Annotated in this window: 107 protein-coding genes and 3 pseudogenes (2 of these 110 cut by a window edge); 41 read left to right on the top strand and 69 right to left on the bottom strand. The window is 60.7% G+C overall.

Features of this window, described 5'->3' with window-relative positions:
- The 12 genes from Q0030_RS11280 to Q0030_RS11225 form a co-directional block, all read right to left on the bottom strand.
- Positions 1–497: the 5' portion of a LysR family transcriptional regulator gene (locus Q0030_RS11280; protein ID WP_298366488.1), read on the bottom strand. Its footprint begins 421 nt before the window's first position; only the first 497 of its 918 coding nucleotides appear in the window; the start codon lies at positions 495–497; the stop codon falls past the left edge of the window.
- A 122-nt stretch (positions 498–619) separates the two neighbouring features.
- Complete coding sequence (locus Q0030_RS11275; protein ID WP_298366486.1) at positions 620–1,111, bottom strand: RidA family protein; 492 nt, start codon at positions 1,109–1,111, stop codon at positions 620–622.
- Positions 1,108–1,929, bottom strand: coding sequence for a transporter substrate-binding domain-containing protein (locus tag Q0030_RS11270; RefSeq protein ID WP_298366484.1), 822 nt, complete (start codon positions 1,927–1,929; stop codon positions 1,108–1,110). The genes Q0030_RS11275 and Q0030_RS11270 overlap by 4 nt, the downstream gene beginning before the upstream one ends.
- A 116-nt stretch (positions 1,930–2,045) precedes the next feature.
- Entirely contained in the window at positions 2,046–3,509 is a 1,464-nt protein-coding gene (locus tag Q0030_RS11265; RefSeq protein WP_298366482.1) for an aldehyde dehydrogenase family protein, read from the bottom strand.
- Between the two features lie 33 nt (positions 3,510–3,542).
- Positions 3,543–4,262 carry an ABC transporter ATP-binding protein gene (locus tag Q0030_RS11260; RefSeq protein WP_298366480.1) on the bottom strand — a complete coding sequence of 240 codons (720 nt, stop codon included), beginning with the start codon at positions 4,260–4,262 and terminating at the stop codon, positions 3,543–3,545.
- Positions 4,259–5,014: an ABC transporter ATP-binding protein gene (locus Q0030_RS11255; RefSeq protein WP_298366478.1), complete on the bottom strand. Its 756-nt coding sequence runs from the start codon at positions 5,012–5,014 to the stop codon at positions 4,259–4,261. Before Q0030_RS11255 ends, Q0030_RS11260 begins: the two co-directional genes overlap by 4 nt.
- Positions 5,011–5,949 (bottom strand): branched-chain amino acid ABC transporter permease, encoded by a 939-nt coding sequence (locus Q0030_RS11250; protein WP_298366476.1) that lies wholly within the window; start codon positions 5,947–5,949, stop codon positions 5,011–5,013. Before Q0030_RS11250 ends, Q0030_RS11255 begins: the two co-directional genes overlap by 4 nt.
- Positions 5,946–6,842: a branched-chain amino acid ABC transporter permease gene (locus tag Q0030_RS11245; protein WP_298366474.1), complete on the bottom strand. Its 897-nt coding sequence runs from the start codon at positions 6,840–6,842 to the stop codon at positions 5,946–5,948. Before Q0030_RS11245 ends, Q0030_RS11250 begins: the two co-directional genes overlap by 4 nt.
- Positions 6,829–8,145, bottom strand: a complete 1,317-nt coding sequence (locus tag Q0030_RS11240) for an amino acid ABC transporter substrate-binding protein (RefSeq protein WP_298366472.1) — start codon at positions 8,143–8,145, stop codon at positions 6,829–6,831. Before Q0030_RS11240 ends, Q0030_RS11245 begins: the two co-directional genes overlap by 14 nt.
- Complete coding sequence (locus Q0030_RS11235; RefSeq protein ID WP_298366470.1) at positions 8,145–9,047, bottom strand: LysR family transcriptional regulator; 903 nt, start codon at positions 9,045–9,047, stop codon at positions 8,145–8,147. The genes Q0030_RS11240 and Q0030_RS11235 overlap by 1 nt, the downstream gene beginning before the upstream one ends.
- 3 nt (positions 9,048–9,050) lie before the next feature.
- Positions 9,051–9,890: a fumarylacetoacetate hydrolase family protein gene (locus Q0030_RS11230; RefSeq protein ID WP_298366469.1), complete on the bottom strand. Its 840-nt coding sequence runs from the start codon at positions 9,888–9,890 to the stop codon at positions 9,051–9,053.
- 15 nt (positions 9,891–9,905) lie between these two features.
- Positions 9,906–10,289 carry a Rid family detoxifying hydrolase gene (locus Q0030_RS11225; RefSeq protein ID WP_298366467.1) on the bottom strand — a complete coding sequence of 128 codons (384 nt, stop codon included), beginning with the start codon at positions 10,287–10,289 and terminating at the stop codon, positions 9,906–9,908.
- A gap of 47 nt (positions 10,290–10,336) precedes the next feature.
- Here Q0030_RS11225 and Q0030_RS11220 point away from each other — a divergent pair, with 47 nt between their 5' ends.
- Both Q0030_RS11220 and Q0030_RS11215 read left to right on the top strand, forming a co-directional pair.
- The gene (locus Q0030_RS11220) at positions 10,337–11,236 is read left to right on the top strand and encodes an AraC family transcriptional regulator (RefSeq protein ID WP_298366465.1); all 900 of its coding nucleotides are present in this window, start codon (positions 10,337–10,339) and stop codon (positions 11,234–11,236) included.
- A 120-nt stretch (positions 11,237–11,356) separates the two neighbouring features.
- The gene (locus tag Q0030_RS11215) at positions 11,357–12,517 is read left to right on the top strand and encodes a pyridoxal phosphate-dependent aminotransferase (protein ID WP_298366463.1); all 1,161 of its coding nucleotides are present in this window, start codon (positions 11,357–11,359) and stop codon (positions 12,515–12,517) included.
- 84 nt (positions 12,518–12,601) lie between these two features.
- Here Q0030_RS11215 and Q0030_RS11210 read toward each other — a convergent pair whose 3' ends face one another.
- From Q0030_RS11210 to Q0030_RS11175, 8 genes are all read right to left on the bottom strand, one after another.
- Positions 12,602–12,991: a RidA family protein gene (locus Q0030_RS11210; RefSeq protein ID WP_298366461.1), complete on the bottom strand. Its 390-nt coding sequence runs from the start codon at positions 12,989–12,991 to the stop codon at positions 12,602–12,604.
- 27 nt (positions 12,992–13,018) lie between these two features.
- Positions 13,019–13,690: an amino acid ABC transporter permease gene (locus Q0030_RS11205; protein ID WP_298366459.1), complete on the bottom strand. Its 672-nt coding sequence runs from the start codon at positions 13,688–13,690 to the stop codon at positions 13,019–13,021.
- A gap of 26 nt (positions 13,691–13,716) precedes the next feature.
- Entirely contained in the window at positions 13,717–14,520 is an 804-nt protein-coding gene (locus Q0030_RS11200; protein WP_298366457.1) for an ABC transporter substrate-binding protein, read from the bottom strand.
- A gap of 20 nt (positions 14,521–14,540) precedes the next feature.
- The gene (locus Q0030_RS11195) at positions 14,541–15,281 is read right to left on the bottom strand and encodes an amino acid ABC transporter ATP-binding protein (RefSeq protein WP_363323447.1); all 741 of its coding nucleotides are present in this window, start codon (positions 15,279–15,281) and stop codon (positions 14,541–14,543) included.
- Positions 15,282–15,443: 162 nt separating this feature from the next.
- On the bottom strand, positions 15,444–16,178 hold the full coding sequence (locus tag Q0030_RS11190) for an aspartate/glutamate racemase family protein (protein ID WP_298366455.1): 735 nt from the start codon (positions 16,176–16,178) through the stop codon (positions 15,444–15,446).
- A gap of 5 nt (positions 16,179–16,183) precedes the next feature.
- Positions 16,184–17,500, bottom strand: coding sequence for an MFS transporter (locus tag Q0030_RS11185; RefSeq protein ID WP_298366453.1), 1,317 nt, complete (start codon positions 17,498–17,500; stop codon positions 16,184–16,186).
- A gap of 50 nt (positions 17,501–17,550) precedes the next feature.
- Positions 17,551–18,300, bottom strand: coding sequence for an Asp/Glu racemase (locus Q0030_RS11180; protein WP_298366451.1), 750 nt, complete (start codon positions 18,298–18,300; stop codon positions 17,551–17,553).
- Entirely contained in the window at positions 18,297–18,962 is a 666-nt protein-coding gene (locus Q0030_RS11175) for an isochorismatase family protein (RefSeq protein ID WP_298366449.1), read from the bottom strand. Before Q0030_RS11175 ends, Q0030_RS11180 begins: the two co-directional genes overlap by 4 nt.
- A 116-nt stretch (positions 18,963–19,078) precedes the next feature.
- On the opposite strand from Q0030_RS11175, the gene Q0030_RS11170 reads away from it, so the two are divergent.
- The 3 genes from Q0030_RS11170 (at position 19,079) to Q0030_RS11160 (ending at position 21,466) form a co-directional block, all read left to right on the top strand.
- A complete protein-coding gene (locus Q0030_RS11170) occupies positions 19,079–20,005 on the top strand; it encodes a LysR family transcriptional regulator (RefSeq protein WP_298366447.1) in 927 nt (308 codons plus the stop codon).
- Positions 20,006–20,117: 112 nt separating this feature from the next.
- Positions 20,118–20,330 carry a hypothetical protein gene (locus Q0030_RS11165; RefSeq protein ID WP_298366445.1) on the top strand — a complete coding sequence of 71 codons (213 nt, stop codon included), beginning with the start codon at positions 20,118–20,120 and terminating at the stop codon, positions 20,328–20,330.
- 923 nt (positions 20,331–21,253) lie between these two features.
- Positions 21,254–21,466 carry a hypothetical protein gene (locus Q0030_RS11160; protein WP_298366444.1) on the top strand — a complete coding sequence of 71 codons (213 nt, stop codon included), beginning with the start codon at positions 21,254–21,256 and terminating at the stop codon, positions 21,464–21,466.
- 426 nt (positions 21,467–21,892) lie between these two features.
- On the opposite strand, the gene Q0030_RS11155 is transcribed toward Q0030_RS11160, so the two are convergent.
- Positions 21,893–22,291, bottom strand: a complete 399-nt coding sequence (locus Q0030_RS11155) for a response regulator (protein WP_298366442.1) — start codon at positions 22,289–22,291, stop codon at positions 21,893–21,895.
- A gap of 6 nt (positions 22,292–22,297) precedes the next feature.
- Complete coding sequence (locus Q0030_RS11150; protein ID WP_298366440.1) at positions 22,298–22,684, bottom strand: response regulator; 387 nt, start codon at positions 22,682–22,684, stop codon at positions 22,298–22,300.
- Positions 22,685–23,669: 985 nt separating this feature from the next.
- Here Q0030_RS11150 and Q0030_RS11145 point away from each other — a divergent pair.
- On the top strand, positions 23,670–24,008 hold the full coding sequence (locus tag Q0030_RS11145; protein WP_363323446.1) for a flagellar biosynthesis regulator FlaF: 339 nt from the start codon (positions 23,670–23,672) through the stop codon (positions 24,006–24,008).
- 688 nt (positions 24,009–24,696) lie between these two features.
- Here Q0030_RS11145 and greA read toward each other — a convergent pair.
- From greA to Q0030_RS11125, 4 genes are all read right to left on the bottom strand, one after another.
- Positions 24,697–25,203, bottom strand: a complete 507-nt coding sequence (gene greA / locus Q0030_RS11140) for a transcription elongation factor GreA (protein WP_298366438.1) — start codon at positions 25,201–25,203, stop codon at positions 24,697–24,699.
- Between the two features lie 246 nt (positions 25,204–25,449).
- On the bottom strand, positions 25,450–25,968 hold the full coding sequence (locus tag Q0030_RS11135) for a hypothetical protein (protein WP_298366436.1): 519 nt from the start codon (positions 25,966–25,968) through the stop codon (positions 25,450–25,452).
- 88 nt (positions 25,969–26,056) lie between these two features.
- Complete coding sequence (locus Q0030_RS11130) at positions 26,057–26,554, bottom strand: Hsp20/alpha crystallin family protein (RefSeq protein WP_298366434.1); 498 nt, start codon at positions 26,552–26,554, stop codon at positions 26,057–26,059.
- 77 nt (positions 26,555–26,631) lie between these two features.
- Positions 26,632–27,081 (bottom strand): Hsp20 family protein, encoded by a 450-nt coding sequence (locus Q0030_RS11125; protein ID WP_298366432.1) that lies wholly within the window; start codon positions 27,079–27,081, stop codon positions 26,632–26,634.
- A 23-nt stretch (positions 27,082–27,104) separates the two neighbouring features.
- Here Q0030_RS11125 and Q0030_RS11120 point away from each other — a divergent pair, with 23 nt between their 5' ends.
- Positions 27,105–27,326, top strand: coding sequence for a hypothetical protein (locus tag Q0030_RS11120; RefSeq protein ID WP_298366430.1), 222 nt, complete (start codon positions 27,105–27,107; stop codon positions 27,324–27,326).
- A 151-nt stretch (positions 27,327–27,477) separates the two neighbouring features.
- On the opposite strand, the gene Q0030_RS11115 is transcribed toward Q0030_RS11120, so the two are convergent.
- The 6 genes from Q0030_RS11115 to groES form a co-directional block, all read right to left on the bottom strand.
- Positions 27,478–28,488 (bottom strand): PAS domain S-box protein, encoded by a 1,011-nt coding sequence (locus tag Q0030_RS11115; RefSeq protein WP_298366428.1) that lies wholly within the window; start codon positions 28,486–28,488, stop codon positions 27,478–27,480.
- A gap of 445 nt (positions 28,489–28,933) precedes the next feature.
- A complete protein-coding gene (locus tag Q0030_RS11110; protein ID WP_298366426.1) occupies positions 28,934–29,332 on the bottom strand; it encodes an Hsp20/alpha crystallin family protein in 399 nt (132 codons plus the stop codon).
- Between the two features lie 10 nt (positions 29,333–29,342).
- Positions 29,343–29,768, bottom strand: a complete 426-nt coding sequence (locus Q0030_RS11105; RefSeq protein ID WP_212406746.1) for an Hsp20/alpha crystallin family protein — start codon at positions 29,766–29,768, stop codon at positions 29,343–29,345.
- A 106-nt stretch (positions 29,769–29,874) separates the two neighbouring features.
- Positions 29,875–30,207 (bottom strand): hypothetical protein, encoded by a 333-nt coding sequence (locus Q0030_RS11100; protein ID WP_298366422.1) that lies wholly within the window; start codon positions 30,205–30,207, stop codon positions 29,875–29,877.
- 209 nt (positions 30,208–30,416) lie between these two features.
- Positions 30,417–32,042 (bottom strand): chaperonin GroEL, encoded by a 1,626-nt coding sequence (groL, locus tag Q0030_RS11095; RefSeq protein WP_298366420.1) that lies wholly within the window; start codon positions 32,040–32,042, stop codon positions 30,417–30,419.
- A 44-nt stretch (positions 32,043–32,086) separates the two neighbouring features.
- Positions 32,087–32,401 (bottom strand): co-chaperone GroES, encoded by a 315-nt coding sequence (gene groES / locus Q0030_RS11090; protein ID WP_172648799.1) that lies wholly within the window; start codon positions 32,399–32,401, stop codon positions 32,087–32,089.
- Between the two features lie 462 nt (positions 32,402–32,863).
- Between groES and Q0030_RS11085 the strand changes: the two genes are divergently transcribed.
- Positions 32,864–33,064 carry a hypothetical protein gene (locus Q0030_RS11085; protein WP_298366416.1) on the top strand — a complete coding sequence of 67 codons (201 nt, stop codon included), beginning with the start codon at positions 32,864–32,866 and terminating at the stop codon, positions 33,062–33,064.
- Positions 33,065–33,946: 882 nt separating this feature from the next.
- On the opposite strand, the gene Q0030_RS11080 is transcribed toward Q0030_RS11085, so the two are convergent.
- Positions 33,947–34,168 carry a hypothetical protein gene (locus tag Q0030_RS11080; protein WP_298366414.1) on the bottom strand — a complete coding sequence of 74 codons (222 nt, stop codon included), beginning with the start codon at positions 34,166–34,168 and terminating at the stop codon, positions 33,947–33,949.
- 686 nt (positions 34,169–34,854) lie between these two features.
- Positions 34,855–35,064 (bottom strand): hypothetical protein, encoded by a 210-nt coding sequence (locus Q0030_RS11075; RefSeq protein ID WP_298366413.1) that lies wholly within the window; start codon positions 35,062–35,064, stop codon positions 34,855–34,857.
- A gap of 302 nt (positions 35,065–35,366) precedes the next feature.
- On the opposite strand from Q0030_RS11075, the gene Q0030_RS11070 reads away from it, so the two are divergent.
- The 5 genes from Q0030_RS11070 to groL (Q0030_RS11050) all read left to right on the top strand — a co-directional run bounded on the left by Q0030_RS11070 (position 35,367) and on the right by groL (Q0030_RS11050) (position 39,342).
- A complete protein-coding gene (locus Q0030_RS11070; RefSeq protein ID WP_298366624.1) occupies positions 35,367–35,819 on the top strand; it encodes an Hsp20 family protein in 453 nt (150 codons plus the stop codon).
- 83 nt (positions 35,820–35,902) lie between these two features.
- Positions 35,903–36,226, top strand: coding sequence for a hypothetical protein (locus tag Q0030_RS11065; RefSeq protein WP_298366412.1), 324 nt, complete (start codon positions 35,903–35,905; stop codon positions 36,224–36,226).
- A gap of 13 nt (positions 36,227–36,239) precedes the next feature.
- Positions 36,240–36,638 (top strand): hypothetical protein, encoded by a 399-nt coding sequence (locus tag Q0030_RS11060; protein ID WP_298366411.1) that lies wholly within the window; start codon positions 36,240–36,242, stop codon positions 36,636–36,638.
- A 35-nt stretch (positions 36,639–36,673) separates the two neighbouring features.
- Entirely contained in the window at positions 36,674–37,630 is a 957-nt protein-coding gene (gene rpoH / locus Q0030_RS11055; RefSeq protein WP_298366410.1) for an RNA polymerase sigma factor RpoH, read from the top strand.
- A 74-nt stretch (positions 37,631–37,704) separates the two neighbouring features.
- Complete coding sequence (gene groL, locus Q0030_RS11050; protein ID WP_298366409.1) at positions 37,705–39,342, top strand: chaperonin GroEL; 1,638 nt, start codon at positions 37,705–37,707, stop codon at positions 39,340–39,342.
- 879 nt (positions 39,343–40,221) lie between these two features.
- Here the strand turns inward: groL (Q0030_RS11050) and Q0030_RS11045 are convergent.
- Both Q0030_RS11045 and Q0030_RS11040 read right to left on the bottom strand, forming a co-directional pair.
- Positions 40,222–40,365, bottom strand: a pseudogene (locus tag Q0030_RS11045) (integrase); the annotation flags it as partial.
- 1,162 nt (positions 40,366–41,527) lie between these two features.
- Positions 41,528–43,084: a winged helix-turn-helix domain-containing tetratricopeptide repeat protein gene (locus Q0030_RS11040; protein WP_298366408.1), complete on the bottom strand. Its 1,557-nt coding sequence runs from the start codon at positions 43,082–43,084 to the stop codon at positions 41,528–41,530.
- Between the two features lie 106 nt (positions 43,085–43,190).
- Here Q0030_RS11040 and Q0030_RS11035 point away from each other — a divergent pair, with 106 nt between their 5' ends.
- Positions 43,191–43,652, top strand: a complete 462-nt coding sequence (locus tag Q0030_RS11035; RefSeq protein ID WP_298366407.1) for a cupin domain-containing protein — start codon at positions 43,191–43,193, stop codon at positions 43,650–43,652.
- 68 nt (positions 43,653–43,720) lie between these two features.
- On the opposite strand, the gene Q0030_RS11030 is transcribed toward Q0030_RS11035, so the two are convergent.
- Positions 43,721–44,896 (bottom strand): MFS transporter, encoded by a 1,176-nt coding sequence (locus Q0030_RS11030; protein WP_298366406.1) that lies wholly within the window; start codon positions 44,894–44,896, stop codon positions 43,721–43,723.
- A gap of 23 nt (positions 44,897–44,919) precedes the next feature.
- On the bottom strand, positions 44,920–46,299 hold the full coding sequence (locus tag Q0030_RS11025) for an FAD-binding oxidoreductase (protein WP_298366405.1): 1,380 nt from the start codon (positions 46,297–46,299) through the stop codon (positions 44,920–44,922).
- Between the two features lie 134 nt (positions 46,300–46,433).
- On the opposite strand from Q0030_RS11025, the gene Q0030_RS11020 reads away from it, so the two are divergent.
- Positions 46,434–47,330 (top strand): LysR substrate-binding domain-containing protein, encoded by an 897-nt coding sequence (locus Q0030_RS11020; protein ID WP_298366404.1) that lies wholly within the window; start codon positions 46,434–46,436, stop codon positions 47,328–47,330.
- Positions 47,331–47,800: 470 nt separating this feature from the next.
- Here the strand turns inward: Q0030_RS11020 and Q0030_RS11015 are convergent, their stop codons facing one another.
- Positions 47,801–48,259 (bottom strand): TetR family transcriptional regulator, encoded by a 459-nt coding sequence (locus tag Q0030_RS11015; protein WP_298366402.1) that lies wholly within the window; start codon positions 48,257–48,259, stop codon positions 47,801–47,803.
- On the opposite strand from Q0030_RS11015, the gene Q0030_RS11010 reads away from it, so the two are divergent.
- Positions 48,221–49,255, top strand: coding sequence for an MBL fold metallo-hydrolase (locus Q0030_RS11010; protein WP_298366400.1), 1,035 nt, complete (start codon positions 48,221–48,223; stop codon positions 49,253–49,255). The two genes, Q0030_RS11015 and Q0030_RS11010, sit on opposite strands and share 39 nt — an antisense overlap.
- Positions 49,256–49,751: 496 nt before the next feature.
- On the opposite strand, the gene Q0030_RS11005 is transcribed toward Q0030_RS11010, so the two are convergent.
- From Q0030_RS11005 to Q0030_RS10995, 3 genes are read right to left on the bottom strand one after another with little or no spacing between them, the layout of a single operon-like run.
- Entirely contained in the window at positions 49,752–50,048 is a 297-nt protein-coding gene (locus Q0030_RS11005) for a hypothetical protein (RefSeq protein ID WP_298366398.1), read from the bottom strand.
- Positions 50,049–50,089: 41 nt separating this feature from the next.
- Positions 50,090–51,217 (bottom strand): methyltransferase, encoded by a 1,128-nt coding sequence (locus Q0030_RS11000; RefSeq protein WP_298366396.1) that lies wholly within the window; start codon positions 51,215–51,217, stop codon positions 50,090–50,092.
- Positions 51,218–51,258: 41 nt separating this feature from the next.
- Entirely contained in the window at positions 51,259–52,239 is a 981-nt protein-coding gene (locus tag Q0030_RS10995; protein ID WP_298366394.1) for a tripartite tricarboxylate transporter substrate-binding protein, read from the bottom strand.
- A 145-nt stretch (positions 52,240–52,384) separates the two neighbouring features.
- Between Q0030_RS10995 and Q0030_RS10990 the strand changes: the two genes are divergently transcribed.
- Positions 52,385–53,938 (top strand): winged helix-turn-helix domain-containing protein, encoded by a 1,554-nt coding sequence (locus Q0030_RS10990; protein ID WP_298366392.1) that lies wholly within the window; start codon positions 52,385–52,387, stop codon positions 53,936–53,938.
- A 367-nt stretch (positions 53,939–54,305) separates the two neighbouring features.
- Here the strand turns inward: Q0030_RS10990 and Q0030_RS10985 are convergent, their stop codons facing one another.
- Positions 54,306–55,271, bottom strand: coding sequence for a LysR family transcriptional regulator (locus tag Q0030_RS10985; RefSeq protein WP_298366390.1), 966 nt, complete (start codon positions 55,269–55,271; stop codon positions 54,306–54,308).
- A 161-nt stretch (positions 55,272–55,432) separates the two neighbouring features.
- Between Q0030_RS10985 and Q0030_RS10980 the strand changes: the two genes are divergently transcribed.
- From Q0030_RS10980 to Q0030_RS10970, 3 genes are all read left to right on the top strand, one after another.
- Complete coding sequence (locus tag Q0030_RS10980; protein ID WP_298366388.1) at positions 55,433–56,398, top strand: tripartite tricarboxylate transporter substrate binding protein; 966 nt, start codon at positions 55,433–55,435, stop codon at positions 56,396–56,398.
- 13 nt (positions 56,399–56,411) lie between these two features.
- Positions 56,412–57,083 carry a class I SAM-dependent methyltransferase gene (locus tag Q0030_RS10975; RefSeq protein WP_298366386.1) on the top strand — a complete coding sequence of 224 codons (672 nt, stop codon included), beginning with the start codon at positions 56,412–56,414 and terminating at the stop codon, positions 57,081–57,083.
- Between the two features lie 153 nt (positions 57,084–57,236).
- Positions 57,237–57,533, top strand: coding sequence for a hypothetical protein (locus Q0030_RS10970; RefSeq protein ID WP_298366384.1), 297 nt, complete (start codon positions 57,237–57,239; stop codon positions 57,531–57,533).
- A gap of 392 nt (positions 57,534–57,925) precedes the next feature.
- Here Q0030_RS10970 and Q0030_RS10965 read toward each other — a convergent pair whose 3' ends face one another.
- Positions 57,926–59,701, bottom strand: coding sequence for an adenylate/guanylate cyclase domain-containing protein (locus Q0030_RS10965; RefSeq protein WP_298366382.1), 1,776 nt, complete (start codon positions 59,699–59,701; stop codon positions 57,926–57,928).
- Positions 59,702–59,821: 120 nt separating this feature from the next.
- Here Q0030_RS10965 and Q0030_RS10960 point away from each other — a divergent pair, with 120 nt between their 5' ends.
- From Q0030_RS10960 to Q0030_RS10950, 3 genes are all read left to right on the top strand, one after another.
- Positions 59,822–60,403 (top strand): TetR/AcrR family transcriptional regulator, encoded by a 582-nt coding sequence (locus Q0030_RS10960; protein WP_298366380.1) that lies wholly within the window; start codon positions 59,822–59,824, stop codon positions 60,401–60,403.
- Positions 60,404–60,416: 13 nt separating this feature from the next.
- The gene (locus tag Q0030_RS10955; protein ID WP_298366378.1) at positions 60,417–60,827 is read left to right on the top strand and encodes an MAPEG family protein; all 411 of its coding nucleotides are present in this window, start codon (positions 60,417–60,419) and stop codon (positions 60,825–60,827) included.
- A gap of 118 nt (positions 60,828–60,945) precedes the next feature.
- Positions 60,946–62,175: a nucleotide disphospho-sugar-binding domain-containing protein gene (locus Q0030_RS10950; RefSeq protein ID WP_298366376.1), complete on the top strand. Its 1,230-nt coding sequence runs from the start codon at positions 60,946–60,948 to the stop codon at positions 62,173–62,175.
- Positions 62,176–62,716: 541 nt separating this feature from the next.
- Here the strand turns inward: Q0030_RS10950 and Q0030_RS10945 are convergent.
- Positions 62,717–62,989 (bottom strand): class I SAM-dependent methyltransferase, encoded by a 273-nt coding sequence (locus Q0030_RS10945; protein ID WP_298366374.1) that lies wholly within the window; start codon positions 62,987–62,989, stop codon positions 62,717–62,719.
- Positions 62,990–63,243: 254 nt separating this feature from the next.
- Here Q0030_RS10945 and Q0030_RS10940 point away from each other — a divergent pair.
- Positions 63,244–63,403 (top strand): annotated as a pseudogene (locus Q0030_RS10940) (CopG family transcriptional regulator); the annotation flags it as partial.
- 377 nt (positions 63,404–63,780) lie between these two features.
- Complete coding sequence (locus Q0030_RS10935; protein ID WP_298366372.1) at positions 63,781–64,905, top strand: helix-turn-helix transcriptional regulator; 1,125 nt, start codon at positions 63,781–63,783, stop codon at positions 64,903–64,905.
- Between the two features lie 57 nt (positions 64,906–64,962).
- Here the strand turns inward: Q0030_RS10935 and Q0030_RS10930 are convergent, their stop codons facing one another.
- Positions 64,963–65,295 (bottom strand): hypothetical protein, encoded by a 333-nt coding sequence (locus Q0030_RS10930; RefSeq protein WP_298366370.1) that lies wholly within the window; start codon positions 65,293–65,295, stop codon positions 64,963–64,965.
- A gap of 1 nt (position 65,296) precedes the next feature.
- Positions 65,297–66,664 carry a hypothetical protein gene (locus Q0030_RS10925; RefSeq protein ID WP_298366368.1) on the bottom strand — a complete coding sequence of 456 codons (1,368 nt, stop codon included), beginning with the start codon at positions 66,662–66,664 and terminating at the stop codon, positions 65,297–65,299.
- Between the two features lie 178 nt (positions 66,665–66,842).
- Between Q0030_RS10925 and Q0030_RS10920 the strand changes: the two genes are divergently transcribed.
- Positions 66,843–68,858 (top strand): hypothetical protein, encoded by a 2,016-nt coding sequence (locus Q0030_RS10920; protein WP_298366366.1) that lies wholly within the window; start codon positions 66,843–66,845, stop codon positions 68,856–68,858.
- A gap of 181 nt (positions 68,859–69,039) precedes the next feature.
- A complete protein-coding gene (locus tag Q0030_RS10915) occupies positions 69,040–70,524 on the top strand; it encodes a hypothetical protein (protein ID WP_298366364.1) in 1,485 nt (494 codons plus the stop codon).
- A 1,107-nt stretch (positions 70,525–71,631) separates the two neighbouring features.
- On the opposite strand, the gene Q0030_RS10910 is transcribed toward Q0030_RS10915, so the two are convergent.
- The 7 genes from Q0030_RS10910 to Q0030_RS10880 all read right to left on the bottom strand — a co-directional run bounded on the left by Q0030_RS10910 (position 71,632) and on the right by Q0030_RS10880 (position 87,940).
- Positions 71,632–74,754, bottom strand: coding sequence for an efflux RND transporter permease subunit (locus Q0030_RS10910; protein WP_298366362.1), 3,123 nt, complete (start codon positions 74,752–74,754; stop codon positions 71,632–71,634).
- A gap of 13 nt (positions 74,755–74,767) precedes the next feature.
- On the bottom strand, positions 74,768–77,869 hold the full coding sequence (locus Q0030_RS10905; RefSeq protein WP_298366360.1) for an efflux RND transporter permease subunit: 3,102 nt from the start codon (positions 77,867–77,869) through the stop codon (positions 74,768–74,770).
- Positions 77,866–79,182 carry an efflux RND transporter periplasmic adaptor subunit gene (locus Q0030_RS10900; protein WP_298366358.1) on the bottom strand — a complete coding sequence of 439 codons (1,317 nt, stop codon included), beginning with the start codon at positions 79,180–79,182 and terminating at the stop codon, positions 77,866–77,868. Before Q0030_RS10900 ends, Q0030_RS10905 begins: the two co-directional genes overlap by 4 nt.
- Before the next feature lie 19 nt (positions 79,183–79,201).
- Positions 79,202–80,287, bottom strand: a complete 1,086-nt coding sequence (locus Q0030_RS10895) for an efflux RND transporter periplasmic adaptor subunit (RefSeq protein WP_298366356.1) — start codon at positions 80,285–80,287, stop codon at positions 79,202–79,204.
- Positions 80,284–83,517, bottom strand: coding sequence for an efflux RND transporter permease subunit (locus Q0030_RS10890; RefSeq protein WP_298366354.1), 3,234 nt, complete (start codon positions 83,515–83,517; stop codon positions 80,284–80,286). The genes Q0030_RS10895 and Q0030_RS10890 overlap by 4 nt, the downstream gene beginning before the upstream one ends.
- Before the next feature lie 28 nt (positions 83,518–83,545).
- Positions 83,546–86,686: an efflux RND transporter permease subunit gene (locus tag Q0030_RS10885; protein ID WP_298366352.1), complete on the bottom strand. Its 3,141-nt coding sequence runs from the start codon at positions 86,684–86,686 to the stop codon at positions 83,546–83,548.
- Between the two features lie 867 nt (positions 86,687–87,553).
- The gene (locus Q0030_RS10880) at positions 87,554–87,940 is read right to left on the bottom strand and encodes a hypothetical protein (RefSeq protein ID WP_298366350.1); all 387 of its coding nucleotides are present in this window, start codon (positions 87,938–87,940) and stop codon (positions 87,554–87,556) included.
- Between the two features lie 931 nt (positions 87,941–88,871).
- On the opposite strand from Q0030_RS10880, the gene Q0030_RS10875 reads away from it, so the two are divergent.
- Positions 88,872–89,375, top strand: a complete 504-nt coding sequence (locus Q0030_RS10875; protein WP_363323442.1) for a septal ring lytic transglycosylase RlpA family protein — start codon at positions 88,872–88,874, stop codon at positions 89,373–89,375.
- 841 nt (positions 89,376–90,216) lie between these two features.
- Here Q0030_RS10875 and Q0030_RS10870 read toward each other — a convergent pair.
- Both Q0030_RS10870 and Q0030_RS10865 read right to left on the bottom strand, forming a co-directional pair.
- Positions 90,217–90,399 carry a hypothetical protein gene (locus tag Q0030_RS10870; protein ID WP_298366346.1) on the bottom strand — a complete coding sequence of 61 codons (183 nt, stop codon included), beginning with the start codon at positions 90,397–90,399 and terminating at the stop codon, positions 90,217–90,219.
- A 103-nt stretch (positions 90,400–90,502) separates the two neighbouring features.
- Entirely contained in the window at positions 90,503–90,727 is a 225-nt protein-coding gene (locus Q0030_RS10865; RefSeq protein ID WP_298366640.1) for a hypothetical protein, read from the bottom strand.
- Positions 90,728–91,444: 717 nt separating this feature from the next.
- Here Q0030_RS10865 and Q0030_RS10855 point away from each other — a divergent pair.
- From Q0030_RS10855 to Q0030_RS10845, 3 genes are read left to right on the top strand one after another with little or no spacing between them, the layout of a single operon-like run.
- Positions 91,445–91,915 (top strand): hypothetical protein, encoded by a 471-nt coding sequence (locus Q0030_RS10855; RefSeq protein ID WP_298366344.1) that lies wholly within the window; start codon positions 91,445–91,447, stop codon positions 91,913–91,915.
- A 7-nt stretch (positions 91,916–91,922) separates the two neighbouring features.
- Positions 91,923–92,114: a hypothetical protein gene (locus Q0030_RS10850; RefSeq protein WP_298366342.1), complete on the top strand. Its 192-nt coding sequence runs from the start codon at positions 91,923–91,925 to the stop codon at positions 92,112–92,114.
- On the top strand, positions 92,111–92,605 hold the full coding sequence (locus Q0030_RS10845) for a hypothetical protein (RefSeq protein ID WP_298366340.1): 495 nt from the start codon (positions 92,111–92,113) through the stop codon (positions 92,603–92,605). The genes Q0030_RS10850 and Q0030_RS10845 overlap by 4 nt, the downstream gene beginning before the upstream one ends.
- Before the next feature lie 507 nt (positions 92,606–93,112).
- Here Q0030_RS10845 and scpB read toward each other — a convergent pair.
- Positions 93,113–93,883, bottom strand: coding sequence for a methylmalonyl-CoA decarboxylase (gene scpB, locus Q0030_RS10840; RefSeq protein WP_298366338.1), 771 nt, complete (start codon positions 93,881–93,883; stop codon positions 93,113–93,115).
- A 12-nt stretch (positions 93,884–93,895) separates the two neighbouring features.
- A complete protein-coding gene (locus Q0030_RS10835; protein ID WP_298366336.1) occupies positions 93,896–95,218 on the bottom strand; it encodes an acetyl-CoA hydrolase/transferase C-terminal domain-containing protein in 1,323 nt (440 codons plus the stop codon).
- Between the two features lie 82 nt (positions 95,219–95,300).
- On the opposite strand from Q0030_RS10835, the gene Q0030_RS10830 reads away from it, so the two are divergent.
- A complete protein-coding gene (locus Q0030_RS10830; protein ID WP_298366334.1) occupies positions 95,301–95,594 on the top strand; it encodes a hypothetical protein in 294 nt (97 codons plus the stop codon).
- A gap of 13 nt (positions 95,595–95,607) precedes the next feature.
- On the opposite strand, the gene Q0030_RS10825 is transcribed toward Q0030_RS10830, so the two are convergent.
- Positions 95,608–96,417: a LysR family transcriptional regulator gene (locus tag Q0030_RS10825; RefSeq protein ID WP_298366332.1), complete on the bottom strand. Its 810-nt coding sequence runs from the start codon at positions 96,415–96,417 to the stop codon at positions 95,608–95,610.
- On the opposite strand from Q0030_RS10825, the gene Q0030_RS10820 reads away from it, so the two are divergent.
- Entirely contained in the window at positions 96,382–97,233 is an 852-nt protein-coding gene (locus Q0030_RS10820) for a helix-turn-helix domain-containing protein (RefSeq protein WP_298366330.1), read from the top strand. The two genes, Q0030_RS10825 and Q0030_RS10820, sit on opposite strands and share 36 nt — an antisense overlap.
- A 28-nt stretch (positions 97,234–97,261) precedes the next feature.
- Here the strand turns inward: Q0030_RS10820 and Q0030_RS10815 are convergent, their stop codons facing one another.
- Positions 97,262–97,507, bottom strand: a complete 246-nt coding sequence (locus Q0030_RS10815) for a DUF3551 domain-containing protein (RefSeq protein WP_298366328.1) — start codon at positions 97,505–97,507, stop codon at positions 97,262–97,264.
- Positions 97,508–97,936: 429 nt separating this feature from the next.
- Between Q0030_RS10815 and Q0030_RS10810 the strand changes: the two genes are divergently transcribed.
- Together Q0030_RS10810 and Q0030_RS10805 are read left to right on the top strand one after the other, a co-directional pair.
- Positions 97,937–98,674, top strand: coding sequence for an aquaporin (locus Q0030_RS10810; RefSeq protein ID WP_298366326.1), 738 nt, complete (start codon positions 97,937–97,939; stop codon positions 98,672–98,674).
- 185 nt (positions 98,675–98,859) lie between these two features.
- Positions 98,860–99,765, top strand: a complete 906-nt coding sequence (locus tag Q0030_RS10805; protein WP_298366324.1) for an AraC family transcriptional regulator — start codon at positions 98,860–98,862, stop codon at positions 99,763–99,765.
- A gap of 45 nt (positions 99,766–99,810) precedes the next feature.
- Here the strand turns inward: Q0030_RS10805 and hemH are convergent, their stop codons facing one another.
- From hemH to sufB, 4 genes are read right to left on the bottom strand one after another with little or no spacing between them, the layout of a single operon-like run.
- Positions 99,811–100,854, bottom strand: a complete 1,044-nt coding sequence (gene hemH, locus Q0030_RS10800; RefSeq protein WP_298366619.1) for a ferrochelatase — start codon at positions 100,852–100,854, stop codon at positions 99,811–99,813.
- A 34-nt stretch (positions 100,855–100,888) separates the two neighbouring features.
- Complete coding sequence (gene sufD, locus Q0030_RS10795) at positions 100,889–102,172, bottom strand: Fe-S cluster assembly protein SufD (protein ID WP_298366323.1); 1,284 nt, start codon at positions 102,170–102,172, stop codon at positions 100,889–100,891.
- A gap of 10 nt (positions 102,173–102,182) precedes the next feature.
- Entirely contained in the window at positions 102,183–102,938 is a 756-nt protein-coding gene (gene sufC / locus Q0030_RS10790) for a Fe-S cluster assembly ATPase SufC (RefSeq protein ID WP_298366321.1), read from the bottom strand.
- Positions 102,939–102,992: 54 nt separating this feature from the next.
- Positions 102,993–104,459 carry a Fe-S cluster assembly protein SufB gene (sufB, locus tag Q0030_RS10785; protein ID WP_298366320.1) on the bottom strand — a complete coding sequence of 489 codons (1,467 nt, stop codon included), beginning with the start codon at positions 104,457–104,459 and terminating at the stop codon, positions 102,993–102,995.
- A 1,291-nt stretch (positions 104,460–105,750) separates the two neighbouring features.
- On the opposite strand from sufB, the pseudogene Q0030_RS10780 reads away from it, so the two are divergent.
- The 5 genes and pseudogenes from Q0030_RS10780 (at position 105,751) to Q0030_RS10760 (ending at position 109,632) form a co-directional block, all read left to right on the top strand.
- Positions 105,751–106,670, top strand: a pseudogene (locus tag Q0030_RS10780) (YeiH family protein).
- A gap of 8 nt (positions 106,671–106,678) precedes the next feature.
- The gene (locus Q0030_RS10775) at positions 106,679–107,569 is read left to right on the top strand and encodes a LysR family transcriptional regulator (RefSeq protein ID WP_298366318.1); all 891 of its coding nucleotides are present in this window, start codon (positions 106,679–106,681) and stop codon (positions 107,567–107,569) included.
- A 196-nt stretch (positions 107,570–107,765) separates the two neighbouring features.
- Positions 107,766–107,999 carry a hypothetical protein gene (locus tag Q0030_RS10770; RefSeq protein ID WP_298366317.1) on the top strand — a complete coding sequence of 78 codons (234 nt, stop codon included), beginning with the start codon at positions 107,766–107,768 and terminating at the stop codon, positions 107,997–107,999.
- 45 nt (positions 108,000–108,044) lie between these two features.
- Complete coding sequence (locus Q0030_RS10765; protein ID WP_298366315.1) at positions 108,045–109,286, top strand: molybdopterin-dependent oxidoreductase; 1,242 nt, start codon at positions 108,045–108,047, stop codon at positions 109,284–109,286.
- A gap of 13 nt (positions 109,287–109,299) precedes the next feature.
- Positions 109,300–109,632, top strand: a complete 333-nt coding sequence (locus tag Q0030_RS10760; protein WP_298366313.1) for a cytochrome c — start codon at positions 109,300–109,302, stop codon at positions 109,630–109,632.
- Positions 109,633–110,031: 399 nt separating this feature from the next.
- Here Q0030_RS10760 and Q0030_RS10755 read toward each other — a convergent pair whose 3' ends face one another.
- The 3 genes from Q0030_RS10755 to Q0030_RS10750 form a co-directional block, all read right to left on the bottom strand.
- Positions 110,032–110,709: an LrgB family protein gene (locus Q0030_RS10755; protein WP_363323445.1), complete on the bottom strand. Its 678-nt coding sequence runs from the start codon at positions 110,707–110,709 to the stop codon at positions 110,032–110,034.
- A gap of 44 nt (positions 110,710–110,753) precedes the next feature.
- On the bottom strand, positions 110,754–111,083 hold the full coding sequence (locus Q0030_RS40575) for a CidA/LrgA family protein (RefSeq protein ID WP_363323444.1): 330 nt from the start codon (positions 111,081–111,083) through the stop codon (positions 110,754–110,756).
- 94 nt (positions 111,084–111,177) lie between these two features.
- Entirely contained in the window at positions 111,178–111,474 is a 297-nt protein-coding gene (locus Q0030_RS10750) for a hypothetical protein (RefSeq protein WP_298366309.1), read from the bottom strand.
- Positions 111,475–111,726: 252 nt separating this feature from the next.
- Here Q0030_RS10750 and Q0030_RS10745 point away from each other — a divergent pair, with 252 nt between their 5' ends.
- Positions 111,727–111,969 (top strand): hypothetical protein, encoded by a 243-nt coding sequence (locus tag Q0030_RS10745; RefSeq protein ID WP_298366307.1) that lies wholly within the window; start codon positions 111,727–111,729, stop codon positions 111,967–111,969.
- Positions 111,970–112,026: 57 nt separating this feature from the next.
- On the opposite strand, the gene Q0030_RS10740 is transcribed toward Q0030_RS10745, so the two are convergent.
- Both Q0030_RS10740 and Q0030_RS10735 read right to left on the bottom strand, forming a co-directional pair.
- A complete protein-coding gene (locus Q0030_RS10740; protein ID WP_298366305.1) occupies positions 112,027–112,926 on the bottom strand; it encodes a hypothetical protein in 900 nt (299 codons plus the stop codon).
- A 264-nt stretch (positions 112,927–113,190) separates the two neighbouring features.
- Positions 113,191–114,245, bottom strand: partial view of an efflux RND transporter periplasmic adaptor subunit gene (locus Q0030_RS10735; protein WP_298366303.1) — the 3' portion only. It continues 211 nt past the right edge of the window; 1,055 of the gene's 1,266 nt are visible here — the last part of the coding sequence; its start codon lies beyond the right edge, outside the window; its stop codon occupies positions 113,191–113,193.

Raw genomic sequence — 114,245 nt, 5'->3', positions numbered from 1 at the left:
GCATATTCCACGGAATCAAGAGGCACGACCTCAAACAGCGGCCCCCGAAATGCGTCTGGCACGACGACAGCATCAAGTTCATCGGCCTTGAGTTTCTCGATGAGCTCTACACTCGCGTCGACGACGGGCTCTAACGCCAGTGTGGGATAACTTCCGCGAAGGCGATGGATCAAATTCGGAAGCCAGGTCATCGCGGTGAGCTCGGTCACACCGAACCGAAGATTTCGCGGCGATTGCCCTAGCGACGACCTGAAATCCATCATTCGATCCCGCAGCGCGAGCATATCGCGGGTCAGTTCAATGAGCTTTTCGCCTTGCGGCGTAATCTGCACCCGCCGTTTCGATCGGTCGAACAAGGCGACATTCAAGATCGCCTCAAGCTCTTGCACACGCTTGGAAATCGCTGATTGCGTCGCATTCAGCCGTTGCGCCGCTTCATCGAGCCCGCCAAGTTCTGCAACCCAGTAGAACCCCTCGAGCTGCTTCAACGTAACCATCGTCGGCCCTCTCAAAATTGAGACCCCGATGATAGATCGATTTTACTCTCGAATGCGAATAGTTTCAGTCGCTCAGGGAATGATGCCGCCCGACCGAGAACCCATCGGCCGGGCGCACCGGCTCATTCGAACTCCAGGATCGTTTCAATCTCCACGCAGTTGCCACGCGGCAAGGAGTGCATGCCGACGGCCGACCGCGCGTGCAGCGCCACCTCCTTGCCGAACACCTCGTCAAGAAGGTCCGATGCGCCGTTGATCACCTCAGGCTGCTGAACGAAATCGGCGACGCAGTTCACCATCCCCAGCAACTTGATGATGCGCTTGACGCGCTTGAGATCGCCGATATTGGCCTTGATCGTTCCAAGGCTATTGATCATCGCGACCCGCGCGGCGCGATACCCCTCCTCGACGGTCACCTCGCGACCGAGCTTACCCATATACTGCGGCACACCGGCCGAATCCGGAAGATGCCCGGCAAGATACAGGACGTTTCCAGAAGAACGCGCACGAGCGTAATTGCCGGCAGGCGGAACAGACGCCGGCAGTTCGATCTTGAGCTTGGCAAGGACAAGCCCTGGATCGAACGTCTTAGTATTAGTCGATAGCGCGTTCATTTGCACAATGCCTCACTTTTCGCCGTCAGTGCCGGCGTAATTTCTTCTTTTCCAAGTCCGTACTTCGCGACGATCGCGCGATGCTCTTCGGACCCAAGGAACTTCGCCAACTCCTCGTTGAATCGGGTCACAAAGGCTCCGTTGGCCTGATTGAACGAGAATGCGCCGAAGCCAGCTTTCGGACGCCCGTTGTCCACCGGCAGCTCGAATGGCTGAGCAAGCGCCAGATCGGCGTCTTTCAACGATGCAAGTAGTGCACGGTGACCGAGCGCAGAGTTCGGATAAGCGTCGACGCGCCCGGCCTTGATCGCGGCAACGATCTCTTCTTGAGCACCGAACTCCACGATCCGCTCAGCAGGCACGCCAGCCGCCTTCGCGGTTCCGACTTGCACGGTACCCTTGACCACACCGAGCCTGGCATCCGACGCCGCCGCCGATGCATAGCTGGAGATGTGCTTTGGATTACCCGCACGCACGATCATGCCGTCGACGAGCGCCCAGATCGGATTCGAGTACGCGACCGTCTTGCAGCGTTCAGGCGTGACGAACAGCGCAGTATTCATCGTCCAGCGCCCGGTGGCCACGCCGGGAAGAAGCTCGGCAAATTCCACTTTCTTCAGCTCGACGTCTGTGACGCCCATCTTCGCCAACACGGCCTTGGCGACATCAACGTCCGAGCCCGCCGCTTGACCGTTGATCGTCGCGGCGAACGGAGGCTCCTCGATATAAGCCAGGACGACCTTATCCTGTGCCTTCGACGGCTCCGCGAAAAGCAGCGCCATCGTAGCAACAGCAAAGACTGAGTATGTCGTTTTCATCGCATGTCCCTCCCTTGAGGACCTGATGTCCTCGAGGCAAATATGACGGCGAGCGCAACGTTTAGAACAGATGACTCTCGCGCTCGCAGCGTTCTGCATTTCAGAACACGCCGCGGTCATGCGTAGTTAATGACGAGGTGCTTGATGTCGGTCATTTCGTCCATCGCAAAGACGGTTCCTTCGCGACCGATTCCCGACTCCTTCCAGCCGCCGAACGGCATGTTGTCGAGCCGATAGATCGGCACGTCGTTGATCATCAGGCCACCGACGTCCCACTCTTCGATCGCCGAGAAGGCACGCTTTAGATCGCGTGTGAACATGCCCCCTTGCAGGCCATAACGCGTTGCGTTGGCACGACGGACCGCATCCTCGAAGTCATTGAACGGATTAACGGTGAGAACGGGCCCGAAGACCTCTTCGTCCTCAATCTTCATTCCGCTCTTGGTTCCAGCCATGACCGTCGGCTCCACCACTGCTCGTTCGCGCTTTCCGCCGACCAGGATCTTGGCACCAGCCACACTTGCTTCGTCGATCCAGCTCGAGATGCGCTTGGCCGATCCTTCGTCGATGACCGGTCCAACGTCCACGCCTTCCTGCATGGGATCGCCAACCTTGCAGGCGCTCACTCTGCTCGTCAACTTCTGAACGAATTCGTCGTGGATCTTTTGTTCGACGAGGATGCGCTGGACGCCGATACAATACTGGCCGCCGTAGACGACGCCGCCACGGACGCATCTTGCTGCTGCGAGGTCCAGGTCCGCGTCCGCGCAGACGATAACGGCAGCGTTTCCGCCGAGCTCGAGCGCGACCTTCTTCTTGCCTGCGATCGACTTGATGTGCCAGCCGACCTTGGCTGATCCGGTGAAGGTAACCATTGCGAAACGGTCATCCTTGACCATCTGCTCCGCCAGCGGGACGCTGCAATGAACGACCGACAGCGCGCCCTTCGGAAGGCCGGCCTCGGTCAGCACCTCCGCAAGCAGGAGCGACGTCAAAGGGGTCTGCGGCGCCGGCTTCAGTACGACCGAGTTTCCGACCGCTAGCGCCGGCGCCACCTTGTGCAGGACGAGGTTGAGCGGGAAATTGAACGGCGCGATCGCAAGGATCGGTCCGATCGGGAAGCGCCGCGCGATGCCGATGCGACGGCGAATTGAGGCGAGTTGCTCGAAATCGGCATTGGCCAGATCGAGCGGAGCGCCATCGGCCGTGGTGGTCTGGTACTCATAAACACCGGCATCCATGTCGAGCGGGATTTCGTGGCCGCCATACCGACGCGCTTCGGCGGCCGCATTGGTCAAGTTGAAGATCGACCGAGCGACCTCTCCTCGCGCGTCATACAGAGGCTTGCCGGCTTCGGCGGCGATGGTGCTGACGAATTCGTTGCGCCTCGCCTTCATGATCTCGGCCGCTCGAGCGAGTATATCGGCGCGCGCGAAGCGAGGCAGCCTTCGCATGATCTGAAAAGAGCCTTCAGCCGCTGTGATCGCCGCCTCGACCGCAGCAGCGTCGGACAGCGGCATTTGGCCTACGGGAGAGCCGTCAAACGGGGAGCGAACAATGTCGAATTGCGTGGCATTCATGGCAGATTGATCCCGGTTTTGGGTGAGAGAAACCTAATCGACGCCGAGATAAGCGGCGCGAATTGCACGATCCTCGGCAATTTCACTGCTGGACCCGGCCTTGGAGACCCGACCGCGATCCATCACGACCACATGTTGGGCAAGATCGAGCGCCACCGCGACGTCCTGCTCCACGACGACGATGCCGACACCGTCGCCGCTGATCGTCTTCAATGCTTCGACGAGGAAGTCGACGGCAACCGGCGACAGGCCGAGCGACAGCTCGTCGATCATCAGGACGCGGGGCCGCGACATCAGTCCGCGGCCGATCGCGCACATCTGCTGCTCGCCTCCAGACATTGATACGGCGTCCTGACGGCGGCGCTCTGCGAGCTTCGGAAACATTGCGTAGATCCGATCGATATCCTGCCGAAGCTCCGCTGGCGCGGCAGCGCGTGCAAACGCGCCCATCAGCAAATTGTCTTCGACGGTCATGCCGGCGAACAAGCGTCGGCCTTCCGGCACATGCGCGATGCCGGCGTTAACGAAATCGAGTGCCTTGGCGCCAGAAAGTTCGGCCTCGCCGATCCGGATGCTGCCCTGGCGAGGTTTCAGCAGTCCCGAGAGGCTGCGCAACAATGTTGTTTTCCCGGCACCATTCGAACCGATGACCGCCGTGATCAACCCGACTTCGGCCGACAAGGAGACGTCGGCGAGGACGGAGACATCGCCGTAGCCCGCCGACAGATTCGAGACGACGAGACCAGCGCTCATGATTTGTCTCCGAGCATCGCAGCCGCGCCACGCGTGCCGAGATAGGCCTCGATGACCGACGGATTGCGAGCGATCTCATCCGTCGGACCACTCGCAAGCAGCTGACCGCGATGCAGCACGATCAATTGCGGACAGAGGCCCTTCACGACCTTCATCAGGTGCTCGATGATCACGATCGCGACGCCTTCGGCGGCTATCTTCCGGATCATGCCGAGAACACCTTCAATCTCTCCCGTGTTGAGGCCGGCATTGACCTCGTCGAGAAACAGCAGCCTTGGCTTAGCGACCCAAGCGCGCGCAAGTTCCAGGCGCTTTCGTTCCGCCAGCGTCATGCGGATCGGCAAATGATCGCGGCAATGACTGATGCCAAGGTTGCTCAAAGCGGCGTCGGCCTGTTCCCGGGCGCTGGACAACGATCGCGAGTGCCCTGCGAACATGGCGGCCGCGGCGACATTGTCGAGCCCGGTGAGCGCGTTGAAAGGCTGGACGATCTGAAACGTTCGCATCAGCCCCCTCGATGCGAGTTCGTGAGGTTTCCGACCGGTGATCTTCTGACCGCGAAACGAGATTTCCCCCTGCGATGGCTTGAGATGACCCGTTACCAGATTGACGAGCGTAGTCTTGCCGGCGCCATTCGAGCCGATCAGGCCGACGATCTCACCTTCGTTCAGCTGAAACGACACGTCATCGATGGCCTTCAGCCCACCAAATCGACGACTAATATTTCTCGCGTCGAGCAATGCGGTCGTCATGAGCGCGCCTTCCTGGAAACAAACGAGGGCAACACGCCGGCCGGCAATATCAGGAGCAGCAAGACGATCAGGACCCCCAGTCCGCCCGCACTGAAGCTCAGAACATTGCGCCAGACGATTTCCTCAAGCGCGACAAAGATAGCGGCGCCGACGACCGGCCCGAGGATCGTACCCACCCCCCCAAGCAATACCGCGACGATCGGCTTCACTGACCACATCACGTCGTACACGTCCGTCGGGTCGATGTAGCCAATCCAGCCTGCATAGACCGCACCCGCAACCGCTGCGGGAATTGACGAAAGAATGAAGGCATACGTCTTGAGCTTCTGGGCATCGACGCCGATGCCCGCTGCCGCGGTCTCGTTCATGCGGATGCAGTCGAGCCCAAATCCGAGACGGCTCCACTTGATGGCGGCACCCAGGAGAACGGTGAGCACGGCCAGAGCCAGAGAAATTCGCAACGCGAAGCTCGCCAGCACTTCCGGGTCTCCTCCGGCGCCGGCAATGGTCAGACCCATGCCCCCGCCGGTCAAATCGGACCAACCGGTCGTCAATTCCTTGAGGATCGTGCCGAGCATGAGGCTCGCGACCGCGAAGTAGTGGCCGCGTAACCTGAGAACACCGTAGCCGACCGGCGCAGCGAGCACGCCGCCAGCGAGCCCCGCGGCAGCCAGTGCCAGTCGCCAGTCCACCCCCTTGGCTTGAAGGATCGCGGCGACATAAGCGCCGAGGCCAAAAAATGCGCCCGTTGCAAACGACGGATAGCCGGTAAAGCCGCCGACGATGTTCCACGATGCAGCCAGCACCAGCAGAAGGCTAAACATCGTAACGAGGCGCATGAGATAGGGCTCGCCAGCAAGGATCAGCGGAAGCCCCGCGCAGGCGAGTGCACCGATGGCGGTGATTGCAATCGCAAGTCGAGCACGAGACATCATTCGTAGCCTGCCCGGCCCAGGAGGCCCTGTGGTCGCGTGAACAGCATCAGAAGGAGAGCGACGGCCGCGACCGTCGTGCCGTACTCGGCACCGACCAAAAGAGCACCCAGGCTCTCGACGACGCCAAGCAACAGCCCCCCGGCGACAGCACCCAACACGCTCCCAAGCCCACCAAGGACGCAGGCGACGAACGCGACGTGGAGATAATAGGCGCTGTTCAGCGGCGAGGTCGGGAAGATCGCCGCGAGCAGGCAACCAGCGACGCCCGCCATGGCCAATCCAAGTCCGAATGTCGTCGCATAGATGATCTCGACACGTACGCCCATCAACTCGGCTGTCTGCCGATCCATCCTCACCGCGACAATGGCGCGACCGAGACGGGATTTGTGGAGATAGAAATGTAAGGCGAAAGCCGCGCCGATAGCCGCAACCGCAGCAAGAAGGCGATCGACCGGGAGGGTCAGCGCGCCGAGGGTGAGCGGCATCGTCGGAAAGGCTCCCTCGATCTTCCGATAGTCCGCCGTAAACAGGCTGATCATCGAATTGTTCAGAATCAAATCCATGCCGAAGGTGAACACCAGGGTGATCAGCACGGGGGCCGCGACCACACGCTGAATCAGAAAGCGCTGGAGCAACCAACCGGCCGCGAACAGCAGAGGACCAGCAAGAGCGACGGCCGCCAAAGGATTGAGGCCGGCATATCTCCAGGCAAAAAACGCAACATAGGAGCCGAGGACGACCGCGGACCCTTGCGCAATGTTGATGATGTTCAGCACACCCCAGACCAACGAGAACCCTGCGGCCATCGCCGCATAGAGGCCACCAAGCAGAAGACCGTTGAGAATGACCTGAGCAATTTGCACGATCGCACCGGTCCGATCAGATAATGCCAAGGCGAAAATCGCCTTGCGCGATTGAGGAAGGCGCCAAAACGATCGGCCGGCCGTTCTGGATCTGGAACACGGGCGGCACCAGCTTTTCGATCTGTCCGGTCGAGCCGAACGAGATGGGGCCGTAGAACGTCATGGCATCCAGGCTCGCCAACGCATCGCGTAGCGCAGGTCCTTCGAGCGACCCGGATTTGCGCGCGGCGAGCTGCAGGATCGCGCCGGCCGCGGCGGCCGACGCCTCGATGTAGTCCGGCAACGCCGAATAAGTGGCGAGGAATTTCTGGACGAAGCTCTCAGTCTTCCCGAAGATGTCGACGCCCTCGTAGCGTACGGCGGGGTGCCACCAGGCCGCGCTCGATATGTTCTCCGCAGCACGGTGCAGGGCTTGCGTGAATTCTTCGTAGGCAGGCCCGGCGATCATGGTGAGTACCTGCGGCTTCAGGCCGAGATCGCGCATCTGGGTGCGGACTTGCACGAGATCATTGACGTATCCGCCGACGAAAACCCATTCCGGATTGGCGCTGCGCATCTGGGTGAGCGCGGAGGCGAAGTCGAGGCTGCCGATGGCGAATTTCTCGTCGAACACGAGCTCGAGGCCACGCTTGGTGGCCGACTTCTTCATTTCGGCACTCAAAGCCAACGGCAGAAGATCATTGCGCGAGAAGATTGCCACGCGCTTGATAGCCGGCGCCGCCGTCAGGACCATGTCTGCGAGGGGCTCGGTCAATGTCTCGTTCGGCGTGAACGTTCCGAACAGATACTTGAAACCCTGATCATAGACCTCGCGCGAGGACGCTGTCGGGGCGATCATCGGCACTCGATAACGCTCGGCGATGGCACTGGATGCTTTCGCAGCGCCCGAGCCGAACGGACTGAACAGCGCGTGGACACGTTGTTGCGTCACGAGCTGCTCGCAGGCCTGCACCGCACGCGGTGTGGAAGATTGGTAGTCGCTATAGGCAATCCGCACGGGGATACGGCGGCCGCCAATTTCAAATCCGCCGGTGCTTTCAACCTCCTTGACCCAGAGGTCGTAGCCGCGCTTCTGCTTCTGGCCTTCCGGAGCTAATGGTCCCGTCAACGGCAGGGGGGCGCCGATCCGCAATTCGTCACTGCCCTGGGCCCGAACGATTGCGGGCGCTACGACGGCGGCCGCCATTCCGATCAATACCGTCCTGCGCTGCATCAGATCCTCCCCAGAACCTATCTTGCTCTGGGAGGAGTCATGACAAACGACAAGGCGATTACGATAGAGCCGACACGCGTAGGCAGCGTACTCGGATTTAGAACACCCGTCAGCCGGCACTAGACCTTGTGATCGGCAATGCTCTGACGAACGAACCGCAGGAGGGTCTCGGCCGCCTTGGACAGTGGTTTGGTTCGTAGTGTAATGACGTCGATAGTGGCCTTGACCAACAGCGCGTCGTCGATTTTACGCGTCATGAGAGAACCTGCCGCCAGTTCTCGAAACAACGCCTCGGGGGGCAGAACGGTGAGAGCGTTAGTCGATGCCGCGATCGTCTTGGCGACATCAAGTGAGTTCGTCTCCAGGAACGGTCTCGTCACCGCACCGACCTTGCCGGCAGCACGTTCGATCAGGGAGCGAATACCAAAACTGCGATCAGGCAGGATGTGCGGACATTCCAAGACATCCTTCAAGCGCAGGCCCCCTGATCGCTGCGCCAGCTCGTGGCTGGGTTGCATGACTGCCTGAAGCGGCTGTGGCCAGCGCATCCTCAAGAGGAGTTCGTTCCGCAACGGAGGATCGAGGGCGATCCCGATGTCCGCCTCCTCCTTGAGGATTGCTTCAGCAACCTGGTGAGTCCCAAGGATTCGGACCTCGAGATCCACTCCAGGAAACTTGGCGCGGAATGCCGAAATGCACACCGGCAGAACACGCCCCTGGGTTGCCTCGACCGTTGCGAGGGTCACGCGGCCACGGCGCAGCCCGCTGAGATCATCGATGGCGGATTTAAGCCGATCAAGATCGCGCTTGGCGCATTGGACATAGCGGGCGACGAGCTTGCCCTGCTCCGTCGCCTCGATCCCCGTCCGGCTTCGCAACAGAAGCGGCGCGCCAAACCGATGCTCGAGCAGCTGGATCTGGCGGCTGATCGCGCTCGGCGCGATCTGGAGGCGGTCAGCCGCCAGGCGTATGGATCCGCAATCGACCACTTCCGTGAAGTATCGGAGTGCTGGATCCAGCATGCGCTATTGCACGACTTTAGTGCGTTGTTCGCCCAACCCCTCGATCCCGCAGCAAAGCAGATCCCCCGGGCGAAGATAGTCCGGGTCGGATTTGTTGTAAGCCACACCGCGCGGCGTACCGGTGAGGATCACATCCCCCGGCAGGAGGCGCATGAACTCGCTGAGATGGGCGACAATGCGCGGCACCGAGAAGATCATGCGCGACAACAACGAGTCCTGCCGAACCACGTCGTTCTTCTGAAGCCAGATTCGTCGAGGTCCCAAGTCAGCGACTTCGTCGGAGGTGACCAACCAGGGTCCAAGGGGCGCAAAGGTGTCGGCGCTCTTGGCCTTGCTCCACTGCCCGCCTCGCTGGAACTGCCAATTTCGCTCGGTCACGTCATTGGCAACACCGAACCCTGCGACGGCGGCCATCGCATCCTTCTCGCTGACGCCAGCCGTCGATCGACCAATCACACAAGCAAGTTCGACCTCCCAATCGACAGCCTCCGCCGTCTTGGGAATGACGATTGGATCGGTCGGTCCGCAAATCGCCGTCGGGGACTTGAAGAAGACGAGCGGTTCGCTAGGCAACTCGAAGCCAGTCTCCTCGGCATGATCCGCATAGTTGAGCCCGACGCAAACAACCTTGCCTGGCGTCGGCACCGGCGCGCCGAGCCGTACACCCGCCGGAACAGTCGGATAGGAGGCGATGTCGGTTGCGGAGAGCGCGGCGAGCGCAACGGGATCGAGTGCATCTCCAACCCAGTCAGAAATGCGGCCAGAGAGGTCTCTGATGCGGCCTTGCTGATCGAGGATACCCGGTCGCTCTCGTCCAGCATCGCCAAATCGCACAAGTTTCATAGTGGCCCCACCGCCTCAAGAACGCCGCACGACGAGATCTATTTCGACACGCGCATTCAGCGCCAGTTTTGCAACTTGCACCGTCGTGCGTGCCGGGAACGGCGCGGTGAAAATGGTGCCGTAAATCGCATTCATCGCCGCGAAATCGTTGATGTCCACAAGGAATACGTGTGCCTTGATGACATCTTCGAATCCAAGGCCAGCAGCGGCGAGGACCCGAAGCAGATTCTCGAAGGCTTGGCGTGTTTCTGCCTCGATTCCGCCGGTGACCATCGCGCCGGAGACCGGATCCTGCCCAACCTGGCCCGAGGCATAGAGCAGATCGCCTGCCCAGACGGCCTGCGCAAATGGCCCCACAGGCGGTGTGAGGTCCGGGGCGGTTACTATCTTCCTGGTCATTCTAAAGTTCCTTAGTCCAATTGGGGACGGCGCCGAGGCTGACGTCGGTGGTTGGCGCCGGTTTACAGAAAGCAGGAACCGATCTATCGTTCTTGTCGGATATTGACCTCAGCGCCATGGCTACTTTGCAATTCGAGAGCCCTCTCGACAGAGCGACCTTTCGTAGCTCGCCGATGTTTGGCGGCATCGATTTGATGTCTGCGCGATTTGTGCGGCACAGTTTCGCACCGCATTCGCACGATGAGCTGATGATTGGTGTCATGCATGCCGGGGTGAAGTCGTTTCGATGCGGAAACGCTCGCGCGCATGCTGCGCCGGGCGATCTAGTTGTGGTCAACCCCGGCGAAATGCATACCGGTGAACGCGAGCATGGGCGGGAATTAGCCTATGCTGCGCTTTACGTGCCAGCCTCCGCCCTCGCCTCGATCCTGGCGCGCCCGTGCGGCGATGGGTCTATTGTCGGGAAGACGGTCATCGAAGATCCCGATCTCTGGCATTGGTTTGACCAAGCCCAAGGACTTACCTTGGCCGGCACCGACATGGCGGGCGCCGAAGAGGCGATGGTCTGTGGCATTTCGCTGCTGTTCGAGCGCTATGGGGCCGACCGTCTCACACGCACCGATTCGGGTTGCTCAAAAGCAGTCGATCGTGCGATCGCGTTCTTGCAAGCGCGAGCATGTGACGATATCGGCCTCGAAGATGCCTCCAGAGCTTCCGGCGTCGGCTCCTTTCACCTGATCAGGCTTTTTCAGAAACACCTCGGCTTAACGCCCTACTCCTATCTGACCCAGGTGCGAATTGCGAAATCGCGGCAGCTCCTGAGGCTTGGCGAACCGGTCGCGCAGGTGGCGTTGGACGTCGGTTTTGCCGACCAAGCGCACTTCACAAAGCGCTTCAAACAATTCACCGGCACGACGCCGGCCCTCTATGCGAGGTCGATGCAATAAACTGCCGGTCCGCGCCCCGCATTTGAAGTCCCCAAAAGCCTCCGGCCGCAGCAACTTTCGACAAGATTTCTCACGGTCACGTCCTCCAATAGCCGCAGACCCACTGACCTTGAGGACGATGTGACACACAAGCCAGACTGGCCGGGCCGATTTCCTCGAAACGAGATCATCTCGTTGCTCGATATCAATCGGCGTTACAATCTGGCCGAAAGCACGGCCCAGGACCTGACATTCGGCGAGATTGTGAGCATGGCCGGCGGCATCGCCGCGCTTGACGGCCTCAAGATGGGCTATGGTTCGTCGGCGGGTCTGCCGCGCCTCCGGGCCACGATTGCCGCGCTTGCGGGAGTTCGGGCGGAAGACGTCATTACCACGCAAGGAACTGCCCTTGGACTGTTTCTGCTGGCGTTCGAACTCTGCCGTCTGGGCGACGAGGCCGTTATTGCAACACCATGCTTTCCGCCCTCGCGCGACTCGCTCGTCGGCACCGGCGTGACGTTGCGAGAATGTCATCTGACATTCGATCGCGGCTATCGGCTGACACCCGAAGCACTCGAACCGCTCCTCAACGAAAAGACGAAGCTCGTCAGCATCGCCAGCCCGCAGAACCCGAGCGGCGTGCGAACAGATCTCGCGGAAATACGAGAAATCCTGGACCTGATGCGCACGAAAGCTCCGGCTGCGCGCCTATTCGTCGATGAGACGTATCGTGAGGCAACCTACGGGGATGAGCTTCCTCCTCAGAGTGCCGCAGCGCTTGATGAAGCGATCATAACCGGCGGATCCGTCTCAAAGGCGCACGGCGCTCCTGGGCTCCGCGTTGGATGGCTCACCGTCCGTGATCCTAAGCTTCGCGAGCGATTGACTGTCGCAAAAATGAACCTCGTGATCTCCGGTTCTCCGCTCGATGAGACTTTGGCAGCGACCGTCCTTGATCACCGAGAGGCAATTCTGCGCCAGCGTCGCACTCTGCTTGCAACAGGCCTCTCAACAGTGGCGGCATGGGTCGGCAACCAAGCCGGCATGGTCCAATGGGTCAAACCTGACGGCGGGGCTCTCTGCTGCCTACGATTGAACCCAACGGCATTCGACGCAGCCGCCATTAACCGCTTCTGGTCGGCGCTTCCGAAGTCCGATCTCCAGATCGGAGATGGGTCGTGGTTCGGCGAGTCATCCGCAGTCTTGCGACTCGGCTTTGGCTATCTTCCAATCGACGTTCTTCCGACCGCCCTCGATGCGCTTTCTGCGACAATCCAGGCAACTGCGCGGAAGGCCCAATAGCCTGAGCCCCGCCCTTGAGACACCAAAGGCGATGCGCCTTGGTGTCTCAATAGCCGATCGTCGCCGGTCCCAATGAGACGCGATCTAGGCGCGATCCCTCTTATAGGCGACCATTTCGATCTTCATGTTCTCGTTTTTCGTCGGCAGCGCGGGCACCCCGACGCAGCATCGCGCCGGCTTGTGGCCACCCATCGCCTTCACATAAACTTCATTTACAGCGTCGTAGTCGCCTATGTTTACAAGATAGACGTTGACCTTGACGACATCGGCAAAGGTCGCATCGCATTCCTTGAGAATGTTAGCGAGGTTCTTCATGCATTGGGCGGTCTGTTCCCGAATGTCCAATGGGAATTGCCCCGTCTCCGCGTTGTAACCGGCAGTTCCTTTGGTAAAGATCCAGGGCCCGACGATCGATGCGTGCGAGAACGGACGAGTGTTAGCGTGGGAGTCCACAAAGCGTACGTCGTCTGTCATGAGAGACCTCCATTCTGTTGTCGTAGGTTATTTTCTGAGCCGCATGGTTCGGCGCTCGATCCACCTGATCGTTAGCGTCAGGGGCCAGCAAATGATGAAGTAGACCAGCGCAACGGCCGTAAATATTTCCAGCGGCCTGAACGTCGCCGATGAGAGCTCTGTTGCCTTTCGCGTGATCTCGGGCACCGAGAGGACGGAAGCGAGCGACGAGTACTTGATGAGCATCACGAAGTTCGATGCGAGCGGCGGCAGACTCGCCCAAAATGCTTGGGGCAATACAATTCGAGTGAACGTCTGTAGCCTGCTCAGGCCAAGAACCTTCGCTGCTTCTACGTGCCCCTTTGGGACGCCTTGAATTCCGGCCCGATACACCTCGCCTATGAACGCTGACGAGTAAATCGAGAGTCCAAGAATTGCTGCAAACATCGCGGGAATGTCGATTCCGAATGATATTGGCAGCACATAATAGTACCACAGAAGCTGGATCAGGATTGGCGTGTTGCGCACCAACTCCCCGAACGTGATACTGATGGATCTCACGACTTTCCATCTGGAGAGATCGAGAGACACCAGTACCAATCCGCCCAACATCGCCATCACAAGCGTGACAGCGGATATGATCAGGGTGCCCTTGAGACCCGAGAGCAAGAAGGGCAAGTTATCTCGAACAACGTCCCACCTGAACGTGTACGTGCTCATGTCTCGACTCGCGCCACGCTGAGAGGCTACTTTGCGACCATCGGACTCAAATTATGCTTGTCCGCATATTTCTTGAGCCGACCGTCATTGTGAATCGTTCGCACGAACAGGTTGATGAAGTTCAGCCAAACCTGATCCCCTGGGGCGACGACGTATGAATACGGCGTGACGGCGAGCGGCTCGGACGGTGCGATCAGCTTTGCCCAGTCAAATTCCTTCTTGATCCGAACACTGGCCGGGTAGTCGCTGATGTAGACGTCCGCCTTATTGGCAGCCAGCTCGCTCAGCATATCGGCGGGAGGCACTACGCTGCGCTGGGTCGCCTTTTTCAGATAACCCTTCATGATGTCATCCATGAAGCTTCCGAGACCGGTGACGACCCGCACGCCGGGCTGATCGACGTCGTCCCATTTCTCGATCTTGCTACCGTCCTTCACGATGGCGTACAGGCCGGACTCGAGATACGGATTGGAAAATTCGACCGCCTGAGCCCGCTTCAAGGTCGCTGCAACGGCGAACATTCCGATATCGCACTTGTCGGCCTGAAGATCGGCAATGAAAGTCGAGAACTGCGTCTCGACGATCTCGAGCTGAACGTTTAGCTCCTTCGCGAGCTCATTAGAGAGATCCACGTCGATCCCTTCAAGCTCTCCGGTTTTCGGGTTCCGAAACGAGATGGCGTAGTAGTTCGGAACCTGACAAACTCGAAGTTTTCCCTTCTGGGGGATCAGAGTCAACTTCGAGACCTTTTGCTGTGCATAGACAGCTGCCGATCCAAAGATCGCGCAGAAACCGATCACACCAGCGGCAAGAATCGACAGCTTTTTCATTTGGCCCCCTCGTTCATCGCTCAGAACATCATTTCCAGGAATTGCTTGGCTCTCTCGGTCTTGGGCGACCTAAAGAACTCATCAGATCCGCCTTCTTCGACCAGCTTTCCGCCGTCAAGAAATGCGATGCGCGTGCTCACGCTTCTGGCGAACCCCATCTCATGGGTGACCACGATCATAGTCTGACCATCGTCGGCGAGCTTTTTGAGTACAGCCAGCACTTCGTGACGAAGCTCTGGATCGAGAGCAGACGTCGGTTCATCGAAGAGGATGACTTTCGGATTCATCGCGAGCGCACGCGAGATCGCTACGCGTTGCTGCTGACCGCCGGAGAGTTGCGCCGGATATGCGTCGCGCTTCTCCGCGATGCCGACCTTTGCCAGGATTTCGGTAGCCGATGCGATGGCAACGTCTCGCGAAATTCCACGAACGCGCATGGGCGCTTCGATCACGTTCTGAAGCACGGTCATATGCGGCCACAGATTGAACTGTTGGAACACCATGCCGATGTCCCGCCTCATGAGCCGTGCGGCTTGCTGGGACTGACGATCGGAGGCTGCTCCGGCAACTGTGGTTCCGTTGATACGGATCTCCCCGAACGAGATTTCCTCGAGCAGGGCCAGGCACCTCAGGAACGTCGTCTTACCCGAACCGGAAGGACCGATAAGGCTGACGATCTCACCTTCCGCAACGTTCAGCGATACGCCATTGAGCACCGCAAGAGCGCCGAAGCTCTTCTTGATCTCGCGAGCCTCTAGAATGGTTTTTCTGGATGCCAACACTATGGGATTCCGCGCCTTCTGCCGGTGGCCTCGATCCCCCAGATTAGACGTGCCCCTTGGCAGACCAGAAAGCGGTAACTTGCGAGCGCGGTGTTGCCCGAATTAGACCACCCCGATCTGGGACCAACGAACCAATGCCTCTTATTCGTCAGTTCCTGCGATAGAGAATAATCGACCAAATCCGCCGAGGTTGAGGTCGATCCCGTTTGAACGCATCAATTGCCACACCATGGACTGGTTGCTGGTCACCACGGGAATGCCCCAGCGTTGCTCGAGCCGAGAAATGATTGGAGCTGACCTGATGGCGGTGCAACTGATGAAGCATGCATCGGTGCGTGGATTGATGTTGTCGTCGGCCCAATCAGCAATCGCGTTGGGTACAATCCTGGCCATCTGGGTGTTCGTATTGATGCCGAGATATGCGTTGGTTTCTACGACAAACCCCTTTGCTTCGAGGAATGATATTTCTCGCTCATGAACCGCGCTGATGTACGGAGTTAGCAGCGTAATGCGCTTGGCGCGGAGCTGCTGCAACGCCTTGATGACCGCGTCCGCCGTGGTGAAGCATTTTATGTTTGTTGTTGCCTCCACGCGTTGGCGGATTCCGGCCGCCAAATCGGGGGCGAATGTCGAGACTGCTGTGCAGTGGAAGACAATCACATCAACGCCGGCATCAGCAAGAAGACTGGATGCCGGCTCAAGCTGATCGAGCATCCCGAGCAGCTCCGGCTTGGAACTGCCACGAAGAGCGAGCCTGGTCACCAGCGGAGAAATACCCGCCGGCAGCATGGCGCGGATTTCGGGCTCTGCGATCGGATTACCCGACGGCATCAAGATCCCAACACGAAGGCGGCTACCATAATCGACGTCTGTCATGGCTTTCAGATCTCTTCAGTAGCGACACGAATCTGCCCGGCTCCGAGCTCCGCCTCGTTCGCCACGGAGATCGGCTTTCGGGCACCCAACATGATCACGATCGACCCGCCGATGAGCAACACGCCTGCGATCACGAATGCACCGGAGAAGCCACCAGTCGCTGCGACGACGTAGCCGGTAACGATTGGCGCTGCCGTCCCGAACGTATTTCCGCCCATGATAAGAAGGCTGGTGGCGACGCCGTTGTACCGGCCGTCGGACATCAAATCGGCGATCAGCGCAATGTTCATGGCCATTGCGGTGGCTACGCATGCGAGCGATACGCTGATCAGGACCTCGATCAGCCAGATTGAATCAACGAATGGAGCGGCGAGGATCACGGAGGACAGGAGCAGCATCGTCGCGATCAACTTCCGCCTATCGCTATTGCTCGCCCCGGTTCCCTTCAGGAGTCGATCGCTCAACCAACCGAGACCAAGCCCAAGCAGTGCCGCCGTCCCGTAGGGGATGGCCGAGAACAAGCTCGACTTCAAGACATCCATGCCGCGCGATGCCACGAGGTAGCTGGGTAGCCAAGTCATAAACAAATAGAGTGTGTAGCCAGCGCACCCTTGCGTCAGAGCCAGAGACCACATGGTGGGACTACGTAGCAACCCCTTCAGGGCAGCAGTCTGGTTGAGTTTCTGGGCGTCATCCGTTGCGATTTGGCCGCGATTATCGCGAATGAGGTTACGTTCTACAGAACCAAGCCAAGCTGCCTCTTCTGGCCGGCGATATAGCAGATACCACAGTACGGCGATGGCAAGGCCAGCGATGCCGGTAATGTAGAAAGACTCGCGCCATCCGAATTCGACGATCAGCGAGCCGACCACGACGGAGCCAAAGCAAAGGCCGGCGTGCGCGCCGCAGTTGAGAAACGCCGCGGCAATGCCGCGCTCGCTGGCAGGTGCCCATTCCCGAATGATCTTGCCACCGGCAGGATAACTCGCTGACTCGCCTATTCCGAGGACGAGACGGGACGCAACGAGCGAAGAATAGGTTGACGCCAGGCCCGTCCAGATTCCGGCGAGCGACCAAATGCCGAGCGTCGTATAGGTGACCGCACGTCCCCCAAATCGATCGGCCAGCATACCCATGGGGATCAGGCAGATCAGATAGGTCCACAGGAAGGCAGAGAAGATGTACCCCATGTCGATGGGAGACAGGCCGTAGCTCTCTGCCAGCGGCTTCGCGGCGACGGACAGATTGACCCGATCGAGGTAGTTGATGAACATCAACACGAACAGCCCGGCATACACGCAATATCGCTTCTTGAAGCCCATCTCCTACCCCCTCAATGATTGAACTCGCAAAAATCGCGACGACCGGATCGTCAGTAGTCGATCAGCAAGGATCCAAATCCCGGAACCCGATCCTCGATCCCGCTCTGTCGCAGCGCGTGCCAGTAGATGGCGGTGTTGATGGCGATGACGGGCTTGTCGAGCCAGAACTCGGCAATGCCCGCCAGACGAGCCATGGCAAGGTTGGTGCCGACCTGGATGATGGCCTCCACCGACGGATCATTCATCTCGTTGATGGCGTCGCGAAGCTGCTTCTCCGACACGTGGGCATACTGCACGGGAGAAGGTCCGCGTAGCCCCTTCAAAGCGACGATCTCGAAGCCACATTCTGCGAAGAAGCGGCGGACCTGTTCATCGCCTGGCGGCATGTAGGGCGTTATCACGCCGATCCTGCGGATGTTTCCGTATTTGGGCAACGCAGCGCGAACAGCTTCCGCCCCCATGGTGACCGGAACGCCGCCGGAGATCTGGTGCATGCGTTCGAGCAGCTTCTTGCTGCCTTCGAGCCCATCCCAGAACGTTTCGGACGACATGCCGAGCACAAGACGATCGGGCTGGCAGGTCATCACCACCCGCGCTGCCTCGTCCATCGTGGCACGGATGTTGTCCATCACGCGATTGAAGTCAGCATCGTTCCTGATCGTGTCGTTCGGAATATGGAGCCGGCCGTGGTGATTGGTCACACCGTAAGGACGCATCGCATCCATCTCTGGCTGCACCGCGGTGTTGGTGGACGGCGCAATGATGCCAAGCTTGAGGCGAAAACCCAGGGAATCGGTCACTTTACGCCTCCGGCGCTGTACTTCTCGACGAATGATTTGCGGATATCCTGCGCAGTCATGAGGTCCGCGTATTTCTGAGCCATGTCGAACAGGCTGGCGTGATGAGGGCCCTCTGCGCGGTCTCCCACGCAATCAGCTGCAACGACGATGAGAAATCCGCTCCCCATTGCATCGACGACCGTGGCTCTGACGCACCCGGACGTCGTTGCTCCTACCACAACCAGCGTGTCGACGTTGTGCTTCGTTAGCCAAGCCGCCAGGTCCGTGCCGGCGAAGGCCGATGGCAATCGCTTCCGCAGAACTAGCTCACCCGGCCGAGGTGCTAACTCCCGCACGACCGCTGACTGCGGATTCTCTTCCGTAAGAGAAAGGAGCGACGGGACTTTGCGCGTGAAAACGTTGGCATCACTCGCATCGTCAGCGAACACGACCCTGGTGAAGGCAACCGGCCAATTTGCCGACCTTGCGAACCCAAGGAGGCCTTGCGTCTCGACGATTGCATCGCGGATATTTCCACCACCGAACACAGTCGGATCGGCGAAACCATTGACGAAGTCGACGATGACCAGCCCGGGGCGATCGCCAATGCCCGACCGGTTGCCAAAGCCCTGGCGGTGATAGATCTCTCCCTCCCCGTGGGAGAGCGAGGCTTCGTCAGCCATCCCGGTTTTCCTCCGCTTGCAAACGATGACGTTGTCAGCGGCGGTACCACCGGCCTGAAGCCAATGAAAATTAAGAGTTCTTGCAACATGATAAGATCGCCCTATCATCTTGCGCGATGCGCTATACACTCGGCCAAGCGGAAGCGTTTTATTGGGTCGCGAAGCTCGGCAGCTTCAGGGCGGCCGCGGCGCAGCTCAATCTGACGCAACCGACAGTCAGCCTGCGTGTCCGCGAGCTGGAGCGCAATCTCGGTGCGGAGCTTTTGGATCGCTCGCTGTATCGGCCCGTCATGACACCAGCCGGCGTCGCTATCTACGCCGACACCGAACGGATGCTTGCGATTGCCGAGCAGATCGAGCGGCGCTCCCGCAACAATCCCTCAGATGAACGACTGTTCCGGATCGGCGCTGCCGAGTCCTTCGCCGCACTAATCTTGCCCGATCTATTGGCGGCATTGGAGGCAAGACACCCCTCCTGGCAGATCAATGTCGAAGTCGACGTCAGCACCCGGCTCGAGACTGCGCTGCACGAACGGACCATCGACATCGCATTTCTTGCGCAACCACGCGTTCGGGATGGTATCTCGATTGTCCCGCTCTGGTCGGTCGACAGTGTTTGGGCGATAGGAAAGGATTGTTCGTTCAAGGGAGCAATAGCGACGCCAGAAGTGCTGGTCGATGTTCCCATCTACACGACGGCTCCACCGTCCGGACTTTTCACGAACATGATGGCGTGGTTTGGCGCTCGTGCTGTGAAACCTAGCAGGGTCGTCACATGCGACACGATTGCGATCATCGCGCGCCTTGCTAGCGCGCGGGGTGGCGCAGCGTTGGTGCCGCAAGCGATGGTCTCGGCTTTCGGCGGCGAACTTGGACTACGCATTCCGGACGCTGATCCACCGCTGCTCCCGCTCAACATCTGCGCAATGTGGTGGGACGACACCGGTGGCATCGAGTGCGCCTACATGGCCAATTTGGCTCGGCAGCTTGGCGCAGCACTGTCCGGCAGCAAGCTTGGGATGCCGATTGAGACCGACGCCTGACGAGCGATCGACCGCCCCGGCCTGACCGGAAGCATGCTCGCGGTGCACAAGCTGTCTTCTAAGCGATTGAACAACTTGAACTCTTGCTCCAGTCCATCATGGGCAAGCATTCTTGCGTATCTATTTCCTCGAACGAGCCTGCACTATGCAGATAAGGACGCGCGCGAACGGCGGCACGGAGTCCGACTACCATCCGCCGGAGCTGGCGATCGAGAAAAACGCGGCGCTGGCGAAATCGGGCGGCATGTCGCAACTGGCGGAAAGGCTGGTCTGGCGGGCCTTGCTGCGGAAGCTGGATCGCATGTCTCCTGATTTCCGCGAATAAGTTACCCACCGAAACGTATCCGCGGCGCGTCGAGGCGTACGAGTTTGCTGTCCCTCAGGTTTACTCGCGACAGCACACGCCTGCTTGAGTGGGAACACGTTACCTTATGATGCCGACTTTGCGGATCTAGAATCCGGCCCTGCGTGTAGCAGGCCGTCACTACGGATCGCGCTCTCCGAAAATGGAGAGATAGCCTCGCGCAAGAATAGTTCTCGTAGTTTCGGGTGAGATCCTCAACAGAAGTGGTCGCAAAGCCGGCTGTAGTAATTCATGCTCGATTACGTGGGGGAGCGATTGTGTCGACCGGAACGGCATACGCCGCGCTTCCTACAGAGGGGCCTGCCGTTCTCTTTTTTACGACCGAATACCCTGCGTCACGCTGCTGGTATTCCTGCTGGTATCAGCAACAATCCGCTATGAGAACTACTTAAGATTCAGATGGTTATATGATTAGATGATTGCCGGCCAGGGGCACCACGGAAGAAATCATAATAATAACAATAACTTAAGCTGCTGGTTCGATTCCGGATTTCTCCGGAAAACTTTCGCGATGCATTGAAAATACAAGCAAAAGCCCACTGCAGCCGTCCGCTTTGCTGGTATTTTTGCTGGTATCGCCAAGCCAAACGCGCCGCGGCGGATTTCGATACTCCCGACGAGGGAATTAAGCGCCGGCATGCCCCGTTCACCGCTTTACGCGTGACGTTCGGACGTCAATCTCAAATGACTAACCCCGAGTTGGCTGGCCATAGAGGAACGCGAACGCGTTCACGATTGCTTCGATGCTGATCAGGCTCGGCCGAGCATCGCGCGGCGGCGTGAGCGAAGGTTTTGGAATCGCGCATTTGCCCCTAAGCCCGCATTGCCGTCCGCCCGCGCTGATCCAGGAAAATCCGTGTTGTAAGAATTAACGGACTGTTTCCATGACCGACATCGCACAGTTGAACCAAGGCCGCTTCTATTGGGTACTGGTCCGCTCGAGCACGAAAGACCCGGAGTGGCAACCGGCGCGCTTCACCGGCGTAGCTGGCCACGGCGCCGGCGCGACGTGGGACTTCATCGGCTTCAACAGCGACGTCGGTCACTACTTCGTCGAGGTTATCGAGATCGGCCCGGAGCTCACCGACGGTCCCTGATTGAAGTGAATGCCCCGAACCCCCTCACGCTGAAATTCCACCGCCAAACACTTCGCGACGCCATCGAAGATCAGGTCCATCGGCCAAGGTCTCAGCGAAGCGGCACGACCCGTGACTTGAAAGCTAACGGACCAGCTCCGCCCCCGTCGTGTCGAATGGTCCGACACGCGGCTCGCGCACGCATTCCCAGACTGGGTCGGGATCAAGGTCGATCCCGGCCGCTTTTCTCCTGCGCGCCGCTGCTCGATGAGCAAATAAGATCAGCACTCAAAAAAAGCGCGACCTGCACCGCTTGTCAGCTAACGCAGCTCGTAAGCTATGCTGTCGTGATCGCGATGGGGCCTTGGTCGCTGCTGCCCGCCGCGTGGTTGGATCTGCCAGCTGTCTTGGCCAGCGCGCGACAACGAGAAATGCTAGAGATCAGAATCAGTCGTCACGTCTATCGGGAGACCGTTGGTCTCGACCCGCAAGCAGTCGCCGAATGTGATCAAGCACCGATCGATAGTCTAGGCCACCTTCGGGCGCCTCATTACACAGGTCGCCTGCCAGTTGCAGGACTTTAGCAATAGTGCCGCCGAGCAGAACCTTGATAGTCGGATGGTTGGTCCTCAACCAGGACGCCAGGGTAAATTCGCCCTCACTCGCCACGCCTTTCACGTCCATGAGCACAACGTCTATGCTCTCTCTTCCAGTGGAAACTGCTCTACTCGCCTCGGTGGCATTGACCGCCTCCAAGACGCGATAACCGCAATCGCGAAGATATTGGGCAAGGGGCTGCCGCACGAGAATGTCGCGCTCCACCACCAAAATCGTTGCAGGTTCCATTGATTTTCACCGTATCGAGCTTGTGATGAGCCGCACGACTCCGGTCGGCTCGTATGGCTTAGGTACGAACTTTCCTAACCGGCTCGCCGCGCCCTCCAACTCCAGGTTTCCAGAGCAGATAAGCACCGGCATCAGCGGGTACTTGGCCCGAACCCGTTCGGCCAGCGCGAGCCCATCGAGAATGCCCGGTGTCTGGATGTCAGTGAACACCAGATCGATTGGCTCGCCGGATTCGATGAACTCCATCGCAGCATCGGCGCACGCGGCCTCGATTACCTGAAAGCCGGCGTGTCGAAGCGTCGCGGCAATGTCTATGCGGACGAAAAGCTCATCTTCGACGAGCAAGACTCGGACCGGCCCCGCATCGAGCTCTTGCAAGGGAACCACTCCCATGGCTGGCCTCCGTTATTGAACTTTCAATGGGGTCCCGGGCCCTTTGTTCCTGACCAGCCAACTGGGACACGGTGTCCTTCATGTGCACTCACAGACGACCGTCAACAGGCCGCGCGAAAGTTGGCACCCGTCGAGAGCTTTCGGCGGTCGATCGCGCGGTCCTGTTGCGAGTTCGTCAAACCAGACACGCGCTCGAGTCCTGAACGTCGGCATTCCCTTGATCTTCACTTTCCGTCACGGCGCGGCCTCGACGGCATGCACCGCGACAAATCCGGTAAGGTCTTGTCGCTGATCAATGCCGCGCGCAACATTGGCGCCTCGATCGGCATATCGGTCGCGAATAATGTGCCGGCGCGGGACCATCTTTGGCGCACGACGTTTCGGATTCCCGCTCCCCGCAATGGAGGCATTCCGGGCTGAAGCAAGCGCGAGCCTCGCGGTTGCGATCTTTGCGGGCACTTATCTGGTCATCGCTATCGGCACGTTGCCGCGAGGGGCAATTGCGTCAGCCACATCATCTACTTCTGCTCAACACTTGAGCTTGCCGGAACCAAAGGATGACGCTTCGATGAAGTGGCGGTCCTTGGCGTGACACCTAGTCTCCTCTAAGACTAGCCTCAAGCCATCCACCGCAACGGCGCCCCCGTCGGACGTATCACCCGGCGGGGGTTTCGCCTTTGTCGTTTGTCCGGCGTCGCTAGACCGATCTCATGGCAACGGAGACAGATTATTACATCATGACCTTCGAATCCGGCGACAGTCTCGGTCGTTGGGGCTGGGAACTGAGGCGGCGCAGCAGGCCCATGGGAGTGAAAATCGGCGATCGCGGTTACCAGTCCCAAACAGCGGCAGAATACGCTGGCAAAATAGCCCTCGCGAGATTTTTGGATGAGCTTGCAATGGAAGAAAGACGGAGCCGTTAGCTGGCGTCGCTTATCCGGGGTGGAGCCGTTCGCATTGCCTGCCCGCGTTGCTATGATAACCGCTGGGTCTGCGAGGCCCATCCCGCCTCGGGAGTGAGGCCCGCGCGCATGCTGTTGCGGAGCGGCTGGCGCGCTCTGCCCGTATGCATCGCACTGACCAGGGCCCCCCAAATTTGCATAAAGCTCTGATGTTTAATCGGAGACTGGGGTGCATCTTTTTTGCTGAAGCGGAATCAAACGAGAACCCAAATCCGAAAGAAGTACGTCAAGGGACCGTCAATATCGCCACTTTCGTTTTTGCACAAACCTTCGAAATGCAGACGGAGCCGGATCCGGCGAAGCTGACGCCCCTGATTGCCATCAATTGTAACATTGGCGCGGGACTGGCCGGTCGGTTCTAGAGAAGAGAATGCAGCAGAGTCCCGAAGGGGGAGGTACTCAGCCCAGGTAAGGTATATGCGATGCCTGACGTCGTGGTCGTGTCGTATTCCTGAGCGAGGGGCCTAGTGCAAGGTGCAATCAGACGTTGAGCATCTTCGGCCACGACCTGACGTCACCTCCGATTGGCATCTTGATCCACATTGCGATGGTCGAGCTGCGCGCCCCGTCGGATTCGGCGGCTAACTGGCACCGGTGTTCGGTTAGGCCGCAATCAGTGCGGCTTTGCCTCCGTCTCCCGCGCCAACCTCCTCCACTCATCAGCGAGCTCGAGCCAACCCTCTTTGAAGGGGGCTCACGGTGGCTCGAGCCATTTGATTGCACAGCTCGGCTTGCACGCGGTAGTGCTCCGCTAGAACGGCGGAAGGGGCTACGTCGGACAAGCGCAGTCTCATTGCTTGATGTCCTTTTTCCGAGCCAGCGCGTTATCGCGCAAAGCTTGCTGGAATATAGACCCGTGGCACGCATGCCGTGCCTGACCCAGGCTGTGCCGCAAGAGTGCCGCCGCATGGACGTGCCGGTTCGGCGTTTGGTCGGGTGGCGGATTGGACGATCCAATCTACGCTCCGATATTGCTGACAATTGCTATCGGAAAAACCCCAAACTGGCCGACGCCGGGGAGCCGAGGCCAGCCCGCGGCGAATTTGAGCCTCAGACCTGCTTTCGCCTCTTCGGCTTGTCCTCAAACCACTCCACGTGCCGGACTTTGAAGGCCTTAGTGCCGCCCGGCGCGTCGACCAGCACGGTTGTCCCCTTGGTCTTACCGATCAATGCCCTGGCGATGGGAGAAGTCACTGAAATTCTTCCTTTGCTCGCATCAGCTTCCGGCTCGCCGACGATCTGCCAAGTCCGTTTCTCACCGGTATCATCGTCGATTAGCGTCACGGTAGCACCAAATTTGATCGTATTGCCGGAAAGCTTGGATACGTCGACGATTTCTGCCAGCGCGAGCTTGTCTTCTAGCTCGGCGATCCGGGCCTCATTGACGTTTTGCTCCGCCTGCGCAGCCTGATATTCGGAGTTCTCCACCAAGTTGGCATCATCGGCGATCGCCTGTTGAATTCGCTGAACCAAACGAGGTCGCTCGATCCTGATGCGGCCTCTTAGTTCATCTTCAAGAGCGGCGTGACCCGCGGCCGTCATCGGAAGCCTTATCATCGCGCACCAACCCATTCCCCGAGTTTGCTTCAAAGCTTCAAGGCCAAGGGGAATGCAGACGCTAACAGCCCTTCAAAGGTTGACAGCCGTTCGCGAAGGCGTTTCTCCACAATTTCTCGTTCAGCATCGACGAGCTCAGTCTGGAGCAGCCTACGACAGCGCCAGATGTCGTTCCGTACGGATCTGATCTCACTGAAGCTGTCATCAATCGTAGACATCACCGAACCCACTGACCCTTAAGCCCTGTCAGCTCTGCAGTTCTTCAGCGAGCCGCCGCTCTATGAAGGTGCGTTCAACGTCAGTCAATTGTGTGTTCAGGAGCTTTCGATATCGCCGCACATTTGCTTCGCGAGTCCATCGCAAATGATTTGCTGTGCGCGGCGCCGGCATCGACCGATGCCGCCTGGTGGCTGCGTGCCTTCCGAACATACGCTGCGGTCTGTCCGACGCAGTGCAATCAAGCTTGCTGAGACGAGGAAGCCGCATGGCCAATCCCCCGCGTGGCGGTGGATCGTCCTCGTCCTCAAGCTGCTTCAGCGCCGCCAGGATGCTGTCCAAACGTAGTCTGTGCGGGAGACCCGGGACCTCACGAAGGGCGGGCTGGGATTCGACGGTGTACATATCCGATGCCCAGGACGACAAGATTACTCGCTTTTCGTCGGTGGACAGCTTGAAATCACCCAAGACATCGTCGGGTGAATTGTAATGAGATGCCGGGTGGAAAACGGGCCCAACATTGTTGGCGGTGCGATTGGCTTGGCTCATGTCGTGTCTCCTTTTGCTCCTTTCGTGGAGAGACAGGTTGATCTGAGAGGAGGTTGAAGGCGGCGGCCACGCCGCCGCCTTCTTGCTTTCAGTTGGTATTGATCGCGATACGCTTGACGTTGCGGTTTGACTGCTCAGACTTCGGAAGCGTTACAGTGAGGACGCCGTTCTTGAAGTCGGCTTGCGCCTTGTCTTCTTCGACGCCCTCCAGCGAAATCTGGCGTTCGAACGATCCGTAGTAGCGTTCGCTGACGAACTTCGAGTCGTCGCTGCGGTCGGCCTTCTTCTCGCCGCGGATCGAAAGAACGCCGTTGGCGATCTCGACCTGAACGTCCCTTTCGCTGAGACCTGGAAGTTCGGCCGTAACCGTGACCGACTTGTCGGTTTCGCTGAGTTCGAGCCGAGGCCAGGTGAATTGGCCCTCCATCAAAGGATTGCCGAAGCGACCGAGCGGGCCGAACCCGCGAAAGACGTCGTCGAAAAGCCGGTTCATCTCGCGGTGAAGCGTGAGAAACGGATCGAAAGGCTCCTGACGGGTTGGGAGCTGCTGACCTTTCGTCCACGGAACAAGATCACGAATACCCATGATATCCTCCTTGACATGAAGCTGGTCGACGCCCGGACAAATTGCGGCCCGTGCGACGAGATCAAGCGAAAGGCGGGCTAAGCTGCCTTCTGCGTGATTTGCCCGGCCGGGGCGCCACCGCCGATGGCGATGCGCCGGGGCTTCATGGCCTCGGGGATTTCGCGGACGAGTTCGATCCGGAGCAGGCCGTTGTCGAACGCGGCAGTTTTCACCTGGACGTAGTCAGCAAGGTTGTATTGCCGCTTGAACGGCCGAGCCGAAATGCCCTGGTAGAGATATTCGTGCTGGTCCTTGCCGCCCTTGCGGCCTTCCACGGTGAGCACGTTCTGCTCGGCCGTCACCGCGATCTCATCGGGGCCGAATCCGGCCAGCGCCAGCGAGATCTGATAGCGATCTTCGCCGAGCCGTTCGATGTTATAGGGCGGGTAACTGTCCTCGGTCCTGTGCTGGGTTTCGTCGAGGAGATCGAAAAGGCGGTCGAAGCCGATGCTCGAACGCCACAGGGGAGCGAAATCATAAGTCCTCATAGCCAAGTCCTCCTGAGAGCAAGATGGATACGAAGGAGCGCAAGACACCCGTGTCTGACGCCCTGTTCAGTTCACCGGACCCAAAGCTGGCGCCCGGCACCACTGCAAGCGGCAAAAAACGACTTAGAAGAAGGGTAATCAATTTCAAGGGCGTCCCGAAAAATTTTTGCGGCGATTTTCCTTCGGTTAATTTTGCGTTGCAGCTTGCGCAGCGAGACCTTTCAGCCAAGTTTCGGCCTCGCTGACCAAGCGCATCAGCTGGCGGCGTTCTTCGGTCGAGGGATCGTCGCGCAGTTTTTTGCAATGCAGAATGACCCGCCGCTCGTTCGCGATCAGGAAACTGTGTGGAGCAGCGCAATATGTCGCGAGAGCAGCGAAGCCAAGCTCGATTGGATTTTACGTCGGAACGGCGATTTCGCAAACCAGCCCTTCCGCGCGCCAGTCAAAGAGCACCTTGCCGCCAAGTGGCCTGATGGTTCCTTCGATGAGGCGACTACCGAAGCCCTTGCGTTCGGGCGCATTTACTTTCGGACCGCCCAATTCGGTCCAGCGGAGTATTACCTGTCCATCCTGGGTGCGCGACCACGTCAATGCAATCCGGCCTTTCGCGTTCGATAGCGCTCCATACTTGGCAGCGTTGGTTGCCAATTCATGCAGAACCACAGCAATCGCCTGCGCAGCGGTGGGTTCTAATACGGTTTGCAGACCGTCCATCAGAATCCGCTTGTCGTGACCCTCCTGGAGATAAGGGGCAAGCTCCTGCTTGGCGATCGCCGAGACTTCCGCTCCTATCCACCGCGCTTCAACGAACAGCGAGTGAACATTTGCCATCGCTTGGATGCGCCCGCTGATCACTTCCTTGAGGCGCTCGCAGGTGTCGGACTGAGAAAGATTGATGATTGCCTGTACGTTCGCGAGGATGTTCTTGCTTCGGTGCTCCGCCTCGCGCGCCAGAACGCCAATCTGTTCCTGAGCTCGCTTGTGCTCGGTAATATCCCTCGCAATCTTTGATGCGCCAATGATGTTGCCGCGGGCATCCTTGACAGGAGAAATGGTCAGCGAAACGACGATTGAGCTACCATCTTTATGTCGCCGAACGGTCTCAAAGTGGTCGATGCGCTCACCACGTCGGATGCGGGTTAAAATCTCGCGTTCTTCGCTTTGTCGGTCCTCCGGAATCACAAGTGTAATGGGCTGGCCGATCGCCTCGGCGGCCGAATAGCCGAAGATGCGCTCAGCCGCCCTGTTCCAGCTTGTAATAATGCCGTCCAGATTTTTGCTAACGATCACATCGTCGCTATTCTCAACTATGGAGGCCAGCAGATTGGCCAAGCGCTCGGCACGTTCCAGGGCCGGCTCGCTGACGAGAGGTTCGCGTTGAAGCCCCGACTGTTCTTTAGGCGCCAATGGGGACCCCCAAAACCCGGACGTGCACTGCAGTAGGTGCGCCAATCATAGCACTGAACCCAAAGGCAAGAAGTCTCCATTGGCACGGTTTCAGCGGAAATTGTCGGTGCCTTCGTCCAACTCGCATCCATCCGGCTATGGCTGGCTGCGCGTTTCGAGTCCGCGCCCTTAGGTCGTCCGGCCGGGCCGACCACCTAGATGAGGAAGATGATCCGTTACGGTTTTCAAGGGCCAACATGAGCAAGAAAGCTTTCCAGCGCAACGCGGACTGCACTTTGGCGTCATCTAACCCGCTCGGCCAACGTCGCAAGTGAACGCCGGTCTCGTCCGCGTTCTATCTCGGGGTTCTCTGCTGCAGCCCAGGCGTGGCGCCAGTCTCAGCGCCAACGCCGAAGATCATCGAGTCGAAATTCCGAAGCCAGCAGCCTCACGATGGCAGGCCGCGCTAACTCACCTGAATCTTGCGCGGCTTGGCCTGCTCGGCTTTGGGCAGCACGATCGTGACCACGCCGTCTTTCATTTGGGCGCTGATCTTGCTCTGGTCAACCTTGTTGGAGATCTGAAAGCTGCGCGCGTAGTGGCCCACGTTGTATTCGGTGTAGACCGGCTGCATCCCTTCATACTTCGAGAAATCAATCCGACCTTCAATAGTGACGATGTCATCCTCGACATTCGCCTCGATGCTATTGCGGTCGACGCCCGGCATCTCCAGTACGACCGTCAGCGCCTCGGGAGTCTCAAATATGTCCGTCACTGGCACGAATGCCCGTCCCGGCGTCGTGCCTTCGGTTTTCTTCTCAACTTCGCGCTTCTGCTGGACCTGTAGTTCCTGGGACTCTGCCATAGTAGCCTCCCTAGCTTACCTTGATGGAACGCGGCTTATCGGCCTCTGCCCGCGGTATGAACAGCGCAAGGATGCCGTCGCGATATTCGGCCTTGATTCGATCAGGTTCGATCCGAATCGGCACCGATAACGTCCGGTCAAACACGCCACTGATACGCTCGCGGCGATGGACGCTCGCCTGCTCTCCATAAGCGATCGTCTTTTTGCCCCGGATGCGAATGGTATTTTCCTTCGCTTCGATTTCCAGATCGTTTTTGTCGACACCTGGCAGTTCGACGACAGCAACAAGGTCGCCATCCTTCTGGAATATATTGATGGGCGGGAAACTGCCGATCGCAGCGGTTCCCCGTCCCATCCAGTCGCTTGCGACGCGTGCGTCGAGTGCGCGCTGCAGAGCCAGCAGCGCTTCAAATGGGTCACTAAAGCCAGCGAACATCTATTTCCTCCGTTGACGGCCTCAAAAGGCACAAGACAGCTGTTCAACCACGATCAACGCGATGCGGATCGCGAGTCACTGTCCGCATTGCTGATGAAAGCAGCAATCAACCCAATGTCGGCGAGGTCGGCTCCTGAGGGGGTTTCAGGACACCCCAGGGCGTGATGCTCGGGGACATGAGCGTATCGATCCTCAGCGTCGGCGCCGATGCCTTCCAGTTCATCCAGGGCATCGAGTCGAGATACCGGATTGGCGGCAAAGGCAGGACGTCGCCGGCTCTCGCCGCTGGTTGCTCCGGCGAACGCTCCGTTCCCCAAGCGGCCAGCGACGGCAGCGTCAGCGCCGATGCCAGCAACGCTGTCATCAGACTTTGAATAATGCGGCTGTTGGCGCGACCTTTCTCCGCACGAGCGGAGCCAATGGTTTGATCTTTGATCATCTCATCCTCCTATCGTTCGAAAACTTACCCATGCGATGGTTGCAAAGCTTGAGGCCAGCATGAGCCAATTCGAGGCAGCCTCACTCTTTCGCAACAGAGCTTCGATCCGGGTGCTCATTTTGGATCCCCATTTCTCTTTGTGTTAATGATCTCCTTGCTTAGAGATGAAGCGAGCGCCCGGCCGTTCGGCCAGCCGGGCGCAAATCTTGTCAGAAGTCCATCGGTGGCGCGGCCGGTGTATGAGGCTCCGCCTTCTTGGGCTTGTCGGCCACGAGCGCTTCCGTGGTGATTAACAGCGACGCAACTGAGGCCGCGTCCTGCAACGCCGTTCGGACCACCTTAGCGGGGTCAATCACGCCCGCCTTGACCAGATCCTGATATTCGCCGGTCGCAGCATTGAAGCCCCAGTTGTAGCTCGCGTTCTCAAGCAGCTTGCCGACCACCAGCGAGCCGTCCTCGCCGGCGTTCTGGACAATCTGCCGCGCCGGTACCTGGATCGCCCGGCGCACGATGTCGACGCCGGCCTTCTGGTCTGCGTTCGCTGTCTTGATGCTGTCCAGCGCCTTGAGCGCGCGAAGCAGCGCGACACCACCGCCAGGAAGGATGCCTTCCTCGACTGCCGCACGCGTGGCATGGAGCGCGTCGTCGACGCGGTCCTTCTTCTCCTTGACCTCGACTTCCGTGGCACCACCGACGCGAAGCACAGCAACGCCGCCCGCGAGCTTCGCGAGCCGCTCCTGCAACTTCTCGCGATCATAGTCCGAGGTGGTTTCGTCGATCTGCGCCTTGATCTGTGCAGCGCGGGCTTCGATGTCCTTCTTGGCACCAGCCCCGTCGACAATGGTGGTGTTCTCCTTGTCGATCACCACCTTCTTGGCGCGCCCGAGCATGTTGAGCGTGACATTCTCGAGCTTGATGCCGAGATCCTCGGATATCGTGGTACCGCCGGTAAGTGTGGCGATGTCCTCGAGCATGGCCTTGCGGCGATCGCCGAAGCCCGGCGCCTTCACGGCAGCGATCTTCAGGCCGCCGCGCAGCTTGTTGACGACAAGCGTTGCCAGCGCTTCGCCCTCGACGTCCTCGGCGACGATCAAAAGCGGCTTGCCGGTTTGCACGACAGCCTCCAGCAGGGGAAGCATGGTTTGCAGCCCGGACAATTTCTTCTCGTGGATCAGAATGTAGGGGTCTTCGAGCTCGACCTTCATCTTTTCGGCGTTGGTGACGAAATAGGGTGAGACGTAGCCGCGGTCGAACTGCATACCTTCGACCACCTCAAGCTCGGTATTGAGGCTCTTGGCCTCCTCGACCGTGATGGCGCCCTCGTTGCCAACCTTCTGCATGGCATCGGCGAGGAAACGGCCGATCTCCGTGTCGCCATTGGCCGAGATCGTTCCGATCTGCGCGATCTCGTCATTGGACGTGACCTTCTTGGCATGCGCCTTCAAGTCGCTGACAATTGCTTCCACCGCGAGATCGATGCCGCGCTTGAGGTCCATCGGGTTCATGCCGGCCGCGACCGATTTCGTACCTTCCTTGACGATGGCCTGCGCCAGCACCGTCGCCGTGGTGGTGCCGTCGCCGGCCAGATCGTTGGTCTTGGACGCCACCTCGCGCACCATCTGGGCGCCCATATTCTCGAACTTGTCTTCCAGCTCGATTTCCTTGGCGACGGTGACGCCGTCCTTGGTGATGCGCGGCGCTCCGAATGATTTCTCGATCACCACGTTGCGTCCCTTGGGACCGAGTGTGACCTTCACCGCATTCGCCAGTGTGTCCACTCCTCGCAGCATGCGCTCGCGGGCCTCGGTCGAAAATTTCACGTCCTTGGCAGCCATGTTCAAATCTCCTCTCTTTTATGACTGTCAGTTTTTCAGCGGCGTCAGGCCGCTTTCTTCAACTTGCCGCTATGCTCGACGATACCCAGGAGATCGCTCTCCTTCATGATCAGGAGATCCTGGCCATCGATCTTCACCTCGGTCCCCGACCATTTGCCGAACAAGACGCGGTCTCCCGTTTTCACGTCGAGCGGTACCAATTGGCCCTGCTCATTCCGCGCGCCGGGACCAGCAGCGATGATCTCGCCTTCCTGCGGCTTCTCCTTTGCGGTGTCGGGAATGATGATGCCCCCGGCGGTCTTCTCCTCGGCATCAATGCGGCGCACGAGCACACGGTCGTGCAACGGACGGAAATGCATGCACATCCTCCTTAACAGTCTAGCGAGTCATTTAACCGGAGCCGGTAACCAGCCCCCGGCGGAAAAACCACCTAGGGGCAGAAAAAATCCGATTCAAGGGGAACGACGAAATTTTTTGGCGCTCCCACTAAGCGACTGTCAACGTGCGGCTTGCAGCGGCGACCCAGGCGATGCACGAAAACACTGCATAAGATTGGTTTGGTTGACGGTCCGAACCGGTGCGGGGCTATCTCTGCTGTCCGCATGGTCCCGCATCATGCTAGCCCCGGGGGTGCTGTTGCTGGCAGCGCATCGCGCATTGCCGCTGCATGCGACGAGACTTGGCCGGCATCAAGACGTACGCGTCGTTGGTGGTGATCGAGTTTGGTGCCTGGTAACTTGGAAACAGATCGCCGCGTGACTACGTACTAAAACCGAAAGTGCGAACCCTACGGTTAGGACCCGTAAGCACGAGGTTGTGTCATGAAGATTCGCCGCCGTTTTAGACAAACCATTACCCTCGAAGAACGGCTCGCCGACGAAGCCAAACGCCTTAGAGACGAAGCAAAAAAGCTTCCTCCAGGGCCGGAGCAGGCAGAGCTTCTACGAAAGGCTCGCGAAAACGAAATGGTAGCCGAAGTAGCTAGCTGGATCACGTCTCCCGGACTCCAGCCGCCGAAGTGAGGCGACCTCAGTTGACTGATCATCCGCATCGGACCGGCCTTACGTGCGAGGCCCGCTAGCCTACGCTTCGCCTTGCGCAAAAAAGGCAGAGATAGTCAGCGAAGTCCTGAAATGAACTCTGATCCGGCACAACTTCGTTCAGCCAGATCGGCGCCTCGGGTATCTCTAAACGAATGATTTTCTTGTCGTTCGATGAGGAGTAGAGAGATAGAGAAGGAAGCTGGTCGCGGAAGGGCGCTTCCTCAACCTCAATGCGCTCCGAAATCCTTATGAATTCCTAGCGCACCGACTCAAGCTGGCAAGCAAGCCTTTGCTTCGGCGAGACAGGCATCCAATTGCGCCTTTATCTCACGCACCTGCGCCTCCAATGCAGCGAACGAGGCTTCACGGGTCGTGAGCACCGTCCTACCATCCTGGTCAAGAGAGCCGGCAGGCATTCCAACATACGCCCTTGGCGGCACCTTCCCTTGACCACATTCAATGACAATCTCTATGCGAACTGCCATGGTCACACCTCGCCGGGAGCGCAGCAGTCGGACCTTATCTCCCGCCCCTCATGCCGCTGACGAGCCCATCTTGCTGAAGTTGTCTAAACGGCGCCCCGAATCTGATCCGCGGCCATTCGTCCTTAGCGGTAAGCGATCTAGAGCAGCGTGGCCAATCTTCAAGAGCAGCTGCTCGGCCGAACTTCCGGAATAGCTTCGTCGGGCTTCATTGCGTTGTGTTGACAGGTGAGCGTGTGATTAGCGGCCCTCCTCGACACTCGCAGGTCCTGAACTGTTGGCCAAGTTTGAAATCCCTGCTTCGGGCAGGGCTCGCGGCAGGTCACTCGGCATCGCAAAGAGCCGAGGAGAACTCGGGATTCGTAACACCCAAACCCACCTACTCTCTTTCAATGGTAACCTGCGACTCGGTTGCGAGGCCGGCAAGAGATTCCGCAAGAGAGTGGCGCAGCGCTTCATCTGAAGCATCGGTCGCTTTCCAGACGGTGATGTGCGGCACCTCGCTCCGTCCACTCCAGACAAGGCTGTACTTGCGGATAAGCCCCCTTGCCTTCACGCAATCAAGGGCCTCCGTCAACGCATCATGAACCTTCGTCGTCATCACAACCTCATCGCGAGATACCCGACAATGTTGCTCCCCCTCATTCAAGTCCAGTCCGTAACATGGCTCGCGCCACCTCGAGCTCGCTAATCGCCTGGCGCAGCGCTGCTCGTGCCGCACCCTTGTCGCCGTTCGTGCAAGCTGCGCACAGGTCTTCAAAGATGGCGGGCCGCCACCTTAGCGTGCGCGACGAGGTCTGCGGCACCCGCAAAGGTGGGGCGGCGCTTTTTGTCAATCATCAAACCCTCTCCCACCTTTCCTTGCTCGAGTGCGACGGCATTTCACGAACACGCGGCACGGGAATCTCGACTGTCTGCGGCTGGTCGATGGAATGCAGGGCGTCGATCCATGTTCGCAGATAGACAAAGGCCTCACGCTCCTCATGCGAGACCAATCCATCTCTTTGGCTCTGCAAAAACGCCGTGGTCGTGCATAAGTCACGCACCAAGGTATGCGTGTCTCTGGGAAAAGAGCGTGGCGACCGCGGAGGACTATGCCGCGCGCCGTAGCGGAGGCGATCGCCCTTCGACAAACTTCCGCAAAGCTTCCTCTTCTTCCTCCATACACCGCTGGAAACGTTCGCGCTCGGCGCGGGAAGGAGCGGAATCGCGCAGTCGCCGATAGTGATCGATGATTTTCTCGTGTCCCCGGATAATGAAAGCTTCGAGTCCAGACATGACGCGCCTCTAAGCTGCTGCTTCCGCCGGTTGCCCAAGCGCCGGCAGACTGAAGGGAAATGTCGTTTTGACGAGAGCTTCGGCTTCGGCCTGTTCTTCCTCCAGTCGCTTTACGATGAAGGCCCGCTCCAGGTCCGAGAGTTGCGTCGCGAGCAACCGCTCGTAGCGGCGAATGTTGTTGCGGTACGCCCGCAGGCGGGCAAGATTCTCCTCGATCATCGTCGTCTCCTGACGGTCGTCATGCTTTCCTTGTGCAAGAGGAAAAGCCCCCTTGCGCCGAAAAAATTAGGCGCGGGAAGCCCACTGTCAAGACACCGCGGGCACTCAACGGTGGGTTAACCACGCCGTTGCCGGAAGCAGAAAAATTTTCCCCACCCTCTTGAACTTTTTCCAAGCTTGAAGATTCTTTTGGGTACGCAGAGATGCGGCCGGGGCGCCACATGGGCCCCGGACTGAAAGGCGGGCACCGGCAGGTGTCCGGTGCCGGCTCGTACCCAACTTGCTCTCAGGAGGATTTGGCTATGAGGTATGATTGGACTCCCCTCTGGAGGTCGACCATCGGCTTCGACCGCCTTTTTGACGTTCTCGACGAGGTCCAGCGGACTGCCGAAGAGAGCTATCCCCCCTACAACATCGAGCGTCTCGACGAAAACCGCTTCCGAATTTCGGTGGCTCTGGCGGGATTCACGCAGGACGAGATCGCGCTCACCGTCGAGCAAAATGTGCTGACGCTCGAAGGCCGCAAGGGTGAGAAGGAAGAGAAGACCTTTCTGCATCGCGGCATTTCGGCGCGTTCCTTCCGGCGCCAATTCACACTGGCCGACCATGTCGAGGTCAGGGGTGCTCGCTTCGAGCACGGCCTGCTTATCATCGACTTTCTGCGCGAAATTCCGGAAGCGATGAAGCCGCGCCGCATCCCGATCGGCGAAGTGAGCACAGGCAATGTCAGGCAAATCGAGGCGAAGGCCGCCTGATCGATCTTTCCACTCGGCGCCAACCCAGCCGCGCGGATCACCGCGCGGCTACCTCAAACTCGTCTTTGGAATTGGAGGCAACCATGCGGCCGACGACCGCTCGTCATGACAACGTATTCGAATTTGAAGCGTTTCTTCATCCCGGCAAAGTCTATGCGCATCCGCGCGACGTGGTCGGTGACCCGACGTTAAGCCTCGGTGAGAAGCGCGCCATCCTCGCCTCGTGGGCGTCCGATGCCTCGGCGATCGCGTCCTCTCCCGCCCTTCGCGCGCCGGAGGGCCTTAAGGCGCCCATCCGCGTCGACGAAATTCTCGAGGCCTTGTGCGCCCTTGACGGTGGTCCGCGCAATCCGCCAGGCGGGAGGCCTATGCGCCTGCACTCGACCGAGCGGCGGGCGGCAGCCTAGCTAGGAGGAGGCCATGCAACTCAATCTGCCGCGTCACATTGTCGAAAAAAGCTGGGCGAAAAAGCTCGAGCGGCTGGTTTCCGCCTGGACAGCGACCAGGCCGCCGGTGGCGCGAAACAGGACGGAGTTCGGCGTTTCCGTCAAGCGCCGGACTCAGCGCAACTTGCTCTCGGAGGACTTGGATATGAGGCACCTTAGCGCTTGGTTTCGAGAGATCACCCGAACTTACGATCGTCTCCTGGAATGGCTCGAACGACGGTCCGTTGTTCTCTCCTCCAGGGGACGCCGCGGCATCGCCGGCCGCCATAGCGCCAAAGCTTATGTGAGGAAGCGCGCTCGCCGGTTGCACCGAAGAGTGTCTTCTCTCGCGAGCAAAGTGGCCGCCAAGACGACGGCAACCACCTCCCGATGATACGCATGCAAATGGGGAAGAAAGGAGCGAACATCATGGTGGGCATGGCAGCACTTCCCTCGGTCTCCTCGGATGGAGGGCTCTCCCGATACCTGACGGAGATTCGAAAATTTCCGTTCTTGGAAGCGTCCGAGGAGGCCAGCTACGCCAGGCGCTGGCGAGATCATGGCGATCGCGAGGCCGCTTATCACCTGGTGACGAGTCATCTCTGGCTGGCGGCAAAGATCGCGATGAAATATCGCCGCTACGGCCTGCCGATTGCTGATCTCGTTTCGGAAGCAAATCTCGGATTGATGCAGGCCGTCAAACGCTTTGAACCTGAGAGGGGCTTTCGTCTGGCCACCTATGCGATGTGGTGGATTAGGGCGTCTGTCCAGGAATACATCCTGAGGTCCTGGTCACTCGTCAAGTTGGGCACCACTGCTGCCCAAAAGAAACTTTTCTTCAATCTCAGAAAGCTCAAGAACAGGTTGTCCGCTCTTGAGGATGGCGATCTGCATCCGGACCAGGTGAGTTACATCTCGGAACACCTAAAGGTAAGTCCGTCGGAGGTGATCGAGATGAATGGGCGACTGCGTGGTGACGCCTCCCTCAATGTCTCGATAAGCGACGAAGACACTTCCCAGGAATGGCAGGATCGTTTGGCCGATCCTTCGCCCGATTCTGAAACCCTGCTGGCGGACGCTGATGACTACGAACGACGAAAGACTGCTCTTTCGGAGGCACTCAAGGTGCTGTCGGCACGTGAACGCGCAATTCTGGAAGCGCGGATGCTCACAGACGAACCAAAGACGCTGGATGACTTGGCGAGAGAGTACCGCGTTTCACGCGAGCGAATCCGGCAGATCGAGCAGCGCGCTTTTGAGCGCCTTAAGGCCGCAGTCTGTGCCAGGGTTGACAATTCGTTGGTGTACGCCACCCGGGAGCGGGACCAACAGAAGGCAAAGCCCGGCTTGGCTGGCCAAAGGGCTCTTGAAACTTTCTCCGATTGACCTAGGTCGTCCAGCGGACCGCTATCACGGCAGGGGATTAGATGCAGGCAAGCATCCTTCGGGGAGGAACGATCATGAGCGCGAAGGAGGTTCTATTTTCAACTGGTGCACGGGAGAAGATGCTTCGGGGCGTCGACGTACTTGCTAATGCGGTGAAGGTGACGCTGGGACCGAAGGGCCGTAACGTCGTGCTCGAAAAGAGCTTTGGCGCCCCCCGGATCACAAAGGACGGGGTCACCGTCGCCAAAGAGATCGAGCTTGAAGACAAGTTCGAGAACATGGGAGCACAGATGGTGCGGGAGGTTGCTTCGAAGACCTCCGACCAAGCAGGCGATGGGACCACGACTGCGACCGTGCTCGCGCACGCAATCGTGCGGGAAGGCACCAAGGCTGTTGCGGCCGGTATGAATCCGATGGATCTCAAGCGCGGTATCGATGGTGCTATCGAAGCGGTGGTCAGCGAACTGAAGAAAAATTCGAGAAAGCTCGCTTCAAACGAGGAGATCGCGCAAATTGCTACTATTTCCGCCAATGGCGACAGGGAGATTGGACGCTTCTTGGCGGATGCAATGAGGAAGGTCGGCAACGAAGGCGTCATTACGGTCGAGGAAGCCAAATCGCTCGAGACCGAACTGGAAGTCGTAGAGGGCATGCAGTTCGACCGTGGTTACATCTCGCCATATTTCGTTACCAACACCGAGAAGATGCGGGTCGAGTTCGAGGAGCCCTACATCCTGATCCACGAAAAAAAGCTCTCGAGCCTGCAGACCCTGCTGCCTTTGCTTGAAGCGGTGGCACAAAGTGGAAAGCCCCTGCTGATCATCGCGGAGGACGTGGAAGGCGAAGCCCTGGCGACACTCGTCGTGAACAGGCTGCGCGCCGGGCTAAAGGTCGCCGCCGTCAAGGCGCCGGGTTTTGGTGATCGTCGCAAAGCCATGCTGCAGGACATCGCTATCCTCAGCGGCGGCAATTTTATCAGCGAAGATCTTGGCACCAAACTCGAAAACGTCACGCTGAACATGCTTGGACGGGCCAAGAAGGTGATGATTGACAAGGATAACACAACGATCGTCAGCGGCGCCGGCAAAAAGCCCGAAATCGAGGCGCGTGTCCGGCAGATCAAGACGGAGATTGAGGAAACCACTTCGGACTATGACCGCGAGAAATTGCAGGAGCGGCTTGCAAAGCTAGCCGGCGGAGTTGCCGTGATCCGAGTGGGCGGCTCGACCGAAATCGAAGTCAAGGAGCGTAAGGATCGGGTCGACGATGCCATGCACGCGACGCGTGCCGCTGTCGAGGAAGGTATACTCCCGGGCGGCGGGGTGGCGCTACTGCGTGCCGCAGCGGTGCTAGCGAAACTCAAGCCGGCAAACGACGATCAGCGCCATGGGCTGGAGACCGTCAAGCGGGCTCTCAGCTGGCCGGCACGGCAGATTGCAGAGAATGCCGGCGAAGACGGATCGCTCATTGTCGTAAAGATACTTGAAAACAAGGAGTACGCCTGGGGCTTCGATGCCCAGACGGGAGAGTACGGCAATCTTTTCGCGAGAGGCATCATCGATCCAACCAAAGTCGTGAGGTCCGCGCTGCAGGATGCAGCTTCAATCGCAGCGCTGTTGATCACGACGGAAGCGATGGTTGCTGAGGCGCCGAAAAAGCAGAACGGAGCTAGCCGAGGCGTCCCTGCCGGCGGGGGCGAAATGGATCTTTGAGCCTGAGAGGACCATCCGCTGGCGAGGAATTTCGTCATCTGCCCGCGAGAGGAATGAGCATGCTTACGGAAATGGTCATGGCAACGCTTCTCGTTAACGTTTTTGGCGCGGCGGCGACCTTGCCGTTTATTGCCGCGCACAATTTACTCTCGCGGTCTTTGCAAACCGAACCGCGCGATGCGATGGGCGTGGCCCGCCCCTCCAGGCAAAGTAACGGATTGTCATCGTCTAAGGCGGCGAACCGACGGCAATCCTCGCGATCTCGTCGAATGCGCGCTAGACAACGCACGGCCGCTCCTTCCTCGCGGTCGAGGAAACCAAATTGCGGCAGCCTATCGCGGAGCGAATGCATGAGCGACACACTATGACAGCGTCGCGCAAGCAGTGCGAGCCTGCTCTCTCTACTGGATTTTGATGTGCGCTCGAGATCTATTGGAGGCTGACTCGGGTTACAGCGAAAGCGCCAAAGTGTTATCCGCAGTGCCGTTCCCGATCGCTTGCAATTGACAGCAGAACTGAACAGTCGCTTTTGCCGTTGTGCAGGGCATCGGGCATCGTCAAGTCGTGAACCATGCCAACCGACTATCGTCACCACCTGGACATAGCGAGCGAAGAAGAGCGGAGTTACCTGGAGTCCTTGATCCGGGAGGACTACGAGCGATGCCATCCCGGTGAGACACTGGAGGATCTCAAGCGCCGGGCGTCGTTTTCAAAGGAGGACAGAGGACTGCTGCGGGACTGGATGGCCCTGGCGGCGGCTCGCGCCGCGACTGATCGAGCTAAGACTCGACGCGACTGAGGATTGCGATACCCTTCTTCAGTCCTCCGCTTTTTGCGCGTCGCTGACGCTTAGCGGAGGGCGGGCTTTAAGCAGCCACCCTATGCTCCTCTTCGCCTTCCTCCCGGCTCACCGCCTGAAGCCTTCTTCAGGAAGCGGGCGAGAGCAGCTTTTCGCGAATCGCGATCCAGTGCATAGGCGGTCTGCTTGAACTCAATGCCGTCAAGCAGCCCTTGAATGTAGCCAACTGGCCGCATCACGCTAGTCATTGTTTTGCTATCGCTTCGAACAATGCGAAGCAGAGGAGAAAAGTGTAGAGGCGGAAGAACCATCCTCCGAACCCACGTCGAAAAACCACGGCTTGGCGCGAATAACTGCGCAACATCGCGGAGATTTTCGCCGAATCTGCGGTGGATTCGAAGGATCGGACACTGTGGAGAGCCGTAGCGTAGCGTGACGGAGAGAGTGGGAGTCAAACCCACGATTTTTGATCATTCCGCTCGAACAGCTGAGACTAACCTCGCAATTGATCCCTCCGGGAGTTCGGTCAGAGCCGGGTTCGATTCCGGTCGAAGGAGAAATTGCGAGGTCCGGAACGGCATAGGCGTGCCCGCTGCCGGAAGCCTGCTTTTTTATTTTTGTCGGCGAAAACCGCGCGTCATCCTGCTGGTATTTGTGCTGGTATCGGCAGCAATCGACGACAAAAGTGGTTTCAAATTCAAACGGTTATGGCTCTAGGCAATTATCGGCCAGGGGCACCACGGAAAAAATTATAATAATAACAATGACTTAAGTCACTGGTTCGATTCCGTATTTTTCGGAAAAATTTGCGCGACGCATTGAAAATACGCGTAAAAGCTCACTTCAGCTGTTCGTTTTGCTGGTATTTTTGCTGGTGTCAAACTGGCGCTGCGTATTGATCCTTCCGGCGACCGCAAGGAGAGCGGAATGCGCATTATCGCGCGGGCCAAACGCGGGGAGGCCCAACCATCTCAAATTGCTATTTCAAGCGATCGCTCAGCGTTGCCTACGAAGGCAAGGTCACACGTTCGAATCATGTCGGGCGCGCCAACTTGATATTAAGTTGATATCTTGCATTTTTGCGAAGAGCCGTAGCAGAGCAATTCGCAGCAGATTGTATCGCCTCCAGATATCTCAGAGGCCATTCAACGTGGCAGCGCCGCAGAGCGCGATGCTCAATTCTTGCAGGACGACTTCTTCGCGGTAGCGGTTGCGACGTCGTTGCGTTCCCGCGACCGGTTCGAATCCTTCCGGTCCCGCCGTATGCAGCTATGGCACGATGAAGTCACTCAGTCAGAAGGGCGCGTCCCACCACAACGAGAGCCGACCTCCCCAATAGCCCCGCGCAGTGGAGGTTGAATGCGTCGAAGATCGGATAGTCTATCGCTAGTCCGGCAACCCCGCCGCGCTGAGCGTACTACCAAGTTTCGACGCAAGCTCCGGCGCGCAATCGACGCCGGCGAACTGCCGGCTGAAGCGGAAGGTGGGCTGCAATTCGAGCACACGCGCCGCCGCAGCCCTCGCTTCATCGAGCCGGCCGAGCGCAACCAGGGGCCCAATCAGGATGACGTAGTTGATGCTATGGGCGGGGTTCGACTGCACCGCCTGGTAGGCAGCTTTCGCGGCCTCGTGCAGTCGGCCCTGCTGGAAATGGCCGAGCGCCTGCGAGCCGAATGCCGCGAACGCCCAGGAGTCGAATGGGCTGAGGCGTAGCGCACGCTCGCCCCACTCGATCGCAGGCTGCGCCTCGCCGGCCCAGCTATGGATGACGCTTCCGAAAATGTATGCAAGCGCGGCGGACGGGCTGAGCGCAAGAGCGGTTTCGAACGCGGCGAAGGCCGCCGCGCGATCATGTGCGTCCATGCCGAGGCAGAAGCCGGCGAAGGTGAGCGCTAACGTGTCGTCGCGACCATGCTCTAGCGCAAGGCGAGCGTGGCGTAACGACGCGGTGCGATCCTCCTCCCGCAAGCCGTAGCGCAGGAAGCGATTGTGGTGGCACATCGCAACCAACCCGTGGGCAAGTGCGTAGCCGGGATCGAGTGCCAGCGCCCGCCGCAATAGCGGCAGCGCATTTCCGGCACGATCGGGCATACCGGAATCGACATCGGGCTGGGCATGCAGCACGAGTTCGTAGGCGTCGAGACTATCGGGGCGCTTGCGCTTCACCCTGTCGATTTCGGCACGCCGTACGCTTGGCGCAATTGCGCCGACCGCCGACAACGCGATCTCATCTTGAAGCGCGAAGATATCGTCGGAGTTGCGGTCATAGCGTTCGGCCCACACATGTGCGCCGGTCGATGTATCAATCATCTGGCTGGTCACACGCACGTTGCAGCCCGCCTTTCGCACACTGCCTTCGAGCACGTAGCGCACGCCAAGTTCGCGGCCGACCTGCTTCACGTCCACAGCGCGGCCCTTGTAGGTGAAGGTCGAGTTTCGCGCGATGACAAACAGCCAGTTGATACGTGCCAGACCGGTGATGATGTCATCGACCATCCCGTCGGCGAAGTAGTCCTGTTCTGGATCGCCGCTAAGGTTCGAGAACGGCAGAACGGCGACGGACGGCTTGTCGGGCAATGTCAGCGCGGTTGCGGCGCCGGTGGTAGCCGGCGCGTCATTTGTGACAACGACCGGTCCGACATAGCGATAGCCCCGCCGCGGCAGCGTCTCGATCCACCTCGCGCCGTCGGCCGGGCTCGCCAGCACCCGACGCAGGGCGGCGATCTGGACCGTCAGGTTGTTGTCAGCGACTGCCAATCCGCCCCAGCCGGCCTCGACCAACGCATCTTTGGACACCGGCATACCAGCGCTGTCGAGCAGGCGGCGCAGCAGCGCGACAGCACGTTGCCCGAGCATGGTCGGCTCAGCCTGATGGTATAGAATGCCTGCCACCGGATCGAGGCGGAACGAACCGAACTGATAATGGTCGCCACGGACTGTCATGTGACAGTTTTAGCAGATTTTTAGGAACGGATTAGCGACTTCCGGACACAGACGGCCGACCCTGTATTGGGCTGGCACAGAGAAGCGTCGGCCAATGGAGGGACACATGAGCGCCGATGCCGTCATTCGTATGCCAGACGAGAACACGGGCGTCTCGCTGCGTGGCCATCCCATGGTCTTCCTCGTCACCGGCGAAGACACCAAGCACACGAGCATGTTCGACTGGACGATTCCCGCGGGGTTCGCCACCGGGCGGCATGTTCATCGGGTTCAGGAGGAGACCTTCTATCTGCTCGAAGGCGAGTGCGAGTGGCATGTCGGCGACAAGACGGTCCGTGCAACGGCCGGGACCTTTCTGTTCATTCCACCGGGCGTGCCGCACAACATCACGAATGTCAGCGAGAAGCCTGCGCGCGTGCTGATGACCGTCTCCCCGCCCGGCCACGAGCACTATTTCGAAGAACTCGCAAAACTCGCGGCGAAGGGTGCGCCGGACCCGACGGCGCTCGCCGATCTGCGAGGCCGCTACGACACCGATCAGCTCTCGACCCTCACAACCCGCACGTAAGCCTTCGTCAAGACCTTCCAAGGGCGCCTCTTGCCATTCATCCACCTCGCTTGCGCCTCGACATCCGGTCAGATTTTCCGGCCAATGAGATTTGACCGGAATTGCGTCGTGTATCGCAGAGCTGCGAGCAGGATTGGACACAGCAGAAGCATGAACATGCCGAAGTGAAATGCGCCCGCAGCCCCACCGGCCCAATTGGCATAGCGACCGCCGGCGGGCGGCCCGATCAGCATGCCGATGTAGAAGACGGTGTAAAAGAGGCCCATTCCAAGGGCTCGCGTGCTGGGCTTCAGATATTGGGCGGGAAGGCTCATGATCGGTCCGGCCGGCAGGCCGCTTAGCAGGCCGAGAACCACAACCAAGGGGACAACAGCGTCGTTCCTTGAGATGACCGCGAGAAGAGCCGCGAATGCGATGCAGGCACAGGTCAGAATGAGATCGCCCCGCTTCAGATAGTCCGTCAGAAACCCGCCCAGCGGCACCGAGAGGACGGTCAGCCACAGGACGATGCTGATCGTCGCCCCAGCCGCGGTCGCCGACCAGCCCCGCTCGGACAGCATGGCCGGCCCAAAGCTGAAGACCATGGCGAAGCCCATGTTATACGCCGTCCAGATGCCCCCGGCCAGAAGCACCGCAATGACGGCATCCCTGTCCGGCATCGTTCCCTCGGCCAGGCTTGCAGCCGATGACGCAGGATTCCTGTAGAGCCCGGCGAACAGCAATGCGGCCAGATTGACCGTCGACAAGACGACGACATTCACCGTGAAAAGACCGTAGGTCGCGCCGATCGCGGGAAGGACGAGGAGCGACACAGCAATGCCGCAGGGCCAGGAGTTGATGAAAACGGCCATGGCCGTCGCAATCTCGTGGCCGGCAAACCAATCTGCGACCATCTTCGTCATCAGAACATTGAGAAGAATGCCGCCGGTCCCGGCAATCAGCCGGCCGATGATTTGCCCAAACCATGACGGTTCGAGCAGAACGATCGCGCCTCCGACCAGCATCAGCGCCAGGCCGACGAGGACAGCGATCCTGTCGCCAACGCGGCGGCCGAACGCACCTCCCGGCAGCGCCAGCACGCCGCCAGGCGCGAAATAGAGCCCGATGAGCAGGCCGATATCGGAAAGTCCGAGCGTTAACTGCTCGCCTATCAGCGGCGCGACGGCGGCAACGCTCTGGAACTGCAAGGCCATCGTCGTGCGAACGAAAAACAGCAGAGCCAAAACAGTCCATCTGTTTCGCATGGCATCCTCCCAGGCGAGCCGGTTCAGGGGCGGATGTTCTGATTCATGCGAAATAGATTTGTCGGGTCGTATTTTCGCTTCAGCGCCAGAAGCTGCTCGTATTTGACCGCGCCATAGGCCGACCTGATCCGCTCGGCGCCTTCGTCTTCGGGAGCGTTAAGATAATTCACGTAGACGCCGCCAGCCGAATAGGGCTGCATCACCTGCCAAAGTGTGCGGGTCCAGGCGATGTTCGCCTCGCTCGGCTCCTTTCCATCCCAACTGCTGACCGCAAGAAAGTTGAAGGGCGCGTGGCGCTGGGCGAAGGCCGTGTCGTCGACATCCACCCGGCTCATCGCGCCGCCCAATTGTTCGAATGCGATGGCCGAGGTCGCGGACGGGACCTCTGCGAATGACGCGATGACAGTCGCGATAGCGTCATCGCTCAAGCCGGCAAGAAAGTTCGACTTCCAGTAGTTCATGCGGCCCGGTGGAAACCCGGCTTCGAGCAGGCCCTGTTGCTCCACATACGGCATTACCGAAATCTGATCGGCGAGAGGTGTGGAGAAGGCCCGCAGCGGCGCGAGCACCCGCTCACCCTCCCGCGAGTCGCCGCAGTAGCACACCACGATCGCTAGCGCCTTCTGACCATCGGGCGCTGTCAACAGCACGGCCATAGTTGTGAGTTCGTCGGGTGCGGAAGTCGTAAAATCCCGCCAGAAGCGCAAAATGCTGGATGCCTCGGCGAAGGGGTGGATCACCATGCCGCCCAGGACATACCGGACGGGATGAAGGCGATAGCGGAGCTGGGTCACCACGCCGAAATTGCCGCCACCGCCGCGCAGCCCCCAGAACAGGTCCGGGCGCTCGGTCGGGCTCGCGGTCAATCGGGCGTCGTCCGCCGTCACGATCTCGGCGGAGAGGAGGTTGTCGCAGCTCAAGCCATGCTTGCGCATGAGCCAGCCCAGGCCGCCGCCCAGGGTAAGGCCTCCGATGCCGGTGGCCGGGATGATTCCGCCGGTGGTGGCGAGGCCGTGAGCCGCCGTTGCCGCATCGAAATCCCGCCAGGTGCTTCCACCTCCGGCGCGGGCCGTCCGGCCGTCGACATTCACCTCGATCCCATTCATGGCGGAAAGGTCGATCATCAAACCGCCATCACAGACCGCGTTTCCGGCCACGTTATGTCCTCCGCCGCGGACGGAGAGCAGGAGGCCATGCTCGCGGGCGCAACCGACGGCTCTCATGACATCCTCGACGCAGACGCACCTCGCGATGAGAGCGGGATGCTTGTCGACCATGCCGTTCCACACCCGGCGGGTCGCGTCATAGACAAGATCGCCGGGCGCGATGATCCGTCCTTTGAATCCGCTTTCAAGGCGTCTCGCCATCACGGCCGATAGACCTGTCTCCTTGTCGCCGGCCATCATTCACCTCCATCTCAATCTCACCGGCCGATCGTGAGCGTCTTGACAAAAGCAAGCAAAAGCGAAAATTTCAGCCGAAGGTGAGATTTTTTCATCTACAATGATCGACCGAGATCATGCGGAAATTGCCCCCTTTGAACGAGCTTCGCGCTTTCGAAGCTGCGGCACGGCATTTGAGCTTTCGCAACGCTGCGGCGGAGTTGGGCGTCACGCCCACTGCCATCAGCCACCAGGTCCGCGCGCTCGAAGCTTACTGTAAGCTCTCTCTTTTCAGGCGCAGACCACGGCCGATGACCCTCACGGATGCCGGAGCGCGCCTTTTCCTGGTGGTGCGGGATGGACTTGATTCATTCTCAACGATCATCGCTGCTGTCAAAAGGGACAGGGACCGGCAGCCACTCCGCGTCACGACCACCAACGCTTTTGCCGGTCGCTGGCTGGTGCCGCGCCTTGCGGGCTGGCGAAAGGAACGGCCCGATATTCCCCTTGAGGTTATCGGAACGGACAGCGTCCTTGATCTTGAAGCGGAAGAGGCGGATGTCGCCATTCGTTACGCGCTGAAGGCGCCGTCCGATGGACCATCGATCGAACTCTTTCGCGACCAATTTTGGCCGGTTTGTACGCCGGCACTTGCAGCCAATATGCGAAACCCGGGCCGCGCCCGTGACCTGCGCGGCCAGGTTCTGATTCACTGCTACTGGTCCCCGGCGGACCGGACAGCTCCGACATGGCAACGCTGGCTGAAGGCCGCGGGAAAGCGCTGGCGCGATGTCCCGGATTTCGCCGAGTGTCAGCACCTCAGCTTCCGCGAGGAGGCTCATTCGATCGAAGCCGTGATCGCCGGGCAAGGTCTCGGGATATGCAGCGACGTTCTTGTGGAGGACGAACTCAAAGCCGGAAAGCTCATCAAGGCATTCGATTTGCCGCTTTCGGGCTATGGATTTTTCCTCGCGTGGAGCAATCGACATCACAAGGCGAAGGCCATCGATGCTTTCGCTGCATGGCTCCGCCCGCGGCAGACCACGACTTGAGGTGGGCTGCCCGCCGGGATCACCTGCGCGCCCGGCGCAGCGCATCGAGGTCGCGGATATCTCTTCTGGCTCCGCTTACATTGTGCAATCGATCTTCGGCGAAATGCTTGATATCTTGTACTTCGTGCGACGGCAGCTCAGCCTACTGCTCGACGCTCAATTTGGGCGTTGCCATCGCCAGCGGACGGCGAACGCGCGAGGAGAACAGGACGATGCACCCTGAAAAAAATTATAAAGTAGTTTCAAGGGCATAGACGTTCGCACTTTTATCCAGTACGGCGCGCCACCGTGCGATTTTGCACGATGCAGCACGATTTCGCCTAGATCGCCGAGGTCGGCTCACCTGCCCCGGCCCGTGCTCGCCCAGCGCTCGATCGATATGTGTTTGATTACCTCTCGTTTGACCCGCTGTTATGGAGCGGTGGCTCGTCATTCAACACCGGGATGACTCCCTGAGCCGCAAACAATTCTCATTTTGCGCTATCGATGGCCTGAACCATTGCCTCCACGGCGGCGGCCCGTTTCAGGCCGCCTTCGGGTGCCAGCGTCCGCCAGGTGAAAAAGCTCAGCGCCAGCCGCAACAACGCCCGCTGCTTCGCGCTCAGTTTGGCGCCAAGCACCTCCTGATAGGCTGCCATATGCGGCCCCCACCGGATCGCGACAATCTCTTTTGTGAGGGCGTGGAATTCGGCGTCGCGCAGCACGCAGGCGGCCAGCGCAGCATTGCGCTCATACCAGCCATAGATCGCCAGCAGTCCGGTCCGCAGGCGTGCGTGCTGGTCGGCGATCGCACGCCATGGCTCGGCATCGGGCAATGGGTTGCGCTCCATGGCCAGCTCGGAGCAGGCCAGAAGGAGGCTGCGCTCATCGGGAAAATGCGCATAAAGCGTATGGCGCTGAACTCCGGCGCGCTCAGCGATCATGGTCATCGTCGTAAGCCCAGGGCCGATGCTGCTGTGGAGGTCAACCGCAGCTTCGACGATCCGGCGCCGGGTTTCAGCCAGCTGTTCGGCGCGCCGCTTGAGAATGTAGGTCCGTGTCATCCCAATTCAACTGCACAATGGTGTGCATTCATTATTGACAAGCTCTGCAGTTTTGAATACACGCCTATGTACTGCGAAATATTGCTGAACGGAAGTCTTGAACCATCGGTTGATGTGGAGGAAGGCGTGGAAACCAAGGTCAGCGAAATCGCAGACGGGATCTATCGGCTCTCAACCTATGTCCTGGACATCGCGCCGCCCGTCGGCTTCACCTTCAATCAGTTTCTGGTTCTCGGCGACGAACCGCTCATGTTTCACACCGGCTTGCGCAAAATGTTTCCGCTCAATCGCGACGCGTTGAGCCGCATCATATCGCCCGAACGCCTGCGCTGGATCGCCTTCGGCCATTTCGAGGCCGACGAATGCGGCGCAATGAACGAATGGCTTGCGGCCGCGCCGCAAGCGACGCCCGCGCACGGTCAAACCGGCTGCATGGTATCGCTCAACGATTTCGCGGATCGGCCTCCGCGCGTATTGACGGATGGAGAGGTGATCGATCTCGGCGGCGGAAAGCGCGTCCGTTTCATCGACACGCCGCACACTCCGCATGGCTGGGATGCCGGCGTGCTATATGAGGAGTCGACGCGCACCCTGATGTGCGGCGACCTGTTTACCCAGCTTGGCAACGACCGTGCAGTGACGGACAGCGATATCGTCGGGCCGGCGATCGCCGCGGAGGACATGTTTAAGTATTCCTGCCTCAATCCCGGGATGGGTGCGACGATCCGCGGCCTCTCCAACCTCGCGCCGCGCACTCTGGCGCTCATGCATGGTCCCTCCTTTACGGGTGACGGTGCTGCCGCCCTGCGTTCTCTCGCCGATGATTACGACCGTCGCGTTTCCGGTCAGGCGTCCGAACTGCTTCGGAGTTCCGCCGCATAAGTGATTCCGAAACCCCGCCTCGCCGGTTCAAGGCGGTACTCACGTCAACCCGGGATTGATCGAGAGGCACACTATCGCGGCGTAATCATACTTTCCGCGAAATCGAAGGCAGCCGCCCGCGAGGCGTAGCGCAAAAGTCGCAGGCTGTCGCTGGCTAGCCGATTGGAGCGCTGGATCGGCAGCCACGTCATAGCGCCACGGTGAAGCAATAGTGCCCATCTTCATCGGCCGTGGCGCGCCATTTTTGTCTATTTTGCAACGCAATATTCGCGCCCAAACCGAACTCCAGTTCCGTCTCATTCGAGCGAGTAAGCGATCTGGAGAAAGTCGTGGTCGAGTTCAGACAGCTTGGCATCCGAGGGGGTCGGTCTGAAGCTCGCTAGTCAAAGTACAGAGATCGCTTCCACAGCCTGATGTTGCCGGCGTCTTGCGAAGGCAAGGGTCACGCGTCCGAATCGCGTCGGGTGTCCACTCCGACGAATGGAGTGACTGCCGATCAGAGAATGCCAAGCTCGGCGGCACGGTCGCGGTCAGCCTGCCTCTGCCTGATGATCGCCAGTTCTTGGATGCAAGTCAGAAACTCGCTTGCCCCGGAGCGCATTCCGAATTTCTCGCAGAAGCCGAGATTTTCGGCGGTGAACTCGTGATCCAGTTGCTGTTGCGTGCTTGCGCGCATGGCCGGTCCCTCAATAAGGGCTGCCCATAGGCCGCCGGCCGCCAGCGCGGCGGCAAATGTTAAATACAAAAGGCGATAGCGTGCTTGAGTGCTCGTGACAAAGGCCGTGTCAACCATTGCATTTCTCCAAGAGTTCGACGTGACATTTGGCTAAGGTGTTACCTCGTTTCTGGCTTGAGACTCTCAGCCGCCGATGCCTCAATGAGGTCGAAGCCCGAAGCGGTCGGCGTGATGCGATCAAGACGGAGACTCGCACGGCCAAGAAGATCGCGATATTCCCGCACCGTGCGCTCGCGTCCCGGCAGCACCGCGAGCATGTTCAGGTCCATGAGCGAGGCCCAGCTTGGACGATGATCCTCGGGGATCGCGACTTCGACGAGAACGACGCGTCCATTCGGCTGTAATGCGCGAGCGCAGTTCGACAAGATCAACACACTTTGCTCATCATCCCAATCGTGAATGATGTACTTCAGGATATGGATGTCGGCCTCCGGCACGCTTTCGAAGAAATCGCCCGAGACAACGCGACATCGTGAGGAAAGCCCGCGCTCGGCAATCGCCGCTCGTGCATGAGGTACGACATCGGGCCGCTCGAGGATTGCGCCCTCAAGCGAAGGGTTTCGCAGCAGCAGGGCAGAGATCAGGGTTCCGGATGCGCCGCCGACATCGACTACACGTTCCGCCCCGGACGTATCGAGGATCATGGCGATCTCATCCGCGACCTTCGCGGAGGAAATGGACATCGCGCCTGTGAACGCCTGGCCTTCGGCCGGATGGTCTGAATAATACTGGAACAGCCCGGCGCCGAGTGCCTCCCGTGTCTGGCATCGTCCGTCGCGAACGGCATGGCTCAGCCGTCCCCACGGCAACCAATGCCCGGGAGCTGTCGACGCGATGGCGGAATCCCGCATCGAGCCGGGCACTCCTGAGCGCAATTTCTCGCCGAGTGGCGCCAACGCAAACCGGCCATCGGATGTTGTCGCCACCAGTCCGACCGCCCTCGACGCGCGCAACAGCCGGTAGGTCGCATCGGGGTCGCAGCCGATTGAAGTCGCAATCTCAGCGGCCGCCACGGGGCCTCCAGCGAGACGGTCGGCTATTCCAAGCCGGGCAAGCGTCCCGACGATCTGGCTGATCCAATAGCCCCTGATCATCCACGCAAGTTGCCCGGCATCTGGGTCGGTGACGCCCCACGCGGGCGGCGCATCGTATTTGAGTGACGTCAACGGATCGTCTCGAATCTGCATCGACCATCTCTCTGTGAGGGATTTCGCCTGCTGGTTCATCCATCGTCTCGCCCAGTCCGGTCGTCGAGGGCTCCCGCGCGTCAGTCGATGTGGACATGCGCGTCAGTGACGATTTTCTTCCACTTGTCGGATTCGGCCTTGGTGAAGGCCATGAAGTCCTGGGTAGTGCCGACAGCCGGTTCGAAGCCAAGCTCGGCGAGACGTTTCTGTGCCTCGGGCTGCGCCATCGCCTCGGCAATCTGGTCGTGGAGCAGGTCGACGATCGCCTTTGGGGTACCGGCCGGCACCGCGGCTCCAATCCAGAATCCGATCTCGTGGCCCTGGATGCCTTGCTCTTCGAGTGTCGGCACGTCGGGAAGCACCGCCGAGCGCTTGTGAGCTGCGACCGCCAGACCGCGCAACTTGCCGTCCGCGATCAACGGCGCGACCGCCGTTACCACCATGGGAATGATCTGCGTATCGCCCGCGAGCGTCGCCTGTACGGCCGGGACGGCGCCCTGGAATGGGATAGGGAGGACGTCAAGGCCGTAAGTGAGCTTGAATAGCCATTCGGCACCGAGATGCGGCGAGGTTCCATAGCCCGGCGTCGCGTAATTGTACTTTCCGGGATTGGCTTTCAGGAGCGCAATGAGCTCCTTCATGTTGCTCACCGGCAGCGATGGATTGACGGAGATCATCTCTGGCGCGGTTGCGATCTCAACGACTGGCGCAAAGTCCTTGAACGGGTCGAACGGCACTTTTGCCTTGACGGCGGGCTCGACGACGAAATCCTGATTCATCAGCAGGATTGTCCGGCCGTCCGCCGGCGCATGCGCCACCGCCGCTGCGCCGATGGCGCCGCCGGCACCCGGCTGGTTCTCGACGTAGAACCTGGCACCCGCCGTTTCCGTCAGCTTTTGCGCGACAAGGCGGCCGATGAAATCGACAGGGCCGCCAGCCGGATATGGTACCACGATCTTGACCGGCCCGGCCGGGTAGCCGTCCGCCCTGCCCGGACCGTCGAATGCCGCGAGCGCGCTCACCAGCGACGCCAGCATCAGTATGGATTTCCGCCCATTCATTGGCCTTCTCCCATTGAGTTCGCGGGGTAGCACAGGGCGACCATAGGTGGTGCCGCGCCGAAGGTCCTGAAAGTGCGCTCCAATTTGGCTGAAAATGCTCTGAAGATTGGCTATCGTGAGCCTTGGTCACTTACCTGAGGCTGCCATGGATGGCTCCCCGAGCACTATTCTTCAGTTCGACCGGTTTACGCTCGACCTGGCGCGATGCCATCTCCGTGCCGATGGGCAGGACATCGAGTTGCGGCCGAAGAGCTTTGAGGTGCTGCGTCGACTTGTCGAGAGTCCCGAACGGCTCCTCTCCAAGGAAGAGATCATCAGCGCGGTCTGGCCGAATGTCGTCGTCTCCGACGATTCGCTTGCGCGATGCATGAGCGATATTCGGCTCGCCCTCGGAGATGCGGAACAGCGCATCATCAAGACGATCCCGAAAAGGGGTTATATGTTCGCCGTGGCTGTCACGCGCCCTGCCGTCCGGGCCGGACCGCCGCTTCCCGACCGCCCGTCTATCGCGGTGCTCCCGCTCACGAATCTCAGCGGCGATCCCCAACAGGACTATTTCAGCGACGGTATCTCGGAGGATATTGTCACGAGCCTGTCCAAGTTCGCGGGCCTGTTCGTCATCGCGCGGCACTCGTCGTTCCGCTATCGCGGCGCCAACCTCGATGCGCGGCAAATCGGCGCCGAACTTGGCGTCCGCTATCTGCTGCTGGGTAGCGTCCGCCACGACGCCGCGCGGGTTCGTATCACCGCCGAGCTCGTCGACGCGGCGACCAGCGAGCAGTTGTGGGCCGAGTACTATGATCGTGAGCTCACCGGCATTTTTGCCGTCCAGGATGAGGTGACGCAGAAAATCGTGGGGACCCTGGTTGCGCACATCTCACGATTCGAGGTCGAGCGCGCGATGGCCAAGCCGCCCGGCGCATTCTCTGCCTATGACTGCTGGTTGCGTGGCAGCGCCATCATGAGGAGTTCGCATGGTGATCCAACGGGGCAGAAAATCACTGCCGCCCGCGTGTTCTTCGAGCAGGCTATCGCAGCAGACGCCAACTATGCGCCGCCGGTGCACGGCCTCGCCTCGACATGCCATGCCGCCTGGATCGAACCATACGAGGCGCTTGCAGCGGAATATCAGCAGCGCGCGACGCAAGAGCGGGGCCTGAAGTTGGCGCAAAAGTCCGTCGAGCTGGACCCACATCTTCCCGACGCGCGCGTGGCGCTCGCGCATAGTTTGCGCTGGCTACATCGTCCGGAAGAAAGCCAGGCAGAGTTCGCACGTGCCTATGAGCTGAATCCGAATCTGGTGGATTATCGCTACGGCCTCGCGCTCATCCATTGGGGGCGCCTTGAGGAAGGATTGGGGCATCTAGAGCGGATCATGCGGCTTGATCCTTTTCACCCGCCCGCCTGCCAGACGTTCCTGGGCAACGCGTATTACTTCATCGGCCGCTATTCCGAGGCGATCGAGAGTCTACGCGCCGCCGCGCGGCGCCTGCCGACCTTTCGTCCGACATTTGTATGGCTGGCCGCCACCGCTGCGCAGCTTTGCAATCACGAGGAAGCTCGCGAGGCGATGACCGTCGTGCTTCGCCGAGATCCCGCGTTCACGACCGGAAGATGGCTTGAGCTTCACCGGTTCGCGCGGCAGGCCGACACCGATCGCGTCGCGGAAGGACTGCGCAAGGCAGGCTTCCCCGAGTAAAGCTCACCCTCGCACGGATCCCTTGAAGGATCGGTCGACCAGCTAAATTAGCCCGCCAACAAACTGGCGTACGAACCACGGCGGCGTCTGCGCATTGTGAAACGGCGCCGAACTAAGCCCCTGGAACTAACGGTAGCAGTTCCCTGTTGCAAATGCCGAATTCTGCATCGGAGTGAGGTCACAATCGGCGCCGATCGTAATCCCGCCCGACTGGCTTTTCCTAATTGGCTTTAGGGCGTTGCTGCAGCTGCCTGCCCCCGCGCCGATTCACAGCTTGATCCGCCACTTCGGCTGTTTGAGTGTGAATCGGCGCCCGCACCAATGAGGACCGCTCAAGGGTCCAAGAGGGACGAGTGCGACTGCGCTTTCAACCCTTCGTCGCCGACCGACCGGAACGCGTCCCCCCAAGTTTGCGCAAAGCCTTGGCCAATTCGCGTAATCTCGCCATGAAAAGCTCGGCCGCCGGACTCAAAGTGCGGCCCTTCACGGTGATGATGGACGTCGGCGCATCCCAACGCGGCATATCAACGGCGAGAGCCCTGAGCCCGAGATGTTTCGGTGCGTGAAGAAGCAGCGAACCCGGCACCATGGTCAGAAAGCGCCCGCTTGCCAGCATGCTGTAGCGGAAGCCGACGGACTCGCTGACAATCGTGCATGGCACATCTAGCCCAAACGCGCGGAAGGCAGCGTGTGTCGGGCCTCCCGGCTCGATCTCGAGCGGAGCGTGGATCCACGGTTCCCGGACCAGCGCGGCAAGATCGATTTTCCGTCGACCAAGCCATCGATTGCCCGGTCCCGCTACGACCACGAGGCGCTCGTGGAACAAAGGCTCGATCGTCAGGTCAGGTTCGGGTTGGCGCTGGCGCGCAACGACAAGCTCGCATTGCCGCTCTCGCAAAAGGCGCAGGCGCGCCGCCGCATTGCCCAATTCCATCTTGAAGACCAGCTTCGGGTGCTCCTGTGAGAGTTGCTCGATGACCGTTGCCAAGAGGCCAGCAGCTATCGCTTCGGTCGAGCCGATGGAGAACTCTCCCGAGCCCGGGTCGGCCAGAAACTCGATCTCCCGGATGCTCTGTCGGAGTTCGTCAAAAATGGCGACGCTGCGCTTCGCCAGCGCCCTGCCGTAGAGCGTCGGCTCGACGCCATGTGCCGTGCGGTCGAATAGTGGTACCCCTAGCATGCGTTCAAGCTCGGCGATGGTCCGCGACACGACAGGACGAGAAACAGCAAGGCTCTCGGCCGCCTTGGCGATATTGCCGTGTTCAGCGACGACAGTCAGCAGATGAAGGTCGCGCGGTTTGATGCGGCGACCGATGCGTTCAGCCCATTGCATGCTGCCTCCGTATCAGAAAGGCTACGCTAGAGACGCAAAACAGAACTTTCTTGATACAGCCGCGCCGTGCAGACTTTCAAGTGCAAAGCTCCTCCAGACAGAGCGGCAAGTCAGCTGAGGTCACCGTAACGGGCCCTTGCACGGCAATCAAAGGGATCGACATGAGCATGGTCCGCTGCATCCTATCCTTGACAATCGCGTCCGGTCTGGCCGGATACTCGCCCGCAACGGCGCAACCTTATCCGAGCGCGCCCGTTAAAGTCGTCACTCCGTTTGCTGCCGGAGGCGGCGCCGACGTCTTGTGTCGGCTGGTGGCGGAAAAGCTACAGGCGATGTTGGGGCAGCCATTCATCGTGGAAAACCGGACCGGCGCCGGCGGCAACATCGGTGCCGAAGCCGTCGCCAAGGCCGCACCTGACGGTCAGGTTCTGCTTTGTGCGCCGGATCCGGTTCTCACGAGTTATTTGCTTTATTCCAAGCTCGCCTTTGACCCGCGCGCCTTTGCACCGGTCAGCGTCTTTGCTGTCTTCCGGATGGGGCTTGTTGCCAGAGCCGATGCGCCATTCGCGACGGTGACCGAGCTCATTGCTTACGCGCGCAATCACCCTGGCCAATTGAACTACGGCTCTCAAGGCATCGGACAGTACGGCCATCTCCTGGTGGAAGCTCTGAAGCTCAAGGAAAATCTCGACATTGTACACGTGCCGTATCGCGGCGGGGCAGCAGCAGTTAGTGATATGCTCGGCGGGCAGGTGAGCATTCTGGCTGGGCCGCTGACCTCCACTATGCCATTGATCGAAGCCGGCAAGTTGAAGCTGCTGGCGCCCACTGACAATCGCCGCCTTGCGGCCTTTCCCGATCTTCCGGCCCTGCCGGAGACGATTCCGGGCCTTGCGGCCGACTCCTGGCTGGCCATCGCGGCACCTCCCGGTACACCGGCAGCCATCACCACCAAGCTTGCCTCTGCAATCGCACAGATCGTCCGGGCCCCCGAAATGAAAGGACGGTTTGCAGAATTGCAGAGCGAGGCCCTCGGCAGCACACCCGAGGAGATGCGCGATCTTACCCGGCAGGCAGCTGAGCAGTGGGCAGGCGTGATTGCCAAGGCCAAAATCCGCCTGGACTGAACGGAGAAAACCTTTGTACCCGAAAATCACGGGCGTTGATCAACGCCTCCATGACTATCTCTTGATCCACCGGGCGCCGGAACATCCCGAACTGGCAGCGCTCCGCGAAGCAACTCAGCAACTGCCGGAGGGGATCATGCAGATTACGCCCGAGCAGGGGCATCTGCTGGCTCTGCTCGTGCGGCTGATGACGGCGCGGCGCACGCTCGAAATCGGCACGTTCACTGGCTATAGCGCGCTGGCTGTCGCGCTGGCGTTACCTGCGGACGGGCGGTTGGTGACCCTTGATATTGACGATGCATGGCCGTCTATCGGACATGAGTACTGGCAGCGTGCAGGCGTAGCCGGCAAGATCGAGGTCAAAATTGCGTCGGCCGTCGAGACGCTACGACAGCTGGAAAACGACGGTGCAGCCGCGAGTTTTGATCTCGCGTTCATCGATGCGGACAAGCCTGGCTACGATGATTATTATGAGAGCGCGCTGCGTCTGGTCCGGCCCGGCGGGCTGATCGTTCTCGACAATATGTTGCGTCGTGGCCGAGTTGCTGATCCAACGGTGACCGATGACGACACCGTGGCGCTACGAAAACTCAACAAAAAGATAGCCGCCGACGAGCGTGTCGACCGAATACTGCTACCGATAGCAACCGGCATGACATTCGCCCGTCGTCGTTCATTGAACTAGGCGTAGAGCGATGATTGCCGGAAGAGCCGCCCCGCATTTGCCTATGGCGGGATTCCGTCAGCCGACACCAATGACTAACCGCCACAGCGAGTCATCTGTGGACGACGCCCACTTTAGCCATCTTGTTCGCGCGTCGAGTCTGGGAGAAATGCAATGGTTGACACGGCCTCCGTCACGAGCACTCAAGCACGTTATCGCCTCTTGTATTTGACGTTTGCCGTCGCGCTGGCGGCCGGCGGCCTATGGGCGGCCCTTATTGAGGGACCGTCCATGCGAGCAACCGCACAAGAGCAACTCGAGCACGAGATCTCCGCCGAGAACCTTGGTTTCTGCGAGAAGTTCGGAATGCGCTCTGGCACAGGCGAGTTTATCGCCTGTACCAGGGAGCTGGCGATCATAAGACAGGCGCAGGCTGATCGCGACCGTGCCGCCGAAGTTGGCATTTTCTGATCCAAGCCGGCTCTCATCACGACGGCGCATCCCGCCACCATGCAGAAATCATCTGATCCCTCCGAGAACTGGGCTGCAAAAGCCCACGACCTGCCCTCCATCGAGGCGGTCTCGGCGCTCATTGGCGCGATCTACGTGTGAATCGGCGCCGAACTAAGCCCCTTGAACTAACGGTAGCAATTCCTTGTTGCAAATGCAGAATTCTGCATCGGAGTGAGGTCCCAATCGGCGCCGATCGTAATCCGGTTCACCTCGCGCGACGCAGAATCTCTGCGAATAGTGAAATCCTGCCTCCAACTGCGCAAGTTGGGTTATCTTGTCCATGCAGGCTCTCCCTTTCGCTGCAGCTGGGCCATTCTTCAGCGGGAGATTTCGATCTGACCGCCGTGAAATCAGACGGCGAGCCCTGCCTTGCGGAGTCCTTCCACACGGCGATCAAAATCCTCGAAGCGCCGAAAAGGTTGGACGCGTCGGCGGCGCTCGACGGAGAAGTCGGGATTTATTTTCAGCGCCTGCTCCCAGGCATGGCAACCGTCCTCCGATCGGCCAAGGTGACCGTAGCACGATGCGAGCAAGGCGTAAGCGGTCTCCGATTGGGGGTTTCGCGCGAGCCGTCGTTCGATCGTTGCGATCGCCTGCTCGTAGTCGCCGAGGGAGAAGCGCGCATCGGCGACAAATTGCAGCACGATGTCTGGATAATGTGGGTCCCGCCGCATGGTTTCATTAAGAGTTACAAGCGCGCCCGCTGGGTCGCCGGAGAATATCTGAATGTTCGCCATCAAGATCAGGAGCCCGACGGAGTTCGGCGAGAAGGCGAGACCTCGGCGCGTCTCCGCCAGGGCTCGGTCGAGATCTCGCCTCCACATATGAGCTATGCCCAACGCCAAGCGACCAGCGGGCTCCTCCTCATCCATCCCCACCACTAACTCTGCAAGTTCAAAGCCGATCTTCAGCGACGCCTCGGGATCGCTCGTGAAGCCGTTGGCGTAGTCGTTCAAATGGGTGAAGGCGACGAGCGCATGCGCCGCGGCATACTTCGGATCAATTGCGATGGCGGCTCCCGCCAACTGGCGCGCCGCGATATTGCCGCCGCGAGAGAGCGTCAGCGCCTGCTCGCGGCCACGCAACAAGAATTCGTACGCTTCGAGGCTGACCGCTCGTCTGCGGGCCAATCGATCCCGGTCGCCAGCCGAAAGCTTCAGCTTGAGCGCAGCCACGATCTCCTGCGTAAGTTCGTCCTGAACGGCAAAAATGTCGGTGAGATCGCGATCGAAACGGCTTGCCCATACATGTCCGCCGTGGCTTGAATCGATCAATTGCGCCGTGACGCGGACCCGGTTGCCCGCCTTGCGCACGCTGCCCTCGAGGACGTAGCGGACGCCGAGTGCCTTAGCGACCTCAGGCACGGAGATCGTCGCCCTCTTGTACACGAACGACGAGTTGCGCGCGATCACGTGCAACTCGGATAGCCTTGAGAGGTCGGTAATGATGTCCTCGCTGAGCCCATCCGAGAAATATTCCTGTTCGGCGTCGCCGCTCATGTTGTTGAAAGCAAGCACCGCGATCGACGCCTGGTCGGGTTGCGGCGAAGGTTGTTCCGGCGCGGCGGACTTCCTTGGCGTCGGGAGCCCGGCAGGCGCGAGCACGCCCACTTGCAGCGAATAGACCCGGACCGGGTCGGCGATGTTCTTGAGTTGAGTCGGGCCGAGATCGCTTACGGGAAAATCAAGCCGCGCTTTCACCTGACGATACGCGTCCTCGGAAAGGCAGATCGCGCCAGGCTTGGCGAGGCTTTCCAGGCGCGCAGCGATGTTGACGCCGTCGCCCATGAGATCGCCGTCGCTTTCCTCCACGACGTCACCCAGATGGACGCCAATTCGGATTTCGATGCAGCGCTCTTGCGGCACGCCGGTATTGCGCTCGATCATGCCGTTCTGCAGCTCGACGGAGCAGCGCACCGCGTCGACGACGCTGCGGAACTCGACGAGGATTCCATCACCCGTGCGCTTGAACACCCGACCATTGTGTACGGCGACGGTGGGATCGATGAGGTCGCTGCGTAACGCCCTGAGCCGCGCCAAAGTGCGATCCTCGTCCGCGCCCGTCATTCGGCTGAAGCCAACGACGTCGGCGGCCAGGATCGCCGCAATTTTCCGACTCTCGGCCATCGTGCCTCGTTGTCGCTTTCCAGATTAGCACAAAGACCGACCTCGTAGAGCCGCTTGAGCTTGGCTTCAGATTCCGACGCAGGGCTTGCATGCAACCAATTTAGTGTTAGTATGATTAATATGAAAATTCGGGGCTACGAGATGCGCGCCCGCGCGGCATCGGCGGCAGCCACGGGTACCCGCATTCTTGAGGCGGCGCGAGCGCGGCTGCTCGTCCAGCCGTATGACAAGACCACTCTCGACGATGTCGCTGCGGACGCCGGTGTCACCGTCCAGACCGTGCTGCGTCGGTTCGGGTCCAAGGAGGAACTGGCGCGGGCGATCGCCGAACAGATCCGCCAGGAGGCGATCCCGCAACGTGACACGGCTCCGGCTGGCGACGTGGTCGGCGCCGTCGCCGTCCTGATCGAGCACTACGAGCAACTCGGCGACATGGTGATGCAGGTGTTGCGCCAGGAGTTGCGGGTGCCGGTGTTCGCCGAGATCACGGTGGTCGGCCGCGCCTATCACCGCGAGTGGGTCGCTCGCGTATTTGCGCCGTGGCTTGCCACGCGGGCCGGCGCCCGGCGGGAACGGCTGCACGCCCAGTTGGTCGCGGTGTGCGACGTCTACACCTGGTTCCTGCTCAGGCGTCAGGCCGGGCTGTCGCGCCGCTCGGCCGAGGACGCGATCCGAGAACTTGTTGAGAAGGTTCTGGCATGAAGGAGATCCTGCCATGAGCAATCCATCCGCGGTCGTCCTGGTCGGCCTGACCGCCTGGACGCTCTCTCTTTTGGTTCTGATGGAAATACTGCGGACAAGGCTCGTTTTGACGAAGGCTGTCGCGTCGAACGAATTCAAACCCGACAACTCGAACCTCTCGCCTTTCATGCAGCGACTGGCCAGGGCGCACGCCAACTGCGTCGAAAGCCTGCCAGTCGTCGCCGTGCTTTTGATCGTAGCTTTGCTGACAAATCGGGCCAGCATCACCAACCCTCTTGCGCCATGGCTGTTAGCAGCACGAGTAATCCAGTCCTGTGTTCATCTCGCGTCGCTCAGCGTGCCCGCGGTGAATATTCGGTTCACCGCCTTCGCCGTCCAGATCGCGGTAGCCATCTACTGGTCGTGGGCCTTGTTGCTGAGCTAGGCGGCAAGTCGGTCGCGGTGTGTGACGTCTACACATGGTTCCCGCTGAGGCGTCAGGCCGGGCTCTCGCGCCGCTCGGCCAAGGGCGCGATCCAAGAACTCATTGAGGGAGTTCTGACATGAAGGTCCTTGCCTACACCTCGCCTTCGCGCGGCAACCTGTTCCCGCTGGTTCCGATCCTGAGCGAACTGCGCAAGCGCGGCCACGAGATCGCGGTCCGCACGTTGAACGTCGGACTGGACCCGCTCCGCGCGTTGGGCTTCACGGCCGAACCGATCGATCCGCGCATCGAGGCCATCCCGCACGACGACTTCAAGGCCAAGACCCCTGTCGGTTCCGTCAAGCGCAGCACCGCGGTCTTTCTGCGGCGAGCCGAGTTCGAGGTCGACGACCTGCGCGCGGCCATCGCGGCGGAGTCGCCGGCCGTCCTCATCGTCGACATCAACTGCTGGGGCGCCGTGGCCGTCGCCGAAATGTCGGGTCTGCCCTGGGCGACGGTCCTGCCCTACCCCGCTCCGTTCCCGGGTGGCGGGATCCCGCCGTTCGGTCCCGGTTTCGCGCCAGCTCGCGATTTCGCAGGGCGACTGCGCGACAGATTGCTCGCGCCCGTTATCGTCGGGAGTGTCGAACGCGCGATCAAGCCTGTTCTCAACGCGGTTCGCACCAAGGTCGGCGCATCGCCGGTCGCGGACCTCCGCGAGGCGTTCAGCACCGCGCCGCTGACGCTCTACCTGACCGCCGAGCCGTTGGAATACCGTCGCACCGACTGGCCGGCCTCCTACCGCCTCGTCGGCCCGCTCTCGTTCGACCCGCCTGCCGAGACGCCCGAATGGCTGGACGAGATCGACCGGCCGATCGTCCTCGTCACGACCTCCTCGGAATTCCAGGACGACGGCAAATTGATCGCCGCCGCACTCGACGGCCTGCGTGACGAGGACGTGTTCGTCGTTGCCACGCTGCCCTCGGGCGACCCGTCGACCTTCGACGTCCCGGTAAACGCCCGCGTCGAACGGTGGCTGCCGCACTCGGTCGTCCTGCCGCGAGCCGCCTGCGTGATAACCCACGGCGGCATGGGAGCCACGCAAAAGGCGCTCGCGGCAGGCATCCCCGTCGTAGCCGTCCCGTTCGGCCGCGACCAACACGAGGTCGCCCGACGCGTGGAGGTCAGCGGCGCCGGCGTCCGCCTCCCGTCATCGAAGGTCACACCAGCCCGGTTGCGTGATGCCGTCCGCCAAGCCCGGACCAAGCACGCCGCCGCCCAACACCTCGCCGGCGAACTCGCTACCGCCGGCGGCGCACCCCGAGCCGCCGAGGAAATCGAGGCACTCACCGGGTCCCAGTTGCCCTAACAAGCACCACACCAGCCCACGCCAGCGGCCCTTTCGATCAATCCCAGGATCGACGTGACGGGCCAGAAGGAGACATCATTCGATCACTTGGTGGGTTTCTAGCAGAAGCTTACGGGCGCCGAGCGGTCCTGAGTAACGCAGGCCATTTGATCATAATGTTTCCTGCCCGTTGCCGATAACGTTCCGAACCACGCAGGATAGCCTGCTCGATGGCTTGCCGGATCGCTGGCGTCTGCGCCTCAATCAGCATGGTCATTCGTACGTTGCCCCGGTGGAAAGCGTCGAGGAAGGCCTTTGGTGTGTCACCGGTCCAGACGAGGGGTAGCCTTTTGAAGCCGGGTTCTGCGAAACCCGCGGCGAGCAGGGTAGACCAGCACTCTCCTTCGTCGCCAAAGCGGAACATCGGCGGGGCAAGAGGTAGCGGCACCCCCATATCGGCATGCGCCTGTACTGCCTGCCCAACGAGTGCGTAGAGCTCACCATCAGAGGTCCAAGACGTCAGGGCAAGGCGCCCGGTCGCCGGCCGCAGTACACGCGCGACTTACGCCAGTACCCGCTCTGGCCGCTCCATGTGGAGCATGCCGAAGGAGCAGGTGACGGCATCGAAGCTTGCATCGGCAAGCGGGATCGCCTCGGCATCGCCGACACGGAAATCGATGCCAGGATCGCGCCGGCTTGCCTCGGCGATCATGTTTGGGGCGAAATCCATTCCGATGACTTCAGCACCACGTCGAGCTGCCGCGGCGGCGAGCGCGCCGGTGCCACAGGCAATGTCTAAAACGCGCACGCCGGGTCCAACCTCAACCGTTTCCATCAATGGGTCGATAGCCCCAAGCGTCACCAACCCGAAGCTGTCGTCCCGGTAACCCGCCTTCCGATCCCAACCCTCCAACTCCGCGTCGCGAACTCACGGCCGCAAAAAGCCTTCCGCCAATCGAGATTGAGCGTGGTCCTCGCTCGCGGCGAGGCTGCGAATCTGGGCGCATCGATCCGCCGGATTTTTCTTCGATATGCGGGGCGGCCCTTGGCCGCCGAAGCGGGTAAACCCAATCGGTAAATGTCGAGCGAATCGCTCCATTCCTGTCCCGGATGCCGATGAGCGGCGCGAGGCCGCAATGGTCAAACGACTTGGTCAAATAGACCGGCGCGACAAGAGCGCGACATGGGTATCGCGGTCGAGACCCTGGCGGTGTTCATCCGCTTCTGGCTTGCCACCACGCCGGCATTGCTGAGCCTGCGCCCAGCCGTCGCGCAAAGACGTGGGAGCGTTTCGATCCGCGCTCCCGCATGGGGAGCGACGCCTGCCCCCTAACATTTCCCTTGCTCACGGAAAAGGGGAGCGAGCGCGCGAATGTAAGCGGGCGCTGGTGGTCCGAGCCCGCGCCGGGAGCGGTCGCGCAATCGAGTGTTGCCAAGCATATGGTCAAGCGACGAGGACGGCCCAGCCAGGGATGGCGCACCTTCCAGATGCAAACGTCCCTGTCGGTCACCTCGACCCGTTGGTGCGCCGCGGACATCGAGATGCCACGGGGCGATTGCCTCGGCTGCGCGAAACGTGTCTAAATGTTGCGCCAGAGCCAGCGACTCCGGGGGGCAGGAAGTTCGATGTCACCGGAAGAAATAGCAAGCGTTATCGGCAGAATCTACGAAGCGGCTTACGATCCGGAGGCTTGGCCGATCGCGATATCGGCCATGCTCGGTCTATTTGACGGTTCGCGAGCTTGCCTTGGCAGGGTTGGCCCGAACCCCACAGCGAATGACGTTACCGCCGCCAATGAGGATACGGCGTTTCGGGCTCGTTTTCTGGAAGAGCATGTCGGTCAGCCCAACGTATTCCTTGACGCGGTGTTCAAAGCGCCCCCAGGACTGGTTTACAACGACCACGCCCTGGTGGGCGCTGACAGGTTGCGGCGGAGCCGCTTCTGGAATGACTGGATGAAACCGCAGGATATGTACGGTGGCCTCGGCAGCAAGCTGCTGGTGTCGGGGCGTTCGTTCTGGTTTTTCGATGTTCAGCGCGGGCGCAAGCAGGCGGCATTTGGAAACAGCGATGCCGAGATCCTGCAGATGTTCATTCCGCACTTGGCGCGGGCGGTCGAGCTCAGCAGTAAGTTTCAGTCGATGCAGGTGTGGGAATCGGCATTCGAAGGCTTGCCGTTCGGTGTCATGCTCGTCGACTGCCAAATGCAGATCATTCGCTCAAATGCCGTCGCTGAGGAGCTGTTGCTCCGTCCAGGCGGCGCGCTCCGCCGAAAATCGGGCCGGCTTTTCGTCGCCGATGCTGAAGCCGAGCTGCGAACGCTGGTGGAACAGGCATGCAGCGTTCGACAGGATGTCATTCCCGGCACCGGCGGCGATCTTTTGATCTGGGCAAAGCACCCTGGTCGCAGTGGTGATATCGCGATCTCGGTGGGGCCGGTAGCAGATACTCACTCTGGTGTTCGCCCGTTTGTTCAGGGGCGCGCTGCCGTCTATGTCAGGGAGATCGTGCTCGATCTCCCGCAGGGCTTTCAAGACTATATCCGCGCGCTGTTTGACCTGTCACCACGCGAAGCCGGTCTTGCGGCATCGCTCGCATCCGGCCGAACACTCCAGGAAACGGCGCAGGATATGCACGTCGCTTACAGCACCATGCGCACTCATCTGGAACGTGTCTTTCAGAAAACCGGAACGCGCCAACAGAGCCAGCTTGTTGCGCTCCTCAAGAGCGTACAACCGGTCAGGAGATAAGCGTATCCCGGAAATTGATACGCTGACGATACACGTAATCGCGCGGCTTGATCATGCCTAGGGCATCGTTGCTGGATTGGGCGGCGTGCCGCCAGGTCGAGGAGCCCGGCTCGCAAAGAGATTCAAATATTCGTAGCGCTGCCGCGACTGGGGAAAGAACCCGTCCTGGCTCGGCAAATTCAGCGGTGCCGTGTAGGAAATCTTTGGCTGGCTCGCAATGATCGTGCCCTGACGGACGACACTGGCGAGCATCGGATTGAGGCAGCCGCCCTGTGGCGCGCGCCCCTCGAGGCACGGCGCCTCTGCGTGAGCAGCACTACAAAACGCCACAACAATCGCGGCCGTGATAAGAGACGTTCGAGACATGCACATTTTGAGTCTCATCTTCATCTTAGAATTGTATCGTTCCGCCAAGTGACAGGAGCCAGGCGTCGCTCCGGAGTTCGGGTCTGGCCGAGCCCGGATCGAACAGTGGAGATTTGGGCGGGCTGCCATCCACCGACAGCCACATGTGCTGCGCGCGCAAGATCAACGAAGCCTGGTTTGTAATCGCATATTGGGCAACTCCGCCAGCGGTCCAACCGGTCTTCGCAGAAACGAACTGGAACGTGGTCGGGTCGTAGCCATTGCGCTGGCGAAACATCAGGCCAGCGGTCGGTCCGACTGACCAGGCCCCTTGCCTGTAAGTGGTGTCGAACGTGACGTTGACGACGTCATTGTTGGAGTTGAAGGGCTCCAAACCATATGTGCCGGGAGGAGGCGGATTGAGGATGTTGTTCTTGTCGAAATGGGAGAACGAAGCCATCAGCCGCGACGACCATTGTTCGGTCCAAGCATAGCCGGCCGCCAGGGAAAGCTGGAAACGGTTACCCGCCTTGTAGAACGGGGTGTCGTCGACCATCGTCAGCGTTTCCCAGGAATAGGCGCCCTGGGCCTGGAACGAGAACGGCCCGGCCGCATAGCCATAGGTCGCCGTCAGGGTCGTGACGTCACCGGGACGAAGCTGTTCCGTCAGGCCCGAGCCTGGCCCGATTCCGAAACCGACGTCGTCTCGGGTGAACTGGCCGCGCAGGGTTTCGCCGACGGCAAACGACACGACGGAGGACTGGCTCAGCGGAATGCTGACGCCGACCGTGGGGCCGACATTTAATCCTTCGCCAAAGCCCGCGATCTGAAAGATATCGGGATCCGGTTTGGCGCCTCCGGACGCGGATCCGGCAAAATTCGTTCTGCCGGTAGGCAGGTTCATGTTGAGCGACACGAACGGCTGAAAGCCAGAAAAGCCGTAATAGGTCGCAGCGCTCGTCAGGGACGTGTCAAGAAATCCGGAAAAGTTGACCGACGAGAGGTTGTTCTTTTGCGTAACGTCGACGTAGCTGCCGCGCATACCGAGATCGATCTTCCAAAGCTCGTTCGGGCGGCCGGTCAGCGCGAAACCAATGGGCGTCTGCACCTGCCGGGTCCGGGTGTCGCCGAAAAACGCGGAAACGCCGGAAGTTTTCGCGACCGTATAGTTGATCGAACTGTCGAATGTGGCTTGCCAGCGCTGATCGTATGATTGCGTCGATGCGCGCTGCGGCAACCGCAATTGCTGCGTCGTCTGTTCCTGCGCCAGCGCACCTGACGTGAGGCCGGCAAGCATCACGAATATCGACAAGGCTGCACGGCAGAAAGACAGGTGCCGTTTGTTCGCGCATCGCATGCTCAGGCCGCCCCGGATCGGCGCAACGCGTTGATGCTGCGCCCGTTTCAAACTCACGCTTGCTGCCGGTCCGACCGGCCTGACGCCGATCCACCGATCTCGAAATCACCGCAAGCTTTCCGAAAACGGCACGGCCTCCAACCGGCAAATGACGGATACCGCCGCGATTTCTCCCTGTCTAACGTAGCCGGGCGTGAGGAAGTTCGGCGGCTGTTGCGAATCTGCCACGGAGACCATGGGCGTGAAGGCGCGTTCTACAGACATTGTCGGAACCAGGCCCGGCCTGCATCGCGGCAATGCCAGGCGTCCCCGCTGGGCGACGCGCTTAGCATCGGTGCTTCTTGCGCTTCTGCTCGCCGTCACGCCCGTCGTGACCGTCCCATACATCGGCCAGGTTGGATCGGTCATGCCAGCCAACGCCAGCTTCAGCGATTGCGGCGATATGGTCAAAGTTGGGCTGGAGCTCACCGAGGAGGAGGCAAAGGGTGCCACGGACCCTAAGTTCATAGGATGTGCCGGCAAGATTGCGGGCGGCGACGCGTTAAGTATTGCGGTCGGAGTGATCTTCGCGGCGCTTGGGGCCGATAACCGGTTCACCGACTACGATTCGTGCATTGATCTGGTCAGGAACACGGTGGTCGGGCTCATCGTCGACGGGATCAAACAGCTCGTCTACCAGGCTCCGGTCATCGGTCAGGTCATCGACGCAGCCCTTCAACCGGTCGGCAGCAGCCTGACCGATTTCATGAACGCCGCCGCGGATGATTTGTGGACCCTGCTACAGAACACCTTTAAGCCGGTGTTCGACTATATCGACTGCGGCTGCAAGGTCGCCGGCACGCTCGTGGCATTGGCTCATAAATCCGTCGAACTGGTGGAGAAGACGGCCGCGTGTGCGGACACAGTCGCAACGGCGTTGGCCGATGCGGCAAAGGCGATAATCAGTTTTCCGGAAAAGGTGGGTGAATGGGTCGAGTGCGGCCTTAATTCTTGTGCAGGCGGCGGTCAAGACGCGGCGACGAATTATGTTTATCCGGCATGCCAGCCAGGTTGGTTGATTGGGAATTATGTCGACAACTTTGTTAGCAATACCGATGGCGGATACCTGCAGTTTTGGACTCCCAACGGCTCCTGCACTTGCCCGGACGGCACATCATACAAGAGCAAGGGTCCGCTGACGGGGGGCGACACAAAGTACCACATGAGTTCCAAGGTCTCGGACGCGTCGTATTTTGCCTGTACTTGCGACAATAAGCTGCTGGGTTACCAGAACGGCAGCGTCTGCGCGAAGTGCCCCAGCAGCGGGCCGATCAATGCTGATGGCACGTGTCCGGCCTGCGATTTCGGCCAGGTTTCCGTCAACGGCGTCTGCAAAAAGTGCGGTGCCGACGAGTTCATCCGTGATGGCGTTTGTGTCAAAGGGCCGCAATGTGGCGACGGCTGGAAGACTAAACGCGTCGCAAGTACGGATCCGTATTCCCCCGCGACGGTGACCTGCGAACCGGCCTGCGCCGACGGCAGCATCTACGATGTGGGCAGCAAATCGTGCCAGAAATGCAAGGCGAACGAGTACGCGATCTACGAGAAGCCAACGCTCGGACCGTTGGGTGACTTTGCCAACTCGCAAACATTGGGCGTCTGCGCGAAGTGTGCAAAAGGCCTGTATTCGCCGCCCGGCTCGATGAAGTGTTGTCCGGCGGGCATGGCGAGCTACGACGGCATCGCGTGCGTGCCGAGCAAGAAACTCGATTTGTCTCATCCAGAATTTTCAAGGCGGGGCAGGACCGCCCGTGGCGATCAATCGATCGCCGTCCCCGCCGAAACAGAGGAAACCAGGAAAACCAGGCGGTCACGCTGCCCGGATGGGCAGGTCGCGACATCGGACGGTGAATGTCAGCGGCCGAAGGGCCGGACCGCACCGGATCTGGCGTTGCCCTCCGAGCGGGTCGGATCCGATCCGTCGCGTGTGCAGCAGCATACGATCGCGCCGGGACTCCAGGAGCCGACCGACTCGCGAGGGCATACGCCCTCCGCTCCGTCAACGCATACGGTCGCGCCCGGGATCGTGGGACCAACCGATGCACGGAGGAGCGCGCCTTCCCTTCCGTCAACGCACACCGTCGCGCCGGGGATCCAGGGGCCCACCGGGCCTTCCGCCCCGCGCGGGCCCTCCGCGCCATCGCTCTCGACGACGACGACACCCGGCCGGATGGTGCCGGTCTCGCCGACAACTCCAGCGTGGAAGCCCTGATGCAGGTGACGATTGAAGCGACAAGGCGTGACGCAGCGCGCCCAAGGCCTGGCGTTGGAAGCGCCCGCGACGGTGAAAGGAGTCGGCCATGAAGATTCGTGCTCGCTGGCGCAGGCTGGGCTTTGCTGCCGTAGCCATCGGCCTGCCGGGAGTCCTTGCGATCGCAGGCTCCTCGACCGCAATGCGGCTCGCGATCGCGCGCGCCTGGTCCGGCGCAAGCATCGGACAGCTCGAGATCGCGGCAGTCGATGGTCGTGTCGCGCTCCGCGATATCACCCTGCCGCTCGGCGACGGCGCCACGATGCGCATCGGCCAGTTGCGGCTGCCATCGGGCTTCTCGTTGGTGACGCCGGCCCTGGCGGCCGAAAATGTCACCTTGCGCGACGTCATGATCAATATCGGCGGCACGTCATATCGCATGCGCGAAGTCGAGATTGCCGGATCTGCTCTCGCGCAGCAGGACTTGGCCGTCCTTCTCAACGCAAACAACACTGAGCCGCTGGCTGGCCGGCTTTCGACGTTGACCGCCGAGCGCGCGACGATTCCCGAAATCGTCATCGAGTATGCGCGCACCGGCGGCAAGCAGACGATAACCGGACGCGATCTCGTCCTGCGCGACATCGCTCAGGGCAAGGTTGGTTCGGCGGGGATGGCCGGCGGCACCGTCAAGGGCCCGGCGGCAAGCGATGAGGGCGCTTTCGGTGCCGTCAACGTCACGGACGCCGATCTGGCCCTCGCAACGCGTCTCTTCACCGACATGCCGATCGCCGACGGCAACGAACCGCGCCGCGTCGTCGGTGCGCTGGCCTGGAACGCGTTCAGCTTCAAGACCGCGACGGGTGGCAGCCTGCAGGCCGATCGCATCAGTCTGACGGATTTTCGCGCCAAGGCCGGCGCGCTGAAGGATTGGCCGAAGACGAACGGTCCGCTCCTTGGCGGCGTTGCGATTGCGGGAGCGGTGGTCGACATCCCCGGTTCCAAGGCAACGAACGAGCGTTGGAAATGGCAATTCAAGGAATTTCTGTTAGCCGCCGACCAGCCGCACAATGGCATCCCCACTCATCTGCAGGCGGCAGCGAAGGAGTTATCGTTTGCGCTGGCGGCGGGGTCGGAGCATGGCAAGGCGCTTCGGGACCTGGGATATGACCGGCTCGATATCTCGATCGCAGTCGAGGGAAACTGGGCGGAGGCAGCGAACGAGTTTGTCGTCAAGAACGCCGCGCTCGACGTCGCCGGACTGGGGTCGATCACGCTGCGCGGCCAACTTGGCAACGTCACTCGCGATGCCTTTGCGGCCGACGCTTCGACCGCTGCTGCGGCGCGGGCGCACGCGACCGCCAAGTCCTTCGATCTGCTCATCGAGGACAAAGGCTGGTTTGAGCGCGCCGTCGCGCGCGAGGCCAAAAAGGACGGAAAGTCGACAGATGCCGTGCGCGAAGCGTTTGCGCGCCGAGCTGCAAGGAGCTTTTCGGCAGTGTTCGGCAATTCGCCGGGCGGCAGGCTGCTGAATGTGGCGCTCACGGAGTTCGCCAAAAAGCCAGGGACACTTGAGGTCAGCGGGAAGGCAAAGAGCGCAGCCGGCGTAGCGCTCGGCGATTTCAATGCAGCGGCAGGCAATTCCGGCGAAATTCTTGAAAAATTGGATCTGAAGGCAACGGCGAGATGAAGCTTCGTTCCGCGCAAGAATTTCCTAGTGAATAATCCATGCTGAAGCTGGCGTCACTGGTGAGCGCGTTCGGGATATTCGACTGTCCCCGCAGGGCGGGCGTTTTCCCGCGCTGGCAGTGGGCCCGGCACCTTCGGTGCTCGGGAATGCGCGCAAGGGTGCGTTTAAATTATATCACAATTTCAATGCTGTAGGAGTTCGCAGTTTTATTCTGGGTGGCGCGCCACTTATCAAGAATGGAATTGCCTCCTTTCTCAATGGCGGCTTTGGATTTGGATTGTTCGCGATTTCCGGGCTGAACCTGATGTCTTTTTTGCGTCTTCGGTTTTGGATCCGTCGATGAATTCTTCCATGGGAGTTTTCGGCAGCGGAGCCGCTTCGGTCGATTTTGGCGGTTCTGGAGGCGGACAAATCTTCAAGATTTTGCTGTCCAGACTCGCGATCTTCCCGAAAGATCGATCAGGTTCTCATGGTCAAATGTGTGCAGTTCATCGACGTTGTTTGGAAGCGGCGTAGTTTTGGCGCCCATAATTCCTTCGAAAATCGTCGTGACGCCCCTCATCGAGGTAGTGCATGCGCCAGCCATTGACACGCTTGAACCTCGATTCGGCGGGATAAAGCAAACCGAGGAGTGGATTTAGCTCGTCAGCTTCATGCACGACGATTTGGGATCATTCGACCTGGAGCCAAGACGGCGCTCTTTGTCTTTGGATCGCGATTTCTTGTCGCTCCTACCTCCGGCTTCCCCGTTCCTCGAGCGCAGCCTTGCACGAACTAGATAATACGTTCTCGTGACTGGCTAAACATTGCTTCGGATGCTGCTCGTTAGCACACAACTTTTCTATGTCGAGCTGGCACGCAGAGCGTAATCGTCCGCCCCCCCCTCCGCCTCTTCCTGAGCCCGCTTGGTCATCGTTCGAAGAGCTTTCGTTGCATCCCGCGAGACAGCTCGTTAGCGCGGCAGCAAATATGAGTACCATCCGTGTCATTTTTTGATACCTCGGATCACCATGCATTTCGCAACTCTTCCGTTTTCTTAGACTCTCAATGGTTTTGCGATAGTGAAGGCCAACTGTTTCCAAGCCGCCAACCCACCGGCGGGCGTCCTCATGTATCGCCGGAGCTTCGCAGTCGCGCTGCGTCGTGATCGCAACCGCCGACTTGACGCCGCACCGAGCTCCCCACGGCTCTTGAACGAAGTCCCTCAAGGGCTAGGTAAACGACCGGGGTAGTGAAGAGCGTCAGGAGCTGGCTTGCGATGAGCCCTCCGATGATGGCGATGCCGAGCGGTTGGCGCAATTCCCCGCCGACCCCGCTACCGAGGGCCAGCGGGACAGCGCCGAGCATGGCGGTCAATGTCGTCATGAGAATGGGGCGGAACCTGACAAGGCAAGCCTCGACGATCGCATCCTGGACCGGCAATCGACGCTCGCGTTGCGCTGCAAGCGCATGATCGATCATCATGATGGCGTTTTTCTTGACGATGCCGATCAACAGGATCACTGCCAGGATCCCGATCAGGTCGAGCGGACGTCCCGCCGCCCAAAGCGAGAGGATCGCCCCGATCCCGGCCGAGGGGAGCGTCGACAGAATTGTCAGAGGGTGGAGCGCGCTCTCGTAGAGCACGCCCAGGATGATGTAGACGGCGATCAGTGCCGCTGCGATCAACACCGATTGGTCACCGACGGTATCGGCGAAGGCGCGTGCGGTGCCCTGGAAGCTGCCGCGGATGTGATCCGGCGCGCCGAGATCACGCATGCCTTGTTCGATGATCTCGGTGCCGCGTTCCATCGGCAGTCTCGGAGCCATCGAGAAGGTCAACGTCGCGGCGGGAGACTGTCCCTGGTGCGCGATGGAATTGACCTGGACGCCGGTCTCGATGCGCGTGATGCCGGTCATGGGAATCTGCTGCCCGGCAGGTCCCGCGACGAATATCTTCGTCAGCGAGGACGGGTCCTCCTGCAGCCGCGGATCGGCCTCAAGCACCACATGGTAGGTATAATGCGTGTCGTAGATCGCCGACACCAGCCGCTGACCGAACGCGTCGTAGAGCGCCTGGTCGATGTCCTGCGCCGCCAATCCGAGACGCGAGGCGGCGTCGCGGTCGATCACCAGAATGGTTTGCAGCGCGCCGCCTTCGATATCCGTGGTGACGTCCCGCAGCTCCCGCGACTGCTTCAAGTTTTCAACCAGGCGGCCGACCCAGGTCTCCAGCTCGGCCACATCGGGGCCGGTCAGGGTGAACTGATACAGCGCCTTGGAGACCCGTCCGCCAATGCGCAGTTCCTGGTCCGGCGTCATGAAGAGCGTGACCCCCTGCAGTTCGCGGGCCTGGCGGCGCAGGCGGTTGATGACTTGGATGGTTCCGACCTTGCGTTCCGCCAGCGGCTTTAAGGCGACGAACAGGCGCGCCTGATTGGGAGCGGCACCTGATTGACCGGTATAGCTGCCTACCCTGGCGACAGCCGGATCATCCATGGTCATGCGCATCACCGCCTGCAGGCGATCGGTCATGGCCCGGAATGAAATGGAGGCGGGCGCCTCGGCTATGGCGACGATGGTGCCGATGTCCTGCTGGGGAAAGAAACCCTTGGGCATGACCATCCACAGCGCCACCGTGCCGAGCACGGTTACGCCGAGGCTCGCCAGCGTCAGCGCGCGGTGACGAAGCGTCAACGTGAGGGCCCGCTTATACAAGGCGACAAGCCAGCCTGACAGGCGTCCTCCGCCGACCGGCGTTGCAGCCTGCCGCCCGGCATTGGCGAGGTAGGCGCCCATGACCGGGATCAGGGTCAACGCCACCAGCGCGGAGATCGCGATGGCGATTGCCAGGGTCACCGAGAACTCGCGGAGCAGGCGGCCCATCATTCCGCTCATGAAAAGCAGCGGCGTGAATGCCACGATCAGCGAGACGCTGATCGAGAGGACCGTGAAGCCGATCTGGCCGGCGGCCTTGCGGACCGCTGCGAGCGGCGCCTCGCCTGCCTCCCGCTGTTTACTTATCGCCTCGACCACCACGATGGCGTCGTCGACGATGAAACCGGTCGCGATGGTCAGCGCCATCAGCGACAGATTGTCGACGCTGTAGCCGATCAGATACATCGCCGCAAAGGTGCCGGCGATGGACAGCGGGATCGTGACGGCAGCGGCCATGGTCGCCCACAGCCTTCTCAGGAAGAGGAACACCGTCGCGACGATCAGCCCGATACTGATCAGAAGCGAAAGCTCGACTTCGCGGACACTGGCCCGGATCGTCTCGGTGCGGTCGATCATCACCGCGACGTCGACGGCGCGAGGCAGCCACGTTTGCAGCGTCGGCATCAGCGCGCGGACGCGGTCGACGGTCTCAATGACATTGGCGTTGGCTTCCGTGAACACAAAGACCAGCACGGCGGCTTTGCCGTTGTACCAGCCAGAGGTACGGACGTTCTCGACGCTGTCGATCACCGAGGCGACTGTATCCAGGCGAACCGGCGTACCCGCACGCGTCGCGACGATGACGGATTTGTACTCCTCGGCCTTCCGCAACTGGTCGTTGACGCGCAGCACGAAAGACCCGGCCGGGCTCTCGACGCGACCCTTCGGCCCGGCGGCGTTGGCGGCGTTCAGCGCGGTTCTCACGTCCTCAAGCCCGAGGCCCATGGACGCAAGCGCGCCCGGATTGACCTGCACGCGCACCGCCGGCTTCTCGGATCCGTTGACGGTCACCTGGCCGACGCCTTTGATCTGCGACAGTTGCTGCGCCAGTATCGTATCCGCGGCTTCATATACCGCCCCGGACGGCAACGCGTCGGAGGTGAGCGCCAGGATCAGCACAGGAGAAGCGGATGGGTTGTTCTTGCGCCAGGTCGGCGGATGCGACATCCCGGACGGCAGACTGCTTGAGGCGGCGTTGATCGCCGCCTGCACGTCGCGTGCAGCGGCGTCGATCGAGCGGCTGAGGTCGAACTGGACGACGATCGTGCTCAGGCCGGGCAGGCTGGTGCTGGTGAGTTCGCTCACGCCGGCGATCTGCCCGAGCCGCCGTTCGAGGGGCGCGGCGACGGTCGCCGCCATCGTCTTTGGATCGGCCCCGGGAAGTGCCGCGCTCACCACGATCGTCGGATAATCGACACGAGGCAGCGACGCCAGGGGCAGGAAGTGGAATGCCAGTGCACCGCTCGTCAGCAGGGCGAACATGAGTAGGCCAACACCGACCGGTCGCCTCAGGCAGAGGTCGAAAAATCCCACGTCCGGTTTCTCCTCACCCCGCCGGCTTCGGTGCCGGCCGCCACGCGGTGCTCCTGACCGCCCGCCGCGCGCGATCGAGCGCCACATAGATCACCGGCGTAGTGTAGAGCGTCAGGAACTGGCTCAGCAGCAGGCCGCCGATGATGGCAATGCCAAGTGGCCGACGCAACTCCGAACCCGGTCCTGAGCCAAGCGCCAGCGGCACCGCTCCCAACAGCGCGGCCATCGTGGTCATCATAATCGGGCGGAATCGCTTCAGACAGGCATCGAAGATGGCGGCCGCCGGCGCCAGGCCCGCGGTCCTTTCGGCGGCGAGAGCAAAGTCGATCATCATGATCGCATTCTTCTTCACGATCCCGATCAGCAGAAGGATGGCGATCACGCCCATCAGCGACAGGTCGTAGCCGCCGAGCATCAGCGCGATCAATGCGCCAATACCCGCCGAGGGCAGCGTCGACATGATCGTGATCGGGTGGATCGTGCTCTCGTAGAGCACACCCAGCACGATGTAGACGGCGACCACCGCCGCCAGGATCAGCCACACCTGACTGGAAAGGGATTCCTGGAATTCGGCTGCCTCGCCTGCAAAGGATCCAACAACGGATTCCGGGATGTCGATGGCGCGCTCGGCTGCCCGCACCGCCGTTATCGCCTCCTCCAGCGAGACGCCGGGCGCTGCATCGAAGGATATAGTCACTGAGGGGAAAAGACCTTGATGCTGAATCGCGAGCGGACCGTTTCCGAGGCGAATGGTGGCAAAGCTTTCCAGCGGCACCTGAACGCCCGCACTCGAGGGGACGTAAAGGCGTTTCAGATCGGCGGGATCCAGCTGGAACTCGGGCGCAACCTCGAGCACCACGTGATATTGGTTCTGCTGCGTGTATATCGTCGAAACTTGGCGCTGTCCGAACGCATCGTAGAGCGTGTCGTCAATGGTTTGTGGGAGCACGCCGAGCCGCCCGGCCTGGTCGCGGTCGACAACCACGTCGGCAACAAGCCCACCGGTTTGCTGGTCACTGGCGACGTTGCGGAGCGCAGGGCTTACCTTCAAGCGCTCGAGCAAAAGCGGTGCCGCAAGCGCGAGCTCCGCCGGATTGGCATCGACCAGGATGTATTGATACTGCGTGCGGGTCGCCCGGGTGCCAATCTGAATCTCCGGCGCCAGCTGCAGGTAAACCGAAAGTCCCGCGACCTGCGCCAGGGCGGTGCGGAGCCGGCGGATGATCTCGTCAGCGGTTTCGGTCCGATCGCCGCGTCGCTTGAGGACGATGGTCATGCGGCCCGTATTGGGTGTCGAGTTCACGACCCCGACGCCGACGAAGGAATCGACGCCGGTGACGCTGGGGTCGTTCAAGGCGAACTCGGCCGCCTTCGCTTGCAGCGCCGCCATCTTGCTGAACGGAATTTCCGGTCCAGCATCGGTGGTGGCAACGATCACGCCGATATCCTGCGCCGGCAAGAAGCCTTTCGGAATCGTCGCATAGAGCACGACGGTCAGAACAAGGGTCGCGATAGCGACCGCAAGGGTCGCAGTCTCGTGGCGCATCACCCAGGCGAGGCTGCTGTGATAAAATCGTAGCGCCGCCAAGAATGCCCGCTCGGGTCCGGCGAGCCAGCTGCCGGCGGTCGCCACCGCCCCAGGCGTCAGCAGGCGGGCGCACATCATCGGTGTGAGGGTCAGAGAGACGATCGCCGACACCACGACGGCGGCAGACAACGTCAGCGAGAATTCTCGGAACAGCCGCCCGACGATGCCACCCATGAACAGGAACGGTATGAAGACCGCGATCATCGATACGGTGAGAGAGACGATCGTGAACCCAATCTGGCGCGCGCCCTTGTAGGCAGCCTGGAGTGGCGTTTCGCCGTCTTCAATGTGGCGCACGATGTTTTCGATCATGACGATGGCGTCGTCGACCAAGAATCCGGCTGCGACGGTCAACGCCATCAGAGAGAGATTGTCGAGGCTGAACTTGGCAAGATGCATGACGCCAAAAGTGCCGACGATCGACAACGGCATGGTGATACTCGGAATTACTGTCGCCCAGAATCGTCGAAGGAAAAGGAAGATGACAAGGACGACGAGCGCGATGGTGAGAACCAGCGTGCGCTCGACTTCGGCGATGCTCGCCCGGATCATTTCGGTGCGGTCGGACAATATGGCGAGCCGGATGTCGGGCGGCAGCGCCGCGCGCAGCCTCGGCAGCAGTTCGCGAACGCGGTCGACGGTCTGGATGATGTTCGCACCAGGCTGGCGCTGAATGTCGAGAAGCACGGCCGGGCGCCCGTTGAACCAGGCTCCCACCTTGGTGTTCTCCGGTCCCGAGACAGCGGTTCCAACGTCGCGAACCCTGACCGGGGCGCCATCGCGGTAGGCCAGGATCACGTTGGCATAAGCCTCTGGCGCCAGGATCTGGTCGTTCGCTCCAATCATGAACGCCTGACGCGGTCCGTCGAAGCTGCCCTTCGGCTGCGCGACGTTGGCCCGCGCCAGCGCCGCACGCACCTCTTCCAGGCTGAGCCGGTAGGCCGCGAGCTGGACGGGGTTGACCTGGACACGGATGGCCGGCCTCTGGCCGCCCTGCAGCGTGACGGCGCCGACGCCGCTCACCTCGCTGAGCTTCTGCGCCAGCACGGTATCCGCGACGTCGTTCACCTTGGTGATCGGCAGCGAGTCCGAGGTGAGCGCCAGGATGAGGATCGGCTGATCGGCCGGGTTGACCTTCTTGTAGATCGGCGGGTAGGGCAGATTAGCGGGCAGAAAAGCCCCTGCGGCATTGATCGAGGCCTGTACATCCTGGCCAACCGAATCGATGTCCCGCTCCAGGCTGAACTGCATCGTGATTACGCTGATCCCGAACGAACTCGTCGAGGTCATCAGCGTCAGCCCGGCGATCTGCCCAAGCTGCTGCTCCAACGGCGTCGTGACCAGCGGGGCCATGGTGTCCGGCCCGGCTCCGGGCAACTGCGTCAAGACCTGGATGGTTGGAAAATCGACCTCGGGCAGCGACGAGACCGGAAGCAGACGAAAACCAAGCCAGCCGACCAGGAGGACGGCGATACTGAGCAGCGATGTCGCTATCGGTCGGGCGATGAATGGTGCCGAGACGCTCATCTCCGATTTCCACGGCGGTTGCCGGACTCGTCTCCCTTCGCGGCATCGTCTGCCGTTTCACGGCGCGAGGGCACCGCCGGAGCGGCCCTGATGGACTCGCCTAACCCGACGCTGACCGGCGCCTCCAACTTAGCTTCGCCGGTTTCCTCGGTTGGAATGACGGTCACTCCCGGCCGAAGCTGCTCCTGACTGTTGATCACGACCTTCTCGCCGACCTCCAAACCGGATTCCACCAGGGCGGTCGGACCCGCCACCTGTCCGACGCGGATCGGGCGAAGCTCAGCCTTGTCGCCCGGACCCACGATATAAGCAAAGGTCCCGCCGTCATTGCGCTGGACTGCGGTGGTCGGGATCACCGTGCCATCGCGCCTGGTATCGAGCTGGACCCGGACGTTGACGAATTGACCGGGCCAGAGCCGGCGGTTCGGGTTGGCGAAGGTCGCTTTCAGGCGGATCGTCCCGGTCTGCGCATCGATGCGGTTATCGACGACCACGAGATCACCCTCTTCGAGAACCGTCTTGCCGTCGGCATCGACGGCCGTCACCCGGACCTTGCTCTTCGCCAGCGCGTCATTGATTGCGGTGAGATTTTGCTGAGGCAGTGAAAACGTCACGGAAATCGGCTGAAGCTGAGCTATCACCACGATGCCGGTCGCCTCCGCCGCGCGGACCATATTGCCCTCGTCGACCAGCCGGACACCAACGCGGCCGGTGATCGGGGCCCTGATCGTTGTGTAGTCAAGCTCGAGCGCGGCCGAGTCGACATTGGCCTGATCGGTCTCCAAGGACGCCTCCAGTTGCCGGACCAGCGCCTTTTGGGTGTCAACGCTTTGCTGCGTGGCGAATTCGCCGAGCTTGACGTAGCGCTCCAGATCCAGCCTGACGTTGGCGAGATGCGCCTCGTCCTTGGCCTTCACCCCCTGCGCCTGGCTCAGCCGCGCCTGGTAGGGACGCGGATCGATCTGCGCAAGCGCGTCACCGGCCTTGACGTCCTGTCCTTCCGTGAAGATCACCTTGTCGAGCTGCCCATCGACCCGGGCGCGAACGGTGACGGTATTGTAGGCCTGAACAGTTCCGATACCGTCCACATGAATCGGAACGTCCTGACGGCTCACCGATGCCGTGGTCACAACGACGGGCCCGCCCTGCCGGTGCCGGCCTCGTCGACCGCCACCTCCGCCGCCGCGCCCGGTCCCCGAGCCACGCGCCTCTTCGGAAGCCGTCATCGTTGCCCCCGATTGGGAATCGAAATACCACCAACCGGCCGCGCCGAAGAGGAGAAGGACAAGTGAAACCCAGATCCATTTTGCCATCGGAGAACCGATTATCTATCTAGCTCGCACCGTCGGTCATGACGGCATCTCCGTCCTGCAACCCCTGCTGACCCGCAAGCACCGCGTCGCCCTGCGCCACGCCGCTCACGATCTCAACCTCGGGTCCGTCGCTGAAGCCGACTTTCACCGGCACCTTCTTGGCCTTGGCGTTGACTGCGGTGAACACGAACGTGCCGGTCTTTTCCTTCACCAGGGCGGATGCCGGCAGCAGAAGCGCGTCGTGCCTCTGCTCGATGTCGATCCGCGCGCTCATCAGCATACCGGGACGCAGCTCCAGCTTTGGATTGGGCATCTGAACTTCGGTCAGCATGGTTTTGGTGTGCCGGTCCAACGCCTGATAATAACGGGTCACGGTGCCCTCGAAGCGCTTACCCGGCAGGTCGTCGGTCGTCATTACCACGTTTTGCCCGATGGTGATGTGTGGCACTTCGGTCTCGGGAACCGGGATCTGGATGCGCAGCGTCGCAAAATCGGTAAGGTTCACGATTGCCGCGGCCTCGGGCGTGTCGGCGGCGTTCGGCGCCGGGATGAACGCGCCCGGATCGACGTAGCGCTTGGTCACGACACCATCGAACGGCGCGCTGATGCGCGCGTAATTCAGCATCGTCTCGGTGTTCTTGACGTTGGCCTTGGCGACATTCAGTTTGGCGCGGGCCACCGCGAGATTTTTGTCGGTATCATCACCGCCCTGGCCCGCCTTCGACGCGGCAGCTTCAATCTGCTGTAGTGTAGCCGTCGCCAGATCGAGTTCGGCGGCGTATTTGACCTTCTCGACCTGCAACTCCGGCACGTCGATATTGGCGATCAAGTCGCCTTTCTTGACTGCGTCGCCCTTATCCACGGTGAGCGTATCCAGATATCCGGCGACCTTGGTAAACAAGGTCACTTGATACAACGGATGGACCTCGGCCGGCAGCGTCAGGTAGCGATGCGCCTCTCCCCTGTGAGGGTGGACGATCTTCACCAGGCGCGGCGCCGGTGCGGGATTCGCGGCGGCGGGCCCGGGCACCGATTGTTCGCAACCGGACAGGAACGCCGACATGCACAGAACAGCCGCGAGCGGCACGGGGACCAATTCCTTCATATGACCTCACCCTGGCTTGAAATGGCTGGTTCGTAGTGCGGGCTGCGATCGTCAGCGGGATGAAGCGATCCGGACCGACGATGGGCCCGCTGCTGTGAAAGCGCGAAAATGAACGGCAGCACAACGAGGGTCGCGAGCGTGGCGAAAACGAGCCCGCCGACCACCGCGCGGCCGAGCGGCGCCATTTGGCCGCCCCCCTCGCCCAGGCCGAGCGCCATCGGCGTCATGCCGGCGATCATCGCCACGCTAGTCATCAGGATCGGACGCAGCCGGCTTCGCGCGCCTTCCACCGCGGCCTCGGCCGCGCTGGTGCCGTCGCGGCGCGCATTCTCGGCAAAGGTCACGAGTAGGATGGCGTTCGCCTCGCCGATGCCGATCGCCATAATGGCGCCGATGAACGACTGGATATTGAGTGTGGACCCGGTGAGCCAGAGCGCCACGATGACCCCGGCCAGCACCGCGGGAACCGTCGACACGGTGATCAATGCGAGCCTCACCGACTGGTAATAGGCGGTCAGCAGCAGGAAGATCGCAACCACGGCAAGCGCCATGCCGCGTCCCAGCCCCTGCATCATTTCCTGCATCGGCACCACCTCGCCGCGCACGGCCACCGAGACCTTCGGCGGCGGTGGGCCAAGATCGACCAGCGCCTTCGAGACCAGCCGTGAGGCCGAGCCGAGATCGCCGGTGCCGAGATTGGCTTTGACCGTGATCAGTCGCTGCATGTTGTAGCGATCGTATTCGGACATCGCGGTGCCTTCGCTGATTTGGGCAACGTTACGCAGCAGAACGTCCTTCTCGTCCGGGTGCATCTTCTCCAGCTTGGGGGCCTTCTTGTCCTTTTCGACCTTGTCCATTTCCTTTTGCTTGTGTTCGAGAACCGACAGGTTGCCGACGTCGTCGAGCGAGGTCATCAGCTGTTGCGGGATCTGCACCTGCACCTGATAGGCGACGCCGCTGTTGGGATCGGCCCAGTAGTTGGGGACGACGAAACGGCTGGACCATGTCGCCGGAATCAGCGCACGGGACACTTGGTGGATATCTACGCCCAGGATCCCGGCGCGCTCGCGATCCACCGCAACGTCGACCGTCGGATAGTCCAGCGACTGACCGAACTGAACGTCGCGCAGTTGGCCGATCGCGCTCAGTCGATCCTTCACCTTCTCGGCAAAGCGGCGGATCTCGGCGAGGTCCGAGCCGCTGACCGCCACTTCGATCGGCGTCGAGGCCCCGAGGCTCATGACCCGGCTCACGATGTCGCCAGGTTCGAACGAAAAGCTCGCCGTCGGGATCTCGGCGGCAAAATCCTTGCGGAGACGCTCCTCCAGGTCCCGCATACGCACGCCGGTGCCCTTTCGCAGCTGGACCTGGAGGACGCCCTCTTCGGGGCCGCCGTTCCACAGATGCACGAAATTGATCGGGAAGTTCGATCCGTGGACGCCGAGCAGGCCGAGGGAGATCAGGACGTTGTCCGCTCCGGCGTCTCGCTTGATGATATCGAGGGCATGCAGCGCGACCTTTTCGGTGCCGTCGATCTGGGTGCCGGCGGTCGCGCGCAACCGTACCTGCATCTGCCCCGCATCGACCCGCGGGAAGATCTCGGTGCCGAGACGGCTTCCGACCAGAACAATCACGACCACTGACGCGACCAGGTAACCCGCCATCAGCAACCTGGCCGGCGCCAGCGAGTTCAGGCGTCGCGCGTAGGCTTCCTGAAGACCCCTGAAGCGCTCGGTGCCAGGCGTCGGGTTCTCGTGACCGCGCAGCAGCCAGACCGACAGGATCGGGACCAGCGTGCTTGACAGCAAGTACGAGCCGATCATGGCGAAGCCGACGGCCAACGCAAGCGGCGTGAACATCGCGCGGGCGGCTCCGACCATGAACAGCGCGGGGGTGAACATCGCCACGATGCACAGCATCGCCAAGAGCCGCGGCCCCACCGTTTCCACGGTGGCGTCACAGGCCGCCTGGGCGAGACCCTTGCCGCGCGTGAGATGCACGTGAATGTTCTCCAGGCAGACGGTGGCCTCATCGACCAGGATGCCGACCGCCAGCGCCAGACCACCGAGCGTCATGATGTTGACCGTCTGGCCGCTGAGCCAGAGTGCGAAGATGCCGGCCATCAGCGAAAGCGGGATATTGACGACCACGATCAAGGCGCTGCGCGCGTCGCGCAGGAACAGAAGGATCATCAAGCCGGTCAGCGCTGCGCCAAGAATACCTTCCAGCGTCAAGGCGGAGAGCGCATGGCTGACATAGGGGGATTGGTCGAATTCGTAGCTGACCTTCACATCGCTCGGAAGCACGGTCTGGAATTTGGCGATGTTGCGCTTGACCTCGTCGACGACGGACAGCGTTGAGGCGTCGGCGCGTTTGGTGACCGGGATGTAGACGGTGCGCCGTCCATCGACGAGCGCGTAGCTCGTCACGATGTCGGCACCGTCCTGCACGTCCGCCACGTCGCGCACGAAGACCGTCGGCAAGGCGCCGGGATGTATCGGCACCGCGTTGAGGTCCTTGACGTTCGCCGCGACGGCGTTGAGCGGGACCATTGGGTACATGCCGGCCAGCATCATGTTGCCCGACGGACTGACCAGGTTGGCTTTGGTGATCGCGTCGACGACGTCGTCGGGTGACATCTGATAGGACTTGAGCCGTTCGGGCTTCAGCTTGACGACGATGGTCCTGGCGCTGCCGCCGAACGGTGGCGGAGCGGAGACCCCCGGCAGCGTCGCGAACAGCGGGCGAACCAGGTTCAACGCCGCGTCCTGAATCTCGTTGACGGACCTCGTCTCGCTGGAGAAGACCAGATTGCCGACGGGAACGCTGCCGGCATCGAAGCGCGTGATGAACGGCGGCAAGGTGCCGTAGGGCATGAAGGCCTTGGCGGCATTCACGTAGGCGACCGTCTCCGCCATCGCCTGCGACATGTCGGTGCCGGGATGAAACTGTAGCTTGATGATCGCTGCGCCCTGGATGGACTTCGACTCGACGTGCTCGACGCCCGCCATGTAAAGGAAGTGGTACTCGTAATAGTACGTCAGATAGCCTTCCATCTGCGCCGGATCCATGCCGCCGAACGGTTGCGCGACATAAATCGTCGGAACGTTCAGCGTCGGAAACACGTCCTTTGGCATTTGTTGCCAGGCCAGCAGCGACAGCAGTGCCACCGCGACCACCGTCACGACGATGGTGACAGGTCTGATCAGCGCGAATGTCACGAGGTTCATCGACGCACCACTGGCGAAGAGGTTCGGTTCATGCGGATTTCGGAGCTACGCCGCCTCCCTGAAGATAGAGCGATGCCGAACGGCGATGGGCTCGGCCTTGGACCAGCGCAAATGCGAAGGGCAGCACAATGAGTGTCGCCAGCGTTGCGAAGGCGAGCCCGCCGACCACTGCGCGTGCCAGCGGCGCCATTTCGCCACTGCCCTCACCCCAGCCCAAGGCAATCGGCAGCATGCCGGCGATCATCGCAATACTGGTCATAAGGATCGGCCGCAGCCGGCCCCTCGCTCCCTCGAGCGCCGCCTCGATAGCGGTCGCACCTTTTCGGCGCGATGTCTCGGCGAAGCTGACCAGCAGGATGGCGTTCGCCTCGCCGACCCCGACCGCCATAATCGCGCCGATGACCGACTGGACGTTCAGCGTCGTACCGGTCAACGCCAACGCCAGCGCTACTCCGGCGAGAACCGCCGGAACGGTCGACAACGTGATCAGCGCGAGCCTGATCGACTGGAAATAAGCGGTGAGCAAAAGGAAGATCGCGATCACCGCCAGCGCCATGCCGCGCCCAAAGGCCTCCAGCATCTCGCCCATCGGCACCACCGCGCCGCGCACGGTCACCGAAACCTTCGCCGGTGGCGGGCCGAGATCGGCGAGGGCATGCGACACCAGCCGCGACGCTGAGCCGATGTCCTCGCCGGGCGCAAGCCCGGCCTGGACCATGATGAAACGCTGGCCATTGTAGCGGTCATATTCCCGGGGCGCGTTCCCTTCGCTGATCCGCGCGACGTTGCGCAACAAGACCGATTCGCCGTTCTCTTGCTTGATTGTGAGATTGCCGACCTCGTCGAGCGAGGTCATGAGTTGCTGCGGGATCTGAACCTGCACCTGATAAGTGATGCCAGTTTCAGGGTCGGCCCAGTAGTTGGGCACGACGAACCGACTCGACGATGTGGCAGGCACCAGAGCGCGCGAGGCCTGCCGCATGTCGACGCCCAGGATTCCGGCCCGTTCGCGATCGATCGCAACGTTCACGGTCGGGTAGTCGAGCGGCGCGCCGAAGCGGACGTCGCGCAGTTGCGGGATTTCCGCTAGCCGTGCCCGGATCATCTCGGCGAAGGCCCGGTTGCTGGCGAGCACCGGCCCGCCGATCGAGACCTCGATCGGCGCGGACGCGCCGAGACTCATCACCCGGGAGATCAGATCGACGGGTTCGAACGAAAAACCGGCGCTCGGAATTTGGGAGGCAAAATCCCTGCGCAGGCGCTCCTCAAGCGCTCCGGTCAGGGTCGTGCCCGGCCTCAACTGCACCTGCAACACCGCATCTTCAGTACCGCCGTTCCATAAATAAAGCAGGTTGATCGGATAGGCAGAGCCATGGACGCCGACTAATCCGAGTGAGGTCCGGACGTTATCCGTCCCGACATCGTTCCGGATCACTTCCAGCGCGCGGCGCGCCAGAGCTTCGGTTCCATCGATGTCGGTGCCGGCAGGCGCACGCAAGCGCACTTGCATCTGCCCGGCATCCACGCGCGGAAAAATTTCCGTTCCGAGCCGGCCGCCGACGAGAACGACGACAGCGAGAGTTGTCGCCGCATAGGCCAGGACAAGCGGCCCGCGTCGCGGGACTAATCGTTGCAGCGTATCGGCATAGCGGGTTCGAAGCCTAGCGAACGGGCTTCCATCGACGTGGGCGGTGCAGCTCCGCAGCAGCCAGACCGCGAGCACCGGCACCAGGCTGGTCGACAGAAGATAAGAGGCCGCCATGGCGAATGCGACGGCAATCGCCAGCGGCAGGAACATCGCCCGGACGGCGCCTGTCATCAACAGGGCCGGAGTAAACATCGCAACGACGCAAAGCATGGAGAGCAGTTGCGGCCCGGCTGTTTCGAGCGTCGCGTCGTAGATGGCCCGGGCGATGCCCTTGCCTGTGGCCCTGTGGACGTGGATGTTTTCCACACAGACGGTCCCCTGGTCGACAAGGATGCCGACGGCCAGGGCCAAGCCGCCAAGCGTCATGATGTTGATGGTCTGGCCGGCGAGCCAAAGCGCGAGAATGGCGGCGAGCAGCGCGAGAGGCACGGTAAGGATCACGATCAAGGCGCTGCGCGCGCTGCGCAGGAACAGGAACACCATGAGCCCGGCCAACAAAGCCCCGATCACGCCCTCGATGGGCAGCCCCGCCAGGGCGCGGGTGACATAGGGCGATTGGTCGAGCTCGTAGCTGACCGTCACGCCAGACGGGAGGACGCCCTGGAAACGCGGCAGACTGTCCTTGACAAGTGTTGCGACATCGATCGTCGAGGCGTCTGCCCGCTTTGTCACGGGCACGTAGACGGCCCGCTTGCCATTGACGAGCGCGTAACTCGTCACGATGTCCGAACTGTCAACGACCTCCGCCAAGTCGCGGACGAATACGGCGGGGAATTTGCCGTTCTTGATGGGTACGGCTTCGAGGGCTTTGACGTCGCCCGCGACTGAATTGACGGGCACCAGCGGATAGCTGCCACCGATCGTCACGTTCCCCGACGGGCTCACGACGTTGGCAGCACTAATTGCGGCAACGACGTCTTCAGGACTCATATGATAGGAACGCAGCCGCTCCGGTTTCAGGTTGACCACGACGCTGCGCGCGTTGCCACCGAACGGAGGCGGAGCAGATACGCCCGGCAGGGTCGCGAACAGCGGTCGCACGAGGTTCAACGCCGCGTCCTGCAACACCTCGATCGAGCGGGTCTCGCTAGAGAACACCAGATGTCCCACCGGAACGCTGCCCGGGTCGAAGCGCGTGATGAACGGCGGCAACGTGCCGGGCGGCATGAACGCCCGCGCGCGGTTCACATAGGCGACGGTCTCCGCCATCGCCTGCGACATATCCGTGCCGGGATGGAACTGCAGTTCCAACAGGGCCGCGCCCTGGATCGACTTCGACTCGACGTGCTGGATTCCGGTTATGTAGAGGAAATGATATTCGAAATAGAACGCGAGGTAGCCCTCCATCTGAGCCGGGTCCATGCCTCCGTAGGCTTGCGCAACGTAGATTGTCGGGACGTTCAGGTTCGGAAGCACGTCTTTGGGCATCCGCTGCAGCCCCAGAATTGAGGCCAGCGCGACCGCTAGTATTGCGACTACAACGGTCAGAGGTCGGCGCAGCGATGGCCCAGCTAGGTTCATAAACCTCTCCTCTCAGAGGTTAAACTACGAGTGTGAGGCTGAACACCTCGTGAATAAGCTGATTGAGTCAATTTAGAGATTCGACGCAAGTACTTGAGGTAGAGGCGGCTTTCCGCAAATGCACCCATAGTGCGTCCGCAGCGCGGATTCTGAAGCAAATCAATCAAACGGCGCCCGCAATGGCGCCGTTTCTCTTTTATGATGCCGGAGAATCAAACGAACAGCTCCTACCATTACGTTTGCTTCCGGTGCCGCACGCGGTGACGGGCCATTGTGATGCATGTCCCTTTTGAACCCCTTGTGTGGTGCCGCCTTTCAGTGAGATTGACGCGGCACGGCCTTCGCTGGTCGAGATCGGGGGCTCAAGGCCAAGAAATGACCTCTACCGTGTGGCGCGTCCTTTTCTCGATTGGCGTCACCGCGTTGGTGGTCGCCGGGACGATCTACCTCATCACGTGTTTAACTCTCGCGTATCAATGAGCGGCTGCGGCTGGCGCCCCGCTCGGTGGAGCAACTACGCTCTATATGACTTTCGACACTCCCGCGGCATCCAGTCGTGCGTTGACATTGGATGGCCAGCGGCGGTGGCGAGCGCGGTCTCGGCCAACCCTAGGACTGTCCCAAGGCCGGGACCACGCCCTCCGGGGATGATCTTGTCGAGAGAGCAAAAGTCTAAGGACGCGGCGGATGCTTTCCGACTGTTGCGGGCAAATGCAGACCAACGGATCCGTTTCCGGCCATCCCGGCTACGCGCTGGGCAAGCTCAAGCGCTAAGTCTTTCGACGAGCAGAGGCCGCCAAAATTGGCGACCTCATTCGTTTTGGGGGCGACGAGCATCCGCCGCGGGCCGATACTTGGACTTGGAACTCAATACGGATAGGGCGACCACGGATCGGTTACGATCACGTCAGTCGCCGGGTACCAATAGCACTCCACGTCAATGCCGGTATCGAAGCAGTACGCGTAGTAATCGCCCACCTGGGCAAGCTTAATCGGACCGTTCGCGGCAACCTGCGTCGTGTCGGCCCCCGCCATCTTCTTGCTGGATTTCACCTTCTGCGCCGGCAAATTGCCGGCGCTCATTCCCACCACCTTGTCATTGCTAACTTCGGCAACGACGGCGTTGTTGCCGATCTTTCCGATTTCATGCTTCCCGTTCTTGTGAATCTTCTCACCAAGAAGGTTATGGCCGTTATTGTGGTGGGCGTTCTTGGCCACGGCCAACCCTGCGGTTGCCAATAGGCTCGTGCTCACGACAAGTGTCATGATAGCCCGACGATTCAACATAAGCATTTTCTCCATATCAGCGTGTTTCCCGTGAATCACGCGCATCAATTCGAATGGTCGGCCGAGACAAATTGATGGTTTCACGAAGGCAAGCGAACGACGAAACGCGGAATTTTTCGGAGCTGGTTGTTCAATTGACGTTCATAAAAGATAACGTTCGTCATAATCCAAAGGACTGAGAAGTGACCTTCGGCAGATTCTCTGCAATGGAGAGGAGAGCACGGGCGCAGTAAAGGGACAGCGGCGCGGAGCGCGGTCTCTGATGGTTCATCCGCCAGCCCCCGTCATCACGGACCATGCACTTCGCTTCGGGGCTTCATTGCCGCCCAACGGGGCGACTCGGATGATTCCAGCAATTTTAGCGATCTACAGCATAACGACGCTGCTCGCGTTCTCCGTGATTGTCCCAGGCGACGAGACGCGGATTTCGGACGAATGAATGCCACGCCGTTGGCACAAACTGCACTGGCCTACCGAGTTCTACCTTGCGTAGGATTCCAATTTTCAAAGGGTAGTTCGATGGGCAGTACTGTTCTCTCCAGCGTTTGCGTTGTGTTGATCGGACTGAGTCCACTCATCATCATTGGGATAGCCATGCTGGCGCAGTAACCAGCGCAGTCCCAGACCATCGGCCAGCCCAAGGCTGTGACCGTGCCCTCATGATGCCAGAATCGTAATCCGTGATCACGTGGCTTGGAGCCTTCTCACACGTGGGCGCCGGCATTTGACGGCCCGACCACCCCATAGACTACCCCAAGGTCGGGCCGTCCTTTTTCGTGGGTATCGGCCACGCCCTTACTCGCCGAAAGCCTGCGGTAGCCGTCCCCGGGAAAGAGATCAGCCCCACGCATCATGACTTTCGGCACTTTCGCGCCGTTCAGACCGTGGATGACATTGGATGGCCAAGCGCGGTGGCAAGCGTGGTCCCGGCCCCCTATCCCAGTCCACAGCCAGGCCGGGACCACGCCCCCTTTCCTATGGTTGCGCCCTACAAAGACAAATCGACATGAGCTGCCGGGCTGCCAGACGACTTTGCGGCGTTGGCCTTGTGTCGGCATGGCTCATCGCGCCCCCCGCTCACAGTCGGGGCTTCGATTGGTTTTTTGCGCATACCCGAAAGCCTCAGAGCCCGTGCTCGGGACAGCACATCGTCGCAAGCTTCTATTCTTTGGGGCGACGTACAGCGAATGGTGAGGTAATCGACGTGAGCGGCCTGACGGCCGCACACCGCACACTGCCGTTCGGGTCGCGCGTAACGCTCATGAATCCCGAGAATGGAAAGTCTGTCACTGTCATAATCAACGATCGAGGTCCATTTGCGCGCGGGGTGACGATTGATCTGACACGCGGTGCAGCTCGTGCGCTCGATATGCACCAAACCAAATGGTTATGCATGCTATGACGCCGAGTAGCGTGCTTTTCCTACGCCACTCCTCGCCTTCGCATCCTGCACCACCGCCCCATCACGCGCCCAAATTCTGACCGCGCAGCGGAACCGGATGCCGCGTTAGCCGTTCATGGGCGAGGCCAAATTGTGGGTTTGTCTGATGACTGAAGCAAATTTTTTCATGATGGGCGTAGCGGGCCTGGCTTTGTGGTCGGCAATCGTTGCGGTGTTTGAGATCAAGGCCGCATGGGAAAGGAGCCGGCGACGACAGCGGGACTCGCGCTCCCGCAGCTCAATGATCTGAGACCCCTAATATAGGCCGACACTGCGGTGAGGGTTATGCCTACGGTGCGAGTTATTATCCCAAAACGGGTACGCGTGATCATCGCACAGGCAATTGATGCAGACGCCCGGACTCGTGGTTCGCGACGTTTTTTAATCCTGCCGGAACCTTTCTGACCGTTCGCTACTTATGAAACACCCGCCAGCGGCGCGGAACGCGGTCCCTGATAGGTTCATCCGCCAGCCCCGGATTATCATGGACCGCGCACTTCGCTCTCGAGCTTCATTGCGGTCGGACGGAATGACTCGGATGATCCCAGCAATTTTAGCGATCTACAGCATAACGACGCTGCTGACATTCTCTATGATTGTCGCAGGCGATGAGGCGTGGATTTCGGACGATTTGGAGCCCTGAACGCAGTAAAGGCCGGGACCGCGCGCCCTCGTAATGCCAGAATCGGAGTCGCACATCGTGCTGGCCGGAAACTCACACTTCGGCTTCTCTAGACGGCTCGGCCACCCCATAGACTACCCCTCGGCCGAGCCGTCCCTTTTGTGAGTACAGGCCACGCCCTTACTCGCCGAGCGGCGGCTCCAACCGTTCCCGGAGAACAGCGATTTCAAGCATGACGGTGATGGCAATGGTCTTGAGGCGGGCATTCTCGGCGATTGTCTCGGCGAGTTGGGGCGGGAATGTCACCGCATTCTGCCGAGAATTCTGGGCGAGTCCTGAAGGAGTGCGGCGTGTCGAGTTCACGAGCTAACTCTTGCCTGCGGTCAAAACGGGCGGCCTGGGGACCGGCTGCGAAGTTTCAATTGCGGAACAAGATAGCGCCGCATGCTTACACTACTTTACGCGCTCAAATCGCGGGATGAAATACCGGACGAGGACGTGAATCGTCATCAATGATCTTGATTGCGGACGCGCGCACGATCCACCTGTCTGGCGACTTCATTGAAGCAGCCGTCCCCAGGCCGGCCCGTCGGCTTAGGCTGTCGCGCGCCGCCGCTTTTTTCAGGCTGGCGTTGAATGCGACGTTGTGGTGACTGTTAGTGCTTTGAAGCAGCCAATTGCTGTCCGACAAGGCATCGCCGTGCGGCCTCGATTTGAGCGTCCGTCGCTCCGTTGTTCCTAGCCCAAGCCTCTGCTGTGCTCGCATCGTATTTGGCGACGTAATACCGAACCACACCGCAAGAAACTCTTGAAAACCAGCTCTTCGGTGACCTCTCGGACGCGGTAGCATCGACCGTCGAGACGACCAGCAGCATCGCCGCCGCAAAAAGACCAGCACCTATCATTGGTAAACGCCTCCGATGGTTAGTTGTGGGGCGCCGCCCCTATTCCACCACGCGCTCCGCTTGGCTTTCCGCCGCACGAGCCTCAGCCTATTCAATTAGCCGTCGCGGCGGCGTGACCTCGACCCCGACCTCAGATCAGGGCTGCTCCGCGCGGCGTCGTGATCCGCACCGTGATCATCAACATGACGTTCGACGGCGCCATAATCCATAGCCGCAACTGTAGCGGCTATTGCGACAGAGACGAAGGCTACGGCAGCAATTGCGATATCGATCATTGATGGCCCCTTCGGAGAATCCATCTCTGTCGCGATATTGACGAATGTCATCCGTGTTCCCGGTAGTGCCATTCGTCACGTCAAACTCTCCCCACGCGTCGTGACTTTCGGCACTTTCGCGCCGTTCAGGCCGTGGATGACATTGGATGGCAAGCGCGGTCCTGGCCGACCTTGACTGCTTGGTCGGGACCGCCTTCGTGGGGCCGGACATCGTCGATTGGGTGCGCCATGCCTATTCTTCGTTATTTCGTCACAGTCGGTGGCGTGCTTCTGGCACTGCTCCTGGTCAGCAACGTCATGCTGCCGAAGCCTGCCGAACCGCCCCAACGGGGTGACATCGACAGGTCGATCATCCGGATCAACACGACCCGGAAGGGGCCGGAGCGTGTGGTGATCGACGCCAGCATCCCGACTGTCGTCCCGCCGACCTCAGCTACGGCTGTAGCGGCTCCGCCGCCTCCGCCACCGGTCTCGAACGCGGACGCATCGCCCGCTGCCGCAGGGCCGCTGGCCGCCTACGCGCAGATCGAGCCGACACCGACCAAAAAGCCCTCGCTGAAAAAGAAGGTGGCGCGAGCCGCGGCGCATCGGCGATACGCCGCTCTGCCACGACAGATCACGCCGGCGCAGCAGTGGCCGTGGCAGCCGCCGCAACTCAGGCCTCGGCCGCGGCAGTTCGCCGGCTTCGCACCCGGGTAGACTAGCCATGTCGCTATACCGGTTGCTGCAAAACCTAGCGGCGGAGCCGGAAGAAATCCGACGCATGACGGCGGCCTACGCGCAAACCTTGCGCGCCATCGGCATCACCGACCGCCGCGATCCAGTGGCCGAGATGATCGCCAAGAAGATAATTGAGATCACACTCCAAGGTTCAGCAAGTAGAAAGGCCGCCGAATGACCGGCGGCCCTGTTGGCGATCAGCTCGCGATGCCCTTGCGTCTGGAACGCGCCGGCCGGGGAGAGAACCACGCAATGGTTAAAATTACTGCGCTGATATTGGTCGCATTGGCGACGCGGCGGGAGGTTTCAATGAAGTACATATTTGCGCTTGGCAGCGCGCTCTTGCTCGTCGGTTGTGTGCCTCAGGCCGAAACCGCGCCGGCGGAACCCATGGTCTGGGGGCGCGTCGACTGTCAACGGCTCGCAGATAATCCAGCCATACAAGTCGAGTTTGAGCAGGCGAAGGCGACTTGCGTATCCCGCGCGGCCGGTGGCAGCGGCGCGACAGCCAACCAGATCGGCACCTCAGCTATTAGTGGCTGCATGGGGGAAATGGGATATCTATTCAAAACAAAAAGCGAGCACAATGCAAGGTGCGACGCGATTAAAGAGCAAAAGCAGCGTGCAGCATCTGTTGCGCCAGCAGCCCCACCACCTTCGCGTCATTAACTGCACGTCACCTTGCACACCGCGACAACCTTGTATGGCACGCCATCGGCATGGTGGCCGTAAGCACCGGCAACGTTGCTGATTCCATCAGCTGATACCAATGACTCACTGCCCCAGCGAGGCATCTGTGGACGACGACCGTGTTGCGAGAAGAAGCTGACGTTCGGCTGTAGGTCGCCATATCCCGTCGCATGGAAAGGATCGGCCGCCAGGCCGGCACATGACACACTTGACGCGCGCGCTCTTGCGATCCCATCGTTGCCGATCTCGCCAAAGCTGGCATCGCCAGTCGACACGCTCGAACATCCCGCTGCCCCGGACACGACTGTTTCGCTGTTCATCCGGTTCTGGCTAACCATTGCAGTGCTGGCGCCGGAAGCTGGGCGTACAGCAGATCGCCTGCATGGGTCTGGTGATTGTGAGTATTGAAGGGGCGTCTTAATCGATCGGCCCGTGTGTCCTTGCAGTCGTCCATATCCTCACGTTGCCGCCGACGGGGGCGTGAAGTCAGAACTTCGGTTTTCTCTTCTCCAGAAAGGAGGCGACGCCTTCGTGATAGTCGGGACCAAAATAAACCCCGCGCCGCAAGCCATGCAGGTACTCGAAGGTCTGTGGATTGATTGGAGTAGCTTCGCTCAGTACCCGGATCGATTCCTTTGCTGACGCGATCGCCGCTGACGAGCGCGTGGTGAAAGTGCGCGCCATTGCGTAAGTGATCTGCTCCAGCTCTGCCGCCGGAACGATGCGGTTGACGATGCCGACGCGTTCGGCCCGGTCTGCCGCGATCGGATCTGCGGAGAAGAACATCTCCTTGACCACGTTGAGCGGCAGACGACTCAGGAAATTAAGGAGCCCGACAACGTTGTAGGGGAGGCCAAGCTTTGCGGGTGTAATGGCGAAAGAGCTGGTCTCATCGCCATAAACAAGATCGCATGCCATGACGAGATCACAGGCACCTCCCCACACCGAGCCTTGAACCATTGCGATGACAGGTGCCGGAAAGGCTTTCACCGCACGCAACAACTGCTCCAGCGGATCGTTGTAGGGAAGCGGATCGACGTCCGCCTTCGGAAGTTCATCGATATCGTGGCCTGCTGACCAGACCTTGCCCGCAGTCACGCTGCGCAGCACGACGGCACGCGCATGCATATTCTTGAATTCGTCAAACGCAGCGATGCACTCCGCAATCAACTCAGCGCTCAACGCATTGCGCTTGGTGTCGCGGTCGAACGCAATCGTGCCAATGGCATCGGCAAGCGAAGTCCGGATGAGCGGCATGGGCAATTAGCCTCAGATTAGTGTCACTGCCCGAGCCGCGGCTGCAAGCTCGGCTCGGAAGTCGGGGTGAGCGATCCCGATCAACGCATCAGCACGCTCCTTGGTTGATTTGCCGCGCAAGTTCACGGCGCCATGTTCCGTGACAACCCATTCGACATCCATGCGCACATCGGTCACCATCGACACCTTTGGTACTATGCTCGATACCGTGCCCTTCTTTGCCGTCGATTGCAGGGCAATGATCGATTTGCCGCGCTTTGCCAGCGAAGCCCCTTTGACGAAGTCGAACTGCCCGCCAGATCCGCTGTATTCGTGCTCGCCGATGAACTCGGCGTTTACCTGACCGTAAAGGTCAATCTCGATTGCGGTATTGATCGAAATGAAATCGTCGTGTGCGGCAATGGTTCGGATGTCGTTGACATATGAGGACGGATAGCTCTCGAAAGCGGGGTTGTCGTTCATGAAGGCGTAGGAATCGGTGGTCCCGAACGCAACCGTGAAGACATGTTTGTGTGGATGGAGCGTCTTGCGGCTTCCGTTAATCACACCCCTGCGGATGAGATCAGCCATCGCAGGCGAGAACAACTCCGTGTGGATACCAAGATCTGCGTGCTTCCGCAGAGCGAGCGCCACGCCCGACGGAATCTTGCCGATGCCGAGCTGGATCGTCGCGCCATTCGGGACCATGGGGGCGACGAGATCGCCGATGGCCTTACCTTCTGGCGTGGCTTCCGCGACGCCTGCCTCGATCAACGGCAGATGATTCTCAATGATCGCGGAGACTTCACTTACGTGAATTGACGATTGGCCGAAGATCCTCGGCATGTGGCGATTGACCTCGACGATCAGCCGCTTTGCTCGTCGAGCCGCCACTGACGAGAAATCGTTGTTCGTGCCCAGAGAGAAGAAGCCGGCCTTGTCCATGGGGGAAACAGTCACGACGAAGGTATCCAGCCGAATGATCTCCTCGAACAGTCGTGGGATCTGGCTGAAATGTACCGGTACGAAACTCATCAGCTTGCGCCCGGCCTTGACCTGACGCTTGATGATCGCGTGATCTGGGCCACCGACGAAGAAGCTGTGCGCATCGATCTTTTCAAGCACGTCCTCGGCCAGCAATGAATTGGCCAGCGGCTCCATCGCAATCTTGTAGTAGAAGCGAATGCTCTTGAGGTCGTTCGTCCGCAGCCTGTTCGCAAGCGCGGCGAGCAGGGCCGGCGGTTGACCGATCGCCATGCCGGCGGACACTGTCTCACCGTCTGCGATCCCGGCTATGGCCTTCTCTGCTGTGGTCAACCTTTCGGCATAGAGATCGGCGGCTTCCAAGCTTGTCATGCTACCTAGCTCCTCACCCAGTTTTCCAGCAACGATGCAGCTTAACCGTAGATTGGGGTAGCGTCCACGGAGGTGGTGGCGATTGTGTGAGAAGAGCCGGCGGGCCCCGCGCCCCTTTCGGTTGCAGTCGATCCTTTCCCGCCCCCTTGCACTCGTCACCTTTCCCGCTCCCGCCTGGCCACAGCGCAATCGTGGTTCTGAGCGGCGGATCGGGCTGCCCGAGCGAAACAGCTGCGGCGCTATTCTGACCGATCTCAAACCCAGCGCCGTTGTGGGCGAGGTCGCCCTGTTCGGCGGCAAGGAGCGCTCCGCGAATGCGACCGCCCTGACGCCGTGCCATCTCGACACGCCCACGTACGCGGCAGCCTCGACGTGACATGCCGTCCTTGCTAGGCGCCGACCACCTGCCGCGCCGCCCTTGCGGCATTGAAGAACTGGCTCGACAAGCGCTGCACGAGCGCCGTCACACGGCTCCCCTCGACGCCGGGCCGGACAACCAGCAAGCGCTTGTAGGCCGGCAGGTCCGGGAGGTAGTAGTCCTTGGCCGGGACGAGGAAGGATGGGATCATTCGCTCGGGAACAACGGTCAGGCCAAAGCCGGTCTGCGCAGCCTCCAGCCGCAACTGGTGGTTCGGACTCCTGAACACGATCTTGTACGCGATGTTGTGCTTGGTGAGGGTACGGATCATCCAGTCATCGCCTGGCCACGCGAGGATTGGAATCGGCGCGCCCGGCCGCAGCACGAAATCCCGGGCCCGCACCCACACCGAACGCTCCTCGGCCTTGTTGGCGATCGTCACCTCATCTTCCACGTCGACCAGCGGATTGCTGTAGACAAACGCAATGTCGATGTAGCCGTCGATCAGTCCCCTGATGATGGCAGGCGACCGGTCGGCGTGAATGATGATATCGGCGAGCGTCTCGGCGGTCTGGCGCTTCATGAAATCGTCGGCAAGCAGGGTGCTGATCCCCAGTCGCAGCGGTTGTGGCCCCTCATTGTTGCCGCCAAGCCGAAGCAGCTGATCGTTGGCTTCCAGAATCCGCCTGGCTTGCTGCACTGCGACCTTGCCGAGTTCGGTGGTCGTCGTCCCGTAAGCGGTCCTGACAAAGAGCGCTCCACCAATCTGGTTCTGTAACCGCTTCACCTGCGAGCTAATCGCCGGTTGACTGAGACCGAGACGCTCCCCGGCCTTCGACAAACTTCCTGTTTCAGCAATGGCAACAACAGTGCGAACGGCACCGGGGCATTCTTTCTCGGCGCTGCGGGGCTTCTCGACGGACTCAACGTTACAACCCATTGGCAGCATACCTCCGAACTCGCGGAGAAGTTCCCGGCAGCTAAAGTCTCGCTAGACCGAGTCTTCGTGCAAGACGGCGCGCTCTGCACCTCGGCGGGCGTGGCTGCAGGTATCGACCTAGCACTGAAGCTGATCGAGGATGATCATGGTCAAGGCCTCGCGCTTTCAGTCGCGCGCAGGCTGGTCGTCTTCCTGAAGCGGCCGGGCGGCCAATCGCAAGTCAGCGCACATCTTGCGGCGCAAGCCACAAAGGAAGGGCGAGTCCAAGCTCTGCAACATTGGATCCTGGAACATCTGCAACTCCGACTGACGTTGAAGATGCTTGCCGTGCGAACCGCCATGAGCTTACGCAACTTCACTCGCGTCTTTCAAGCGGAAGCGGGCATGACGCCGGCCAACTTCGTCGAGACGGCGCGCGTCGACCGGGCGCGACGCCTGCTGGAAGATACCGACAAGCCTCTGAAATGCGTCGCAGCACTCTGTGGATTCACGAATCGCGACACAATGCGGCGTGCATTCATGCGACGAATAGGAACCGGCCCCAACGAATATCGTGATCGTTTCCGGCGTCAAGACTCGACCGGGTTGCCCGACAAGCCGTCCATAAAACCTCCGCCAGCCAAGGCGTTCCGCTTAATGAGAAGCCCCGGCGTGACACCGCCGGGACTTCCCGCAGCACGTTGCAGTGGTCGCCTCCGCGATCACCACGCCTCCTGACGCATCGCGCTGCTGCGAATGCCGTCGCTCAATAGGTCCGCGTGTGGCCGGAGCGCGGGCCCTTGTACGCGTACTGCGGATTGATACCGCAGTACGCGTCGGTGCCGGACGCACTGGCCGTGCATTGGCTGTACGTCGAAAACTCGCAATTGCCGGGATAGCCCCACTCACGCCCCTGCAGACAGTACCGATCGTTCGCAGCCGCTGCCGAGCCTGGCGATGCGATCGCGAGGAGCCCGATGACAGGCAGGCCTGCAAGTAGAACTTGACGCATGGATTAAAACTCCGGGTTTTCTGTTTCAAAGCGAACGGTCCTCGTCGCAAGGAGAGAGCGATCTTTGCGGGGGCCTTGGGGCGCGAGACCGTACTCTCTGGCGGTCATCTAATGCCGGGATGACACAGCCCAAGCCATCGCAGTGTCACGATTGGTCACATCGACGAAATCGCCCTTCGCGATGACACCAGCGGGCATGCGACATTAACGAAGCTCGAAGCCCTCTGCTGATCGGAGCCGCGCCTGTTGTCTCGTGACGCATAAACAACGTCGTGAGAATGGCGTTTGGAGCAATAGGCACGAACTGCCCGCAACCTCACCAAAGTCGTGAGGCCCCCAGAACCGCACATCAACGATCTCGTCCCGAACTGTGCGGGCGCTGCCGCGCCTTGTTCGCGCCGCGCGATCAATCTCACCTATGGAGTCAAAATGTCCAACCAGATGACAGCTAAACTCATGGCCGAATTCATCGGCACGTTCGCATTCGTATTCATCGGCGCCGGAACGGCGGCCGTAATGGGCGACGGCGTCGGCCTGGCCGGCATGGGCGCAATTGCCCTTGCCCACGGCCTGGCGATCATGGCCTTCGCCTTCGCTTACGGCCCGGTGTCGGGCGGCCACATGAACCCGGCGGTCACCGTCGGCGTCCTCGCTGCGGGCGCCATGCGACCGCTCGAGGCGATGGGCTATATCGTGTGTCAACTGGTCGGCGGTATCGCCGGCGCACTCTTGCTGCGAAGCCTGTTCGGTGGTGTCGCCACCGGTCTTGGCACGCCGGCGCTCGCACACGACCTTGCTCTCGCCGGCGCGACAGTAACCATAACGCCGGCTGCCGGCTTCGTTATCGAGGCCATGCTCGCGTTCTTCCTGGTCACCGTGGTGCTCAGCACCGCCGTGAGCGGACGCGCGGGAACGCTTGCTCCGCTGGCTATCGGAATGACGCTGACCTTCAACATTCTGATGGGGGGTGCCCTTACCGGCGCAGCTTTCAACCCGGCGCGCGCGCTTGGTCCCATGATCGTTACCGGAACACTCGACGACGCCTGGCTATATACGGCAGCACCGATTGTCGGCGCCATCATCGCTGCGCTGCTGCACAATTGCCTCAGCCGGTTCGCCGAAGGCACAGGGCAGCCTGCGCGGATAGCCGAAGAGCCCGCCGAATGAGTATCGGGACTGCCGATCCGCCGAGCGGCCCGCCGATGGCGGGCCGCATCTCAAGACATCGTGAGCCCCCGGCCTCAACTCGTCGTGAGCGCGGACGCGCACCGCCTTGCCCACACACGCGACCGGCCTATTTGACTTTGGTCAAACGGCCGCACCTGCCAAGTTCGCGGGAGCGAAGAGGGTAAATGGACTCACCACTCGCTGACGCACAAATAGGTCCGATCTCAGCCATCGATTTTTCACCAGCCGGGATCATCAGCCGTCGCTTCGACACGTGGCCTGGCCTTAAGGTCGAGACGGTGGAGGTCGTACGGCGCTCGCCTTTTGAATATCGCTTTAGAGCACCCTGCCATCTGCTCATTGCAGCGGAGATCGGGGAGCGAGAGAGCGGAGAAACGTTGCTTGAGGGATTGCCTAGATCAGACCTCCGCACCTTTTCGCGCAAGATGACTTTCGTTCCCGCAGGTCGTGACTTTGCCGGCTCACAGAAGCCGCGCCTGTTGACACGCATGATTTGTATCTATCTCGATCCGCGGGGACCGCTTACCGATCCTGAACTGCGATTCAGTGAAGTTGAGTTCAGGCCCCGGTTGTTCTTCGAAGACGGCTGCCTCTGGCAGACAGCCCTCAAACTCAAAGCGCAGGTCGAGCATCAGGACGTGATGCACCGGCAATATGGTGAAGCGCTGGGGATTCTCCTGGCGCACGATCTCGTTCGCAGCAACGCAAATGCCAACCCGATCAGATCTCCCGCGGTTCGGGGTGGCCTGGCGGCATGGCAGCAAAGGCGGCTGGCCGAATACATCGAGGATCATGTCTCCGATGACATTCCGCTCACCGCCCTCGCGCAATTGGTCGAGCTCAGCCCGTATCATCTTTGTCGCACCTTCAGGCGATCCTTCGGGGTGCCCCCGCAGAAGTATCACGCGATGCGCCGAATCGAGCGAGCAAAGCAGATGCTGGCAGAGCGTGAGCTGTCGATCACCATGATCGCGCAGGCGATTGGATTTGGTGAATCCAGCACGTTCAGCTCAGCCTTCCGTCGGCTGACGGGACAAACGCCCAGCCGGTACCGTCGCGACCTCGATTGAGAAAGTTGTTTCGCGGCGCGGCACCGCGAAACCGTTTCCTGCGAGCTAGAGCCACCCGCTCAGCTCACGGCGCACGATGGCGTCGATCACTCGCATTCCGCCGTCACTGTCGTTCAGGCAGTCAATCCTCGCGAACGCCTCGCCACCTGCCGCGAAGAAGTATTCAGCGTTCTCCCCGCCGATTTCCTCGATGGTCTCCAGGCAATCGGCCGAAAAGCCTGGCGTTAAGACCGCAACTCGCTTGATCCCGCGGGATGCAAGATCCTTGATCGCTTCGTCAGTGTAGGGCTTCAGCCACTCAGCTCCGCCGAAGCGGGATTGAAACGTCATGATCAAGCGGTCCGGCGACAGCCTCAGGCGTCGACCGAGGAGTTCCGTCGTCCTCTTGCAATGCGAGTAGTAGGGATCACCCTTGGCGCGGGTCTCCATCGGCATGCCGTGATAGGAAACCACAGTCACTTCCGGCTCGAAATCGATCTGTGCCAGGCGCGTTGTCACCGAGCGCGCGATCTCTTCGATGTAGAAGTCATCTTCATAGTATGGCGGCGCAACCCGCAGGCACGGTTGATTTCGCATCGACGACAGGATCTCGAAGATCGAATCGCATGCGGTCGCGCTGGTCGCCGCTGAGTATTGCGGGTAAAGGGGGACGAACAGGATGCGGTCGCAGCCCTGCGCACTGAGCCGCTCGATCGCGGCCTCGAGCGAGGGGTTGCCGTAACGCATGCCCCATTCGACGATTACCTTGGCGCGACCATTATTGGATCGCCTGTCCTGCAGGGATTCCTGCAATTTCTTCGCTTGCGAGCGGGTAATGGTTTTGAGCGGACTTTCGTCGCGTTCGCGGTTCCAGATCGTCGCGTAGTCCTTGCCCTTTCGCCGAGGTCGGGTAGTCAGAATCAGGAAGTTGAGGACGAAGAACCAGAGCAATCGGGGCGTCTCTATAACTCGGCGATCGGACAGGAACTCGGCAAGATACCGTCGCATGGACCAGTAGTCCGTCCCGTCGGGCGTGCCCAAATTGCTCAGGACCACCCCAATATTGCGCGGCTGCGCAAAGCCGCTGGCGTCTCTCTGCGCAATATCCATCCTGTCGGCAGGAACGAACTCCAGAATCGTCATCTCAACCTCCAGAGACTTCAGCCGCTGCCTCGAGCCAGGCCGAGACGATCTGCTCGAGCGCAACCACAATCTGCTCGTTCCCGATCGGAAGAAGAAGTTCAGCGAGAATTCCCTCGATCAAGAGCGAGCGGGCTCTCGCCTTCGGAATGCCTCGCGCCATCAGATAGTAGATCTGGGCATCGTCGATATCTGCAATCGTGGCACCGTGCCCGCACTGAACATCGTCGGCAAAGATCTCCAGTTCTGGCTTTGCGGAAAACTCTCCATCGTCGGAGAGCAACAGCGTATTGCAGGCCATGCGGGCGTCAGTGCGCTGTGCACCCTGCCCGACCTTGATACCACCCTGGAAGGCGCCACTCGCCCGATCAAAGACGACGTTTCGCACCGTAATAGCGGATGTCGTGCCGACCGCTTCATGTTCAAGCGTCATGGTCAGATCCGTGTGCCCGGCGTCCCTGAGGAGATTGATACCGTTCAGGATCAGTTGTGCGCCTTCGCCGGATTGTCGGCCATGTACCTCCTGACGCACAAGCTTGCCTCCTGTGTTCAAGACGAGAATGCGCAGCTTGGCGTCCCGCTCCAGGATGAAACGGAGCTGTCCAAGATGGCTGTCCGACGCCTGCTGCTCTCCGACGATGATCCAGGTGACATCCGCACCTTCGCCGACGCGCAGCCTCGACACCACTGTCGAGAAGCCGCCGTCCGCCTGGGCCTGGCCCGCATGCCGCTCAATGACGGTGACTCGTGCGCCCGCTCGCGCTACCACGCCAAGGCGCGAATGAGACGAGCCACGCACCTGCAGTTCGATCGGACGTTCGAACCGATGATCGCCGGCGATCTCGATCTGCATGCCGCGATCGGCCAGGATGCCGTTGATGCGGCCGATAGCATCATCTGCAACGCACTCGACCAACTCGCCGGCCGCGGATCCGTCTTCGAGGAGATGCCGATAATTGCGGATCGAGAGCCCGGCGATGCCTGCGTCCATGCCGCAACCGGCCTCGTTCACTTGCAGCACAATCGAACCCGGGATCAGGGAACCGGAATCTCCGGCACCCTCCGCTGCCTGCGGCCGCGACGGCGCCTTCAGGCGCGTTCGCAAGTCGGTATAGTGCCAGGACTCAAGCCGCCGGGTCGGGAGCCCTCTGGAGCAGAGGTCTTGCAGCAACCTCGCCCGTGCCAGCTGTACGTCGCGATTGCCCGGCAAGCGACGAAGCTCGTCAGCCGTGATCCCCAGAGGCGAGAGTGACTCGTGGATGGCGGAATGTGAGAGCTGAACATTCATGATCGCATCCTTATGCCGCATCTGCAATGACATCAGCGTAGCCATTGGCCTCAAGCTGATGCGCAAGCGATTTGTCGCCCGATTTGATGATCCTGCCCTTGTAAAGGACGTGCACGGTGTCGGGTACGATGTAGTCGAGCAGACGCTGGTAATGGGTAATCACTACAACCGCCCGGTCCGGCGATCGCAGGGAATTGACGCCATCGGCCACGATCTTCAGTGCATCGATGTCGAGACCGGAGTCGGTCTCATCGAGCACGCATAATTTCGGCTCGAGCAGCGCCATCTGCAAGATTTCCGCACGCTTCTTCTCGCCCCCGGAGAAGCCGACATTGAGCGGCCGCCTCAACATCTGCATGTCGATCCCTAGCCGCGCCGCCGATTCCTTGACGAAATGTATAAACGCCGGCGTCGTCATCTCCTCCTCACCGCGTGCCTTGCGCTGTTCGTCGAGAGCGACCTTCAAGAACTGCAGGGTAGCAACACCGGGAATTTCCACGGGATACTGGAAGGCAAGAAAAATACCCTCCACCGCGCGCTCCGCAGCGTCGAGGTGCAGAATGCTCGCGCCATTGTAGACGACGTCGCCTTCGGTGACCTCGTACCCTTCGCGACCGGACAGGATATATGACAGCGTCGACTTGCCGGAGCCGTTGGGTCCCATGATGGCCGCCACCTCGCCGGCCTTTACCGTCAAATTCAGGCCGCGGATGATCTCAGTTCCGTCGTTCGCGATGCGGGCGCGGAGGTTTTTGATCTCTAGCAAGATAGTCTCCGAAATCGAGAGTGATAAAGCTGGCCGGGCGGCTCAGCATTGGGTTCAGCCGACGCTACCTTCGAGCGAGATGCTGATCAGCTTCTGCGCTTCGACCGCGAATTCCATAGGTAGCTGCTGCAGGACGTCCTTTACGAAGCCGTTGACGATGAGCGCCACTGCCGCTTCCTCCGGAATACCGCGCTGCAGGCAGTAGAACAGCTGGTCCTCGGAGATCTTTGACGTCGTCGCCTCGTGCTCGAATTTTGCCGACGAGTTCTTGGCCTCGATATAAGGCACGGTATGCGCGCCGCATCGGTCGCCGATCAGCAGTGAATCGCACTGGGTGAAGTTACGAGCGTTAGTCGCCCGGCGATGGGCCGAAACCTTTCCGCGGTAGGTATTATCCGAAAAGCCGGCAGCGATGCCTTTGGAGACGATGCGGCTCGACGTGTTCTTGCCGAGATGGATCATCTTGGTGCCGCTGTCGATCTGCTGGTGGCCGTTCGATACCGCTATCGAGTAGAACTCGCCCCGGCTTTCGTCGCCTCGCAAGATGCACGAGGGATACTTCCAGGTCACGGCCGATCCGGTTTCGACCTGCGTCCAGGAAATCTTCGAGCGGGCACCGCGGCAATCGCCGCGCTTGGTAACGAAGTTGTAGATTCCGCCTTTGCCCTCGCTGTCACCGGGATACCAGTTTTGGACGGTGGAATACTTGATCTCGGCGTCGTCCAGCGCGACCAGTTCAACGACTGCTGCGTGCAGCTGATTTTCCTCGCGCCGCGGTGCTGTGCAGCCTTCGAGATATGAGACGCTGGCGCCCTTGTCAGCGATGATCAGCGTGCGCTCAAACTGTCCGGTGTTCCGCTCATTGATGCGGAAATAGGTGGAAAGCTCCATCGGGCAGTGTACGCCAGGCGGCACGTAGACAAACGAACCGTCGCTGAAAACTGCTGAATTCAGCGTTGCGTAGAAATTGTCCGAGGTCGGAACGACAGAGCCCAGATACTCCCTGATAAGCTCACTATGCTCACGGATGGCTTCCGATATCGACATGAAGATCACGCCGGCCTTCTGCAGTTCCTGCTTGAAGGTCGTGACCACCGAGACCGAGTCGAATACGGCATCGACTGCGATCCTCGTCTTCACACCGGCGAGCATCTCCTGCTCGTGCAGCGGAATGCCGAGCTTCTTGTAGACGTTCAGGATTTCCGGATCGACTTCGGCGAGCGACTTCGGTCCCGAGATGCCCTTCGGAGCCGCGTAGTAATGGATCGCATTGAAATCGACCTCCGGATAGTCCACCCGGGCCCAACCGGGCTCCTCCATCGTGAGCCAGCGCCTATAGGCGTCAAGTCTCCACTCGAGCATCCAGGAAGGCTCGCGCTTTCGTTCGGAGATAAAGCGGACCGTGTCCTCCGACAGGCCTTTCGGAGCTTTATCGACCGGAATGGTCGTCTCGAAGCCATATCTGTATTGATCGACGTCGATCATCCGAACGCGATCGACAGTTTCCTGAACGGCGGGCATTTCATCCTTCAGCATAATCGCTGTCTGCTGAAGGGGAATTACAGTCGCGCAGGTCTCTGCTGAAATACAATCGAAGATGACTTTATATAGGCTGCTACTATGAATGAGACAGCGATCGGTCAGCGATCACGTCGGCTGTTCTTGCGGTGCGTCAAATCCGTCAACGTCTCAGCGGTCATCAAGCTAATTCGTACCGACCGATTCTGCCGCGGATGCGGATCTCGCATCGGATGGATGTCGGATTTCGGCAGAAAATATCCGTGACCATGGCGAACAAACGTTTGTAGGCAGCGAGCGCCTTCGCAAGGTTCCGGTGCATTCGGACATTGAAGGAGCGAATAATGCAGCCGAATGACATTCGAGTTGTCATCATATGTCGCAAAGTAGTGGCCGGCCTCGGCATTCACACCACACCTGACCAGAATGGCCTTTCTGATCTCGGGCGGAAGACGAGCAATCCGTTCGGCACTCATTGGCGGGTCAGACGGCTGGACCGGGACCGCGTGAGCCGGCCACGTCCAGCCGAAAATGGCAGCGAAGGCCGGTATGGACGTTGCGGATTGCCGCATCCTGTACTCATTTTTTCCACGATTTTTGGCGGCGCATGCGCCAAGCGCCGGAAGCCTTTCTCGAGCCGAGTAGGACCTGCATTCCGCGCTTACCGGATGGGGCAAGGGCGGACCGCAGATTCAGCGCGTCTTTCGCGGTACCGGAAACATTCCCCAATGAGAGCAACTGATCCAATCGTAGGGATCCGTCGAGAGCGCAGATATCGATGCCGTAGTCGTCATGGTTGTCTCCTTTGCTAATTGAGCACTTTGAAAGTCGGGCGACTACCGCTCCGTCACAACTAAAACTCTCGTTAGGAATGCGCGGCTCGCGCAGAGCTGCCGACAGACGCAAGTGCATTCGCCCGCACAATTGCACGGCTTGAGCCAGCGTCTGATCGAAGACCACAATTCGCGCGCGGCCGGGATGTCATGTCATACGAGGTGTCGGGACCCAGCCAGGCAGCGCCAAGTGTCCCCCGCTAAGGGCGGGCCGATCCGGTGGACTGAAATAATCGATTTTGTCGATTGCAACGTCAAAATAAATCTGTTGGATCGATCTATCGTTTTCGAACCACAATTGGCGTAACCCAGGAGATACGCCAATGACCATGATCACCGACCCCAGCAACTTCGCAGCCAGACTTTCACTGCGCGAGACCTTCCTGCCGCAGCTCAGGCCCGCCATCGCAATCGTCCCCGGCCTCGGCTTTGCCACGACCATCGCTCTCGTCGCTAACCTGATGCGCAGCATTCCGCAGATCGCCACATTCAGCCCCATGATCCTTGCCATCGCGATCGGAATTGCGGCACGCAATCTGGTCGGCACACCATCTTCCGTCCGCCCGGGAATCGCATTCAGCATGCGCCGTCTGCTTCGGTTCGCGATCGTACTCCTGGGATTCCAGATCACGCTGACTCAACTTACAGCCGTTGGAGCGAAGGGCCTCTTCATTGTCGCCAGCACACTCGTTGCCACGTTTGTCTTCACGCTCGCGGCCGGCCGCGTCCTTGGCGTCGAGCGAAAGCTGACCGAACTGATCGCCGCGGGCACCTCGATCTGCGGAGCCTCGGCGGTGGTCGCAACCAACAGCGTCACCGAAGCGTCCGACGAGGATGTCGCCTACGCGATCGCCTGCGTGACGATCTTCGGCTCGATCGCCATGTTCGTCTATCCGTTGCTGCCCCGGCTACTGCATCTCAACGGCCACGCCTACGGCCTCTGGAGCGGCGCATCGATCCATGAGATTGCGCAGGTGGCTGCCGCCTCCTTCCAGAACAGCCAGCGTGCCGGCGAAATCGGAACGGTTCCAAGCTGGCCCGCGTCCTGCTTCTCGCCCCCGTCGTGCTGACCCTGAGCCTCGCAACCCGGCTTACGGTGCAGCGCACGCGTGAACAGACCGCTAGGCCGCCGCTCCCCTGGTTCGCGCTCGGCTTCGTCGCGGTGGTCGCCCTCAACAGCGTCATCATTATCCCGGGTGGTGCCAAGAGCGCGATAGTCTCTCTGGCGACATTTCTCCTGACCATCGCGCTCGCCGCCATGGGTCTCGAGACCGACGTGTCGAAACTCTACGCGGCCGGCCTGCGTCCGGCTATATTGGGGGCGCTGGCCTTCCTCTTCATCGCCAGCTTCAGCCTTGTGGCCATCAAGCTCATGGGATGATCTGCTCAATGACGCTCGAACAGCTCCGGGTCTTCGCCGCAGTCGCCGACAAGCAGCACGTGACGAAAGCCGCCCACGAACTGAACCTCACCCAATCGGCCACGAGCGCGGCAATCGCCGCGCTCGAAGCGCGTTATGGCGTCAAACTGTTCGATCGGGTCGGCCGGGGCATCGTTCTCACGCAAGAGGGCCGCACATTCCTGTCCGAAGCGCGAGCGGTCCTTGCGCGCGCCCATGACGCCGAGCAGGTTCTGAGGGATTTTGCCGGGCTCAAGACCGGACAGCTGACAGTCGGCGCTAGTCAGACGGTCGGTAGCTATTGGCTGCCCGCAAGGCTGCTCGCATTTCAGGCGATCCATCCCGGTATCAAGATCGACGTGAGGATCTCCAATACCGAGCAGGTCGCAGCTGATGTTCGCGAAGGCATGGCCGATGTCGGCTTCGTCGAGGGCGACGTCGACGACCCGGCCTTGTCTGCGCGCCGCATGGATGGGGATTCGCTGGTCGCTGTGGTGGGGGTACAGCACCCGCTGGCTGACCTGCGCAAGCTGCCGCCCGACTGGATGAGCAAGACGCCGTGGATCCTTCGCGAATCCGGCTCCGGAACCCGCGCCATGTTTGAGCGGGCGTTGAAGAAACGCGGGATACGCCTTTCCGATCTGACGGTCCAGCTCGAACTGGCGTCGAACGAGGCGATTCGAACAGCAGTTGAAGCGGGCCGCTGCGCCGCGGCCATTTCCGATCTGGTCGTCGAAAAGGCCGTCGCGGCAAAGCGATTGGTCCAATTGGACAGCGAGTTGGCAAAGCGTTCGTTCTACGCGCTCCGTCACAAGGAGCGCCATGTCAGCAAGGCCGAAGCTGCGCTGATGTCCAGCATCACGACTGGCGCCACCCGCTAGACATGCCGAGCCTCGTGTCGCCGGCGATCCGGCGACCGATTGGCGCACACGGGGCTCGGACGGTTCAATCGCCGCAGGCGATCAGAATGAGCTGATAATCGCGTTAGACCGCGACGGCGCCGGGTTCTACGCTTCGGGACATGGCAAGCACACTGAAAATCGCAGCTTGCCGGAGCCCAACCAAAGGAGACCTCCAATGCTTCGATCGCTTCATGCTCTTATCGCCGCTGCTTCGCTGGCCATCGCCGCCTGCACGTTCTCTGCACCGGCCGCCATGGCTGCCGCCAAGGCTACCCATGTCACGGACTTCCGGAACACCGTGCGCTCCGAACAACTCTTTCGCGGTGTGAACATGCGTATTCCGAATGCACGTGCTGAACAGCCACGCAGCCACGCCGACGACCCCTTCGCGGACCTGTTCCTCGGATAAGCGGCACGGCCACTTAGGTCAAACCAGCCCGAAAAGGAGCTATCGATGGCACATCATCAACATGATGCACGTACCCAGGCTCTATCCCGCCGCACCCTGCTCCGCACCATGGGAATTGCAGGCCTCACGCTGGCAAGCTCGACGGCCTGGGCTGATGGATCGATCCGGCTGCCGATCGCCGGAGAGCCGCGGGAACGGCCTTTGACGCACGAATTCCCGCAGAAAGGCGACATGATCCTGCAGCGCACGCGGCCGCCGCTGCTGGAGACGCCGATGGAGGTGTTCGATCGTGGCGTGTTCACTCCAAACGACCGGTTCTATGTGCGTTGGCACTGGGCCGTGATTCCCACGTCGGTCGATGCAGGTAGCTTCAGGCTCACCGTACGCGGGCACGTCAATCAGATGCTCTCGCTGTCCACCGACGACCTGCTCAAGATGCCACGCGTGGAGCTTGCTGCCGTCAATCAATGTTCGGGTAATTCGCGAGGATTCTTCTCGCCCCGTGTTCCCGGCGCGCAGTGGGCGCATGGAGCGATGGGCAATGCACGATGGACCGGCGTGCGGCTCAAGGACGTGCTGGATCGCGCGGGCGTCAAATCGGGCGGAATCCAGGTCCGCTTCAAGGGACTGGATGAGCCTGTGGTCCCCGAGGCGCCAGACTTCAAGAAGTCGCTGGATATCGACCACGCCCGTGACGGCGAGGTCATGATTGCTTTCGCCATGAACGGCGAGCAGCTGCCTCTGCTCAACGGCTTTCCGCTGCGTCTGATCGTACCGGGATGGTACTCGACGTACTGGGTCAAGATGCTGAGCGATATCGAGGTGCTTGATCGCCCGGACGACAATTACTGGATGGCCACCGCGTATACCATCCCGGATACCTTGCACGCCAACATCACACCCGGCCAGACCGGCGTGAAGATGGTCCCGATCAGCCGCATGACGCCGCGGTCGTTCGTCACCAACATCGCGGATGGCGCGTCACTGCCGTCGGGAGCAAACGCAGATATCCGTGGAATTGCTTTCGGCGGTGACACAGGCGTCGCGAAGGTAGAGTACTCCGTCGATGACGGCAGGACATGGCAACTCGCGACGCTGGGCGAGGACCACGGGAAGTACAGCTTCCGGCGCTGGCAGACCAATCTCCCGCCGCTGGCCAAGGGCGGTCATTCCTTCATGGCGCGCTGCACGAATCTCGCTGGCGATGTCCAGCCGGCAGAGCCCAACTGGAACAACAGCGGCTTCATGCGCAACGTCATCGAACCACTCCACATCACGACGACCTAGCGAGGAGAGCATGATGCGACACGCAACCATCATGATGGGCGTATTGTCTGCTGCCCTGCTGACGTCCACCCCCGCGTGGGTTCAGCAAGCTCCAGCGATCACATCAACGACCGTTGAACTTCCCTCGGGCGACCAACTGTTTCCCGGCGGCTCGGACGCGGATGCGATCAACAACAACTGCCTGGCCTGCCACTCGGCAGATATGGTGCTGAACCAGCCTGCTTTGCCAAAGGCGGCCTGGGAGTCGGAAGTCGGCAAGATGATCAAGACCTACAGAGCTCCCATCGATGAAAGCGATGTGCCAGCAATCGTCGACTATCTCGTCAAGACCAAGGGCAAGACCTAGCGTCGCCGACCGGGCCCCGGTCGTACGCTTCGGAACGCGTAAGAACGTCGCGCCGCTAGGCCTGGGACCAGGACGAGCTGGCGTTGTCCAGCCAGCGGTCGGTGTCTTCATCGCTCCATCCGGGAACGGCGAATCCGGGTCGCGCACGTGTGGATTGGCCTGGCCACATCACTTGCCTGTGCCGCGCGGTCAACCGGTGCTGGTTGTACCGGCCATGCAGCGTCCCGGCACTCACACAGCCCGACATCGCGATCAGAAAGGCTGCTAAAGAGAAGAGAAATCGCATCGATCTGCTCCATCCCCTGCCCTCCCATCAAGTAGTGCACGAGGAACGCACTCCCAACCCGCACGGGCCGCTCGGCGGTTCACGTTGGAGGCATGTTTCCTCTGGGGTCCCGATCACTTCCAGAGCTGGACGAACGCAGGTGCAATCAGCCCAATGATGAGACCATTGAGCCCGATCCCCAGTGCCGCGAATGCGGCGCCCAGCTCATTGCGCCCAGCCACCTGTGCCGCCGCAATGCCGCTCCCGGCAATTCCGGCAGCCAGCCCATGGGCGCGCCAATCGTCGATCTTCAGCATGGTCAGCAATTTCCGACCGAGAGCCGCCGCCAGAATGCCGCCAAGGATCGCGAGCGCGGCCGTCAGAGCCGGAACACCGCCGACCTGGCTGGAGACCGCGACCGCGATTGGCGTGGTGGCCGCCTTCGGCGCCATGGCAAGGGCAATCGTGCGTGAGCCTCCGAACAGCCACACCAGACCGATGCCGGAGCCGATCGAGCTGATCGAGCCGGCGAGCACCGCCAACCCGACGCCGAGCAAGTTTTCCCAGACCAGCCAGACACTTCGCGCGAGCGGTACGGCCAACGCGACGGTCGCAGGCCCGAGCAGAAAGCTGACGAACTGGGTCTGCGTAGCGAAGACCTTGTAATCCGTCCCGCTCACTACGACGATTGAAGCCACGAGAATGATAGCCGCGAGCACCGGATTCGCGAGCGCTGAGCCGCCACACGCGCGTTGCAGCGCGTCGCCGAGTATGTAGGCACCCAATGTCACGATGAGCCAGGACACCTGCATCGCGCTCAGCGTGGTCCAGAGATGTTGAATTACGATCACGGTAACTACGCTTTCGCTCGCGTCCTCTCCGTGGCCTGCGGGACGACCGCCGAACGGCCCGCCGCACGCCTGTGGATGCTCCAGTGCATGACCAGTCCGGTAGCCAGAAGGCTCAACAGTGTCGATCCAATCAAACCGGCGGCCATCGGCAACCACTGCAGCCGTAACGCTCCCATCTCCGTGATGATGCCCACCCCCGCCGGCACAAATAGAAGTCCCATGTTACGGATCAACGTTTCAGCCGTGCGTTCGAGGCCGATGACCGTTGACGACTTGCTGGTCGTCCTTTCCGCCCTGAATACCAGGACCACGGTCAGGATTGACATCCCGATCACGGGTCCCGGTATTGGAAGCGCAAGCGTGTGCCGCAGCAGGTCGCCGGCGAGTTGGCACGCCAGCAGGATCAGAAAGGCGGGTATTGTCACAGGCTCAACATCCGCGACAGATCGAACTCTCGATCATCTTCTGAAGCTGCGCATCCTCCTGGTCGATGGCAGGGTTGGTACCGAGCGGCGGTCCCTTCATGGCATGACCGACTGTACCGGACGAAGGGAGAGCCGTGCCCAATGAGTTCGTTCCTGGCGTCGCGGCGCTGGTGCCGAGCGCACCACCCATGCCGAGCGCGCTCCCCATCGACATATGCGACCCCATGCCGCCGCGGGCGAACGCCTGGGTGCCGGAAAGAATGAGGCAGAGGGCGAAGCAAAGAAGAGATAACAGCTTCATGATCGGTGCTCCAGATGCTGTGGGTGATCTGAACTCGAATGTGGGCACCACATGCGCGCGAGCCACGCACGATCGCGAGAGCGATGATGACAAAGAATACAGAGTCTGGCGATGACCGTTCTCGCAGGCGTGATCCTCGTCAAGGCTTAGAAGCACCCACTTGTGGACAGAACACCAGGAGACGCAATCAAGAGAGCAGCGATGATCGCAAGTCGCGGACTTTCCGCACGCACAAGATAACGGAGAACCAATATGACTATCTTCAGGACCTTGATCGGAGCGGCGCTGATTCTGGCGGCGACAAGTCCATCCGCATTTGCGGCATGGTCGTTTGCGGACCAGGAGCCCGCCGCTTTCTCGGCGGAGTATCCCAACCGGGATGCGCTCAATGGCGGCGCCTTGACGCCGGCCGGCCGCATGGGCCTCGAATACCCCGGTGGCGCTGCACCTGTGTTCATCGGCAAAAACGTCCATCTCGGGATGCGGCATCGCTAAACGGACGTCCCGAGGACGGGCCTACGGAGTGCTGCTGCGGCCCGTAGCGCACTCCGCCTACCGCTCGAAACTTTGGTCACGAATGACTGGTCGGCTCGCGTGACGGATCGGAACGCTTGACCAGTACCCGCGATGGCGATCGTCAGCCGAAAGTGAATTGAGGCTGCCGATCTCATTGCTTACGTCCCGTTGCAACTGCCAACGAACGTCGGAGCCTCCAATGCGTGCACTCCTCTGCGCAACGGCCGCACTCATGCTGAGCGGCAACAGCTGTTTCGCGCAGGTCTCGACCATGGGCACGACTGCCATGGGAATTCCGACGACGCCTGGCGCGATCGTGTCGTCGTCCCTGGCGGGACCGAGTCCATTTTCGAGTTTTTTTTCCGCGGCGACCGTTCCCGGAGCGCCGGCAACCACCTTGGCCGCGCCTCCGTTGGCGCAGGATCCAACGCTTCCCGGAACCAGCGTGAGTTGCTCGCCTACCGAGGTGGAGCTTTCGCCTTCCGTCGCGAGCGTTACCTCCACAAACACCAACACTTCCATCAGCCCGACGGCGATGAGCACGATGGCCACCGTCACCAGCACGCTGGGATCGATCCGACCCATGACCGGTACAAGCCTGTCGCCGACCTTGCCGACGGCCATGCCCGTGACGATCGTGGGTCCGATCACGGGCAGCACGACCGGCACGATCGCACCGCCGTCGGCCCTCGGCAGTTTTACGCCGGGCAGCTCCTGCACGGCCGCACCGGGCAACACGGAGGTCAATGCCGCAGCGTTGCCTGTCTCCACTCCCGATATTCCGCCAGCGTCGCCGCCCGGCACCATCCAATCGCCGATGGCCGATCCCGACACGACCAATACCAGCATAAGTCCTCCGCCAAGCGTTATGCCTACGCCGAACACAACTGCCTGCACCGAGGCCGTTTCGATGGACCTCGCCAATTCGGCATCCATGATTTCTTCCAGCCCTGGCGGGCCTTCGGCCACCGCAGGCGCATCACCGCCTTCCGGTTGCTAGGCTGAACATCCTGGATATCGATCTTCTCACACGCCTTCCGATGGAGTCTGCCGATCACCGGCTGCATCTCGGGATACTCGCTGGCGGGCGTAGAGTTCAGAGAGGGCCCGGATCCGGGGCTGAAGATGGTCGCCGTCTGATCCGGAGGCCCCCCAAGCGGTCGCTTCTGCGCATCGCGGTGGTCCATCGCCAGCGGCAATTCAACTCGTCTGCGGCCCGCGAACCATAACCCGGCTTCCCTCGCTCAGGCTCACCGTCGGATTGAGAACGACTTGATCGCCTGGCTTAACGCCATCGTGCACTTCGACCTCCTTGCCGAAATCGCGCGCGATCGAAATCTTGCGCAAATGAACTGCGCCGTCTTCCACGACCGCGACATGCAGACCATTCTCATCGAATATGATGGCGTCGGCCGGAATGATCACTGACGGCGTCCTGCGTGGAATGCGCAACTCGACGGTACAATAGATCCCCGGCTGAAGCGCGCCGTCCGGATTGGGAACGTCGATCTCGGTCAGCAACGTACGGCTGCCGGGTTGCAGTGCCGTCGCGATGCGTGTGACTTTTCCCGGAAAGGCCCGCCCGGGGATCTCGGGAACCCGGATCACGGCCTCGACCCCGGGCTCCACGCCGAACGCCTCGTCCTGGGGCACGAATACCTGCGTGCGGATAACATCGGCATGCATCAACGTGAACATGAATGTCGATCCCGATTGCACGAGACTGCCATTGTCGATATTGCGCTGGGTGATCACTCCGTCGAACGGAGCCACCACGCGCTGATAGGCCTTGTCTTGTTCCAGAACCTTGATCTGGGCTTGCTGGGCCGCGATATTCGACTTCGCTGCCTGCTCTGCCGCTTGCTGCGCACGCAGGGTGAGGCGATCATTGTCGCCCTGTTGAGCCGTCAGCCACCCCTGCTTGACCAGGTTGCTGTCGCGCGCGTTGGTGACCTCAGCGAGTTCGCGGCTTGCCTGCGTTTGCTGCATGGTCCCTTGGCTCTGGGCCAGAGTCGCCTGGGCCTGTGCGATCTGGTGATCGAGCTCCGGCGCGACGATCTCGGCAAGCAGCGCGCCCGCCTTGACCCGATCCCCGATATCGACATAGCGCTTTTCCACATAGCCGCTGGTCCGAGCGAAGATGTTGGCAGCCTCGAAAGCAGCCGTCGTCGCCGGCAGCGTGACCTTCAACGTGCTGTCGCTGGCACGAACCGTCGCGACCCGAACATCGGGCACCGATGTGCGCGCCTGCTCAG

It is taken from the genome of uncultured Bradyrhizobium sp. (assembly GCF_947648125.1).
Lineage (GTDB): Bacteria > Pseudomonadota > Alphaproteobacteria > Rhizobiales > Xanthobacteraceae > Bradyrhizobium.
The sequence above is the reverse complement of the archived record's forward strand: the minus strand, read 5'-3'. Positions and strand labels throughout refer to the sequence as shown.

Excerpts from the sequence above, each read along its gene's own strand:
- Q0030_RS11275 (WP_298366486.1), bottom strand. The coding sequence starts at position 1,111 with ATGAACGCGCTATCGACTAATACTAAGACGTTCGATCCAGGGCTTGTC.
- Q0030_RS11270 (WP_298366484.1), bottom strand. The coding sequence starts at position 1,929 with ATGAAAACGACATACTCAGTCTTTGCTGTTGCTACGATGGCGCTGCTT.
- Q0030_RS11265 (WP_298366482.1), bottom strand. The coding sequence starts at position 3,509 with ATGAATGCCACGCAATTCGACATTGTTCGCTCCCCGTTTGACGGCTCT.
- Q0030_RS11260 (WP_298366480.1), bottom strand. The coding sequence starts at position 4,262 with ATGAGCGCTGGTCTCGTCGTCTCGAATCTGTCGGCGGGCTACGGCGAT.
- Q0030_RS11255 (WP_298366478.1), bottom strand. The coding sequence starts at position 5,014 with ATGACGACCGCATTGCTCGACGCGAGAAATATTAGTCGTCGATTTGGT.
- Q0030_RS11250 (WP_298366476.1), bottom strand. The coding sequence starts at position 5,949 with ATGATGTCTCGTGCTCGACTTGCGATTGCAATCACCGCCATCGGTGCA.
- Q0030_RS11235 (WP_298366470.1), bottom strand. The coding sequence starts at position 9,047 with ATGCTGGATCCAGCACTCCGATACTTCACGGAAGTGGTCGATTGCGGA.
- Q0030_RS11230 (WP_298366469.1), bottom strand. The coding sequence starts at position 9,890 with ATGAAACTTGTGCGATTTGGCGATGCTGGACGAGAGCGACCGGGTATC.
- Q0030_RS11225 (WP_298366467.1), bottom strand. The coding sequence starts at position 10,289 with ATGACCAGGAAGATAGTAACCGCCCCGGACCTCACACCGCCTGTGGGG.
- Q0030_RS11210 (WP_298366461.1), bottom strand. The coding sequence starts at position 12,991 with ATGACAGACGACGTACGCTTTGTGGACTCCCACGCTAACACTCGTCCG.
- Q0030_RS11205 (WP_298366459.1), bottom strand. The coding sequence starts at position 13,690 with ATGAGCACGTACACGTTCAGGTGGGACGTTGTTCGAGATAACTTGCCC.
- Q0030_RS11200 (WP_298366457.1), bottom strand. The coding sequence starts at position 14,520 with ATGAAAAAGCTGTCGATTCTTGCCGCTGGTGTGATCGGTTTCTGCGCG.
- Q0030_RS11190 (WP_298366455.1), bottom strand. The coding sequence starts at position 16,178 with ATGACAGACGTCGATTATGGTAGCCGCCTTCGTGTTGGGATCTTGATG.
- Q0030_RS11185 (WP_298366453.1), bottom strand. The coding sequence starts at position 17,500 with ATGGGCTTCAAGAAGCGATATTGCGTGTATGCCGGGCTGTTCGTGTTG.
- Q0030_RS11175 (WP_298366449.1), bottom strand. The coding sequence starts at position 18,962 with ATGGCTGACGAAGCCTCGCTCTCCCACGGGGAGGGAGAGATCTATCAC.
- Q0030_RS11170 (WP_298366447.1), top strand. The coding sequence starts at position 19,079 with ATGCGCTATACACTCGGCCAAGCGGAAGCGTTTTATTGGGTCGCGAAG.
- Q0030_RS11160 (WP_298366444.1), top strand. The coding sequence starts at position 21,254 with ATGACCGACATCGCACAGTTGAACCAAGGCCGCTTCTATTGGGTACTG.
- Q0030_RS11155 (WP_298366442.1), bottom strand. The coding sequence starts at position 22,291 with ATGGAACCTGCAACGATTTTGGTGGTGGAGCGCGACATTCTCGTGCGG.
- Q0030_RS11150 (WP_298366440.1), bottom strand. The coding sequence starts at position 22,684 with ATGGGAGTGGTTCCCTTGCAAGAGCTCGATGCGGGGCCGGTCCGAGTC.
- greA (WP_298366438.1), bottom strand. The coding sequence starts at position 25,203 with ATGATAAGGCTTCCGATGACGGCCGCGGGTCACGCCGCTCTTGAAGAT.
- Q0030_RS11135 (WP_298366436.1), bottom strand. The coding sequence starts at position 25,968 with ATGAGCCAAGCCAATCGCACCGCCAACAATGTTGGGCCCGTTTTCCAC.
- Q0030_RS11130 (WP_298366434.1), bottom strand. The coding sequence starts at position 26,554 with ATGGGTATTCGTGATCTTGTTCCGTGGACGAAAGGTCAGCAGCTCCCA.
- Q0030_RS11125 (WP_298366432.1), bottom strand. The coding sequence starts at position 27,081 with ATGAGGACTTATGATTTCGCTCCCCTGTGGCGTTCGAGCATCGGCTTC.
- Q0030_RS11120 (WP_298366430.1), top strand. The coding sequence starts at position 27,105 with ATGGATACGAAGGAGCGCAAGACACCCGTGTCTGACGCCCTGTTCAGT.
- Q0030_RS11110 (WP_298366426.1), bottom strand. The coding sequence starts at position 29,332 with ATGGCAGAGTCCCAGGAACTACAGGTCCAGCAGAAGCGCGAAGTTGAG.
- Q0030_RS11105 (WP_212406746.1), bottom strand. The coding sequence starts at position 29,768 with ATGTTCGCTGGCTTTAGTGACCCATTTGAAGCGCTGCTGGCTCTGCAG.
- Q0030_RS11100 (WP_298366422.1), bottom strand. The coding sequence starts at position 30,207 with ATGATCAAAGATCAAACCATTGGCTCCGCTCGTGCGGAGAAAGGTCGC.
- groL (WP_298366420.1), bottom strand. The coding sequence starts at position 32,042 with ATGGCTGCCAAGGACGTGAAATTTTCGACCGAGGCCCGCGAGCGCATG.
- groES (WP_172648799.1), bottom strand. The coding sequence starts at position 32,401 with ATGCATTTCCGTCCGTTGCACGACCGTGTGCTCGTGCGCCGCATTGAT.
- Q0030_RS11085 (WP_298366416.1), top strand. The coding sequence starts at position 32,864 with ATGAAGATTCGCCGCCGTTTTAGACAAACCATTACCCTCGAAGAACGG.
- Q0030_RS11080 (WP_298366414.1), bottom strand. The coding sequence starts at position 34,168 with ATGACGACGAAGGTTCATGATGCGTTGACGGAGGCCCTTGATTGCGTG.
- Q0030_RS11075 (WP_298366413.1), bottom strand. The coding sequence starts at position 35,064 with ATGATCGAGGAGAATCTTGCCCGCCTGCGGGCGTACCGCAACAACATT.
- Q0030_RS11070 (WP_298366624.1), top strand. The coding sequence starts at position 35,367 with ATGAGGTATGATTGGACTCCCCTCTGGAGGTCGACCATCGGCTTCGAC.
- Q0030_RS11065 (WP_298366412.1), top strand. The coding sequence starts at position 35,903 with ATGCGGCCGACGACCGCTCGTCATGACAACGTATTCGAATTTGAAGCG.
- Q0030_RS11060 (WP_298366411.1), top strand. The coding sequence starts at position 36,240 with ATGCAACTCAATCTGCCGCGTCACATTGTCGAAAAAAGCTGGGCGAAA.
- rpoH (WP_298366410.1), top strand. The coding sequence starts at position 36,674 with ATGGTGGGCATGGCAGCACTTCCCTCGGTCTCCTCGGATGGAGGGCTC.
- groL (WP_298366409.1), top strand. The coding sequence starts at position 37,705 with ATGAGCGCGAAGGAGGTTCTATTTTCAACTGGTGCACGGGAGAAGATG.
- Q0030_RS11040 (WP_298366408.1), bottom strand. The coding sequence starts at position 43,084 with ATGACAGTCCGTGGCGACCATTATCAGTTCGGTTCGTTCCGCCTCGAT.
- Q0030_RS11035 (WP_298366407.1), top strand. The coding sequence starts at position 43,191 with ATGAGCGCCGATGCCGTCATTCGTATGCCAGACGAGAACACGGGCGTC.
- Q0030_RS11030 (WP_298366406.1), bottom strand. The coding sequence starts at position 44,896 with ATGCGAAACAGATGGACTGTTTTGGCTCTGCTGTTTTTCGTTCGCACG.
- Q0030_RS11025 (WP_298366405.1), bottom strand. The coding sequence starts at position 46,299 with ATGGCCGGCGACAAGGAGACAGGTCTATCGGCCGTGATGGCGAGACGC.
- Q0030_RS11010 (WP_298366400.1), top strand. The coding sequence starts at position 48,221 with ATGGCGCTGAACTCCGGCGCGCTCAGCGATCATGGTCATCGTCGTAAG.
- Q0030_RS11015 (WP_298366402.1), bottom strand. The coding sequence starts at position 48,259 with ATGACCATGATCGCTGAGCGCGCCGGAGTTCAGCGCCATACGCTTTAT.
- Q0030_RS11005 (WP_298366398.1), bottom strand. The coding sequence starts at position 50,048 with ATGGTTGACACGGCCTTTGTCACGAGCACTCAAGCACGCTATCGCCTT.
- Q0030_RS11000 (WP_298366396.1), bottom strand. The coding sequence starts at position 51,217 with ATGAACCAGCAGGCGAAATCCCTCACAGAGAGATGGTCGATGCAGATT.
- Q0030_RS10995 (WP_298366394.1), bottom strand. The coding sequence starts at position 52,239 with ATGAATGGGCGGAAATCCATACTGATGCTGGCGTCGCTGGTGAGCGCG.
- Q0030_RS10990 (WP_298366392.1), top strand. The coding sequence starts at position 52,385 with ATGGATGGCTCCCCGAGCACTATTCTTCAGTTCGACCGGTTTACGCTC.
- Q0030_RS10985 (WP_298366390.1), bottom strand. The coding sequence starts at position 55,271 with ATGCAATGGGCTGAACGCATCGGTCGCCGCATCAAACCGCGCGACCTT.
- Q0030_RS10980 (WP_298366388.1), top strand. The coding sequence starts at position 55,433 with ATGAGCATGGTCCGCTGCATCCTATCCTTGACAATCGCGTCCGGTCTG.
- Q0030_RS10970 (WP_298366384.1), top strand. The coding sequence starts at position 57,237 with ATGGTTGACACGGCCTCCGTCACGAGCACTCAAGCACGTTATCGCCTC.
- Q0030_RS10965 (WP_298366382.1), bottom strand. The coding sequence starts at position 59,701 with ATGGCCGAGAGTCGGAAAATTGCGGCGATCCTGGCCGCCGACGTCGTT.
- Q0030_RS10960 (WP_298366380.1), top strand. The coding sequence starts at position 59,822 with ATGAAAATTCGGGGCTACGAGATGCGCGCCCGCGCGGCATCGGCGGCA.
- Q0030_RS10955 (WP_298366378.1), top strand. The coding sequence starts at position 60,417 with ATGAGCAATCCATCCGCGGTCGTCCTGGTCGGCCTGACCGCCTGGACG.
- Q0030_RS10950 (WP_298366376.1), top strand. The coding sequence starts at position 60,946 with ATGAAGGTCCTTGCCTACACCTCGCCTTCGCGCGGCAACCTGTTCCCG.
- Q0030_RS10945 (WP_298366374.1), bottom strand. The coding sequence starts at position 62,989 with ATGGAAACGGTTGAGGTTGGACCCGGCGTGCGCGTTTTAGACATTGCC.
- Q0030_RS10935 (WP_298366372.1), top strand. The coding sequence starts at position 63,781 with ATGTCACCGGAAGAAATAGCAAGCGTTATCGGCAGAATCTACGAAGCG.
- Q0030_RS10930 (WP_298366370.1), bottom strand. The coding sequence starts at position 65,295 with ATGAAGATGAGACTCAAAATGTGCATGTCTCGAACGTCTCTTATCACG.
- Q0030_RS10920 (WP_298366366.1), top strand. The coding sequence starts at position 66,843 with ATGGGCGTGAAGGCGCGTTCTACAGACATTGTCGGAACCAGGCCCGGC.
- Q0030_RS10915 (WP_298366364.1), top strand. The coding sequence starts at position 69,040 with ATGCGGCTCGCGATCGCGCGCGCCTGGTCCGGCGCAAGCATCGGACAG.
- Q0030_RS10905 (WP_298366360.1), bottom strand. The coding sequence starts at position 77,869 with ATGAGCGTCTCGGCACCATTCATCGCCCGACCGATAGCGACATCGCTG.
- Q0030_RS10900 (WP_298366358.1), bottom strand. The coding sequence starts at position 79,182 with ATGGCAAAATGGATCTGGGTTTCACTTGTCCTTCTCCTCTTCGGCGCG.
- Q0030_RS10895 (WP_298366356.1), bottom strand. The coding sequence starts at position 80,287 with ATGAAGGAATTGGTCCCCGTGCCGCTCGCGGCTGTTCTGTGCATGTCG.
- Q0030_RS10890 (WP_298366354.1), bottom strand. The coding sequence starts at position 83,517 with ATGAACCTCGTGACATTCGCGCTGATCAGACCTGTCACCATCGTCGTG.
- Q0030_RS10885 (WP_298366352.1), bottom strand. The coding sequence starts at position 86,686 with ATGAACCTAGCTGGGCCATCGCTGCGCCGACCTCTGACCGTTGTAGTC.
- Q0030_RS10875 (WP_363323442.1), top strand. The coding sequence starts at position 88,872 with ATGGCCAAGCGCGGTGGCAAGCGTGGTCCCGGCCCCCTATCCCAGTCC.
- Q0030_RS10855 (WP_298366344.1), top strand. The coding sequence starts at position 91,445 with ATGCCTATTCTTCGTTATTTCGTCACAGTCGGTGGCGTGCTTCTGGCA.
- Q0030_RS10850 (WP_298366342.1), top strand. The coding sequence starts at position 91,923 with ATGTCGCTATACCGGTTGCTGCAAAACCTAGCGGCGGAGCCGGAAGAA.
- Q0030_RS10845 (WP_298366340.1), top strand. The coding sequence starts at position 92,111 with ATGACCGGCGGCCCTGTTGGCGATCAGCTCGCGATGCCCTTGCGTCTG.
- scpB (WP_298366338.1), bottom strand. The coding sequence starts at position 93,883 with ATGCCGCTCATCCGGACTTCGCTTGCCGATGCCATTGGCACGATTGCG.
- Q0030_RS10835 (WP_298366336.1), bottom strand. The coding sequence starts at position 95,218 with ATGACAAGCTTGGAAGCCGCCGATCTCTATGCCGAAAGGTTGACCACA.
- Q0030_RS10815 (WP_298366328.1), bottom strand. The coding sequence starts at position 97,507 with ATGCGTCAAGTTCTACTTGCAGGCCTGCCTGTCATCGGGCTCCTCGCG.
- Q0030_RS10810 (WP_298366326.1), top strand. The coding sequence starts at position 97,937 with ATGTCCAACCAGATGACAGCTAAACTCATGGCCGAATTCATCGGCACG.
- Q0030_RS10805 (WP_298366324.1), top strand. The coding sequence starts at position 98,860 with ATGGACTCACCACTCGCTGACGCACAAATAGGTCCGATCTCAGCCATC.
- hemH (WP_298366619.1), bottom strand. The coding sequence starts at position 100,854 with ATGGATATTGCGCAGAGAGACGCCAGCGGCTTTGCGCAGCCGCGCAAT.
- sufD (WP_298366323.1), bottom strand. The coding sequence starts at position 102,172 with ATGAATGTTCAGCTCTCACATTCCGCCATCCACGAGTCACTCTCGCCT.
- sufB (WP_298366320.1), bottom strand. The coding sequence starts at position 104,459 with ATGCCCGCCGTTCAGGAAACTGTCGATCGCGTTCGGATGATCGACGTC.
- Q0030_RS10775 (WP_298366318.1), top strand. The coding sequence starts at position 106,679 with ATGACGCTCGAACAGCTCCGGGTCTTCGCCGCAGTCGCCGACAAGCAG.
- Q0030_RS10770 (WP_298366317.1), top strand. The coding sequence starts at position 107,766 with ATGCTTCGATCGCTTCATGCTCTTATCGCCGCTGCTTCGCTGGCCATC.
- Q0030_RS10765 (WP_298366315.1), top strand. The coding sequence starts at position 108,045 with ATGGCACATCATCAACATGATGCACGTACCCAGGCTCTATCCCGCCGC.
- Q0030_RS10760 (WP_298366313.1), top strand. The coding sequence starts at position 109,300 with ATGCGACACGCAACCATCATGATGGGCGTATTGTCTGCTGCCCTGCTG.
- Q0030_RS10755 (WP_363323445.1), bottom strand. The coding sequence starts at position 110,709 with ATGCAGGTGTCCTGGCTCATCGTGACATTGGGTGCCTACATACTCGGC.
- Q0030_RS10750 (WP_298366309.1), bottom strand. The coding sequence starts at position 111,474 with ATGAAGCTGTTATCTCTTCTTTGCTTCGCCCTCTGCCTCATTCTTTCC.
- Q0030_RS10745 (WP_298366307.1), top strand. The coding sequence starts at position 111,727 with ATGACTATCTTCAGGACCTTGATCGGAGCGGCGCTGATTCTGGCGGCG.
- Q0030_RS10740 (WP_298366305.1), bottom strand. The coding sequence starts at position 112,926 with ATGGATGCCGAATTGGCGAGGTCCATCGAAACGGCCTCGGTGCAGGCA.